An 89380-nucleotide genomic window follows, 5' to 3' on the forward strand; every position below is an offset into this window, starting at 1 on the left:
GACGAGTACGCGCTGATCAAGGACCAGCTCGAGTCCAGCGGCCTGTTCACGGTGAACCTGCAGACCACCGAGTGGGTGCAGTACTCCAAGGACCGCGTCGCCGACGTCTACCCGGCCTACCAGCTGGGTTGGTTCCCGGACTACTCCGACGCCGACAACTACCTGACGCCGTTCTTCCTGACGGAGAACTTCCTGGCCAACCACTACTCCGATCAGCAGGTCAACGACCTGATCCTGGAGCAGGCCACCACCGTCGACCCGGCCGAGCGGCAGGCCCTGATCGAGCAGATCCAGGCCGAGGTCGCCCAGGACCTGTCGACGCTGCCCTACCTGCAGGGTGCCCAGGTCGCCGTCACCGGGACCGACGTGCAGGGCGCCGAGGACACCCTCGACCCGTCCTTCAAGTTCCGTTACGGCGCCCTCAGCAAGGGCTGATCGAGCCGGATCAGAACGCCCCGGGTGACCCGCTGTCCGCGAGTCACCCGGGGCACCGGCATGTCCGCCGCCACCTCAGGCTGGGAGAGATGACCACCATCACGACCGAACGCAGCGGGAGCACGGCCGACCCCGCCGGCACCCTCGACCCCGCGCCCCGGCGCCGGCGGAAGGGCAGCGGGGGGCTGGGCAGCTACCTGCTGGTCCGGTTCCTGCTGATCTTCCCGACGATCTTCATCCTGGTCACGACCGTCTTCTTCCTGATGCGGGCCACCGGCGACCCGATCACCGCCGCGCTCGGCGGGCGGCTCCCGGCCGACCAGCTGGCCGAGCGGGTCCGGGAGGCCGGGTACGACCGGCCGCTGTTCACCCAGTACCTCGAGTACCTGGGCGCCCTGGTGCAGGGCGACTTCGGTACCACCCTCAGCGACCGGCGGCCGGTCCTGGAGGTGCTGACCACCTTCGGCATCGCCACGCTGGAGCTGACGGTCTACGCGCTCATCGTGGCGTTCATCGTCGGCATCCCGCTGGGCATGCTGGCCGCATACTCCCGGGACCGCTTCCCCGACGCCGTCCTGCGGGTCTTCGCGATCCTCTGCTACGCGACGCCGGTCTTCTTCGCCGGCCTGCTGCTCAAGCTGGTCTTCGCCTCCGGGCTGGGCTGGCTGCCGGTGGCCGGCCGGGCCTCGACCGGTACCGAGATCGAGCTGCAGTTCCTGGACAACCCGACCGGCTTCTACCTGATCGACGCGATCCAGACCGGTGACTGGGACGTCATCTCCGACGTCCTGGAGCACGCCGTCCTGCCCGCCATCGCCCTGGGCCTGCTGACCGCCGGGATCTTCCTGCGGCTGGTGCGCACCAACGTGATCGGCACGCTGGGCACCGGCTACGTGGAGGCCGCCCGCTCGCGCGGCGTCGCGGAGTCCCGGCTGCTGCGCAAGCACGCCTACCGCCCTGCGCTGATCCCGATCATCACCGTCATGGGCCTGCAGATCGCGATCCTGCTGGTCGGCGCCGTGCTCACCGAGACGACGTTCGAGTGGAAGGGCCTGGGCTTCCAGCTGGCCCAGTACCTGCAGGCCCGCGACTTCGTGGCCGTACAGGGCATCGTCGTGCTGCTGGCGGTCATCGTGGCCGTCACCAACTTCATCGTCGACATCATCGCCGCGCTCATCGACCCCCGGGTGAGGTACTGACATGGCCACGGCGACCTCCGTGCCGACCCAGACCGGCCCGGCCGGCGAGCCCGACGCGACGCCGGCCCGCCGACGTCGCTCCTGGCGCCAGCTGCCGATCGTCCACCAGCTCGGGCAGAGCGTCGGCCTGCAGCGCGGCATGCTGGTGGCCGGGCTGGTGCTGATGGGCGTCTTCCTGCTCACCGCGCTGTTCGCGCCGCTGCTGGCGCCCTACGAGTACGGGCAGCTGCGCGACGCCGAGGGCCTGTTCGGGGCCCAGCAGTCGCCGTCGGGCGACCACCTGCTCGGTACCACCGTGGGCGGGTACGACGTGCTGTCCCGGGTGATCTGGGGTTCCCGGACGGCGCTGTACGTGATCGTCGTCGCCGTTCTGCTGTCGATCGTCGCCGGTGTGCTGCTCGGGCTGGTCTCCGGCTACTTCGGCGGCTGGCTGGACCGGGTCCTCGTCGTCATCGCCGACGCGATCTACGCCTTCCCGGCGCTGCTGCTGGCGATCATCGTGGCGATCGTGATCAGCGGCGGGCAGTCCAGCCTGTGGGGCGGCATCCTGGCCGCGGCCATCTCGATCACCGTGGTGTTCATCCCGCAGTACTTCCGGGTGGTCCGGGCGGAGACGGTGCGGATCAAGGCCGAGGCGTTCGTCGAGTCCGCCCGGGTCATCGGGGCGAGCAACCGCCGGATCATGCTCCGGCACGTGCTGCGCAACGCCACCCGCACACTGCCGCTGATCCTCACGCTGAACGCGTCCGAGGCGATCCTCACCCTCGCCGGTCTGGGGTTCCTCGGGTTCGGCATCGAGGCCACCGAGGCCGCCGAGTGGGGCTATGACCTGCAGCAGTCGCTGTCCGACGTGACCAGCGGCATCTGGTGGACCTCGCTGTTCCCCGGTCTGGCGATCGTGCTGGTGGTGCTCGGCCTGACGCTGGTCGGCGAGAGCCTCAACGACCTGGCCGACCCGCGGCTGCGCACCCGCCGCCGGGTGACCGACCAGGAGCCGGCGGAGGAGGGCGAGGTCGCCGCCGTCCCCGGCGGCGCACTGACCAGGGGGCCGGCGGGCGTCGGTGGCCTGGGGGTCACCGTGGCCGGCGAGCGGCCCGGGACGCCGGCCTCGGCCGGTGCCACCGGTGCCGAGCCCGCCGAAGGACAGGTGGCCGGGCCGGACGTGACCGGCCAGGACGGAGGAGGGACCCGCTCATGAGCGTCGTCGACATCAAGGACCTGCAGATCTCCTTCGCCACCGACGCCGGCACCGTCACCGCGGTGCACGACGTCACCCTCGCCGTCCAGGCCGGTGAGGTGCTGGCCATCGTGGGGGAGAGCGGCAGCGGCAAGACCGTCACCGCGCGCAGCATCCTGGGGCTGCTGCCCGAGACCGCGCGGGTGCGCGGTGCGGTGGTGCTGAGCAGCAAGGACGGCACCGACGAGCACGACGTCGTCCCGCTGTCCGGCGCGAAGCTGCGCGAGGTCCGCGGGCAGGACGCCGCGATGGTGTTCCAGGAGCCCTCGACGTCGCTGAACCCGGTCTACCCGATCGGCTGGCAGATCGCCGAGGGCCTGCGGGCGCACGGCAACTACAGCAAGAAGGAGGCCCGGGCCAAGGCGATCGACGTGCTGCGCCGGGTGGGCATTCCCGACCCCGAGCACCGGGTCGACCACTACCCGCACCAGTTCTCCGGCGGGCAGAAGCAGCGCATCGTCATCGCCCAGGCGCTGGTGCTCGACCCCGGCGTGATCATCGCCGACGAGCCGACGACGGCGCTGGACGTGACGGTGCAGGCCGAGATCCTGGAGCTGCTGCGCCGCTGCCGGGACGACTTCGGCGCCGCCATCGTGCTGATCACGCACAACATGGGCGTCGTCGCCGACCTGGCCGACCGGGTCGCCGTCATGTACCAGGGCCGGATCGTCGAGCAGGCCGACGTCCGCACGCTGTTCAGTGCACCCAAGGACCCGTACACCCAGCAGCTGCTGGCCGCCGTCCCGCGGCTCGGTCAGGGTGTCGAGCGCACCCGGGAGCGGGCGGTCCGGCGCGCGGCCGGCTGGGAGCGGGCCGCGCCCGTCGTCGAGGCGACCGACCTGCGGATCGTCTACCCCGGCCGGATGCGCCGCCCGGACTTCGTCGCCGTGGACGGTGTGAGCTTCAGCATCCGGCCGGGCGAGGTCCTCGGTCTGGTCGGGGAGTCCGGCAGCGGGAAGACCACCATCGGGCGGGCGATCGCCGGCCTGACCAAGGTCAGCGACGGCTCGCTGACGGTGCTGGGCACCGAGATGAACGGGATGAAGGAGCGCGCGTTCCGGCCGGTGCGCGAACGGATCGGGTTCGTGTTCCAGGACCCGGCGTCCAGCTTCAACCCGCTGCTCACCATCGCCGACGCGGTCGCCGAGCCGCTCGTGGTGCACAAGCGGGCCAAGGACCCCCGCGCGGCCCGGCCGCGGGTCGACGAGCTGCTGGAGGCCGTGCAGCTGCCGAAGGCGTTCGGCGACCGGTACCCGCACGAGCTCTCCGGTGGGCAGCGGCAGCGGGCCAGCCTGGCCCGGGCACTGGCCCTGCAGCCGGAGCTGCTCGTCGCCGACGAGCCGACCTCCGCGCTGGACGTGTCGGTGCAGGCCCGGGTGCTGGAGCTCTTCGCCGAGCTGCAGCGGGAGCTGGGGTTCGCCGCGCTGTTCATCAGCCACGACCTGGCCGTGGTCGACCTGCTCGCCGACCGGATCGCGGTGCTCTACCGCGGTGAGCTGGTCGAGGAGGGCACGGGGGCGGAGGTGCTGGGCGCGCCGAAGCACCCGTACACCCAGCGGTTGCTCGCGTCCCTGCCGGTGCCCGACCCCGACGAGCAGGCCCGCCGCCGCACCCACTGGGACGCCCTCCGCGCCGCTGAGTGATGCCCCCACCCCTCGCAAGCTCGGGGCGGGCCCCTGCAAGGGGCCCGGGAGGGGCCGAAGTCGCGACTTCGGCCCCTCCCGGGCTCGGGCCCTGTCCGGCACGGACGTCGCGCCGAGGCGACGGGCAGGTGGCCACCGGGGGAACGGTCTGCCGGCGACGGCTGATCCCCGGGCCGGCTGGGCACCGGGCCGGGTGTGACCGTGCTCGAGCTGCTGGCTGGACTCGTCCTGCTCACCGCCGGCGGCGAGCTGCTGGTGCGCGGGGGCTCGGCCCTGGGCCGCGCGGTCGGCATCTCCCCGCTGGTCATCGGGCTCACCGTGGTCGCGTTCGCCACCGCAGCACCCGAGCTGGCTGTCTCGCTGGGCGCCGCGCTGACCGGTGCAGCAGGGATCGCGGTCGGCAACGTGGTGGGCAGCAACATCGCCAACGTGCTGCTGGTGGGCGGTCTGACCGCGGTCGCCGCGCCGCTGGCCGTCGACCGGAAGCTGCTGCGTGGAGACCTGCCGGCGCTCCTGGGCCTGTCCGTCCTGCTGCTCCTGCTCGCCATCGACGGCACCGTCGCGCTGTGGGAGGGGCTCCTCCTGGTGGTCCTGGCTGTCGCCTACCTCAGCTGGAAGGTGCTGGCCGGTCGGCGTGAGGCCCCGGACGGGACCGAGGACGAACGGCCGCCGCTGCGGCCGCGCACGGTGCTCGCTCCCCTCGGGATGCTGCTGATCGGGGTCGCCCTCCTGGTGGTCGGCGCGCGGATGCTGGTCGCCGCCGCGACCACGATCGCCGCCGCGTTGGGGCTGTCCGACCTGGTCATCGGACTGACCGTGGTCGCTGTCGGCACCTCGTTGCCCGAGTTGGCCACGACGGTGGTGGCTGCGGTGCGCGGTCAGCGGGAGATGGCGCTGGGCAACATCGTGGGCAGCAACGTGCTGAACATCGGGGTGGTGCTCGGGCTCACCGCCGTCGTCGCACCGGGGGGCCTCCCGGTCGACGCCTCCGCACTGCGCCTGGACCTGCCGGTGATGATCGCCGTCACGCTCGCGTTCGTGCCGCTGCTGCTCACCGGTGCCACGCTGGTCCGCTGGGAGGGCGGGTTGCTGCTCGCCTGGTACGCGATCTACCTCGCCGTCCTCGTCCTCCCTGCCATGGGATCGGCGGCCGCCCCGGAGTTCACCGCGGTGGCGCAGTGGGGGCTGCTGCCGCTCACCGCCGTCGGGCTGACGGTGCTCACCGTCCGGGAGGTCCGGACACGGCGACGGGCCTCCGCCACCGGCTGACCCGTCCCCGCACCCACGGGGACGCCCTCTGCGCCATCGGCCAGGCCGCGGAGGGGCCGAAGTCGCGACTTTGGCCCCTCGCGGGCGTCAGCGGGTGCGGCCGCGGGGCTTGAGGGGGACCGGGGGCAGGGCGGGGGCACCGAGCCGCTGGCCGTCGAAGCCGGGGACGTCGGCGAACCGGTCGCCCTCGGCCCACTGCTCGGCGAACTCGGCGATCTCCTCACCCGAGCGGCCGACGAAGTTCCACCACATGACGATCCGCTCCTCGAACGGCTCGCCGCCCAGCAGCAGCAGCTGTGCGGCGTCGTCCGCGCGCAGCCGCACCGTGCGCCGGCCCGAGCCCAGGTAGAGCATCGCGCCGGGGGTCAGCGGCACGCCCTCGACGTCGGCGGTGCCCGACGCGGTGAGCACCGCGTACTCGAAGTCCGGTTCGAGCGGCAGCTCCACGTCGGCACCGGCGGACAGCGCGAGGTCCACGCCGACCAGCGGGGTGTGCGCCGTCCCCGGTGAGGTGGCGCCGGCCATCGTGCCCATCAGCACGGTCGCCCGCACCCGGTCGGAGTCGAAGCCGGGCAGCGCGGTGTGGTGCTCGAACGCCGGGGCGACGTCCCGGGCGCCGTCGGGCAGCGCCACCCACAGCTGTGCGCCGTGCAGGTAGCGCGGGTGGACGGCCGGCGACTGTTCGGCGTGCGCGATCGCGTGCCCGGCGGTCATCAGCGCCAGCTCCCGCGGCCGGATCACGACGTCGCTGCCGAGCGAGTCGCGGTGGTGCACCTCGCCGTCCAGCAGCCAGGAGACGGTCTGCAGCCCGGTGTGCGGATGCGGCAGCACCTGCATCCCTGCGGAGCCGAAGACGTCGTCGGGGCCGTAGTGGTCGACGAAGGCCCAGGCGCCGACCAGCCGCCGGCCGAGCGTGGGCAGCAGTCGGCGGACGTGGGTCGCCTCGCCGAGCAGCACCTCCTTGCCCGGCAGCAGGTCCAGCACCGGCCCGGCCGACGCCTGGGCGCGCCCGCCCAGCTCGTGCGGCGCCGGCCGTGGCTCGAGGTTGCTCATGGCCGCCTTCCTACTCGCTCAGACCCTGGACGTCACCGTGTGCGACCCGGGCGGCCGGGATGGTGCCGAGCCGGCCGGCGGAGGCGTCGGTCATCGCGTCCAGCACCTCCTGCCGGGTGTTCATCACGAACGGCCCGTACATCGCGATCGGCTCCCGGATCGGCAGCCCGCCGAGGACGACGACGTCCAGGTCCGGCGTGCGGGCCTCGGCGTGCCGGTCGCCGGGTCGGGTGCCGTGCACGGTCACCGTGTCGCCGGGGCCGAGGACGGCGAGCTGTCCGGTGTGCACCGGCGCGCCGTCGACACCCACCGAGCCGGACCCGGAGAGCACGTAGACCAGCGCGTTGAAGTCCGGCCGCCAGGGCAGGTCCAGCGAGGCGCCGGGGGAGACGGTCGCGTGCACCATCGCCATCGGCGTGTAGGTGCTGCCCGGGCCGCGGTGCCCGCCGACGTCACCGGCGATCACCCGCAGCAGCGCGCCGCCGTCCGGGCTGGTCAGCAGCACCGACTGGCGGGCCCGCAGGTCCTGGTAGCGCGGCTCCACCCACTTCTGCGCCGCGGGCAGGTTCACCCACAGCTGCAGGCCGTGGAACAGCCCGCCGCTGAGCACCAGCGCCTCCGGTGGGCGCTCGATGTGCAGGACGCCGCCGCCGGCGGTCATCCACTGGGTGTCGCCGTCGCTGATCGTGCCTCCGCCGCCGTGGCTGTCGGCGTGCTCGAAGGTTCCGTCGAGGAGGTAGGTGACGGTCTCGAAGCCGCGGTGCGGGTGCCACGAGGTGCCCTTGGGCTCGCCGGGGGCGTACTCGACCTCGCCCATCTGGTCCATGTGCAGGAACGGGTCCAGGGCGCGCAGGTCGACGCCGGCGAAGGCGCGCCGGACCGGGAAGCCCTCGCCCTCGAAGCCGGACGGCGCAGTGGTCACCGAGCGCACCCGGCGGCGCACCGTCCGGGGTGCGGGCAGGGGGACCCGGGCGAGGGTGGTGGTGTCCTCGACGGTCACGGCGGGCATGGCGTCCTCATTTCTGTTGAGGGCTCAACTACGTGGTCACTGTAAGCCGCCTCCCCCGGACTGTCTTCCCCATCAGGGTGACCGGCCGGCGCGCCAGCGTCGGCAGGCCGCGTCGGCCAGCAGCAGGAACGCCTGCGCCTCGGGGGAGTGGCCGGACCGGTCGAAGTGGGGGGCAGCGCTCGCGCCGGTGACCCGGCCGAGGTCGTCGACCCGGTCGCGGACGGCGGCGAGCAGCGACTCCCCGAGGTCCCCGTACCGGCCGGGCAGCCAGCCCTCGGCCGCGCCGGTCAGCGCGGCGAGGGCGACCATCGAGGCGATGTTGGTCTCCGCCGGGGTGGCCGGGTCGTCGAGCACGTCGCCGAACAGGCCGTCGGGACGGCGCAGCGGCAGGACGGCGTCCAGCAGGGTGCGCACCTCTGCGGCGACCGCGGTGCCGGCGGCCCCCGGCAGCCAGCGCACCGCCCGGGCCGCGCCGGCGGCGACCCAGCCGTTGCCGGTGCCCCAGGCGCGTGGGTCGGCGAACGCCCCGGCGTCCTCGTCCCAGCGGGCCGCCCACAGGCCGGTGACCGGATCGCGCAGCCGGGCGCGGTGGCCGGCCAGCTGCGCGACGGCGGCCGCCCCGTCGCCGCGGCAGGCCAGGAACGGCACCACCATGTGGACGGTGTCGGCCCACACCTGGCGGCTGCCGACCAGGTGGAACAGCGTCCCGTCCGCCGCCCGCGGCGCGCCGGACCGCAGCCAGCCGTGCTGGCGGGTGGCGGCCGCGGCCAGCGCCGGGTCGCCGAGCCGGTGGGCCAGGGAGTCCACGAACTCACCGAGCGCTGCGCCGTTCACCGCGCAGGCCGGGTCCAGCTCGGCCAGCCGCCCGTCGGGCAGTTGGCGCGCCACCGCGTCATCGACCAGCGCACGCAGCAGGCCGGATGCGCCGGCGTCGTCGAGCACGGCGGCCGTGAGCCCCTGCTCCCAGGAGTGGCGCTGACCGACCAGCAGGCAGTCGAGCACGCGTCGGCGGGTGTCCCGATCGAGCACTGCGGTCCTTCCTGACGACTCGAGCCCCGGCCGCAGTGGCGGCCAGGGCTCGAGCAGCGGTGGGCGGGTCAGAAGGAGATCTGGGCGCCGTCCTTGAAGATCCGGCCGGTCACCGTCGGTGGCTCGCGCAGCAGCGCCAGGGCGCCCGCCGCGCTCTCCTCCGGGGTGCCCGGCGCCTCCGCACCGCCCAGGTCGGTGCGCACCCAGCCGGGGTCGAGGGCGTTGACCGCGACCTCCCCGGCCAGCTGTGCGGCCTGCATGAGCACCAGCCCGTTCAACGCCCACTTGCTCACCCGGTAGCTGCCGATCCCGGCGTCGCGGATGAGCTCGCTGGTGCCCGCCCCGGAGCTGACGTGCACCACCCGGGGATCGGTGCCCTTGCGCAGGGCGGGCAGCAGCGCGAGCACCAGCCGGTGCGGGACGACGCAGTTGACCAGCAGGCTCTCCTCGAGCGTGCCGGCCGGTTCGTCCTCGAAGCGCGCCTCGCGGGCGAGCATCACCCCGGCGTTGTTCAGCAGGACGTCCAGCGTGCCCCACCGTTGCCCGACCACCTCGGCCAGCCGGTGCGGCGTGGCCTCGTCGGTCAGGTCGGCGACGACCGCGGTGAAGGAGCCGGGCCCGTCGGCCAGCTCCCGGCTGAGCTCGTCCAGCCGTCGCCCGTCCCGGGCGGTGCCGAGGACGTCGGCGCCCGCCGCGACCAGCTGCCGGGCGACGGCCGCGCCGACCCCGCGGGACGCACCGGTGAGCAGCACCCGGCGTCCCGCGAGGTCGGCGTCGGGAGCTCCGACCGTCACACGCCGTCCTTGGCGCTGCGGATGACCTCGGCGTAGGTGAGCGCGCTGTCCTTCGGCGTCCGCACCTGAGTGTCGTAGTCGACGTGCACCAGCCCGAAGCGCTGCGCGTACCCGCGGGCCCACTCGTAGTTGTCCAGCAGGGACCAGGCGAAGTAGCCGCGGACGTCGGCGCCGGCGTCGATCGCCTCGGTCATCGCCGCGAGGTGCCGCAGCAGGTAGTCCACCCGCTCGGGGTCGTGCACCTGGCCGTCCGCCGAGACCTCGTCCGGCCACGCCGACCCGTTCTCGGTGATGAACAGCGGCGTGCCCGGTGCGATCTCGGAGATCCGGGTGAGCAGCGCGGTGAACGCCTCCGGGGAGATGCCCCAGCCCATCGTGGTCGTCGGGCCCTCGGGCGCCAGGTCCTCGACCCGCTCGGCGCCGATGAAGGTCGGGTGCTTGCCGCTGGGCTCGCTGAGCCCGCGGACCGTCGACTCGAAGTAGTAGTTCACGCCGAGCCAGTCCACCGGCGTGGAGATGACCTCCAGGTCGCCGTCCTCGATCGGCAGCGGTGCGCCGGCGGCCGCCAGGTCGGCGACGACGTCGTCCGGGTACTCGCCGGTGGCGATCGGCACCAGGAACATCCGGTTCTGCTGCCCGTCGAGCCGGCGGGCGGCGTCGACGTCGGCGGGGGAGTCGGTGGCCGGGGACATCGGCGTGAAGTTCAGCGTGATGCCCAGGTGGTCGGCGCCCTTGTCGCGCATGACCTGCGTCGCCAGGCCGTGCCCGAGCAGCAGGTGGTGCACCGCGCGGGAGGCCTCGACCGGGTCCTGGTGGCCCGGGGCGTGCTGGCCGGCCATGTGGCCCAGCAGTGAGCTGCACATCGGCTCGTTCAGCGTCGACCAGTGCGGCACCCGGTCGCCCAGGGCGTCGTACACGATCCCGGCGTAGTCGGCGAAGCGCAGCGCGGTGTCCCGGTTCGTCCAGCCGCCCTGGTCCTGCAGCCCCTGCGGCAGGTCCCAGTGGTACAGCGTCAGCCACGGGGCGATGCCGGTCTCGAGGAGCTCGTCGACCAGTCGGCGGTAGAAGTCCAGGCCGCGCTGCTCGATCGCGCCGGCGCCGGTCGGGAGGACCCGGGACCAGGAGACGGAGAACCGGTAGGCGTCCAGCCCCAGGTCCTTCATCAGCGCGACGTCGGCCGGGTAGCGGACGTAGTGCTCGACCGCGACGTCGCCGGTGTGCCCCTGGAACGTCGTGCCGGGGGTGTGGCTGAAGGTGTCCCAGATGGACGGCCCGCGGCCGTCGACGTCCACCGCGCCCTCGATCTGGTAGGCGGCGGTGGCGGCGCCGAACACGAAGCCCGGCGGGAAGGTCAGCCCGGCAGCGGTCTGCGGGCGCACGTCGGTGGAGGTCATGACAGGAGTGCTCCTTGCGAGGGCGTGGGGGGACCGCGCGGCGAGGTCACGCCGTGCGGAGGAGGAGGGGACGGCCCCCCTGCGCCGGCCCGCCGCGAGCTCGCGGGCGGTGGGGGCAGGGGGGTCCTTCGTCAGTCGACCCGTTGCTGGGTCTGGGCGTCGAACACGTGCAGGGCACGCAGGTCCGTGCTCAGCCAGAGCTGCTGCCCGGTGGTGACGCCCGACCGCGGCTCGGTGCGCACCACGAGGTCGGCAGAGTGCAGGACGTCGTCCGGGGCGTCGGCCAGCGAGGTGTAGAGGAAGGCGTCCGAGCCCAGCTGCTCCACCACGTCGACCCGCACCGGCAGGCCCTCGCCGGGGCCGGCCAGGCGCACGGCCTCGGGGCGGAACCCGACGGTCACCTTCCCGTTGCTCGCGGCGGCCCGGGTCAGCTGGTCGCGGGGCACCGGCAGCACCGCGCCGCCGACCTGGACGCCGCCGTCCACCGCGTCCCCGGTGACCAGGTTCATCGCCGGTGAGCCGATGAAGCCGGCGACGAACACGTTGGCCGGCCGGTCGTACAGCTCGCCGGGGGTGTCGCACTGCTGCAGGACGCCGTCCTTGAGCACCGCGACCCGGTCGCCCATGGTCATCGCCTCGACCTGGTCGTGGGTGACGTAGACGGTGGTGGTGCCCAGCCGGCGCTGCAGGGCCGCGATCTGGGTGCGGGTCTGCACCCGCAGCTTGGCGTCGAGGTTGGACAGCGGCTCGTCCATCAGGAACACCTGCGGGTTGCGCACGATCGCCCGGCCCATCGCCACCCGCTGGCGCTGGCCGCCGGAGAGGGCCTTGGGCCGGCGGGACAGGTAGGCCTCCAGGTCCAGGATCTTCGCCGCCTCGCGCACCCGCGTGGCGCGCTCGTCCTTGGAGATGCCGGCCAGCTTCAACGCGAAGCCCATGTTCTCCTCCACCGTCATGTGCGGGTAGAGGGCGTAGTTCTGGAACACCATCGCGATGTCCCGCTCCTTGGGCGGGGAGTCGGTGACGTCCCGGTCGCCGATCACGATCGAGCCGGTGTCGACCTCCTCCAGCCCGGCGAGCATCCGCAGCGAGGTGGACTTGCCGCACCCGGAGGGCCCGACCAGGACCAGGAACTCGCCGTCGGCGATCTCCAGGTCCAGGGCGTCGACCGCCGGCCGTTCGGCCTTGGGGTAGATCCGGCTGGCCTGCTGGAAGGACACGGTGGCCATGGTCAGGCACCTCTCGAGAGGGGGGAGGAAGGGGAGGACGGAGCTGCGCAGCGGGTCATCCCTTCACCGCGCCCTGCATGATGCCGCCGACGATCTGCTTGCCCAGGATCGTGAAGACGATCAGGACGGGCAGGGTGCCCAGCAGCGTCCCGGCCATGATCACCGAGCGCTGCGGCACGTAACCCGAGCCGAGTCCGGCCAGGGCCACCTGCACCGTCGGATTGGCGGTGGTCAGCGCGATCAGCGGCCAGAAGAACTCGTTCCAGGCGGTGAGGAACGTGAGCATCGCCAGCACCGCCATCGCCGGCCGGGCGACCGGGACGACGATCGACCAGAAGATCCGGAAGGTCGAGGCGCCGTCGACCCGGCCGGCCTCCAGCAGTTCGTTGGGCAGCGCGGAGATCAGGTACTGCCGCATGAAGAAGACGCCGAAGGCGCTGACCAGCGTGGGCAGGATGACCGCCTGCAGCTGGTTCACCCACTGGAGCTCGGCGATCATCATGAACAGCGGGATCACCGCCAGCTGGGTCGGCACCATCATCGTGCCGATCACCAGACCCAGCAGGACGCCCTTGCCGCGGAACTGGAGCTTGGCGAAGGCGAACCCGGCCAGCGTGCAGAAGAGCACGGTGCCGACGGTGATGCTGCCGGCGACCAGGACCGAGTTGAGGATCGCCTTGCCGATCGGAGCCTGCTCGAGGGCTGCCTGGAAGTTGTCGAACAGGCTGGCGTTGGGCAGGAACGGCGGCGGGGTCGCGGCGATCTCGGCGTTGGTGTGCGAACCCGCCACCAGGGTCCAGTAGAGCGGGAAGATCGACACCAGCGCCACCAGGGTCAGCAGCGTGTAGGTGACCGGGCCGGGCTTGCCGGCCTTGCTGCCGCCACGGCGGCCGCGGCGGCGGGCCGCGGGGGCCGCCGGCGGTGCGTGCCGGCCGGTCTCGGTGACGGGGGGAGCGAGGGTCGCCATGCCGGTCTCCTACCGGTCTGCCCGGTTGCGGAGGCGGCCGATGACGGCGTTGACCCCCACGATCACCAGGATGATCATGAACATGGCCCAGGCCGTGGTGGCTGCCTGACCGATGTGGAAGTTGCTCCAGCCCTGCTGGTACATCAGCAGGCCGAGCGTCTGGTACTGCCCCGAGGCGCCGCCGGAGGTGGTGCCGTTGCCGGCGAACAGCAGCGGCTCACCGAACAGCTGGACGGCGCCGATGGTCGAGACCACGATCGTGAACAGGATCGTCGGGCGCAGCGACGGGATCGTGACGTGCAGGAACTGCTTCCACTTGCTCGCGCCGTCGATCTCCGCGGCCTCGTAGAGCTCACCGGGGATCGACTGCATCGCGGCCAGGTAAATCAGTGCGTTGTAGCCGGTCCAGCGCCAGGTGACGATCACCGCGATGGCGACCTGGCTGCTGACCGTCCCGGCCTCCCAGTCGATCGCCTCGAGGCCGACGGCCTCCAGCATGGTGTTGATCAGGCCGTAGTCGCGGCCGAAGAGCTGGGAGAAGACGAGCGTCGCTGCGGCGATGGACGTCGCGTAGGGCATCAGCATCACGGTGCGGAAGAAGGTGCGGCCGCGGAGCTTGTAGTTCAGCAGGTGCGCCAGCCCCAGGGCCATGCACAGCTGCGGCACCGTGGCCAGGATCCCGATGGTGAAGGTGTTGCGGGTGGCGTTCCAGAAGAACTCGCTCTGCAGCAGGTCGCGGTAGTTCTCCAGCCCCACCCAGGTGCCGCCGTTGATGTTCGACAGGCTCGTCTCGTGCAGCGAGACCCAGGCGGTGTACATGAACGGGTAGAGGCTGAACGCCGCGAAGACCAGGAAGAACGGTGCGACGTAGGCGTAGCCCCAGCGGTTGCGGGTCAGCTGCCGGCGCTTGCGCGGGCGGGCGGGGGAGGTGGCGGCGGGGGCCGGAGGGGGTGCGGCGATCGCCGCTTCCCGGACGGTGCCACTCGCGATGGTCATGCAGTGTCCTCGACGGTGTCGGTGGGCGCGGATCGGGCCGGGCGGGTCCCGGGGGCACGAGCGGGCCGGGACGGCGGGGGCCGGTGCAGGTGCCCGGGAGCGGGTGACGCTCCCGGGCACCGCGTCCGGTCGGCGTTGCGCTGTGCTGAGCCGCAGGCTCAGCCGCCGGTTGCCTGCTGCGCGGCCTTCAGTGCGTTGTCCCAGCCCTCGTCGGGGTCCGCACCGCCGGAGGCGATGTCGGTCAGCGCCGTGGTGAACGCCTCCTGGATCTGGGTGTCGTACGGGCCGATCGGGGTGCGCTGGATGTTCGCCGCCGACTCACCGAAGATCTCGCCGGTCGGGGCGCCGTTGAAGTACTCGTTGGTCGCGCCGACGACCTCGGGGTCCTCCGCCGCCTGCGGGCTGGAGGGGAAGTGCGCTGCGCGGGTGAACATCTTCACCTGCTGCTCCGGGGCGGTCAGCCACTCGACGAGGTCCTTGGCCGCCTCGGCGTTCGGGCCGTCCTCCGGGACGGCGAGGAAGGAGCCGCCCCAGTTGCTGGCGCTCTCGTCGGCGCCGGGCAGCGGGGCGATGTCCCAGAGGCCGGCCCCGGTCTCGCCCATCTGGGAGTTGATGTACCCGAGCATCCACGCCGGGCAGGCGATCGTGGCGAACGCACCGTTGGAGAAGGCGGCGTTCCACTCGTCACCGAACTGGCTGAGGTTGGCGGTCAGCCCCTCGTCGGCGGCCTGGCTGGCGTAGTCCCACGCCTGCTGCACGCCGTCGCTCTCGGCCGGGATCGGGTTGCCCTCCTCGTCGTTGTAGGCCAGGTCGCCCTGGTACACCGAGGAGGAGAAGATGCTCGCCGGGCTGTCGACGAACGCGCTGTCGGCGGGCTTGGTCGGCGAGGCCATGTACTGCTCGGCGACCTCGATGTAGGCCTCCCAGGTCGGCCATAGCTCGGCGACCTCGGCCCGGTCGGTGGGCAGGCCGGCCTGCTCGAAGAGGTCCTTGCGGTAGCACATCGCCTGCGGGCCGATGTCGGTGCCGAGGGCGATCGTCTCACCGTCGGCGGTGGAGGCCTGGCCCCACTTCCAGTCGTAGAAGTTGCCCTCCAGCTCGTCGGCGTTCTCCTCGGCGGCGAAGTCGACGAAGGCGTCGGCGTGGTTGCGCACGACGTCGGCGATGAAGCCGATCTCCAGGGCCTGGACGTCGTCGAGGCCGGAGTTGGCGGCCAGCCGGGTCTGCAGCGACTTGTAGTAGGCCGCGGACTGGGCGACGTTGTTCTGCTTGATCGTGACGTTCGGGTGGAGCTCCATGTACTCGTCGTAGAGCCCCGCGTTGTCCAGGTCCATGGTGCCGAACGTGCCGACGGTCAGGGTGACCGGGGCATCGGGGTCGTAGTCGGCGGCGTCGGCGCTCGCGTCGTCCGAGCCACCACAGCCGGCGGTCAGCAGGACCGCGGCCAGGGCGGCTCCCCACGCCGCCCTGCTCTTCGTGGAATGGAACATCTGACCTCCTGGGTCGGCCCGGGACGCGTGCTCCGCTGCATCGTCCACCGGGTGCGTGAGAACGCTCTCACGGCCGTGGCGCACAGAGTGGTCTGGGCCACAGGTGGCTGTCAAGTAACGGGTGGGTAACGGTCCAGGGCTATGCGGGAGCGCTCTCACGGTGCACCATGGTCGCGACCCTCAGAGCACTGGAGACCCATGACCGACATGAGCACGCGGCCGGCGTCGCCGACGCTGGACGAGGTCGCCGTGCTCGCCGGCGTGTCCCGGGCGACGGTCTCGCGGGTGGTCAACGACTCCCCGCGGGTGAGCCCGGAGGCCAGGGCGGCGGTGCGGTCGGCTATCGCCGAGCTCCGCTACGTGCCCAACCGGATGGCCCGCAGCCTGGTCACCCGGCGCACCGACACCATCGCGCTGGTCCTCAACGAGCCCAACACCCAGGTCTTCTCCGACCCCTTCTTCGCCAGCATCGTGCGCGGGGTCTCCGCGACACTGGCCGACACCGACCTCAACCTGGTGCTGCTCACCGCCCAGGACGAGCGGGAGCAGCAGAAGATCGGCCGGTTCGCCCGCCGCGGGCACGTCGACGGCGTGATCCTCATGTCGGTGCACAGCAACGACCCGCTGCCCGACAACCTGGCCGAGGCCGGCGTGCCCCTGGTGATGTGCGGGCGGCCCTTCGACGACCGCGCGGTCGCCTACGTCGACGCCGACAACCGGGGCGGCGCCGAGGCGGCCACGGCGCACCTGATCGCCTCCGGCCGCAGCCGGATCGCCACGATCACCGGGCCGATGGACATGATCGCCGGGGTCGACCGGCTCGCCGGCCACCGCGCCGCGATCGTCGCCGCCGGGCGGCAGCTGCACCCGGAGCTGGAGGAGGAGGGCGACTTCACCGAGGTCGGTGGCGCCCGGGCGATGGAGGCGTTGCTGGCCCGCGAACCCGAGCTCGACGCGGTCTTCGTGGCCTCCGACCCCATGGCGGTGGGCGCACTGCGTGCGCTGCGCGCCGCCGACCGGCGGGTGCCCGAGGACGTCGCCGTGGTCGGCTTCGACGACGCCGCCGTCGCCGCCCGGTGCGACCCGCCGCTGACCACGATCGCGCAGCCGCTGACCGACATGACCCCGCTGCTCATCGAGCTGCTGCTGCGCCAGATCGAGGGCGTGGGCGAGGCGGCGGAGTCCCGGGTGTGCCAGACCTCGCTCGTCCGGCGCGCCTCGGCCTGAGGAAGTCGAAGGACCCCCTCGCCCCCCACCACTCGCAGGCTCGCGGCGGGTCCCTGCGAGGGGGCCGTTCCAGCACGTCGCCTCCGGGCGTCGAAACGCGTGGGACACACGCCCTGTCTAGGTTCGTCCCATGGCGGACCTCTTCGACGGCTACCCGCTCGGGGAGCAGTGGGACGAGATGTTCTCGGCTCCCGGACAGCCCCGCGCCCCCTACACCGGCCTGTTCAGCTCGCTGCAGCCGATGTCGGGGGAGGAGCTGGCCGCACGGGCCGACGTCCTCTCGCAGACCTACCGCGACGCCGGGGTGACCTTCGCGCACGCCGGGGAGGAGCAGCCCTTTCCGTTGGACATCGTGCCGCGGGTGATCGGCCACCAGGAGTGGTCGGTGATCGAGCGCGGGGTCACCCAGCGCGTGCGTGCCCTCGAGGCGTTCCTGGCCGACGTCTACGGCGCCGGCGAGGTCTTCACCGACCGCATCGTGCCGCGCAGCGTGGTCACCACCAGCGCTCACTTCCACCGGGCCGCGCACGGGCTGGTCCCACCCAACGGCGTCCGGGTGCACGTCAGCGGCATCGACCTGGTGCGCGACGAGGCCGGTGACTTCCTGGTCCTGGAGGACAACCTCCGGTCGCCCTCGGGGGTCAGCTACGTGATCACCAACCGGGCGGCCATGACCTCGGTGCTGCCGGAGCTGTTCGGCGACCACCGGGTGCAGCCGGTCGCGGAGTACCCGGGCCGGCTGCTCACCGCGCTCAAGGCGTCGGCGCCGACCGGGGTCACCGACCCCACGGTGGTGCTGCTGACCCCCGGCGTCTACAACTCCGCCTACTTCGAGCACGCGCTGCTCGCCCGGCAGATGGGCGTCGAGCTGGTCGAGGGCCGGGACCTGGTCTGCTCCGGCGGCCAGGTCAGCATGCGGACGACGGACGGCCAGCAGCGGGTCGACGTCATCTACCGCCGGATCGACGACGAGTTCCTGGACCCGGTGCACTTCCGCTCCGACTCGGTGATCGGCTGCGCCGGGGTGCTCAACGCCGCCCGCGCCGGCCGGGTGACGATCGCCAACGCGGTGGGCAACGGGGTCGCCGACGACAAGCTGCTCTACACCTGGGTGCCCGACCTCATCCGGTACTACCTCGGTGAGGAGCCGGTGCTCGCCAACGCCGAGACCCACCGGCTCGACGACCCGGACACCGTCGAGTGGGTGCTCGCCTCCCTCGACCAGCTGGTGCTCAAGCCGGTCGACGGCTCCGGTGGCAAGGGGATCGTGATCGGGTCTCGGGCCGACGAGCAGACGCTGCAGGAGCTCGCGGTCAAGGTCCGCAGCAGCCCGCGGGACTGGATCGCGCAGAAGCCGATCGGCCTCTCGACGTCCCCGACGTTGATCAACGGCCGGATCGCCCCGCGGCACGTCGACCTCCGGCCGTTCGCGGTCAACGACGGCACCGACGTCTGGGTGCTGCCCGGCGGGCTGACCCGGGTGGCGCTGCCCGAGGGCGAGCTGGTGGTCAACTCCAGCCAGGGCGGGGGCTCGAAGGACACCTGGGTGATCACCCCGCCGCGGCCGGCGGTGGATCCTGCTCCCGAGCACGACGTGACCCGGATCGAGTTCACCACCGAGGACCTGCCCGTCGAGCCACCCGCCCAGGACCCGGGGCCCCCCAACGAGGACGCCCTCGCCCAGTCCCAGCAACAGCAGCAATTGAAGGACCCCGCCCCCCTCACCCCTCGCAAGCTCGGGGCGAGCCTCTGGGCGGGGCCGAAGGACGGTGCGTGGTGCTGAGTCGGATCGCGGAGTCGCTGTTCTGGATCGGCCGCTACGTCGAGCGCGCCGACGACACCGCCCGGATCCTCGACGTGCACACCCAGCGGCTGGTCGAGGACCCGTGGATCGACGAGCAGAAGGCCTGCGCCAACCTGCTGGCGCTGATGGGGGTGCCCTGCCCGCCCGAGGAGGCCGACACCGAGCGGGTGCTGGCCACCCTGGCCTTCGACCGGGCGAGCCCGAGCTCGATCACCGGGGCGCTGTCGGCCGCCCGGGAGAACGCCCGCGGCGCTCGTGAGGTGCTCTCGGCGGAGATCTGGGAGTCGCTCAACGTCACCCACAACGCCCTGCCCCAGCAGCGGACCATGGCCCGCCGGTACGGCCCGCACTCGATGTTCCGGTTCGTCCGGGAGCGCTCGGCGATGGTCTTCGGCCTGGCCGACGCCACGATGAGCCGCGACGAGGGCTGGCTGTTCCTCGTCCTGGGCCGGTCGCTGGAGCGGGTCGACATGACCGCCCGGATGCTGTCCACCCGGGTGCTCGCCGGCGACGCCGCGCCGTCCTGGACCCTCGTGCTGCGCTCGACCGGCGCGTACGAGCCCTACCTGCGCACCTACCGGGGAGCGGTGAACTCCAGCCGTGCGGCGGAGTTCCTGCTGCTGGACCGCCTCTTCCCGCGCTCGGTGTTCGCCTCGCTGGAGCGCGCGGAGGGGTGCCTGGCCGAGCTGGAGCGGGTGAACGTGCGCGAGGGCCACCGGATCGGCGTCGCCGGCGAGGCCCACCGGATCGTCGGCCGCGCCCGGACCATGCTGGAGTTCATGCAGACCGACGAGATCCTGGCGCGGCTGCCGGCCCGGCTCGACGAGCTCCAGCGCACCTGCTCGGCGGCCAGCGAGGCGGTCACCAACCGGTTCTTCACCGAGCAGGCGCCGCAGGTCTGGGTGCCGGAAGGCGTGGGGTGAGCGCGGTGCCGCAGCGCCAGAGCCAGTCGCAGTCGCAGGTCGAGTCCGGCCCGGCGCGGGTCCCGGGGGACCGCTGGCGGTTGCAGGTCGTGCACCGCAGCGCGTTCCGCTACGGCGGGCCGGTCCGCTCCTCCTACAACGAGGCGCGGATGACCCCGGAGAACAGCAGCCGGCAGACCACGCTCCGCTCCCGCGTGGAGATCGAGCCGCTGGCCACGGTGCACGCCTACCGCGACTACTGGGGGGCGACGGTCACCGCCTTCGACACCCACGGCCCGCACACCGAGCTCGTCGTGCAGGCCACCTCGGAGGTCGAGGCCGGGCCGGAGCCGCACGTCCCGGAAGCGGTGGGCTGGGCCGACCTCGCCACCGCAGACCTGCGCGACCGGTACGGGGAGATGTTGCGCGCCACCGCGCTGACCGCGATGGACGACCCGGTGGTCGCCGAGGTGCGGGCCGTCGTCGGGGACGCCGGGCCCCGCGAGGCCGCACACCTCGTCTGCGACTTCGTGCACCAGCACATGGAGTACCTGACCGGCTCGACCAACGTGAAGACCAACGCGATGCAGGCGTGGACCCACCGCAAGGGCGTCTGCCAGGACATCTCGCACGTCTCCGTGGGCCTGCTCCGCGCCCTGGGCCTGCCGGCCCGGTACGTCTCCGGCTACCTGCACCCCCAGCCCGCGGCGGTGATCGGGCAGTCGGTCACCGGGGAGAGCCACGCCTGGGTGGAGTGGTGGGACGGCGGGTGGTCCGGCTACGACCCGACGAACTCGGTGGCGATCGGACCCCGGCACGTCACCCTGGCCCGGGGGCGCGACTACTCCGACGTCCCGCCGCTCAAGGGCATCTTCTCCGGCCCCCGGAGCGAGGGCTCCAGCGTGACCGTGGAGGTCACCCGGCTCGCCTGAGCGGACGGCGATGACTTCTCCGGTCCGCGGGGGTCTGGGCTGACAGCGACCACGTCAGAGGAGGCTCCCGTGCAGCAGCTGCTCAGGGTCCACAACGTCATGCTCTCCAGCGACGGGTTCGGTGCGGGGGAGCACCAGAGCCTGGAGCGGCCGTTCGGCCACGCCGACCCGGCGGTGCTGGGCGCCTGGGCCTTCGCCACCGCCAGCTGGCCCAACCGCACCGAGCCCGGCGGCACGCGTGGCCTGGACGACCACTTCATGCGTGAGTTCGGGCGCAACATCGGTGCCGAGATCATGGGCCGGAACAAGTTCGGGCCCCAGCGCGGACCGTGGCAGGACCACGACTGGCAGGGCTGGTGGGGGGACGAGCCACCGTTCCACACGCCGGTGTTCGTGCTGACCCACCACGAGCGGCCCTCGTTCTCGCTGTCGGACACGACGTTCCACTTCGTCAGCGGCGAACCGGCCGCGGTCCTCGAGCAGGCGAAGCAGGCGGCCGACGGTCGCGACGTCCGGCTCGGCGGGGGAGCCACCACCATCCGGCAGTTCCTGGACGCCGACCTGGTCGACACCGTGCACGTGGCCGTGGCACCGGTCGAGCTCGGCGCCGGGTCGCGGCTGTGGACGTCGCCCGACGAGCTGGTCGACCGGTTCCACCACGAGGTCGTCCCCAGCCCGAGCGGGGTGACCCACCACCTGTTCTGGCGGCGCTGACGACCCGGCCGCCGCGGGCTGGCGGGAGCCGGCCCGGCGGACCTGGGATGCTGGGTGGTGATGAGCGCACCCCTGAACCTGGTCAACCTCGAACGGGTGCACAAGGCACACGGCACGACGGTCATCCTCGACGACGTCTCCCTCGGGGTCGCCGCCGGTGAGCGGATCGGCGTGGTCGGCCGCAACGGCGGGGGCAAGTCGACCCTGCTGGGCGTCCTCACCGGCACCCAGGAGCCCGACTCCGGCCGGGTCACCCGCCGCAGCGACCTGGCGATGGGCGTCCTCGACCAGACCGGCACGCTGCCGCCCGGGACGACGGTGCGCGACGTCGTGCTGCCCCCGTCCCGGTTCGCCGCCGAGCACGAGTGGGCCGGTGACGCGGCCGTCCGCTCGGTGCTCACCGGCCTGGAGCTGGACCGGATCGGGCTGGACTCCCCGGTCGCCCCGATGTCCGGCGGGGAGCGCCGCCGGGTCGCGCTGGCCGCCCAGCTGATCCGCCCGCTGGACCTGCTGGTGCTCGACGAGCCGACCAACCACCTCGACGTCGAGGGCGTGGCCTGGCTGGCCGAGTACGTGAAGGCCCGTACCGGCGGCCTGATCGTCGTCACCCACGACCGCTGGTTCCTCGACGAGGTCTCGACCACCACGTGGGAGGTCGCCGACGGGGACGTGCACGCCTACGAGGGCGGTTACTCGGCCTACACGCTGGCCCGCGCCGAGCGGTCCCGGATCGCCAACGTGACCGAGGAGCGGCGGCTCAACCTGGTGCGCAAGGAGCTCGCCTGGCTGCGCCGGGGCCCGCCGGCCCGCACCAGCAAGCCGAAGTTCCGGATCGAGGCGGCCCAGGCGCTGATCGCCGACGAGCCGCCCGCCCGCGACACCATGGCGCTGGCCGGCTTCGCCGCCCGGCGGCTGGGCAAGACGGTCTACGACGTCGAGGACGTCACCTACACGGTGCGCGGCCGCGGTGATGACGCCGAGGACCCGGCGGGTCCGGCCGACCCGGGCGGGCCGCGGGAGCGCACGCTCTTCCGCGACCTGACCTGGCACGTCGGTCCGGGCGACCGGATCGGCGTCGTCGGCGTCAACGGCGCGGGCAAGACCTCGCTGCTCAAGCTGCTCGTCGGCGAGGCTCACCCCGACGCCGGGCGCGTCGTCGTCGGCCAGACGGTGTCGGCGGCGTACCTGTCCCAGCACGTCACCGAGCTCGACCCTCGGCAGCGGGTGCTGGAGGCGGTGCAGGACGTCGCCCGGATCGCCAAGATCGGCAACCAGGAGATCTCCGCGTCCACGTTGGCCGAGCGGTTCGGGTTCGCCGCCAACCGGCAGTGGACGCCGGTGGGCGACCTCTCCGGCGGCGAGCGGCGCCGGCTGCAGCTGCTGCGGCTGCTGATGGCCGAGCCCAACGTGCTGCTGCTCGACGAGCCGACCAACGACCTGGACATCGACACGCTCACCGCGCTGGAGGACCTGCTCGACAGCTTCCCCGGCACCGTGCTGGTGGTCAGCCACGACCGGTACTTCGTCGACCGGGTCTGCGACTCGGTGGTCGCGCTGATGGGCGACGGCTCGCTGGCTGCGCTGCCCGGCGGGGTGGAGGAGTACCTCCGGCGCCGTGCCGCGGGAGAGGCCGCGCTGCCCGGGTCCGGCGCCGCGGCCCCGGTGGGCAGCTCCTCGGCGCCGGCGCACAGCGCGGCGGACTCCCGGGCTGCCCGCAAGGAGGCCTCCCGGCTGGAGCGCCGGATGCTCAAGCTGGACGCCGACGAGAAGAAGCTGCACCAGCAGCTCGCCGCAGCGGCCACCGACTACGGCCGGGCGGCCGAGCTCGACGCCCAGCTCAAGGCGCTGCAGGCGGAGAAGGAACAGGTCGAGACCGACTGGCTGGCCGCGGCGGAGGTCGCCGACGCCTGACCGGGCACCACCTCCGGGGCCCCGCCATGAGACAGCTCACGGCGGGCCCCGGAGGTGGCCGTTCGACTCGCCGCGACCGGCGGCGCCCAGGAGGATGGGGCACAACGCTCGAACGCGCTGATCGACCGGCGTGCTCGCTGCCCGCCTGCCTGAGAACCGACCGGAAGGGACCCGTTGGGCCTGCTGCTCCTGCTCCACCTCCTCGCCGCGGTCGGAGCTCCGCTGCTCGTGCGGTGGTGGGGACGACAGGCGTTCCTGGCCCTCGCCCTGGTCCCGGCCGCCGCGTTCGGGTGGGCGCTGACCCAGCTGGGCACCGTCGTCGGTGGGGGAGACGTCCGGGAGACGTTCACCTGGATCCCGGCGCTGGACCTGCAGTTCGCCCTGCGGCTGGACGCGCTGGCGCTGACCTTCGCCGCCCTGGTCACCGGGGTCGGCGCGCTGGTGCTGGTCTACTGCGCGCGCTACTTCGAGCCCGACGAGGAGGGCGTCGGCCGGTTCGCCGGCGTGATGACCGCCTTCGCCGGTTCCATGCTCGGCCTGGTGCTGGCCGACGACGTGCTGCTGCTCTACGTCTTCTGGGAGCTCACCACCGTCTTCTCGTTCCTGCTCATCGGCGGCTCGGGAGCCAAGCTGGCCGGACGTCGAGCGGCCAGCCAGGCGCTGCTGCTCACCACCGCCGGCGGCCTGGCGATGCTCGTCGGGCTGCTGATGATCTCCTCGGCCAGCGGCAGCCGCCTGCTGTCGGAGATCGTCACCGCCCCGGGCAGCGGCGCGGTGATGGTGGCCGGCACGATGCTCGTCCTGGCCGGTGCGGTCACCAAGTCGGCGATGGTGCCCTTCCACTTCTGGCTGCCGGCCGCGATGGAGGCGCCGACCCCGGTCAGCGCCTACCTGCACGCCGCGGCGATGGTGAAGGCCGGCATCTACCTGGTCGCGCGGCTCGCCCCCGGCCTGGCCGACGTCCCCGGCTGGCGGCCGGTCGTGCTGGGGCTCGGCGTCGCCACCATGCTGATCGGTGGCTGGCGCTCACTGCGGCAGAACGACCTGAAGCTCCTGCTGGCCTTCAGCACGGTCAGCCAGCTGGGCTTCCTGATCACCCTGGTCGGCGCCGGCAGCCAGGAGTTGGCCGCGGCCGGCCTGGCGATGACCATCGCGCACGCGCTGAGCAAGTCGACGCTGTTCCTCTCCGTCGGGGTGATCGACCACGCGACCGGGGTGCGGGACCTGCGGTTGCTCTCCGGCCTCGGACGGCGGATGCCCGTCCTGGCCGGCATCGCCACGCTGGCGGCCGCGAGCCTGGTCGGGCTGCCCCCGTTCCTGGGCTTCGTGGGCAAGGAGGCGGCGTTCACCGCCCTGTGGGAGGGCGGGCTGCCCGACCGGGTCAGCGCCGTCGTCGTCCTGGTCGGGCTGGTGCTGGGGTCGGTGTTCACCGCCGCGTACTGCGCCCGGTACCTGTGGGGGGCCTTCGCGCGCAAGCCGGGCCTGCCGGAGACCGCGCCGGCAGAGCTGGAGCACCACCCCGGACCGCTGTTCCTCGCCGCGCCCGCCGTCCTGGCGCTCGCCGGCCTGGTGGCCGGCCCGGCCAGCCCGGTGCTGGACCACCTGGTGGCCGCCTACGCCGAGACCCTCACCCTGATCGCCCCGGAAGCCGAGCACCTGGCGCTCTGGCACGGCCTCCAGCCGGCGCTGGCGCTGTCCGCGGTGACCCTGCTCGGTGGCGCGGCGCTGTTCGCCCTCCGGACGCCGTTCCGGCGGCTGCAGAACCGGCTCGCCGTGGGCGCCTCGGCCGACGAGGGCTACTGGAACGTCCTGCAGGCACTGGACCGGATCGCCGTCCTGGTCACCGGGACGACGCAGCGCGGGTCGCTGCCGGCCTACCTGGGCACCATCCTCGTCGTCGTCGTGGCGCTTCCCGGGTCGGTGCTGCTCTTCCAGGCGCCCTGGCCGCAGGAGTGGCGGGCCTGGGACACGCCCCTGCAGGCGCTGGTCGGTGCGGTGGTGGTCATCGCCGCAGTCGTGGCGATCCCGCTCCAGCAGCGGCTGTCCGCGGTGCTCGTGGTCGGCGTGACCGGCTACGGCCTGGCCCTGCTCTTCGTGCTGCACGGCGCCCCGGACCTCGCGCTGACCCAGTTCCTGGTCGAGACGCTGAGCCTGGTGGTCTTCGTGCTGGTGCTCCGCAAGCTCCCCGCGGACATCAGCGAGCGGCACCGCCCCGCCGAGCGCACCGGCCGGGCGGTGCTGGCCTTCTGCATCGGTCTGCTCATGGCCGGTGTCGGCGCCGCGGCGCTCGGCGCGCGCACGGCGACCCCGGTCTCCACCGACATCCCCGAGCTCGCGCTGGAGGAGGGGCACGGGGAGAACGTCGTCAACGTCATCCTGGTCGACATCCGGGCCTGGGACACCCTCGGTGAGCTCTCCGTGCTGGTCGTGGCGGCCACCGGTGTGGCCAGCCTGGTCTTCCTCCGCAGCCGCACCGGTGGGGTGGACCGGCCGGACGAGGAGGACACCGCCGGGGACGACCCGGGCACGGCCCGGCGGGCGCCCAAGAGCCGGTGGCTCCCGGCGAGCTCGACGCTGGCGCCCCAGCGGCGTTCGGTGGTGCTCGAGGTGGCCACCCGGTTCCTGTTCCACCCGATCGTCGTGTTCTCGCTGTTCCTGCTGTTCTCCGGGCACAACCAGCCCGGCGGCGGGTTCGCCGGGGGACTGGTGGCCGGGCTGGCCCTGGTGCTCCGGTACCTGGCCGGTGGCCGCTACGAGCTGGGCGAGGCTGCCCGGGTGTCGCCGGGCGTGCTGCTCGGCAGCGGTCTGCTGCTGGCCGGCGGCACCGGGCTGGCCAGCCTGCTGCTGGGTGGTGCGGTGCTCGAGTCCGCCTACTTCTCGGCCGAGGTGGCGGTGCTCGGCAGCGTGAGCCTGCCCACCGCGCTGTTCTTCGACATCGGCGTCTACCTCATCGTCGTCGGCCTGGTCCTGGACGTGCTGCGCAGCCTGGGCGCCGAGCAGGACCGCCAGGAGGACGAGGAGGACCCGATCACGGCCGAGCCTGAGGAGGTGATCGCCCGATGACCCCGACCATCGTGCTGCCGGTCGTGATCGGCGGCCTCTACGCGGCGGGTGTCTACCTGCTGCTGGACCGCAGCCTCACCCGGGTGATCCTGGGCTTCATCCTGCTCGGCAACGCGACGAACCTGTTGCTGCTGTCCGCGAGCGGCCCGGCCGGGCTGGCCCCGCTGTTCGGGTACGCCGAGCCCGCGGAGATGAGCGATCCGCTGCCGCAGGCCCTCGTGCTCACCGCCATCGTCATCACCTTCGGCGTCACCGCGTTCCTGCTGGCGATGGTGCACCGGTCCTGGCGGCTGGTCCGGCAGGAGGTCGTCGAGATCGACGAGGAGGACCGGCGGGTCGCGGCGCGGCAGGGGATGGACGCCGATGACATGGACCCCGACCAGCTCCCCCCGGAGGACCGTCCGGCCGGGAAGGGGAACACCCTGCACTCCGACGTCGACGTGGAGGACCAGCTGGCGCGCCGGTACGGCGAGTTCGCCTCCGACGACATCGCGCTCCCACCGACCCGGCGGGGCGAGCAGTGATCGGCGACCTCGCGCCGTTGCCGGTGCTGCTGCCCCTGCTCGGGGCCGCCGCCGCACTGCTGGTCGGCCGGCACCCGCGGATCCAGCGCGCGGTCAGCACCGTGGTGCTGGCCGCGGTGGTGGGCGTGTCGGTCGCCCTGCTGCTCATCGCCGACGCTGAGGGGGCGGCTGCGGTCGCCGTGGGCGACTGGCCGGTCCCGGTGGCGATCATGCTGGTGGTCGACCGGCTCTCGGCGCTGATGCTGGTGGTGGCCAGCACGGTGGGGCTCGGCGTGCTCGTCTTCGCCGTGGGCCAGGGCACGGCCGACGGCGACGAGGAGACGCCGCTGTCGATCTTCCACCCGACGTTCCTGGTCCTGATGGCCGGTGTGAGCTACGCCTTCCTGGCCGGGGACCTGTTCAACCTCTACGTGGGCTTCGAGGTGCTGCTGACCTCCAGCTACGTCCTCCTCACCCTGGGCGGCTCCGCCCCGCGGATCCGGGCCGGCATCACCTACGTCGTGGTGAGCCTGCTCAGCTCCTTGCTGTTCCTCGCCTCGATCGCGCTGGTCTACGCCGCGACGGGCACGGTCAACCTGGCCCAGCTGGCCATCCGGCTCGGCGAGCTGCCCGCCGGCACCCAGCTGATGCTGCAATCGCTGCTGCTGATCGCCTTCGGCATCAAGGCGGCGGTCTTCCCGCTGTCGGCCTGGCTGCCCGACAGCTACCCGACCGCGCCGGCCCCGGTCACCGCCGTGTTCGCCGGGCTGCTGACCAAGGTCGGCGTCTACGCGATCATCCGCACCCAGACCCTGCTGTTCCCCGGTGGTGCGCTCGACGACGTGCTGATGTGGGCCGCTCTGGCCACCATGCTGGTCGGCATCCTCGGCGCGGTGGCGCAGAGCGACATCCGGCGGATCCTGTCCTTCACGCTGGTCAGCCACATCGGCTACATGGTCTTCGGGATCGCGCTGGCGACCACGGCCGGCCTGGCCGGTGCCATCTTCTACGTCGTCCACCACATCGCCATCCAGACGACCCTCTTCCTGGTCGCCGGGCTCATCGAGCGGCGGGGCGGGACCACGTCGACGGCCCGCCTCGGCGGGCTCGCCACGGCGTCCCCCTTGCTGGCCGTGCTCTTCTTCGTGCCGGCGATGAACCTGGCCGGCATCCCGCCGTTCTCCGGCTTCATCGGCAAGGTGGGACTGCTGGACGCCGGGGTCGCCGTCGGCGGCTGGCAGGTGTACGTGCTGATCGGCGGCGCGGTCGTGACCAGCCTCCTCACCCTGGTGGCCATGTCGCGGGTCTGGACCCGGTCGTTCTGGCGGCCGCCGGCGCAGGCTGCCTCGGCGGACACGGCCGCCGCCGCAGCTCATGACGCCGGACCGGACGACGCCGAGGACGCCCCCCCCGGCGGCGACGAGCCGGCCGACGAGCCCCTGCCCGTGCCCGAGTCGCTGGCCGGTGGGGCGACCTCCACCACCACCGCCCGCCGGACCGGACGCCGTGGCGCCTGGCAGCGGCACGTCGCGGTGGCGACGGCTGATCCGGTCGGGGGAGAGGGGCAGCCCAGTGGTCGAGCGAAGGACTCCCGGCCGTCGACGCGCCCGCTGCCGGCGGTGATGGTGGCGGCCACCACCACGATGGTGCTGCTGACCGTCGGCCTCACGGTGATCGCCGGGCCGCTGTACGGGATGACCGAGCGGGCCGCCGGTGACCTGCGGGAGCGGACGCCCTACATCGAGGCCGTCTACGGCGAGGAGGGGAACGGATGACCGTCGACTCCCCGATCCGCCGGCTGCGGCTCCGGGCGCCACTGCTCGTCTGGCTGGTGCTGATCTGGAACCTGCTCTGGGGCACCTGGTCCTGGGCGAACCTCATCACCGGGGTGCTGGTCGCCCTGACGGTGACCGTCCTCCTCCCGCTGCCTCCCGTCACCGGTGGCGCCCGGCTGCACCTGGTCCCGGCGCTGTACTTCCTCGGTCACTTCCTGGTGAACCTCAGCGTCTCCAGCGCCCAGGTCGCCTGGCAGACGCTGCGCCCCAGCGGCATCCGGCAGAGCGCGGTCCTGCTGGTGCAGCTGCGCACGGACTCCGACCTGCTGCTCAGCGTCATCTCCCAGACCCTGACGCTGGTGCCCGGCTCCATGGTGCTGGACCTGGACCGGCGGCGGATGACCCTGGGCGTCCACGTGCTGGACGTCGGCGGCGAGGACGACGTCGAACGCCAGCGCGCAGAGGTGCTGGCGACCGAGCGACGGGTGGTGCGCGCCTTCGGGTCCGCCGAGGACATCGCCCGGCTGGACCAGGACCCACCCCAGGGGCCCGCCGCCCCCGCCGTCGCGGAGACCGCCCGATGACCGTGGTGGCGGTGCTGATCTACGGGATGCTGGGGCTCGGCGCCGTCCTGGCGATGGTGCGCCTGGCGCTGGGTCCCTCGCTGCTGGACCGGGTGGTGGCCACGGACTCCATCCTGGTCATCGTGGCGGTCGGCCTCGCGGTGCACGCGGCCCTGCAGCGGGACCCCACGGTCGTCCCGGTGCTCGTGGTCGTCGCCCTGCTGGTCTTCGTGGGCGCCATCTCCGTCGTGCGCTACGTCGGCGGCATGCTGCTGCGCACGGGGGCGGACGACGACGAACTGGGCGGCTCGCCCGCGGCTGAGCAGATCGAGCGACGTGAGGGTGGGCGGAGATCGTGAACGACTTCGACTCGGTGTCCGACTGGATCGCCGCAGCCTGCCTGCTCGTGGGCGCGTTCCTCTGCCTGACCGCCGGGGTCGGCCTGCTGCGCTTCCCCGATGTGCTGTCCCGGATGCACGCCGGCACCAAGCCGCAGGTCATGGGCGTCCTGCTGATCATGGTCGGAGCTGCGATCCGGCTCACCGGCTGGTCGGTCACCTGGATGCTGCTGCTCGTCGCGGTGTTCCAGATGATCACCGCGCCGGTCAACGCCCACATGGTCAGCCGGATCGCCTACCGGCGCCGGCACGTCGCCGCAGAGCACCTCTTCGTCGACGAGCTCGGGGTGGCCCCTCGCGGCGAGGAGGTCCAGGCGGGGGAGCGCGGCCGGCGTGGCGACGAGCCGGCGGACGCGCCGGCCGACCAGGGGCCGGAGACGCAGGTCGGCGACGGCGACGGGCTGGACGACCAGGCCGTGGACGAAGCCAGCGACCGGGCGGTGGACGAGCAGGCGCCGGGACCTCGTCGCTGAGCCGTCCGGGTGCGGTGTCCCCGGCACCCGGACGGCTCGGGTCCTACCGCTGAGCCCGGTTCACCGCGGAGACGACCGCCCGCAGTGACGCGGTGACGATGTTGGCGTCGATCCCGACGCCCCACAGCACCCGCTCGCCGACGGCGCACTCGACGTAGGCGGCGGCCCGGGCGTCGCCGCCGGAGGAGAGCGCGTGCTCGGCGTAGTCGAGCACGCGGACGTCGACGCCCACGCTGGACAGCGCGTCGACGAACGCCGCGATCGGGCCGTTGCCGCGGCCGCGGACCGTGTGCGGCACGCCGGCGTCGACGAGCTGTGCGGTGAGCTCGTCGGGGCCGGCGCCGGACGCGGTGTGCTCGTGCCCGCTCAGGGCGAACCGGCCCCAGGGGGCGTCGGCGTCGGGCAGGTACTCGTTGGAGAAGGCCGTCCACATCTGCTCGGCGGTCACCTCGCCGCCCTCGTCCTCGGTGTGCCGCTGGACGACGGCGCTGAACTCGATCTGCAGCCGGCGCGGCAGGTCGAGGTGGTTCTCGGTCTTCATGATGTAGGCGACGCCGCCCTTGCCGGACTGGCTGTTCACCCGGATCACGGCCTCGTAGCTGCGACCGACGTCCTTGGGGTCGATCGGCAGGTAGGGGACCGCCCACGGGATCTCGTCGACGCTCGTGCCGGCCGCCTCGGCGTCGGCCTTCATCACCGCGAAGCCCTTGTTGATCGCGTCCTGGTGCGACCCGGAGAACGCGGTGTAGACCAGATCGCCGCCGTAGGGGTGTCGCTCGTGCACACCCAGCTGGTTGCAGAACTCGACGGTGCGCCGGATCTCGTCGATGTCGGAGAAGTCGATCTGCGGGTCGATGCCCTGGCTGAACAGGTTCAGGCCCAGGGTCACCAGGTCGACGTTGCCGGTCCGCTCGCCGTTGCCGAACAGGCAGCCCTCGATCCGGTCTGCCCCGGCGCGGTGGCCCAGCTCGGCGGCGGCCACGGCGGTGCCCCGGTCGTTGTGCGGGTGCAGGCTCAGCACGACGGAGTCTCGGCGGCCCAGGTTGCGGTGCATCCACTCGATCTGGTCGGCGTAGACCGTCGGCTCGGCCATCTCCACGGTCGCCGGCAGGTTGAGGATGGTCGGCCGGTCGGGGGTCGGCTCCCACACGTCGGTGACGGCGTTGCAGACATCGACGGCGAAGTCCAGCTCGGTGCCGGTGAACGACTCGGGGGAGTACTGGAAGCGGATCTCGGTGTCCCCGGCCTGCTCGGCCAGCTTGCGCACCAGCTGTGCGCCGTGGACGGCGATCTCGGTGATGCCGGCGCGGTCCTGGCCGAACACGACCCGGCGCTGCAGCGTGGAGGTCGAGTTGTAGAGGTGCACGATCGCCTGCTTGGCACCGCGCAGCGACTCGAAGGTCCGCTCGATCAGCTCGTCCCGTGCCTGGGTGAGCACCTGGACGGTCACGTCGTCGGGGACCAGGTCGTCCTCGACCAGCTCGCGGATGAAGTCGAAGTCGGTCTGGCTGGCCGCCGGGAAGCCGACCTCGATCTCCTTGTAGCCCATCCGCACCAGCAGCTCGAACATCCGCCGCTTGCGCTCGGGGGTCATCGGGTCGATCAGCGCCTGGTTCCCGTCGCGCAGGTCGACGGCGCACCAGCGGGGGGCGGCCGTCGTGGTCGTCTCCGGCCACGTGCGGTCGGGCAGCGGGACGGGGGCGAAGGGCGCGTACTTGCCGATCGGCATCGGCGAGGGGCGCTGGGGGTTGCGGGCGTGCGGGTGGTTCTCGTTCACGGGGGGCTCCTCTGGCGGGCTGCGGACAGCTCCGGGATGCGGTCAGCTGGCGCCCGGGGACGCGCGATCACCGCGGCGAGGGAGCCGACCTAAGAGAGGGCCTCGCCGCGGCTGATAAGAAGGAGGCTGCCGCGCACGGGGCAACGGTAGCAGCGGGTCACGCCACGTCGCAGCCGCAGGCGCAGGCCGATGCGTGCCCGAGGTCCTCGTTGGACTCCTCGACGTACTCGCACCCGGGCGGGCAGGTGCAGCCGGTGCCCCAGTCGGGGCCGCCCGGATCGCCGGACCCGAGCCACGCTCGCCACGCGGCCTCCCGCCGCTCCCGCCGGCGCAGGAGCGCCGCCCACCCCCGTGCAGCGGCCCGCTCCGCCAGGGAGTCGCCGGGGCCGTGCACCTGGTGGTCGTCCGGGGTGCCCAGTTGCCAGCGCCAGGAGTCCCGGCTGTGGCAGTCCCGGTCGAAGGTGACCTCCGGCTGGCTCCGGGTGTGCCGGTGCGGGCCGGACCACCAGTCTTCGTCGCCGTGCCGGGTGTCCAGGTGCGCGGGGAACCGCCGTCCGGCCCGGTCCCGGACGGCGGCCGCGGACATCGGTGCGACCTCCTGCCCCTGGGCGTCCAGCAGGACCAGGCGCAGCCGGGCCAGCGACACGATGCCGGCGAACTCGCCCACGCGCAGGTCACCGCGGCCGGCCTCGGCGCGGCTCAGGCGGTCCCGAGAGACGCCGCTGGCCTCGGCCAGCTCGCGCTGCGACATGTCGGCCAGCCGCCGCACCCGCCGCAGCATCCCCGCCACATCGACCCTCACACCCACCGGCGCTGTCTCGGTCTCGGTCTCGGTCTCGGTCTCGGGCTGGGTCCTGGGCTGGGGCTGGGGCTCGTTCTCGGGCTGGGCCGCTGACACCTGCCGAGCGTGTCGGCTCACCCGCCCGGTGATCGGACCCCGGACGAGAGCTGTGGACGCCGCCCACCGTGTGGGCGGGGAGAGGCAGGTCGCCAGCAGTTGTGCTCTGGCTGCACTGCTGCACCAGAGCACAACTCGCCCGGGGGGCAGCCACACTGCGGGGGCGGTTCGCGGAGGACCTGCGGCGGTGACGCGCAGGGGGGCACGGTCTTGCGGTGGACGGTCGGACTCTGCGCAGAGCTTGCGGGCGCGGGGCCGAGACCAGGGCGACGCGCCGTGCGGACGTCGGGCCGACCACGCCACGCCGGTAGCCTGGGCCCGTGGCCTTGGTGGTACAGAAGTACGGCGGTTCCTCCGTCGCGAATGCCGAGCGCGTCAAGCGTGTGGCCGAGCGCATCGTCGAGGCGAAGAAGAACGGCGACGACGTGGTCGTCGTCGTGTCCGCCATGGGCGACACGACCGACGAACTGCTGGACCAGGCGAGCCAGATCACCGCCAACCCGCCGGGTCGCGAGCTGGACATGCTGCTGACCGCCGGTGAGCGGATCTCGATGGCGCTGCTGGCCATCGCGATCTCGACCCACGGGTACGAGGCGCGGTCGTTCACCGGTTCGCAGGCCGGGGTGATCACCACCTCCAGCCACGGCAAGGCGCGGATCATCGACGTCACGCCGGGCCGGCTTCGGGATGCGCTGGACGACGGCTCGATCGTCATCGTCGCCGGCTTCCAGGGCGTCAGCCAGGACACCAAGGACGTCACCACCCTCGGGCGGGGCGGCTCGGACACCACCGCAGTCGCCGTCGCGGCCGCGCTGCGGGCCGACGTCTGCGAGATCTACACCGACGTGGACGGCGTCTTCACCGCCGACCCGCGGATCGTGCCGAACGCCAAGCGGCTGGAGACCATCACCTACGAGGAGATGCTCGAGCTGGCCGCCTCCGGGGCGAAGGTGCTCATGCTCCGCTGCGTCGAGTACGCCCGCCGGTACGGCATCCCGGTGCACGTCCGCAGCTCCTACTCACAGCTCCCCGGCACGATCGTGGCCGGCTCGATGGAGGACCTCACCGTGGAACAGGCGATCATCACCGGCGTCGCGCACGACCGGAGCGAGGGCAAGATCACCGTCTCCGGGGTGCCGGACCGCCCGGGTGAGGCAGCGCAGATCTTCCGCGTGCTCGCCGACGCCGAGGTCAACATCGACATGATCGTGCAGAACGTCTCCACAGAGGCGAAGCTGACCGACATCTCCTTCACGCTGCCGGTCAGCGACGGCCCCACCGCCATCGCCGCCCTGGAGCGGGTCAAGCACACGGTCGGCTACACCGACGTCAGCTTCGACCAGCACATCGGCAAGGTCTCCCTGGTGGGCGCCGGCATGCGCTCGCACCCGGGGGTCTCGGCGAAGTTCTTCGGCGCGCTCGCCGACGCCGGGGTCAACCTCGAACTGATCAGCACCTCGGAGATCCGCATCTCCGTCGTCTGCCGGGACACCGACGTCGACCTCGCCGTCCGCGCGGTGCACGACGCGTTCGACCTCGGCTCCGAGCAGGGCGAGGCAGTGGTCTACGGAGGTACCGGACGATGAGCCGCCCGCTGCACCTGGGCATCGTCGGCGCGACCGGTCAGGTCGGCGTGGCGATGCGCTCCATCCTGGCCGAACGGGACTTCCCGCTGGCCTCCATCCGGTTCTTCGCCTCCGCCCGCTCGGCCGGCAGCACGCTGCCCTGGGGCGACGGCGAGGTCGTCGTCGAGGACGCCGCCACCGCCGACCCGACCGGGCTGGACGTCGCGCTGTTCTCCGCCGGCGCGACGACCTCGCGCGCGCAGGCGCCCCGGTTCGCAGCGGCCGGCGTGACCGTCATCGACAACAGCTCGGCGTTCCGCCGCGACCCGGCAATCCCGCTGATCTGCAGCGAGGTCAACCCCGGGGACATCGCGCTCGCCGCCGAGGGTCGGATCATCGCCAACCCGAACTGCACCACGATGGCCGCGATGCCGGTGCTCAAGCCGCTGCACGACGAGGCGGGGCTGACCCGCATCGTGGCCAGCACCTACCAGGCGGTGTCCGGCTCCGGCGTCGCCGGCGTCCGCGAGCTGCACGGGCAGGCGCTCGCCGTCGTCGAGAAGGCCGACGAGCTGGCCTACGACGGGTCGGCCGTGGCGTACCCGGCGCCCGCCGTCTACGTCGCGCCGATCGCGTTCAACGTGCTCCCGATGGCCGGCTCCGTCGTCGACGACGGCAGCTTCGAGACCGACGAGGAGCAGAAGCTCCGCAACGAGAGCCGCAAGATCCTCGGCATCCCCGACCTGCGGGTCTCCGGCACCTGCGTGCGCGTGCCGGTGTTCACCGGGCACTCGCTGTCGCTGAACGTCGAGTTCGCCCGTGAGCTCAGCGTCGCCCGGGCGATCGAGCTGCTGTCGGCCGCACGGGGCGTGCAGCTGGTCGACGTGCCGACCCCGCTGCAGGCCGCCGGCAAGGACCCGAGCTTCGTCGGCCGGATCCGGCAGGACGGCGACCGTGGCCTGGCGCTGTTCGTGAGCAACGACAACCTGCGCAAGGGCGCGGCCCTCAACACCGTGCAGATCGCGGAGCTCATTGCATCGTCACGCTCCGCGTGACACCGCGGCCAGGAGCCGTGCCCCGGCTGCGTTGAGCCGTTGGGTCGCCGCTCGTCGGGCAGCCTCCGGCCGCCGCGACGAGCGGCGACTGCGGCACGCGGTGCTCGCCCGGCGGGAGCCTCCGGCCCCGCGCCGGGCGAGCACCAGCAGCTCCGCTGCGGTGCCGCGGTCCACCCCTGGAGGTGATCGCGTTCGCGTGCCCCCGTGGGTGGTCGCGTCCGCGTCCTGGCCCGCGGGTCCGTCCCCCTGCTGCTAAGGCTTGACGTGCCTCAGGGCGAAGCTGAGGGCGGCCTCGACCTGGCGGATGGTCTCCTCGATGACCAGGGAGCCGTGGCCGGCGTCGAAGCGGTAGACCTCGTGGGCCTTGCCCTGCTCGGTCAGTGCGGCCAGGTAGTTGTCGATCTGGCGGATGGGGCAGCGGGGGTCGTTGGCACCGGCGACCACGAGGACCGGGGCGGCGACCGCGTCGACGTAGGTGATCGGCGAGGAGCGCACGTACACGTCGCGCACCTCCTCCGGTGAGCCGCCGAACAGCGCGCGGTCGTAGGCGCGCAGCCCCTCCATCTCGTCCTCGTACGCGGCCAGGTAGTCCGCCACCGGCACCTCGGCGATCCCGGCCGACCAGCGCTCGGGCTGAGTGCCCAGGCCGAGCAGGGTGAGGAAGCCGCCCCACGAACCGCCCGAGAGGATCGTGCGAGCCGGGTCGACCACGCCCTCGGCGACCAGGGCGTCGTAGACGGCGCCGACGTCCTCCAGCTCGGTGAGCCCCGGCCGCCCGGTGAGCGCGTCACGCCACTCGCTGCCGTAGCCGGTGGAGCCCCGGTAGTTCACGTGCACGACCGCGTAGCCGGCGTCCACGTAGGCCGCCCGGCGCGCGCGGTAGGAATCGTCGTCCTGGGACTCCGGGCCGCCGTGCACCAGGAACGCGGTCGCGAACGGACCCTCCCCGGCCGGCCGGACCAGCAGCGCGTGCACGTCGCCCCCCGGGCCGGGCACCCAGCGGTCCTCGACCGGGTAGGCGGCCGGGGGGGCCTCACCGGGCGCGGCCAGCACGACCGGGCCGTCGGCCCGGCGGATGACCGGGGGCAGCTCGGCCGACGACCAGGCCAGCTCCACCGTGCCGTCGGGGCGGGCGGTCGCGCCGCGGACCACGCCGCGCGGGGTGTCCAGCTGCTCCAGGGTCCCCGAGCGCAGGTCGTAGCGGTACAGCTCGCTGCGGGCGGCGTGGTCGTGCCCCACCAGCAGTGCCGAGCCGTCCGGGTACCAGCCGGCGGTCACGTCACCGGGCAGGTCGAGGACCAGCTCGGTCTCGGTGCCGGCGGCGACGTCCCAGATCAGCAGCTCCTCGCGGCCGCGGCGCTCGTGGCCCACCAGCAGCCGCTGGTCGCCGGGCGCGGGAGAGAAGCTCAGCGCGTGCAGGCCCCGGCCCTCGCCGTCCCACCTGTCGGCGACGAGGGAGAGGTCGGCGGTGCGCAGCACCCGCAGCGCGGGGTAGCGCGGGTCGCCGTGCTCGGAGTGCGAGAAGACCAGCAGCGAGTCGTCGCGGGAGAGCGCGTCCACCCCGGCGGTGTCCGGCGAGGAGTAGAAGACCGTGGGCGTCCCGCCGGCGGGGGCGATCCACAGCTCGCTGCCGTCGTCGGTCGAGCGACCCACCGCGGTGACCGTGTGGCCCAGCTCGAGGCCGGCGGGGTAGGCCGGCCCCACCTCCGGCAGCGCCACGGCGTCCGGGCCGCCGGCGAAGGGCTGGGTCATCCAGATGCCGAACTCGTCGCCGTCGGTGTCGGCGAACCACCAGATCGTCTCGCCGTCAGGGGTCAGCGTGGCGGCCAGCGTGCCGTTGGCCCGGTCGGTGACCTGCCGGTGGGCGTCGGTGTCCCGGTCCCAGGCGTACTGCTCGACGACGCCGCTGACGTCGGAGGCGTACAGGCTGCGCTGCGGGGCGTCCTCGGCCCAGTCGGGCAGGCTGACCCGGGGGGCACGGAACCGGGCCTGCCAACGCGCGGTGACCTCCTCGGGGAGGGCGGGCGCGGGCGGGTTCTCCGTGGGCTCGGCAGTCACCGGGCCATCTTCCCCCTGTCGGTGGCGACCTCTCCGAGGGGCTTCGGCGAGGCGGTCGTGGCGCGCCCGGCCGGGCTTGACGGATCAGGTGATGAGCCTCACGCTACCGGCTGGCGGACGAACGTCCGTCTGCCGGACGCGTCACCGTCGACGACCTCAGGAGTCCTCATGTCCCACTCGACCCTCCCACCGGCCGCCGGTGCCCCGGCGGCCACCCGGACGGGCGGCCCTGCCTCGACGGTGGCGGTGGCGGTCGGCTTCGCCGCGCTCTGCCTCTCCTACATGCTCAACGCGATGGACCGGCAGGTGTTCTACCCGCTGCTGCCGCAGATCCGCGAGGAGTACGGGTTCTCCCTCGACCAGACCGGTCTGCTGGCCACGGGCTTCACGCTCGGCATCGCGCTCACCGGTGTCCCGGCGGGCTACCTGCTGGACCGGCTGTCCCGCAAGCTCATCGTGGTCGTCAGCGTGGTCGTCTACTCCCTCGGCACGCTCGCCATCCCGCTGGCCACGGGCTTCGGCGACATGGCGGTCTACCGGCTGATCTCCGGTGTCGGGGAGGGCGTCCAGGCCACGGCCATCTACGCCATCGTCGGCGCCTACTTCTTCCACCGCCGGGCGGTCGCCGCCGGGTTCATCGGCGTCGCCTTCGGCCTCGGCGTGTTCTTGGGACCCATCCTCGGCCAGCAGCTCGCCCTCGCCGTCGACAGCTGGCGGGCGCCGTTCATCGTCTTCGGTGTCGCGGGTCTGGTCATGGCCGTCGTGCTGCTGGTCACCGTGCCGAAGGCGATGAGCGAGGCGCTGGCCGGACGGGGCGGCACCGCCGACACGGCCGACTACACGCACGTGCCGGCGAGCCCGTACAACCGCGGCACCCTGGGCATGGGCCTGGCCTCGGCGATCTCCGGCCTGGTGTTCTACGGCTTCCTCGGCCTCTACCCGACCTTCCTGCGGGAGGAGCTCGGGCTGGCGCCCGCGCAGGCCGCGTGGGCGGCCTCGCTGGTCGGTTTCGGCGCCATGATGGCGCTGCCGGTCGGCTGGCTGGCCGACCGCTACGACCAGCGGATGCTGCTCGCCGTCGGCTTCGTGGGCTCCTCGCTCACCGGTCTGGCGATCTACCGCTTCGCCGAGGGCGCGTCCGCGCAGTACGTGCTGGCGTTCCTGATGGGCGCCTTCGCCAGCGGCGTGCTCTTCACCAACTGCACGACGGGCATGCAGCGCGCGGTGCGCCCGGAGCACGTGGGTCGGGGCGCGGGGCTGTTCATGTTCACGTACTACGTGGCGGCAGCCGTCTCCGGGCTGCTCTTCGCCCGGCTGGTCTCCGCCTTCGACTGGTCCGGGGCCGGCCTGGTGCAGGTGACCCTGTTGCCGATCCTCGGGCTGGCCGCGCTGGCCCTGGTCGACGTCCGCCGGATGGTGCTCCCGCCGCGCCGCTGACCGGTCCACCCGGAGGAGTCGGCGCCGGCGGGGTCATCTGCCGCCGGCGCCGACCACTGCCTCCGCGGCGGGCGCCCGGCCGAGGGGCGGGCGGCCGGCGGCGGGACGCTCGACACCGGCGTCCCGGACGTCGCCGATCAGCTGCTCGAGCACGTCCTCCAGGGCGACCAGGCCGAGGACCCGGTCGCCGTCGCGCACCAGGCCCAGGTGCGCGCCGGACCGGCGCATCTCCCGCAGCACCTCCGGCAATGGCTCGTCCAGGGTGAGCTCGACGAAGGAGATCACCGCCTGGTCGGGCACCGGCTGGTCCCGGGACGTCGGGCCGCTGCCCAGCACGTCCTTGACGTGCACGTAGCTGACCAGCGAGCCGTCGTCGTCGCGCATCGGGTAGCGGCTGTAGCCGTGCTCGGCCACGATGCCCTCCACCTGTCGCGGGGTGGCGGAGCGGGGCACGGTGACCAGGGAGTCCGGCGGCAGCAGCACCGAGCTGACGTCGTTCTGCTCGAAGGTCAGCGCGCCGGCGGCCAGGTCGCTGACCTCGCTGCCCAGCAGCCCCTCGCGCCGCGACTGGGTGATCATCGACTGGATCTCGTCGTGGTCGAAGCTGGCCGCGACCTCGTCGGTGGGGGTGACCCCGAACAGTCGCACGAACCCGTTGGCGACGGTGTTGAAGAACCAGATGAACGGCTTCAGCACCCGCACCACCAGGGCCAGCGGCGGGCCGAGGGCGATCGCCGCCCGGTCGGGACCCGCGATGGTGATGTTCTTGGGCACCATCTCGCCCAGGACCATGTGCAGCACGGTGACCACCGACAGGGCGATCACCAGTGCGATCGGGTGCAGCAGCGCCTCGGGCGCCCCGACGGCCGCCAACGGCACCTCGATCAGGTGCGCGACCGCGGGCTCGCCGATCGCACCGAGCCCCAGGGAGCACAGCGTGATCCCCAGCTGGGCCCCGGCCATCATCTGGCTGACGTTGCGCATCGCCACCAGGGTCTTCTGGGCGCGCACCGACCCCGCCTCCGCACGCGGCTCGATCTGGTCGGCCCGGGCGGAGACGAGCGCGAACTCGGCGGCGACGAAGAAGGCGTTCCCCAGGAGCAGGACGACCAGGACCAGCAGGGCCAGACCGTCGCTCATGCCCGGGCCACCTCTCGTTCGGGGCGGACGGCGGTGGCGCCGGCCGGGGAGGAGCTGTCGTCTGCGTCTGCGTCTGCGTCTGCGTCTGCGTCCGCGTCCGCGTCGTCGTCGGCCGGGACGGGGGTGGCCCGCAGTCGGGAGACTCGGCGTCCCTCGACCTCGTCGACGGTGAGCCGCCAGCCGTCGACCTCCACGGACTCACCCTGCTCCGGGAGGTGGGCCAGCTGCTCGATGACGAACCCGGCGACGGTCTCGTACCGGCCCTCGGGCACCGAGACGCCGGTGCGCTCGCGCAGCTCGTCCGGGCGCAGCAGGCCGGAGAGCACCCAGTCGTCGTCGTCCCGGCGCAGTTGGCGCAGCGGCCGGTCCGTCTCGTCGGCGATCTCGCCGACCAGCTCCTCGACGATGTCCTCCAGCGTCACGATGCCGTGGGTCGCGCCCCACTCGTCGACGACCAGAGCCAGCTGCAGGCCCTGCTCGCGCAGCAGGTCCAGCAGCGGGTCCAGGCGCAGCGACGAGGGGACGGCGAGGACCGGCTCGGCCAGTTCGCCGGCGGTGCGCTCGAGTCGCTGCTCGTCGGGGACGGAGACGGCGTGCTTGACGTGCACCACGCCGGTGACCTCGTCCAGGTCGGCGCCGTAGACCGGGAATCGGGAGTTGCCCGAGCGGATGGCGGCGTCGATGACGTCGGCGGCGGTCGCTGCCGAGCTCAGCGTCCACAGCCGGGTCCGCGGCGTCATCACGTCGGTGGCGAACTTCTCGCGGAGGCCGAGGGAGCGGGCGAGCAACCGGGCGGCGACGGGGGAGAGGTCGCCCTCCTCGGCCGAGCGCCGGGCGACGGCGGCCAGGCCCTGGGCGTCGCGGGTGTCGTCGAGCTCCTCGCGGGGCTCGAAGCCCAGCCGGCGCACGATCGCGTTGGCCAGGCGCTGCAGGGTGCGCACCACCGGGCCGGTCACCGTGGTGAACAGCCGCATGCCGGGGGCGACGAGCGCGGCGGTGGGCAGCGGCCGGGCGATCGCCAGGTTCTTGGGCCCCAGCTCGCCGATGATCATCTGCAGGAACGTGGCCAGGAAGATCGCCAGCGCGATGGCGATCGGGGTCGTCGAGCTGTCGGGGAGCCCGATCGCCTCGAGCACCGGCTCCAGCAGCCCGCCCAGAGCGGGCTCGGCGAGGAAGCCGACGACCAGCGTGGTCAGCGTGATGCCCAGCTGGGCCGCCGACAGCTGGGTGGACAGCCCCCGCAGGGCCGTGACGACGCCGGCGGCGCGCTCGTCACCTGCCTGCGCGGCCTCGTCGGCCTTGCCGCGGTCAACGGTGGTGAGGGAGAACTCTGCCGCGACGAAGAACCCGGTGAGCGCGGTCAACAGCACGGCCGCCAGCAGGAGCAGCCATTCGGTCACCGTTGGTCCGGTGCCCCCGCGACGACGGGCGGAAACCGGGCGGGGGAGTGACCTGCACCCCCGAACGCACTCAGGGACCGCCGGATCGGCGGTCCCTGAGTGGGTGGTCGGGGTGACAGGATTTGAACCTGCGGCCTCGTCGTCCCGAACGACGCGCGCTACCAAGCTGCGCCACACCCCGAGGTGCGGTAGCCACTCTAGCTGACCGCCGGAGAGCTCCCGACAGCGGTGTCAGGCAGGTCGTCCGGTGAGGGTCAGCAGCGTCGCCTCCGGCGGGCAGGCGAACCGCAGCGGCGCGTACGGGCTGGTGCCCAGGCCGGCCGAGACGTGCAGCCAGGTGCCGTTCGGGGCCGCGTCCGAGGGCTGTGCCCACTGGTGCAGCCAGCGCACGTGCTCCCGGTCGATGCCGCAGTTGGTGACCAGGGCGCCGTGGAAGGGCACCCGCAGCTGCCCGCCGTGCGTGTGACCGCACAGCAGCAGGTCGTACCCGTCGGCGGCGAACCGGTCGAGGACCCGCGGCTCGGGGGAGTGCACCAGCCCGATCCGCACGTCGGCCGTGGGGTCGGCCGGCCCGGCGACGTCGTCGTACCGGTCCAGCTTCAGGTGCGGGTCGTCGACGCCGGCCAGCGCGATGCGCACGCCGCGCACCGTCAGCTCGCCGGTGCCGTTGGTGAGGTCCAGCCAGCCGCGAGAGGTCATGCCGTCACGCAGCTCGCGCCACGGCAGCTCCTCCCCGTGGACGCGCTTGTGGTCGGTCTTGAAGTACTTCAGCGGGTTCTTCGGCCGGGGCGCGTAGTAGTCGTTGCTCGCCAGCACGAAGGCGCCCGGGAGCTCCATCAGCGGCTCCAGCGCCCCCAGCGTCGGCGGGACGGCGTCCATCCCGGCCAGGTTGTCGCCGGTGGTGATGACGACGTCCGGGTGCAGGGCGGCGAGCCCGGCGACCCAGGCCTGCTTGCTGTGCTGCCCGGCGGTCATGTGCAGGTCCGACAGCTGGAGGACCGTGAGCGGCCGCGAGCCGGGCGGCAGCACCGGGACGTCGAAGCGGCGCAGCGTCCAGTGGGTGCGCTCGACGAGGCCGGCGTAGGCGACGGTGGCGGCACCGGTGGCCAGCAGGGCGGCAGGGACGGCGGTGGTCGCGCGCATCGCCTGAGCCTAGGGGGAGGGGGAACTGCGTCGTCCGGGTCCGGGTGGAGGTGGCAGGCTCTGCACCGTGCCTGAGCTGAAGGACCGACTGCGCGCCGACCTGACCACCGCCATGAAGAGCCGCGACGAGCTGCGCACCGCGACGCTGCGCATGGTGCTCTCCGCCGTGTCCGCCGAGGAGGTCTCCGGCAAGGAGGCCCGTGAGCTGAGCGACGACGAGGTGCAGGCGGTGCTGCGCCGGGAGGCGAAGAAGCGCCGTGAGGCGGCCGACGCCTTCGCCGGGGCCGGCCGGGCCGAGCAGGCCGAGCGGGAGAAGGCGGAGGAGGGGGTGCTGGCCACCTACCTGCCCGCCCAGCTCGACGACGCCGACCTGAGCGCCCTCGTCGCCGACGTGATCACCACGACCGGTGCAGCCGGGATGAAGGACATGGGCAAGGTCATGGGGGCCGTGCAGGGCCGGGTGGCCGGTCGCGCGGACGGCGGCCGGGTGGCCGCAGAGGTGCGCCGGCAGCTCGGCTGAGCAGGGGGCGCGCTCGGCGCCCCCGCAACGGCAGAGGGGCCGGGCCCGCAGGCCCGGCCCCTCTGCCGTTCGGTCAGCCCGGCTGCCCGTCCCCGTTCAGGTCGGGCTGCGGAGCCGCCGGGTCGGCCGGGGGAGCCGCTTCGGTGGACGGGTCCGCGGCGGTCGACGGTGCCGGCTCGCTCGACGGGGCGGGCGCGGGCGCCGGGCTGCTGTCCCGGCTCGACGTCCGGTTCCCACGCCGGGAATCACGGCCGTCGCCGTCCGAGGACGAGGACGAGGACGAGGGCCGGGCGCTCGTGGGCGGTGCGTCCACCCCGCGCCCGGCGTACTTCGGGTCGGCCGCCGGGAACTCCGCGGCGGGCTGGCCCGAGAGGATCGGCAGCATCGCGTCGTGCCAGATGGTGGCCGGCCGGCCACCGCCGTAGCCACCGACGCTGTCGGTGCCGGTCGGGCGGAACACCATGACGCTGGCGGCGTACTCCGGGGTGAACCCGACGAACGTCACCGAGTCGTTGTTGTTCACCGTGCCGGTCTTGCCGGCGATCTGGTGCCCCGGGATGTAGGCGCGCGAGCCGGTCTGCATCCGGTTGCCCGGTTCGACGTCCTTGCGCAGCATCTGGCTCAAGGTGTTCGCGAGGCCGGGCTCGATCACCTGGTCGCACTGGTCGGCGGGGACCACGGGCTGGCCGTCGTCGTCGGTGACCGGCTCGCCGTTGCGGTCGAGGATCTGCAGGACGGGCTTCGGGGCGCACTTCACCCCGCCGGCCGCGATCGTCGCGTAGGCGTTGGCCAGGTCGAGGGGGCTCACCCCGTCGGTGCCGTAGGCGAAGGACGGGCGGTTCTCCGCGATGATCTGCTCGGCCGGGGTCTGGGTCACCGAGTAGTCGAAGTCCATGCCCAGCCGCTCGGCCATCCGGACGGCCGGCTCGATGCGGCCCAGCGCGTCCTCCAGAGCCAGGAAGTAGGTGTTGGAGGACATGTAGAGCGCCTGCGTCATGGTCAGCGTGTTCGGGTAGTTGTTGCCCACGTTGCCGACCGAGTAGGGCTCGTACTCCGCGGTGTCGGTGTTGAAGCCCTGGTAGACCCGGCTGGTGTAGGGCTCGCTGGTGGTGATCGTGTGGCTGGCCGGCAGGCCCTGCTCCAGGGCGGCGGCGGCGACGAACGTCTTGAACGTCGACCCCGAGCCCTTGGTCGGGATGGTGGCGAAGTTGACCGACTCACAGCCCGCTGCCGGGTCGCCGCAGCCGAACCGCCGGTTCACGCTCATCGCCAGCACGTGCCCGGTGCCGGGCTCGATCGCGTCGTAGACCCCGACGATCGGGTCGCCCATGCCCTGGGTCTTGAGCACGGCCTGGTCGGCGGCGGCCTGCATGTCCGGGCGGAGCGTGGTCTGGATCGTCCAGCCGTTGTCCTTGATGTCGTCCATGCTCAGCCCGAGCGTGCCGGTCAGGTAGCTGGTGACGTAGTCGCAGAAGAAGCCGCCGATCGCGGCGTCGATGCAGCCGTTGGGTGCGCTGCCGCCGGGGGCCAGCGGGATCGGTGCGGCCGAGACGTCGGCGAGCTCCTGGTCGGTGATGTGCTCGAGCTGGTGCATCCGGTTCAGCACCTGGTCGCGCCGGGCGGTCGCCTCGGCCGGGTAGGCGATCGGGTCGAACTTGGGGCTCTGCACCAGCCCGGCGAGCACCGAGGCCTGGGGCAGCGTCAGGTCGGCGGCGTTCACGCTGAAGTACTTCTGCGCGGCCGACTGGATGCCGTAGGCGCCCTGCCCGAAGTAGGCGATGTTCAGGTAGCGGGTGAGGATCTCGTCCTTGGAGTACTCCTCCTCCAGCGCGAGGGCGAGGCGGGCCTCCTTGAGCTTGCGGCCGACCGACTCCTCCTCGGCCGCGGCCCGCTCCTCGGCGTTGTCCGCGGTCTGCAGCAGGGTCTGCTTCACCAGCTGCTGGGTCAGCGTCGACCCGCCCTCGAGCACCTCCCCGGCAGCGAGGTTCTTCGCCAGCGCGCGCGTCGTGCCCTCGATGTCCAGACCGTTGTGCTGGTAGAAGCGCGAGTCCTCGATGTCGACGATCGCCTGCTTCATCACGTCGGAGATCTGCTCGTGCGTCATCGGCGTGCGGTTGTTGTCGTAGAACTGGGTGATCGGCTGGCCGTCGGCGGCCACCATGACGGCGTTGCCGTTCGGCGTCTCGTCGGTGAGCTCGACCGGGAGGGCGTCGAGCAGGCTGGCGGAGTTCCGGGCGACGAGCCCGGTCCCCCCGACCCAGGGCAGCAACATGGCAGCGACCAGGGCGCCGGCCACGACGATCGTGACGGCCAGCTTGACCAGGGCACCGAGCGGAGAACGCGCAGAGTCGGACATCGCAGGCCAAGGTACCTGCCCAGCGGGCCTGCGTGGGGTGCCTCGGACGCAACGCGCGGAGCGGCCGCCGAGAACGCCGGCAGGCCGCTCCGCACGGCAGTCAGGACATCTGGTAGCGGTTCGCCCGCGTGAACGTCCCCATGTCGTTGAACCGCACCCCGTTGGCGGCCAGCACCGGGTGGATGTCGCGCTCCATCAGCTGCCGCACGTAGAACGGATCGGCCACGTAGAAGTGGTGGATCGGGTGCGTGCTGCCGAAGTTGAGACAGAAGACCTGGAAGGGCACCAGGTACCAGCGGTTGAACACCTGGGTCTGCTGCAGCACGTTCCCCTGCTCGACGTCTCCCTGGTAGTGCATGTTGCTGCTGATGAAGTGCAGGCAGAAGCCGCGCCAGACGTTGGGGCCGACCCAGACGACGGTCAGCACGGTCAGCGCCTGCAGCCACGTCGCGGGCACCTCGGCACCCAGCCAGCTCGCCAGGTGCAGGCCGAGGAACGCATACCAGATGGTGATCGCCACCGGGGTCAGTCCGATGCTGGCCTTGAGGATGGTGCGGCGCCAGAGCGCGTCCTCGGCGTCCTTCGGCCGGGTGGTGACGATCCGGATCAGGGCGGGCACGTAGGGGTCCAACAGGCTGTACAGCCGGACGGCGCCCCACGGCTTGCCGTTGGTGATCGACACCTCCTCGATGTCGTCGGGCAGACCCGAGTACGCGTGGTGCCGCAGGTGCAGCCGGATCCGGTACACGGGGTTGATCGTGTACGGCCGGATCGCCCAGACGCCGAAGAGCAGCGCGTACCGGACGGCCTTGCGCCGGCGGAAGTAGAGCGCGTGGATCAGGTCGTGCTCCACCTCGTGGCCGACCGCGGCGAAGGCCGCGGACAGCAGCAACGTCACGTACCAGGGCAGCACCCCGGTCAGGTAGAGGGCGCCGCTGCCGGTGAAGCCGAGCACCGCGACCGCGAACGCGGTGAGCCCGAGGGCGTCCTGGTGCCGCAGCACCGGGTGGTCGCGCCGCAGCTCCTGCGACCGGCGGCGGATCGCGCTGGTGATGACCTTGGTGCGGGCCTTGTCGTCGGGGGAGAGCCCGGCGGTGTCGACCGGGATCTCGACGGGGAGGTCGGCGGCGGCAGGGACGGTGCCGGTGCCGAAGAGACCGGCCGGTCCTGGCGACGTCGTCGCGGTGGTGCGGTCGAGCTCGGGTGTGGTGCTCATGCCTGGTGTGTCATCCCTCCGACGGAACGGTCGGGCGGACGCTAACGGAGCGTCACGACCGGGACCAGGCTCCGGGATGACGTGGACACGAACGGGGGACTCGCCTGTTCCTCCTGCCCCTCCCGCCCCGCCGGAGGGGCGCCGGTCAGCCGGCCTGGGGGCGCACCGGCAGCACCCGGCTGCGCGGCGTGCCCGTCCCGGTGTCGCCCTCAGCGGCGAGCAGTGCCTCGCCCATCACCCGCAGCCCGTCCAGGTCGTGGACGTCCCCGGCCGCCGCCGGCACCGTCCGCACCGGCACCTCCGGGTGGGCGCTGGTGAACCGGTCGGCCAGCCGCTGCTCCCGGGTGGCGACCGTCATCCGCTCGGCGTGCACCCGAAGCGCCCCGGCGGCGAGCTCGGAACCCGGGCCCCCGGCCTCGGCCACCGCCTCGGCGGCGCCCTCCGCGCGGGTCGCCGACAGGGCCGTGGTGGCCGGCGGGTGGGTGCGGTTGAGCACCAGCCCGGCCAGCGGCATCCCCTCGGTGGAGAGCCGGTCGACGAAGTAGGAGGCCTCGCGCAGGGCGTCCGGCTCCGGGGCGGCGACGACGACGAACGACGTCCCCGGCTGGCGGAGCAGCTCGTAGGTCGCGTTCGCCCGCTCCCGGAAACCGCCGAACATGGTGTCCAGCGCGGAGACGAACGCGGAGATGTCGTTGAGCAGCTGGCCGCCCAGGATCTTGCTGATGATCCGGCTGAACAGCAGGAAGCCGGCTCCCACGAACCGCACCCCGGCCCGGCCGCCGGCCCGCGCCGGGGCGGTGAGCAGCCGGATCATCGTGCCGTCGAGGAAGCGGCTCATCCGGTTCGGGGCGTCCAGGAAGTCCAGCGCCGACCGGGACGGCGGGGTGTCGACGATGACCAGGTCCCAGCGGTCACTGGCCCGCAGCTGCCCGAGCTTCTCCATCGCCATGTACTCCTGCGTGCCGGCGAAGGAGGAGGAGAGCGCCTGGTAGAAGGGGTTGTCGAAGATCACCTGCGCCCGCTCGGGCGTCGAGTGCGCGGACACGACGTCGTCGAACGTCCGCTTCATGTCCAGCATCATCGCGTGCAGTTCGCCCGGGGCTCCGGGCGTCTCGACCAGTCGCGGCTCGTTGTCCAGCTCGACCAGGCCCAGCGACTGGGCCAGCCGGCGGGCCGGGTCGATGGTGAGCACCACGACCTCCCGGCCGGCCTCGGCCGCCGCCAGTGCGAGCGCCGCCGAGGTCGTCGTCTTGCCCACGCCACCGGAGCCGCAGCACACGATGATCCGCGTCTCTCGGTCGCTGACCAGCGCGGCCAGGTCCAGCGACGGTGCCGGGGCGGGCCGCCGCGGTGGCTGGGCGGCGGTCACGCGGCGACCTCGTCGCGCAGGTGCCCGTCGAGCCGGTCGGCCAGCTCGAACAGGCAGCCCAGGTCGATCGGGGACGACGACAGGTGCAGCTCCACGACCGGGCGGCCCAGCGCCTCGACGTCCCCGCGCAGTGCGTCCTGGGAGATCCAGCGGCGGGCGTGCTCGACCGCCTCGGCCACCAGCCCGTCCGCCAGCCCGTCCACCCCGGCCAGCTGGGCCGCGGTGAGCGCCGGCTGCAGATCGGAGCCGGTCAGCCGGCCCTCGGCGATGCGGGCCAGGCTGGACGCCGGCAGGAGCGGCTCGGTCGCCATGTTGACGATCACCGACCCGACCGGCAGCCCGGCCGCGGTGAGCTCGGTGATCGCGTCGGCGGTCTCCTGGACCGGCATGTCCTCCAGCAGGGTCACCACGTGGACTGCCGTCTGTGGCGAACGGAACACCGCCATCACCCCGTCGCTCTGCGCCCTGATCGGGCCCGACCGGGCCAGCCCGGACACCTCGTTGGTCACGTTCAGGAACCGGGTGATCCGGCCGGTCGGTGGCGCGTCGACGACGACGGCGTCGTAGACCGGGCGCCCGTTCTCCCGCCGGGTCACCGCCTCCTTGATCTTCCCGGTGAGCAGCACGTCCCGGAGCCCGGGCGCGATGGCGGTGGCGAAGTCGATCGCGCCCATCTTGCGCAGCGCCCGGCCGGCCCGCTTCAGGTTGTAGAACATGTCCAGGTACTCCAGGAAGGCCGCCTCGACATCGATCGCCAGCGCCTTCACCTCACCGCCGCCGCGGGCCACCGCGACCCGCCGCTCCTCGTAGGGCAGCGGCGGGGTGTCGAACAGCTGCGCGATGCCCTGCCGGCCCTCGGTCTCCACCAGCAGCACGTGGCCGCCGTCGGCGGCCAGCGACAGGGCGAGGGCCGCGGCGACCGTCGTCTTCCCGGTGCCGCCCTTCCCGGTGACGACATGGCACCGCACCGGCACCGCTCCTGGACGCGACGGTTCCCGGTGCACGGGCTCTGGGCTCACCCGCACCAGCCTACGAGCGGTGGTCGATCCCGGCGCGTCCCGGCTGCGCTAGCGTCGCGGCATGAGTGATTCAGCCCGTCGGACCTGGGAGTACGCGACCATCCCGCTGCTCACCCACAACACCAAGGCGATCCTGGACTCCTGGGGCGTCGACGGCTGGGAGCTGGTGACCGTCGTCCCCGGTCCGGGCGGCGGCGACCAGCTGGTGGCCTACCTCAAGCGCCCGACCAGCTGAGGCCACGATGACCACGCCCGTCTCCTGGCACGCCCGGCTCGCCGAGCTCGGCGTCCGGCTGCCCCCGGTGGCCGCCCCGGTCGCCGCCTACGTGCCGGCCGTCCGCACCGGCCAGCTGGTCTTCACCTCCGGTCAGCTGCCGTTCGTCGACGGCGGGCTGCGCCGCACCGGCAAGGTCGGCGGCGCCGTCGACATCGAGGACGCCGCTGGCGACGCCAAGGTGTGCGCGCTCAACGCGCTGGCCGCGATCGACGACCTGGTCGGCCTGGACTCGGTGGCCCGGATCGTGCGGGTCGTCGGCTACGTCGCCAGCGCGGAGGGCTTCTCCGCCCAGCCGCGGGTCGTCAACGGTGCCAGCGAGTTCCTCGGCCGGGTCTTCGGTGAGGCCGGGCAGCACGCCCGCAGCGCCGTCGGCGTCGCCGAGCTCCCGATGAACGCCCCCGTCGAGGTCGAGCTCACCGTCGAGCTGAGGTGAACGGGCCGGCGCCGATCCGGCAGGCGGCGACGGTGTTGTTGCTCCGGGACGGTGCCGCAGGGCTCGAGGTGTACCTGCTGCGGCGGACCCGGGGGATGCCGTTCGCCGGCGGGATGACCGCCTACCCCGGTGGCGGGGTCGACGAGCGGGACGGTGACACCGAGCTGGCCTGGGTGGGGCCGCCCCCGGCCCACTGGGCGAGCGCCTTCGGCTGCGACGAGCGACTGGCCCGCGAGCTGGTGTGCGCCGTCATCCGGGAGACGTTCGAGGAGGCCGGCGTCCTGCTGGCCAGCCCGGCGGACGGCTCCGGGGTCGTGGTGCCCGACGTCTCCGGCGACGACTGGGAGGCGGAACGGCAGGCCCTCATCGCCCACGAGCTCTCGCTGGCCGAGCTGCTGGCCGGCCGCGGACTCGCGCTGCGGGCGGACCTGCTGCGGCCCTTCGCGCACTGGATCACCCCGCCCCCGGAACGACGGCGCTACGACACCAAGTTCTTCGCCGCGCTGCTGCCCGCCGGGCAGGAGGCGCGCGACGTCTCCGGTGAGGCGGACGAAGCCGTCTGGACGACGCCGGCCGCCGCGCTCGCCGAGCACGCGGCCGGGACCCGACCGATGCTGCCGCCCACGATCCACACGCTGGGCCAGTTGGCGGCCTTCACCGACGCCGCGGCGACCCTGGCCGGCTCGCCACCGGCGCCGCTCGAGCCGATCAGCCCCACCTTCGAGCAGGGACCGGACGGGAACTACGCGGTGCTGCCCGACGGCACCCGGATCCGGATGGTCGCGGCGCTGCCCACATCGCGACCCTGACGGGCCGCAGCGCGGCCAGGAGCCGGGGCCGGTTGCGTTGAGCGGTTGGCCGTGTCCCAGGGAGGGACCCTGCGGGCCCCGTCCCCGGTCCACCCTCGCTGCGCTCGGTTCCGTAACGGTGGTCGTGCGGGTGGTCTTTGCCCGGGACGCGCGAGGGCCCCTCCCGGTGAACCGGGAAGGGCCCTCGTCAGCGCGACGGTGTCAGCGTGCGCGGCGGCGGAGGCGTTCCTCGTCGAGGACGACGACCGACTTGCCCTGCAGCTGGATCCAGCCGCGGTGCACGAAGTCGGCCAGCGCCTTGTTCACCGTCTCGCGGGAGGCGCCCACCAGCTGGGCCAGCTCCTCCTGGGTCAGGTCGTGCTTGACGCGCAGGCCGTCGGTCTCCCGGCTGCCGAAGCGGTCGGCCATCTGCAGCAGCGCCTTGGCCACCCGGCCGGGGACGTCGGTGAAGATGAGGTCGGCGACCGAGTCGTTGGTGCGCCGCAGCCGTCGGGCCAGCACCCGCAGCAGCTGCTCGCCGATCTCCGGGTGTGCGGTGATCCACGGCCGCAGCATGGTGTTCGGCATCTTGGCCAGGCGCACGTCGGTGACGGCGGTGGCCGTCGCGGTGCGCGGCCCCGGGTCGAACACCGAGAGCTCACCGAACTGGTCGGAGGGGCCCATCACGGCCAGGACGTTCTCCCGGCCGTCCGGTGCCCGGCGGGAGATCTTCACCTTGCCGGACAGGACGACGTAGAGGCTGTCGCCCGACTCGCCCTCGTTGAAGACGACCCGGCCGCGGGGCAGCACCACCGTCTCCAGTGCGCTCGCCACCGGCTCGGCGGCATCTTCCGACAGCCCCTGGAAGAGACCGGACTGGGCAAGGACCTCGTCCACGTGCACCTCTCGCAACGTCCTCACGGGTGCGATGGCGACCCGCGTTACTCGGAGAGTCTAGGGCCTGTGGCCCGCCTCACCAGTGCACTCCGTCACGAGCCTGCCCACTCTGAGTGGCAGCGGGGCGCCCATGGCTCCCTCACGTGCAGGTCGGGCGCCTGGAACTCAGTCCTCGTCGACCGGGTCGACGTCGGCGTCGGCCATCGCGTGGTGCCGCTCGGTCAGCACCGGGCGGGGGGCGCTGCGGGCCCGGCCGCGGCGGCGGGCCCGCCAGCGGCTCATCGCCCGGCGGATGCCCGAGTTGGCCAGCGTGCCGACCTCGCCCGGGGTGGCCGAGCCGAGGAACTCCTCGACCTCCCGCTGGGAGGTCGGGCGCCGCAGCGGCTCCTCGACCCGCTCCATGACCAGCAGGAACGCGATCAGCAGGGGAGGGAACAGGATGACGATGAGGGCGACCACGAGCACCTCCTCGGGTGGACGACCCCGCGGCGGGGGCGTCGGGCGGGGACCAGGTCGTCGAGCGGTCGTGGGGCGTCCCCGGTCATCGACCGGGTCTGCACCACCACCGAGTATGACGGGCGGTGGCTGTCAGCGGAGACGCCTACCCTCACTCGCGTGTCCCGGCCAGCCACCTCACCCGACGCCCCGCCGGCCTACACCCGGCCGGCGCGCGCCCCCCGCCCCGGACGCGCCGCCCGGTCGGGCGTGTCCCCGTTCGACCCCGAGGAGAGCGCGTTGGCCCGCACGCGCCGGGCCCGGCGGATGGCCCGCGAGCTCGCGGTCATCCACCCCGACGCGCACTGCGAGCTGGACTTCACCACGCCGCTGGAGCTGCTGGTCGCCACCGTCCTGTCGGCGCAGACCACGGACAAGACGGTCAACAAGGTCACCCCGGTGTTGTTCGCCCGGTACCCCGATGCCGCGGCCTACGCCGGTGCGGACCGAGCAGAGCTCGAGGAGGTCCTGAAGCCCACCGGCTTCTTCCGGGCCAAGGCCAACTCGGTGATCGGCCTGGGGCAGGCGCTGGTCGAACGGTTCGACGGTGAGGTGCCCGGCCGGCTGGCCGACCTGGTGACCTTGCCCGGGGTCGGCCGCAAGACCGCCAACGTCGTCCTCGGCAACGCCTTCGGGGTGCCGGGTCTGACCGTCGACACCCACTTCGGCCGGCTGGTCCGCCGGTTCGGCTGGACGGCGGAGGAGGACCCGGTCAAGGTCGAGGCCGAGATCGCGGAGGTCATCCCCAAGAAGGAGTGGACGATGTTCTCCCACCGGGTGATCTTCCACGGCCGGCGCGTCTGTCACGCCAAGAAGCCCGCCTGCGGTGCGTGTGGTCTTGCGGCCTGGTGCCCGTCCTACGGGATCGGTCCCCTCGACCCCGAGGTCGCGGCCAGGCTGGTCAAGTCCCCGGCCGCCTCGGACACCGAGTGAGCCGGGCACCGCGGGCCCTCGGCGCCCTCGGCCTGCTGGCGGGCGTGCTGGCCGGGTGCTCGTCGGAGGACGCCGCACCCGAGCCGACCGTCGCCTCACCGGCGGGCAGCGACGTGGGCTCGGTGGAGACCGACCTCGAGCCCTGTCCGGAGCAGACCGACGTCCCGGCCGCCGACAGCGACCTGCCGGCCACCGTCTTCGACTGCTTCGGCGGCGGCACCCTGGACCTCAGCCGCGCCCCGGGGGTGCCCACGGTGCTCAACCTGTGGGCCAGCTGGTGCGGCCCCTGCCGGGAGGAGCTGCCGCTGGTGCAGGAGCTCGCCGACGCCGCCGGTGACCAGGTGCGGGTGCTGGGCGTGGTCTCCGTGGACCGGGTGCCCGCGGCGGCCTCCTTCGCCGACGACGCCGGGGTGACCTTCCCCAGCGCGTTCGACGCCGACGGTGAGGTGATGGCCGGGATGGGGGTCAACAACCTCCCGTACACCCTCTTCCTGGCCGCCGACGGGTCGGTCGCGTACGTCCAGGTCGGCCCGGTGCACTCCCTGGAGGAGTTCGAGGGGCTCGTCGCCGAGCACCTCGGGGTGCAGCTGTGACGGTCTCCGCAGCAGAGCTCGAGGAGCTCCCCGAGCACCTGCAGCGGCTGGTGGCCAACGCCGGGCAGCTGCCGCTCTGGCACCGGCACGGGAAGGCCTCCGGCAGCGCCCGTCGTTCGGCGGTGCTCATCCTCTTCGGGGAGGGCCCGGCCGGGCCCGACGTGCTGCTGATCGAGAAGTCGGCGCACCTGCGCAGTCACGCCGGGCAGCCGGCCTTCCCGGGCGGCGGCGCCGACCCGGGCGACGACTACCCGGTGGGGACGGCGCTGCGCGAGGCCCACGAGGAGGCCGGCGTCGACCCGGACGGGGTCCGGGTGCTGGCCACCCTGCCCGCGCTGTTCCTCGGCCCGTCGGACAACCTCGTCGTCCCGGTGCTCGGCTGGTGGGACGACCCCCGCGACGTGACCACCGGCGACCCCCGCGAGGTGGCGCGGGTGGCCCGGGTGCCGCTGAGCGACCTGGTCGACCCGGCCAACCGCTTCCGGGTGCGCCACCCCGCCGGGTACGTCGGCCCGGCCTTCGGTGTGGCCGACATGGTCGTCTGGGGCTTCACCGCGGCCCTGCTCGACGCGGTCCTGGAGGCCGCGGGGCTGGAACAGCCGTGGGACGACGGTGACGTGCGTCCCCTCGCCGTCCCTCCCGTGCGCCCGGGGGACGTGCGGGACGAGCCGGTCGACTCCGACGTGGCCGACCGCGCCGCGCCGACGGTGGCCGAGGACGCCGGGCGGCCCGGCTCCGCGCGTACCGTTCCGGGGCGATGACCACCCGCTCCAGGGCCATGAGCTCGGCCCTCTCCGGTGCCGGCGGCGGACGACGCCGCCGGCCTGCCCGCACGCTGCCCGGCCCGCTGCTGGCCCTCACCGTCGCCACCGCCCTGCTCGCGGGCTGCAGCTCCGAGCCGGCGCTCCCGGAGGTGGAGCGCACCGCCGGCGCAGAGGCCGGTGCGGTGCGCACCGCCTCCGACGGCGTCCAGGAGATCACCCTGGAGACCGGCGACGACTACGTCTTCACCCCGGACGCCTTCACCGTGACCCCCGGCGACGTGCGGCTCACCCTGCTCAACTCGGGGGAGCAGATGACGCACAACTTCCTGTTCACCGCAGGGGCGGGCCCGGCCGAGATCTCCGAGCAGATCCCGGTGCTGGGCCCGGGCCGGAGCGAGACCATCGAGTTCACCGTCACCGAGCCCGGCGAGTACCCCTTCGAGTGCAGCTTCCACGTGGCACTGGGACAGGTCGGCACGATGACCGTGAGCTCGCCGGGATGACGGCGCTGGAAGCACTCCGGCTCGCGATCGACCGGGGGTGCTGACCGGTGTCCCTGGTCGACCTGACCCTCATCGTGCTCGCGCTCGTCTTCGCGCTGTCGGGGTTCCGGCAGGGCCTGATCATCTCCGCCACCTCCTTCGTGGGGTTCTTCGGCGGGGCCGTCATCGGCGCGCAGCTCTCCGGCCCGATCGCCGACGACCTGGCCAACTCCTCGGTGACCCGGGTGTTCGTCGCCCTGGTGGTGGTGCTGGCCGGCGCGCTGATCGGCCAGCTGCTGGCGGGCCTGATCGGCCGGGCGGTGCGCAGGTGGATCACCTGGGAGCCCGCCAAGGTCGTCGACTCGGTGGCGGGGGCGGTGGTCTCGGCCCTCGCCGTCCTGCTCGTGGCGTGGATGGTGGCGATCCCGCTGGCCAGCTCGCCCTTCCCCGGCGTGGCCGGCCAGGTGCGCCAGTCATCGCTCGTCCAGGCCGTCGACCGCACCGTCCCCAACCAGGTGCGCACGCTCTACGACTCGCTGCGCGAGGCGATCGACCGGCAGGGCCTGCCCGACGTCCTGGACCCGCTGACGCCCACCCAGTCACGTGACGTGCCGGCGCCGGACCAGGCCCTGCTGGCCAGCCCGGTGGTCGAGCAGGTCCGGGGATCGGTCGTGCAGATCCGGGGGATCGCGGCGTCCTGCTCCCGGCAGATCGACGGCTCCGGCTTCGTTTTCGCCGACGACCGGGTGATGACCAACGCCCACGTGCTGGCCGGGGTCACCGAGCCGACGGTCATCGCCGAGGGCGAGGCCTACGACGCCGTCACGGTGTACGTCGACGAGGCCATCGACGTCGCCGTGCTGGCCGTCCCCGGGCTCCCGCAGGAGCCGCTGGCCTTCTCCGACGTCCCCGTCGACACCGGCGCCGACGCGATCGTCATGGGTTACCCCGGCGGCGGGCCCTTCTACGTCGGACCGGCCCGGGTGCGCGACCGCGGGGACATCAGCGGCCCGGACTTCCGGGCGACCCGCACCGTGCAGCGCGACGTCTACGCCCTCTACGGGCAGGTGCGCGCGGGCAACTCCGGCGGCCCGCTGCTGGCCCCCGACGGGTCGGTGCTCGGTGTGGTCTTCGCCTCGGCGATCGACGACCCCGACACCGGGTACGCGCTCACCGCCGCCGAGGTGTCCGAGGCCATGACGATCGGCGGCGCTGCGGTCAGCGAGGTCGGCACCGGCGCCTGCGAGTGAAAGGACCCCGTCCCCCTCATCCCTCGCGAGCTCGGGACGAGCCTCTGGACGGGGCCACGGCGCGGGACCCTGCAGCGGGCCGTTCCATCGGGCTACCTGGCCCAGGCGGCGATGGCGGCGGTGACCTCGTCGGGGGCCTCCTCGTGCGGGAAGTGCCCGACGCCGGGCAGCTCCCGCCACTCGTAGGCGCCGGCCACGTAGCGGCCGGACCCGCGGGCGGTCGAGGGCAGCACTGCCGTGTCCAGTGCCCCGTGCAGCTGCAGGGTGGGTGCGGTGACGGGCGCGGCCATCCGCCGGGCGAACCGCCACCCGTCCGGGCGCAGCTGTGAGCGACCGGCCCAGCGGTAGTACTCCATCGCCCCGTAGGCCGCCTGCGGGATGCGGCTGGCCGACCGGTACCGGGTCACGGCCTCGGCGAAGTCGGCGGTGTGCACCCAGGAGGGGCCGGCCCAGCGGCGCATCAGCTCGGCCACCGGGTCGTCGTCGGGTCGGGTCAGGCGCCGTTCCGGCAGCCGGGGGAGCTGGAAGGGCAGCGCGTAGGCCAGGGCCCGCCGCTGCCGGGGGTCGCCGACCGAGCTGCGCAGCCGCCGGGGGTGTGCCGCCGAGACGACGACGAGACCCCGCACGCTCCGGGGGTGCAGCGCGGCCATCGTCCAGGCGACCAGGCCACCCCAGTCGGAGCCGACGACGACCGCCTCCTCCTCACCGAGCGCGCGGACCACCGCGGCGGCGTCGGCGGCGGCGGTCGGCAGGTCGTACCCGCGCGGTGGCTTGTCGCTGGCGCCGTAGCCGCGGAGGTCGGGGGCGGCCACCCGGAAGCCAGCGGCGGCCAGTCCGGTCAGCTGGGCACGCCAGGACCACCAGAACTGCGGGAAGCCGTGCAGCAGCAGCACCAGCGGGCCGCTGCCGGCCTCGGCGGCGTGCAGCCGGACGCCGTTGGCCGAGACGTCCCGGTGCGCCCACGGGCCCGGGAGCAGGACGCTGGTGGCGTCGGGCCGTTCCTGGGGCACCGGCACGGCGGCCCCTGGCCGGGGCTCGTCGCCCCGCGCCCCGCGCCTGGTGAGCCGGCGGGCCCCGTCTCGCAGGTTCAGCGCAGGGGGGCGTGCGCGTCCTGGCGGACGACCTGGCCGTCCCGCACGGTCGGCAGGTCGTGGGTCCGCTTGCCGGGGGCCTCGCGACGCATGACATCGGGGAGGTCCTGCAGCGTCTCGATGGTGCGCTCGGGCTTCTTGATCTTCTTGACCAGTCGCCAGCCGACCAGGCCGACGATCGCCGCGACCAGGACGAGCAGGCCGAACACGATGAGGAAGGCCGCCCACCGGGGGAGCCAGACGGCGAGCAGCTCGGCGAGGAAGAAGAAGAAGAAGAACCCGGCGAAAGCCAGCATCACACCGGCTGCGGCGAAGGCTGCGGCACCGGCCCCGCCGCGCTTGACCGACGTACCGATCTCGGCCTTGGCCAGCTCGATCTCGTCACGCACGAGGGTGGACACGTCGGCCATCGCGCTCTTGGCGAGCGTGCCGACCGAGGGTTCGGCGGGCCCGGTGGGACGACCCGCGAGCGGAGTCGCCCCGGCGGGACGACCCGCCGGCGGAGTCGTCGAGACGCTGTGGGCCACGGATGGCTCCTCCCTGGTCGGTGCCGATCGGACGACGCGGCACGTGCTGTCCGGGTGATCGTGCCGCATGCCGACGTTCATCGCTGTCCGGGGTCACCCGTGCGGGCCACGGGGCTGCTCAGGCGATGTCGCACCGGCACCGGCAGTCGTCCACGTGCGGGACCGCCCGTCGTCCCGCGGAGAGCTCTTCGTCACTGAAGAGGAGCCCGTCACACGCTGCCGGGCAGCGGCAGGTCAACACCAGGAGGGCACCCCAGCGCCGCTCGGTGCCGCGGGGGGCTCGTCGCTCCCGCTGTCGAGCGACGGCGGCGAGGCGTCGGGCACGGGCTCGGTCGTCCGGGCTGTCCCCGGGCCGGGGCAGCTGGTGGTCGGCCGGTGTGCCGGTGGCTTGTCGGAACCCGTCTCGCAGCGGTCGCCCCCGGTCGAAGGTGTACCAGGGTGGGGTCCGGCTGTAGCGCTCGTCGCCGTGCCACCAGCCCTCGTCCCCGTGGCGGACGTCCAGGTGGGCCGGGAAGAGGCGACCGCGTCGGTCCCGGACGGCGTCGGGAGTCATGCCGCCCACCTCCCGGCCGGACGCATCGAGGAGCCCCAGCCGGAGCCCGGCCAGCGTCGCCGCCCGGGCCAGCACGGTCGCGGGCAGGTCCCGGGCTCCGGTCTCGACCTGGGCGACCATGGAGGCGGCGATGCCGAGCGCCCCCGCAAGGTCCCGTTGGGAGAGATCGGCGGTGCGGCGGATACGGCGCCGCAGCGATCCGAGTCGCAGCGGCATGCCATCGGCCGGCACGTCGATGCCCGACGCCGGCTCGGCGGGCGCGTCGTCCGTCATCCGTCCGATCGTGCCGTCCCAGCGATGGCGACGCGGGGCGGGCGGACACCCCTGTGGACGGGTGGGAGCCGGGTGGCCAGCGCTGAGCCCCTGGGGTGTGGCGCGCGAGCCGGTGACGTGCTGGCGGAGCTTGTGCTCTGCTCACTGGTGGTGAGCAGAGCACAAGCTCCGCCGATGCCCCTCGCAGCCCTGTCCTCCTGCGGCCGGGATCTCGCCCCGGCCGCTGCGTCGGGCCCCGACGGGCGTCCCCTCAGTCCTCGCTGGGGGCGGCGGGGAGCTTGGAGCTGATCAGGTCCATCACCGAGGAGTCGGTCAGGGTGCTGACGTCGCCCAGCTCCCGGTTCTCCGCGATGTCCCGCAGCAACCGGCGCATGATCTTGCCCGAGCGGGTCTTGGGCAGCTCGGCGACGACCATGATCTGGCGCGGGCTGGCGATCGGCCCGATCTCCTTGCGGACGTGCTGGCGCAGCACCTTCACCAGGTCCTCGCCGGAGTCGACGGCGTCCCCGCGCAGGATCACGAACGCGACGATGCCCTGCCCGGTGGTGGGGTCGGTGGCGCCGACGACTGCGGCCTCGGCCACCGTCGGGTGGCTGACCAGCGCGGACTCGACCTCGGTGGTGGAGATCCGGTGCCCGGAGACGTTCATGACGTCGTCGACCCGGCCGAGCAGCCAGATGTCGCCGTCCTCGTCCAGCTTGGCGCCGTCGCCGGCGAAGTAGACCCCCTGGCCGTACCGGCTCCAGTAGGTGTCCTTGTACCGCTCGTCGTCGCCCCAGATGGTGCGCAGCATGGCCGGCCAGGGCTCGGTGAGCACCAGGTAACCGGTGGCGCCGGGCTCGATCGGCTTGCCCTCCTCGTCGACCACGCTGGCCGCGATGCCCGGGAACGGGCGCTGCGCGGAGCCGGGCTTGAGGGTGGTCGTGCCCGGCAGCGGCGTGATCATGTGGCCGCCGGTCTCGGTCTGCCACCAGGTGTCCACGATCGGGCAGCGGCTGCCGCCGATGTTCTTGTGGTACCAGAGCCAGGCCTCGGGGTTGATCGGCTCACCGACCGAGCCGAGCAGCCGCAGCGAGGAGAGGTCGAAGCCGGCCGGGACGTCGTCGCCCCACTTCATGAACGTGCGGATCGTGGTCGGGGCGGTGTACAGGATCGTGACCCCGTACTGCTGCACGATCTCCCACCAGCGGCCCCGGTGCGGGGTCTCCGGGGTGCCCTCGTACATCACCGAGGTCGCCCGGTTGGCCAGCGGCCCGTAGACGATGTAGCTGTGGCCGGTGACCCAGCCGACGTCGGCCGCGGTCCAGAAGACGTCCGTGTCGGGCTTGAGGTCGAAGGTCGCCCAGTGGGTGTAGGAGACCTGGGTGAGGTAGCCGCCGGAGGTGTGCAGGATCCCCTTGGGCTTCGCCGTCGTGCCCGAGGTGTACATGATGTAGAGCGGGTGCTCGGCGTCGAAGGCCTGCGCCTCGTGCTCGGCCGACTGTCCGGCGACCAGGTCGTGCCACCAGACGTCGCGGCCCTCGGTCCACTCGACGTCGGTCTCGGTGCGCTTGACCACCAGCACGCTGCGCACGCCCTCGGTCTTGGTCAGCGCCTCGTCGACGTTCGGCTTCAGCGGGCTCGGTGCACCCCGCCGGTAGCCGCCGTCGGCGGTGATGACGACCTTCGCGTCGGCGTCGGTGATCCGGCTGGCGAGGGCATCGGGGGAGAAACCACCGAAGACCACCATGTGCACGGCGCCGATGCGGGCGCAGGCCAGCATGGAGATCACCGCCTCCGGGATCATCGGAAGGTAGATCGCCACCCGGTCGCCGGCGTTCACGCCCAGCTCGGTGAGCGCGTTCGCCGTGCGGCAGACCTCGTCCTTGAGGTCGGCGTAGGTCAGCGTGCGGGTGTCGCCGGGCTCACCGACCCAGTGGTAGGCCACCTGGTCGCCGTGGCCGGCCTCGACGTGCCGGTCGACGCAGTTGACCGCGACGTTGAGCTTCCCGCCGACGAACCACTTGGCGAACGGCGGGTTGCTCCAGTCCAGCGCCTGCTCCCAGGGCTCGGCCCAGTCCAGTCGCCGGGCGGCCTCCTCCCAGAAGGCGATCCGGTCGGCGGCCGCGCGTTGGTGGACGTCGGGTCCGGCGTTGGCGGCCGCGGCGAGCTCGGCCGGGGGCGGGAAGCCCCCCTCGGGCAGCTGGTCGGACAGGGCCTGGTTGCTCTGTGCGTGGTCGGTCGTCTCGCTCATGCGCACCTCCGTGGTCGGGCGCCGCCTCGACTTCGCGACGCTGCCTCACGCACAACCTATGGCCCCGGTCACGGTCCCGTCAGGTCCGTGTCGCGCGCCGGCCGTCCCGAGCTGGGCAGACTGGTCGGGTGACGGACGACGGGGCCCAGGCGCTGGTGGTGTCCCGGCTGCCCGGCGCCGCGGCACTGGGGCTGCTCGCCCCACCGGCGGCGACCGTCGTCCCGGGGCCGCTGCTGGCCGACCCGGGGTGGACGGCGGAGGTGCTGGCCGCCCGTGCCGTGCGGCAGCGGACCGACGACCGGCGGGTGCTGGCCACCGTCTGGTGGTACTCGGTGTCCAGCGTGCTCCTCACCCCGGTGCTGGCCGGGCTGGTGACCGGGGTGCCCCTGTCGGCACGGCTGGCGGACACCACGGTGCACGCGCTGCCCGGTGGCGTGCCGGTGGCGGCGACCACCCGCCGGAGCGGTGGTCCGGACGTGGTCGGCGACCTGCGGGCGGCGATCGGCTCGGTCGTCGCCGCGGTGGCCGAGGCGGGCGGGACCCGCGAACGGCCGCTGTGGGCGATCGCCACCGACTCGCTCGCCAACCGGCTGCTCGCCCTCGGTCGTGCGGTCGGGGACGAGAGCGCGGTGACCGCGCTGGCCGGACCGCTGGCCGCCGCGATCGGGGAGCCGGTGCCGGCGCCGCGCTACGTCGACGTCGGCCGGCCCGGCGGGGGCACGGCCCGGTTCACCCGGCGCGCCTCGTGCTGCCTGCTCTACCGGGTGCCGCACGAGGTGGTCTGCACCTCGTGCCCGCGCCGGGAGCCGGCCGAGCGTCAGGTGCTGCTCGAGGACCTCGCCGAACGGATGTGACGGCACGGGGGGCCGGTGCGGCGGCCCCCCGTGCCGGCGATCAGCAGGCGCCGACGTCGTAGGCCCGCCGCGGCACCGTGAAACGGCAGCCGTACTGCGGGTCGGCGACCGCCGCGGCGTCGAGCACGTCGTCACCGGCCGGCCGCACGCCGTCCTCGACCCAGGCGACGAGGTCGGTGAACGCCTGCTGGTACTCCTCCGCGCTGAAGTCGCAGTGCGCGACGGAGCGGATGGCGCGCTGCACGAGCAGGTCGCTGTTGCCACGGGCGGCGGCGTCCCGGGCGTACTCCTGCTCCATGCTGAACGGCACGAACAGGTCGCCCAGGCCGTGCAGCGACAGCACCGGGACGTCGAAGCGCCCGTCGATGGTGGGGACCCCGGAGAGGCCGCGGCTGCCGCGGTCGGCCCGCACCCGCAGGATCTCCTCGTTCAGCGCTTGCTCCTCGGCCGTCAGCTCCGGGTCGGCGTCCAGCTGGTAGACCGTGTCCGCGTTGCCGCCGACCGCGCCGCGCTCCTCGCCGAGGCCCGGGTAGACCGGGTAGACGGTGAACAGGAAGTCGGCGAAGGCGGCGAAGCCCGCCTCGAACAGCGGCCGGTCGCCGCCGGTCCGCTGCTCGGTGAGCGCCCGCAGGTCCGCGCCGGCCTCGGTGAGGACGAACGGGTAGGGAGTCCCGAGCTCGGCCTTCATCTGCGGCACGGTGGTGGTCAGGTAGTCGGCCGGCGCCGGGTAGACCGGCGGGGTGTCGGTGAGCGCCTGCGCGGCGGCGTTGTAGTCCAGGAACGTGTCGAACAGCCGCCGGTCGCCCATCACGCCGCACGCCGGCAGCGCGCCGTCGTAGTCGTTCGGGTACTGCTCGATGCTCACCCCGGTGACGTGTCCGCCCATCGAGACCCCGGACAGGTAGGTGAGGTCGGCCTTGCCCACCGTCTTCTCGAAGTACCGCAGCAGCCGGTGGGTGCTCTTCACCCCGGAGACGACGTCGTACCCGTTCTCGGTGTAGCTGGAGGCCGCCCAGGCGTAGCCCTCGTCGACCAGGTGCTGTCGGAGGCCGTCGGGTGGGGCGTCGACGGTCAGCTCCGGGCCGGTGCCGCGGTACCCGTGCGCCCACATGACCAGGTCGCCGTTCCAGTCCGCCGGCACCTCGATCCGGTAGCCGGCGCCCTTCAGCACGCCCCAGGTGCGGGTGGTGCTGGTGCCCGGCAGCGCTTCGAACGGCAGCGCCGCCTCGTCGACGACGTACTCGACCTCGGGCGACTGCGGGTACTGGGGGGCGGGCTGGTGCTTCGGCTGGGCCGTGGCCGGGCCGGTGAACACGGTGCTGACCAGGGCGAGCGCCATCGGCGCGAGCAGCAGTCGGGTGGGGCGGTGCATGGGGTCCTCCGGGACGTCGTCGTTGACGGTGACCGGACGCTAGCCCCGCGTGTTGTGGATCACATGGGCGGGTCGGCCGCGCGGCGGGCCCGGTAGGCGGCCACGTGCTCGCGGTTGGCGCACGTGCTGTCGCAGAACCGCCGGCTCGCGTTCTTGGTGAGGTCCACCAGGACGTCGTCACAGCCGGAGGCGGCGCACCGGCGCAACCGGTCGAGCGCGCCGGCGCGCACCACGTCGGCCACGGCCATGGCGGCCTCCACGCCCCACCGGTGGGCGACCGAGGCGTCCGGCTCGGTGGCGTGCACGTGGTAGCCCCAGTCGCCGTGCCGGACCAACTGCGGCAGGGCGTTCCCCTCGCGCAGCAACCGGTTCACGATCGCGACCACGCCGTCCTCGTCGGCGTCCCAGACCCCGGCCAGCACCGACCGCAGCTCGTGCACCGCGGCCAGCTCGGCGGCATCGCCGGCCCGGCTGCCGGTGAACTGCCACTCGTCCAGGAACGCAGTCAACGCCGGCGGGTCGGGCAGTTGCTCCTCCCCGTCCCCGGTGGTGTTCACCAGCGCGGCGGCGCTGGCGAGCCCCACCTCGGTGTCATGGGCAAAGAGCATGTGACTCCTGTACTCCTCTGCTAGCGTCCCGCTGTACAGGAGCGTACGTCGGTTGGCTCCTGACGAGGAGGTGTCTGCCGTGCTGGACCGCCGAACCGGGCTGATCGGACTGCTGCTGGCCGTGGTCTCCGCGGCCGCGTTCGGCACCTCGGGGGTGTTCGCCACCGCCCTGTTGGACGCCGGCTGGACCGCAGGCTCCGCCGTGACCGTGCGGGTCGGGGTGGCGTCGGTGGCGCTGGCCGTCCCGGCCCTGGTCCAGCTGCGGGGCAGGTGGTCGCTGCTGCGGGCCAACGCCGGCGCCGTCCTGGCCTTCGGCGCGCTGGCCGTCGCGCTGCCCCAGCTGGCCTACTTCTACGCGGTCTCCCGGCTGTCGGTGGGCGTGGCGCTGCTGCTGGAGTACTCCGGGGTGCTGCTCGTCGTGCTGTGGACCTGGGCGCGGCTCGGGCAACGGCCGAGCCGGGTCACCGGCGCCGGGGTCGTGGTGGCCGTCGGCGGCCTGGTGCTGGTCCTCGACGTTCTCAGCGGCGCCCGGATCGACCCGGTGGGCGTGATGTGGGGGCTGATCGCAGCGGTGGGGCTGGCCTCCTACTTCGTCCTCTCCGCCCACTCCGACGACGCGCTGCCGCCGCTGGTCAGTGCCTGGGCGGGGCTCGGGGTGGGTGCCCTGGTGCTCGGGGCGGCGGCTCTCGTCGGCGTCCTCCCGTGGCGCACCACCGCCGTGGACGTCGAGCTGGCCGGCCGGTCGACCAGCTGGCTGGTGCCGGTGCTCGGCGTGGCGTTGGTGTCGGCGGCGCTCGCCTACGCCACCGGGATCGCCGCCGTCCGGCGGCTCGGCTCGCGGCTCAGCTCGTTCGTCGGTCTGAGCGAGGTGCTGTTCGCTGTCGTGGCGGCCTGGCTGGCGCTGGGGCAGCAGCCGAACGCCGTGCAGCTGGTCGGCGGGGTCGTCGTCCTGGTGGGGATCGTGCTGGTCCGGCTGGGGGAGGACCGCACACCGGCCGAGACGGCCGACGTCGACCCGGTGCCGGGCCACGCGGAGCCGCAGGCGCCGACGCCCGGGCGGTGAACCCGCCGCCTCCGGCACCGGCCCGCGGAGTCAGCTGCCCCGGACCCGGCGGACCCAGCGGGCGATCTGCTCGGCGGTCTCCTCGGTGCGGGTCAGGGCCACCATGTGCCCGGCGCCGGGCAGCTGGACGAGCTCACCGTGGGCGAGCTTCGGCATCAGCTCGTCGATCTCCTCCTGCGGCACCTCCGGGTCGTACTCGCCGTGCACCACCAGGGTGGGCACGGTCAGCGCCGAGGCGTACGCGACGCCGTTGGTGCTGACGCTGGCCAGCGTGGTCCGGGCCAGCGCGACCCGCCGGCTGCCCATGAAGTCCTCCCGCACCTGGGCCACCGCGTCCTTCGGCGCACCCGGCTCGAAGGCGAACTGCCGCACCAGCCAGTCGGCGAGCGGCACGATCGGCTTGACCCGGTTGGCGACCACGGCCACCAGGCGCAGGACGTAGAGCCAGACCCGGCGGAGCATGCGGCGAGCCACCGGCGGCAGGTCGAGGGCGAGCCCGGGGAAGGTGACCCCCGAGCCGCCCGAACCGGCGAAGACGACCCCGCTGATGCGGTCCAGCCCGAGGTCGCGGGCGTGCACGACGATGATGCCGCCGCCGAGGCTGCTGCCGACCAGGACCGCCTGCTGCCCGTCGGGCACCACCTCCTCCAGCACGGCCGCCAGGTCGTGGGCGTGTGCCTCGAGGTTGTAGTCGCCGGTGGGTGCGTTCCCGCTGCGCCCGTGGCCGCGCAGGTCGTACTGCACCACCCGGTGACGGTCGGCGAGCAGCTCGGGAACGCGACCCCAGGAGCCCGTGGTCATGCCCAGGCCGTTGACCAGCACGACCAGGGGGCCGTCGGTCGGGCCCTGGATCTGCAGGGGCAGGACGGTGGCATCGAAGGAGACGACGTGGCGCACCGGGGGAACGTACGTCGAACGCGCGCCGGTCGCTGCGTGGATCAGCCGGCGCCGAGAGCCACCACGTCGCCGACGACCCACACGGCGGGCGGCCGGACGCCCTCGTCGGCGATGGTCTTCGCCAGCCCGGCGAGGGTGGTGCGCAGCGTCCGCTGCGAGGGGCTGGCGCCGTCGCTGACGACGGCGACCGGCGTCTCCGGCGCCCGGCCGTGCTCGACCAGGGCGGCGGAGATCGCCGGGGCGGTGTCCACGCCCATCAGCACCACGACGGTGCCGCGCAGCCGGCCCAGCGCCGCCCAGTCGACCAGTGACGCCGGGTGCCCCGGCGGCACGTGCCCGGAGACCACGACGAACTCGTGCGTCAGCCCCCGGTGGGTGACCGGGATCCCCGCCAGGCCGGGGACGGCGATCGCGCTGGTCACCCCGGGCACGACCTCGACCGGCACGCCGGCTGCGGCACACGCCTCGAGCTCCTCGTAGCCGCGGCCGAAGACGAACGGGTCGCCGCCCTTGAGGCGCACCACCCGGCGGCCGGCCAGGGCGTGGGACACCAGCAGCTCGTTGATCTGCTCCTGCGCCATCGAGCGCCCGCGCGGCAGCTTGGAGGCGTCGATGACCAGCACGTCGGCGGGCAGCGAGGCCAGCAGCCCCTGCGGGGCCAGGTGGTCGGCGACGACGACGTCCGCCGTGGCGACCGCCTGCCGGCCGCGCACCGTCACCAGCCCCGGGTCACCCGGCCCGCCGCCCACCAGGACGACGCTGCCGGCGGCCACCGAGGGCGTGCGGGCGGCACGGTCGGCGATGGAGCCGTCGGTCAACCCGGTCAGCACCGCGTCCCGCACGCCGATGGCCCGCTGCGGGTCACCGCCCCCGTGCACGCCGATGACCAGGTCGCCCTGCCGGCCGACCGCCGGGGTCCAGACGGTGGAGACGGAGCGGTCGTCGGCGCGGGCGCAGAACACCCGGTCGCGCTCTGCCTCGGCGGCGACGGCGGCGTTCACGTCGGGGTCGTCGGTGGCGGCCACGGCGTACCACGCCCCGGCGAGGTCGCCCTCGACCCAGCGCCGCGGGTGCCAGGTGACCGAGCCGGGTGCGACGAGGGCCTCGAGGGCCGGGGTGAGCTCGGGGCTGACCACGGTGACCTGCGCGCGGGCCTCCAGGAGCCCGGCGACCCGGCGGTGCGCGACCTGGCCGCCGCCGACGACGACGACGCGGCGCCCGGTCAGCCGCAGGCCCACCGGGTAGACGGTGCCCGGATCGGGAGAGGCGGTCACTTCTCGGTCACACCGGCGGAGTCGAAGGTGGCGACGTCGCGCAGCGCACGGGCCGCGCTGGCGACCAGGGGCAGGCTCAGCAGCGCCCCGGTGCCCTCGCCGAGGCGGAGGTCGAGCCCGAGCAGCGGGCGCAGGCCCAGTGCGCGCAGGGCCAGGCCGGCGCCCGGCTCGGCCGACGTGTGCCCGGCCAGGGCGTGCTCCAGAGCGGCGGGGCACAGCGCTGCGGCGACGAGGGCGGCCGAGCCGGCGATCACGCCGTCCAGCAGCACCGGCACCCGGGCGGCCGCGGCACCGAGCACGAAGCCGGCCAGCGCGGCGTGCTCGAGGCCACCCAGCTCGGCCAGCGCGGCGAGGGCCGCCTCCGGCGTGGCCGGGCGGGCCGGCACCCGGGCCACCGCGCGGGTGACCACCGCGATCTTGCGCTCCAGCGTGGGGTCGTCGATGCCGGTGCCGCGGCCGGTCGCCGCAGCCGGGGCGGCGCCGGTGAACGCGCAGACCAGGGCCGCGGCGGCGGTGGTGTTGCCGATCCCCATGTCGCCGGTGACCAGGCACCCGGAGCCGGCGGCGGCGAGCGTCGTCGCCACCCCGATGCCGACCTCGACGGCCTGCCGGGCCTCCGCGAGGGTCATCGCCGGACCGAGCGAGAGGTCGGCGGTACCGCGGCGGACGTTGCGCTCCAGCAGCCCCGCGGCGGGGCCGACCGGGGTGGCCACGCCGACGTCGACCACGACCACCGCGGCACCCAGCTGGGCGGCGAAGGCGTTGACCACGGCGCCGCCGGCGGCGAAGTTCGCCACCATCTGCGCGGTGACCTCCTGCGGCCACGGGGTGACGCCCTGGGCGTGCACGCCGTGGTCGCCGGCGAAGACCGCGACCGCGGCCGGCTCGGGCAGCGGGGGCGGGCACACCCCGGCGATGCCGGCCAGTTGCGCCGCGACGTCCTCGAGCACGCCGAGGGAGCCGGGGGGCTTGGTCATCCGGTCCAGCCGCTCCCGAGCGGCCCGCTCGGCGGTGCTGTCCCGCGGGGTGATGGCCGCGATGGTCGCACCCAGCAGCGTGCCGGCGAAGGGGGTCGGGTCGGTGCTCAGCGGACCTCCTCGGTCGTGTCGATCGGGTCAAGGGTCTCAGCCAGCGCCGACGCGAACGCACGGGAGGTCTCCGGGTCCCGGACGGCGACCCGCAGGTGGTCGCTGGTCAGGCCCGGGAACGTGTCGCCCCGGCGCACCGCCCAGCCCCGTGCCCGGAGCCGCTCGCGCACCCGGGCACCCGCCGGCACGCGCAGCAGCACGAACGACGACCGGGGCTCGGCGACCACCTCGACCGCAGGCGGCAGCGCGGCGAGCAGCGCGGCCCGGTGCTCGGTGAGCCGCTGGGCCACCTCCTCGGCCTCCGCCCGGGCGGACGGTGCGGTGCAGGCGGCCAGCGCGGCGAGCGCGGGGGTCGAGACCGGCCAGTGCGGTTGCTGCGCGGCCAGTGCGGCGACCAGGTCGGCCGGGCCCAGGGCGTAGCCGACCCGCAGCCCGGCCAGGCCCCAGGTCTTGGTCAGGCTGCGCACGACCAGCAGCCCGGGCAGGTCGGTGCGGGCGGCCAGCGACTCCGGCTCCCCGGGCACGGTGTCGGCGAACGCCTCGTCCACCAGCAGCACCCGCCCCGGCCGGGCCAGCGCAGCGAGGTCGGCGGCGCGGTGCAGCACCGACGTCGGGTTGGTCGGGTTGCCGACGACCACCAGGTCGGCGTCGGCCGGGACCGCCGCCGGGTCCAGCCGGTACCCCGGCCCGGTCAGCAGCAGCCGCTCCACCGGGTGGCCGGCGGCGCGCAGCGCGGCCTCCGGCTCGGTGAAGGAGGGGTGGACGACGACCGCGCGGTGGGGGCGCAGCGCCCGGGCGACCAGCGTGAACGTCTCGGCCGCACCGGCGGTGAGCAGCACCTCGGCCGGGTCGCGGTGGTGCGCGGCGGCGACCGCGGCGCGGGCCGGGCGCGGGTCGGGGTAGGCGGCGCTGGCGTCGAGGGCGTCGACCAGGACGGCGCGCAGCCAGGCCGGTGGGGCGTCCGCTCGGACGTTGACCGCGAGGTCGACCAGGCCGGGGCCGACCTCGACGTCGCCATGGTGCCGGAGGTCGATGTCTTGGTGCCGGAGGTCGATGTCTTGGTGCCGCAGGTCGACGTCGTGCACGTCGGTGGAGACGGCCACCGCGACCGTGACCCGGCCGTGCACCCGTTTGCTGACGACGAGCCGCCCGCCCCCGAGCAGCGCCGCCGCCTCGGCGACCGACGCCGTCCCGACGGCGGCGGCGACCCGCGCCGACGGGGTGGGCACCGGGACGGCGGCCAGGGCGGCGGCCGGGTGCCCGGTCAGCAGCCAGCCGCGGCGCGCCGCCGCCTCGCGCACCCCCGGCTCGGCGGCCCGGACGTCCAGCGTGGCCAGCCGGACCGGGCCCTCCGGCGCCGGCAGCACGGCGTCGACAGCGGCCAGCACCTCCTCGGCGGTCGCCCCGGTCGAGACGCCCACGCCGACGGTGGTCCCCGGAGCGGTCACGTGCGCACCCCGGGGCGGTCGGGGAGGGCGGCCAGCAGCGCGTCGGCGTCGCGGGGGAGGGCGCCGTCGGGCAGCAGCCCGAGGGCCTGCAGCCGGGCACCGACGCTGAGCGCCCAGGGGCGGTCGAGCCGGGCCCGGGCCAGCAGCGCGTCGTCGCCCAGGACGACGTCCGGCGCACCCTGCACCACCCCGCCGTCCACCACGATGGCGACCTCGTCGGCCCAGCGCAGCGCCAGGTCGACGTCATGGGTGCTCATCACGATCGTCGAGTCGGCCTCCTGCAGCCGGGCCAGTGCGGCCAGCGCCTCGCCGACCGCGGTCGGGTCGAGCCCGGCGGTCGGCTCGTCGAGCATCAGCACGCAGGGCCGCATCGCCACCGCGCCGGCGATCGCCACCCGCTTGCGCTCGCCGTAGGAGAGCTGATGCGTCGGGCGGCCGGCCAGGTGCGCCACGGCGAGCAACTCCAGGGCCTCGGCCACCCGGGCGCGGACCTCCTCCTCCGGCAGACCGAGGTTGACCGGCCCGAAGGAGACGTCCTGGGCGACCGAGGCGCTGAACAGCTGGTCGTCGGGGTCCTGCAGCACCAGCTGCACCGCCTGCCGGTGGGCGCGCAGGCCCTTCCGGGTGAAGTGCAGCTCGGCGTCGTCCAGGGTGATCCGGCCGCGGGTGGGCGGCAGCGCCCCGGACAGGCAGCGCAGCAGCGTCGTCTTGCCCGAACCGTTCGCGCCCAGCAGCGCGAGCCGGCGGCCGGGCGGCACGGTCAGTGAGGCGCCGTCGAGCACCCGGGCGCCCCGTTCGTACCCGGCGACCAGGGCCTCGGCGGCCAGCGTCAGGTGGCTCACAGCGCCTCATCGCCGGCGCTCGTCGGCGGTGATCGCCGAGGCGCTGCGCCCATGGACGAGCTCGCGAGCTCGCTCATGCCCCGACCAGGCCCACGGTGACGAGGGCGGTCAGGCCGGCGAGGGTGGTCGTGACGAACCGGGGGGAGGAGGGCAGCACCTCCGGGAGCACGCGCAACCCGGTCTCCATGCCGCGCCCGGCCAGCCCGTCGGACAGCCGCCGGGCCCGGTCCCAGGAGCGGGTGAGCACGGCGGCGGCCAGCATCCCGGAGGAGCGGTAGGAGTTCCGGATGCCCGCGTGCCCCATCCGGGCGGCCTGCGCCTCGCGGATGGTCGACAGGCTGGTGAGCAGCACGAACAGCATCCGGTAGGTCACCGAGGCCACCTCGACGACGGCGTCGGGCACCCGCAGCCGGTGCAGCGCGGGCAGCAGGTCCGACATCGGCGTCGTCGTCGCCAGCAGCAGCACCGCCGCGCTGCCGGCCACCGCGTGCGCGATCAGCCCGCCCGCCTGGGCGGCGGCGTCCGGCGCCCAGCCGAGGCCGCCGTCCCCGACCTGGACGACGGCCGTCAGCGCCCCGACCAGGATGAACGCCAGCGGCAGCCGGATCGCCCGGCCGAACGTGCGCGCCGGCACCCGGGCCGGCCCCAGCGCCAGGACGACGGCGGCCAGCCCGACGAGCACGCTGCCGGGCCAGGCCGGGAGCACCAGGGCGGCGAGCACCAGTCCGCCGCTGAGCAGCAGCTTGTCGGCGGGGGAGCGCAGCCGCCAGGCACTGGCCCAGGCGGCGTCGTCGATCGCCAGCCCGCTCACGGCGTCGTCGGCGGCGTGAGCGACTTCCCCGCCGTCTGCTCCGCTGTCCGCCGGCCCTTCAGCCGGCCGAGCACGTAGCCCAGCACCCCGCCACCCAGGGCCGCCTGCAGCGCGAACAGGCCGGACTCGATCTCCGAGGAGCCGGGGGAGAAGACCGACTCGAACCACGGCTCGTAGCCGGCGTCGGACTCCTCGATCAGCTCGGTCGCCTGGCTGTCCGTGCCGGCGTACTCGCTGGCGCCGTCGAGCAGCAGGGGCGTGGCGAACAGGGCGATGACGGCCAGCACCAGCAGGGCCGTGACCAGGTGCCGCCTCATCGGGTCGCCTCCCGCTCCGCCGCTCCGCTGTCCACGCCGGGAGCCGCCGGGGCGGGCCGGAGGACGCCGAGGCGCTCCAGCTCAGGGCGGGCGCTGACCACGAGCACCCGGAACAGCAGGACGCCGAGCAGGCCCTCACCGATCGCCAGCGGCACCTGGGTGAAGGCGAAGACGGACAGGAACTTCGCCGCCGCCCCGCCGAAGCCGCTGGCCGCGTCGGGGTGCGCCCAGGCCAGCTGCAGCGCCGTCGTCACGTAGGTGGCCAGGTCGGCGACCGCCATCGCGGCGAACACCCCGGGGAGCAGCCCGCCCCCGCTGCGCCGGACCAGCCGGTAGGCGGCGTAGCCGGCCCAGGGGCCGACGACCGCCATGGAGAAGGCGTTGGCGCCCAGGGTGGTCAGCCCGCCGTGTGCGAGCAGCAGCGCCTGGAACAGCAGCACGACCGTGCCGAGCAGCGCCATCACCGGTGGCCGGAAGAGCACGGCGCCCAGCCCGGTGCCGGTCGGGTGGCTGGAGCTGCCGGTGATCGAGGGCAGCTTGATCGCGCTGAGCACGAAGGTGAACGCCCCGGCGGCGCCGAGCAGCAGGGTCGACTCCGGGTTCTCCCGCACCTCCGTGACCACCGCCCGGGCGCCGTGGACGACGAACGGGGCGGCGGCGATCGTCCAGCCGATGGCGTGCGCGGGCGGCAGGAACCCCTCAGCGATGTGCACGGCCGACCTCCTGGGGGAGCCGCGCGGCGGCGGCGGCGGCGAAGCGGGTGGCCATCCCGGGGGACCCGGCCCAGTTCAGGTGCAGGTAGGAGGCGTGCACGTTGCCGGCCACGAACCCCTCCGGTCCGTCGGCGTTCCACTGCCAGGCGGGGGTCGCCCCGGCGGCGGGGCCGGCGGTGGTGCGGTGGAACTCGTGCCCGCGCACCCGCGTGCCGGCCGGGGCCAGCACGCTGTCGGTGAGCGCCACCGCGGCCCGGTAGCCCAGCGTGAGCCGCGGGTGCATCGCGGTCGTCGTCGGCAGCACGCCGCACATGGGTTCGCCGTCCAGCTCCTGGGAGAGGTACAGCAGCCCGGCGCACTCCGCGGCGATCGGACCCCCGCGGGCGGCCAGGTCGGCGATCGCCGTCCGGAGGCCGACGTTCGCGCTGAGCGCGCTGGCGTGCACCTCGGGGAAGCCGCCCCCGACGACCAGCGCCCGGGTCCCCTCGGGGAGCGCGTCGTCCCGCAGCGGGTCGACGGTCACCACCTCGGCGCCGGCCGCGGTGAGCAGCTCGGCGGTCTCGGCGTACCCGAAGGTGAAGGCCGGGCCGCCGGCCACGGCGATCACCGGCCGGCCCTCGACCCGGGTCACCTCGGCGGCCGGGTCCCACGGCTCGCCGGTGAGGTCCGGCGCGGTGCGGGCCAGCCGCAGGACGGCGTCCAGGTCGATGCTCGACTCGACCACCGCGCCCAGCGCGCGCACCGTGCGGACCGCCTCCGCCGACCGCTCGGCCGCCGGCACCAGGCCCAGGTGCCGGGACGGCGTCTGCAGTTCGGTGATCCGGCGGACCGCACCGAGCACCGGCACCCCAGCCGTGCCCAGCGCCTCGCGCAGGATCGACTCGTGCCGGTCGCTGCCGACCCGGTTGAGGACGACGCCGCCGATCCGCACCGTCGGGTCGAAGGTGGCGAAGCCGTGCACCAGCGCGGCCACGCTGCGGGCCTGCGAGGCGGCGTCGACCACGAGCACCACCGGCGCCTGCAGGTGCGCGGCGACCTGGGCGGTGGAGCCGTAGCCGGGTTCGACGCTGGCGTGCGCGGCGCCGTCGAACAGCCCCATCACGCCCTCGACGACCGCGACGTCGGCGCCCCGGGAGCCGTGCAGGAACAGCGGGGTGATCCGGTCGTCGCCGACCAGCCACTTGTCCAGGTTGCGGCCCGGCCGGCCGGCGGCGAGGCCGTGGTAGCCCGGGTCGATGTAGTCGGGGCCGACCTTGTGCGGGCTCACGGTCAGCCCGCGGGCGGTCAGCGCCGCGATCAGCCCGGTGGTGATCGACGTCTTCCCGGCGTTCGACGACGGCGCCGCGACCACGATCCGCGGCATCCTCATCGCCCGGCCCCCACCGCAACAGAAATGGCCATTTCTGTCCCCGGGTCGGGACGTGACGGTCGGCGAGGAGCGACAGAAATGGCCATTTCTGTCGTAAGGCGGAGGCGGGTCACCACTCGATCCCCCGTTGGCCCTTCTGGCCGGCGTCCATCGGGTGCTTGACCTTGGTCATCTCCACGACCAGGTCGGCGGCCTCTATCAGCGCCGGCGGGGCGTCGCGCCCGGTGATGACGACGTGCTGGTTGCCCGGCCGGTTCGTCAGGGTCTCCACGACGTCCTCGACGTCCACCCAGCCCCACTTCAGCGGGTAGGTGAACTCGTCGAGCACGTAGAAGCGGTGCGCCTCGGTGGCCAGGTCGCGCTTGATCTGCGCCCAGCCCTCGGCGGCGTCGGCGGCGTGGTCGATCTCGGTGCCGGCCCGGCGAGACCACGACCAGCCCGAGCCCATCTTGTGCCAGACGACCGGGCCGCCCTGCCCGGTCGCCGCATGCAGCTCCCCGAGGGCGGTCAGCGCGTTCTCCTCGCCGACCTTCCACTTGGCGCTCTTGACGAACTGGTAGACCGCGATCGACCAGCCCTGGTTCCACGCCCGCATCGCCATCCCGAAGGCGGCGGTGGACTTGCCCTTCATCTCCCCGGTGTGCACGGCGAGCAGTGGGCGGTTGCGGCGCTGCCGGGTGCTGAGCCCGTCGGCGGGGACGACGGCGACCTGTCCCTGGGGCATGTCAGGCCGCCTCTCGTACCGAGCGGACGACGCCGGACAGCGCCTCGGCGCCGAGCTCCTCGAGCCGCATCGTCCGCGCGCCCAACGCCACCCCGAGGGAGGCGGCCAGGCCGAGCCGCACCGGCCCGGACTCGCAGTCGACGACGACGCTCGCCGTCCCGGCCGCGGCCAGCAGCCCGGCGGCCCGGCGGGCGTCGGCGAGGTGGTCGCCGCCGCGCGGCCCGGTCGCCCGGCCGTCGGTGACGACGACGAGCAACGGACGGCGCTGCGGGTCACGCACCCGTTCCAGCCGCAGCGTCTCGTGCGCCCGCAGCAGCCCCGCGGCCAGCGGGGTCCGCCCGCCGGTGGGCAGGCTGGTCAGCCGGGCGGCGGCGGCCTCCACCGACCAGGTCGGCGGCAGGGTGAGCTCGGCGTCCCCGCCGCGGAAGGTGATCAGGCCGACCTTGTCCCGGCGCTGGTAGGCGTCCACCAGCAACGAGAGGACGGCGCCCTTCACCGCGGCCATCCGGGAGCGGGCGCCCATCGAGCCGCTGGCGTCGACGACGAAGAGGACCAGGTTGCCCTCGCGGCCCTCGAGCGTGGCCTGGCGCAGGTCGGCGCGCTCGACCCGCAGGCCGGTGCCGGTGCGCCCGCGGGCCCGCTGGTGCGGTGCCGCGGCGAGCACGGTGTCGACCAGGTGCAGCTTGGTCACGCTGCCCTCGGGACGGCGGGAGCCGACCACCCGGCCGCGCTCGCTGCGGGCCCGGGACCGCCGGCCGGCTGCGCCCGCGCCGATGCCGGGCACCTCCAGCCGCTGCACCCGGAACGCGGTGTCGGGGGCGACGGCCGCCTTCTCCGGTGCGGGCGCGGCGTCGGTGTGCCCGCCGCCCTCACCCCGCGGCGCCGTCGTCGGCCCCTGCTCGTCCGCCGCCCCGCCGCCCTCCGGAGCTGGTGCCGACTCACCCTCAGCACCACCAGAATGGCCATTTTGGTGGTCAGGGGGGCCGTCGCCCGGGGGAGGGGAGCCGCCCCCGTCAGGGGATGGGCCGCCGTCCTGAGGGTCGCCGTCGGTGGGGTCGGTGCCCTCGGGTGGGGTGGGGTCGTCGTCCGGCGGGGAGTCGGGGCGGGAGTCCTCCAGCGCCTGGTCCAGGGTCTCGTCGTCCAGGCCGGGGGCGTCGAAGGGGTTGCGCCGGCGGCGGTGTGGCAGGGCGAGCCGGGCGGCAACCCGGACGTCGTCCTCGGTGACGTCGGTGCGCCCGCACCAGGCCGCGTGCGCGATGGCGGCGCGGGCGGTGACCAGGTCGGCGCGCAGGCCGTCGACGTCGAAGGCGGCGCAGACGCTGGTGACCTGGCGCAGCGCCGCGTCGCTCAGCACCACCCGGGGCAGCAGCGCGCGGGCGGCGGCGATCTGGTCGGCCAGTTCCCGCTCGGACGCGGACCAGGCGGCGGCGAAGCCGGCCGGATCGGCGTCGTAGCCGAAGCGGCGGCGGACCACCTCTGCGCGCAGGTCGGCGTCCCGTGGGGCGGCCACCTCGACGGTGAGCCCGAACCGGTCCAGCAGCTGGGGGCGGAGCTCGCCCTCCTCCGGGTTCATGGTGCCGACCAGCAGGAAGCGGGCGGCGTGCCGCACCGAGACGCCCTCGCGCTCGACGTAGGCCCGGCCCAGGGCAGCGGCGTCCAGCAGCAGGTCGACCAGGTGGTCGTGCAGCAGGTTGACCTCGTCGACGTACAGCACGCCGCGGTGCGCCCCGGCCAGCAGCCCTGGCTCGAAGGACTTCACGCCCTCGGTCAGCGCGCGCTCCAGGTCCAGCGAGCCGACCAGCCGGTCCTCCGAGGCGCCGACCGGCAGCTCGACGAGCTTGGCCGGCCGGGTGACGGGGCGGTCGTCGGCCGAGTGCGGGCCGTCGGGGCACTCCGGGTCGGGGGCGGCGGGGTCGCAGGCGAAGCGGCAGCCGGCGACGACGTCGACCGGGGGCAGGACGGCGGCCAGGGCGCGCACCGTCGTGGACTTCGCCGTGCCCTTCTCGCCACGCACGAGCACCCCGCCGACGGCAGGGGAGACGGCGTTGAGCAGCAGCGCCAGCCGCATGTCGTCCATGCCGACGACGGCGCCGAAGGGATAGGTCATGAAGAGACCACAGGTCCTCTCCCCGGGTGTCCACGCCCGGAGGTGGCAGGAAGCGACGGCGGGAGTTCCTGACTCCCCGGCCGGGGCCGGGTCACAGTGGCGGGACCGCGCCGGAGTTCCACCGGGCTTCCTCCACTGCCGTCGCAGTTGGACCGCCATTCGACCACGCGCACCCCGGGTGAGGACAGGGGCGTGTCTCTTGACGAAGTGGAAAGTGATGCGCCACTCTTTCCGGCATGGAAAGCAACCGCATCGACCGGGACGACGCCGCGGCCCAGCTGGCCGCCCTGCAGGCCGACCGCGCGGCGTTGGCCGACCGGGTCGTGCCGCCGTGGTGGTACGACGTCGCGCTCGGGCTGCTGCTGTTCGGCTTCCTGTCCTCCTACGCCTTCGACTCGCTCTGGGTGACCTTCCCGGCGCTGGTCGTCTTCCTCGGCTGCCTCGGCGTGATGGTCTCCGCCTACAAACGGATCACCGGCGTGTGGGTGAACATCGACAGCCGGTCCATGGCGCTGTGGTGTGCGATCTACCTGCCCGTGCTGATCGGGGCCTTCGTGCTCGCCGAGGGGTACGACCAACGCTGGGCGATGGTCGTGGCCGGCGCCGTCCTCGGCACCGCGGTGACCCTCTTCGGCCGGCACTGGAGTCGGGCGTACGCCGCCGAGCTGCGGGGGCAGCGGTGACTGGAGAGGTTCCCGACCGCGACGCGGCGGCAGCGCAGCTCGGCGCCCTGCGCGCCGACCAGTCGGCGCTCGCCGGGCGGATCGTCCAGCCGTGGTGGTGGGACGTCGCACTGGGACTCCTCTTCGCGGGGTTCATCAGCAGCTACTCCACCCACAGCGGCTGGGTGATCGGCGCAGCGCTGCTGGTCTTCCTGGCCGGGGTGCGCGCTCTGGGGGCCACGTACCGGCGGATCACCGGGGTCTGGTGGGACGCCCGCGAGGTGGGCCCGGTCCAGGAGCGCGTCCAACGGGTCATGCGGTGGTGGGGGATCGGCTTCCTGGGGCTGTTCGCCCTCGGTGCCGCGGCCGAGTTCCTGCTCGACCTGCGTGGTGCCATGGTCGTGGTGGGCGCGTTGCTGGGGGCGTTGGCGGGGCTGCTCAGTCGCTGGGTGACCCAGATCTACGTCGCCGGCCTGCGGGCCGGGCGGTGACCGCCGTCGAGCCGCGGTTCGACGCCGTGGTCCACGCTCCGCCGCGGCTGCAGATCTGCGGGCTCCTGGCGGTGGTCGACACGATGGAGTTCGCCGCCGTGCGGGACGCGGTCTCGGTGAGCGACTCGGTGCTCTCCAAGCACGTCAAGCAGCTGGAGGAGGCGGGCTACGTGCAGGTGCGCAAGGCGACGATCGCCTCCCGCCAGCGCACCAGCCTGGCGCTCACCAAGGCGGGGCGGGCGGCGTTCGACGCCCACGTCGCCGAGCTGCGCCGCATCGCCGGCCTCTGAGGGCGGGCCCACCGCCACGAGCTCGGACGGGCCTCGCTGAAGGGTGCCGACGAGGTGGGGCAGAGTGCCCGGCGTGGCACGGGGGCGAGGGCGGCGCGTGCTCGACTGGGCCGCTGTCCTCCTCGTCGGGGTCGGCGCCACCCTGGCGCTCGACCTCCTCGCCGTGCCCTCCGCCGCGCTGTTCGGCGGCCTGGTGGCCGGGCTGGGGCGGGCGCTGCTCGGCTCGACCCCGCTGGCGCTCCCGCGCGCGGCGGGCACCGGCGCGCAGGCGGTCATCGGTGTCTCGATCGGCGCGCTGATCCAGGCCGACACGCTGCGCACGGTCGCCGACCACTGGCTGCCGGTGCTGCTGATCACGGTCGCCACCCTGGGCGTCAGCCTCCTCGCCGGGCAGCTGATGCGGCTGCAGCCCGGCATCACCCCGGTCACCGGCGCGTTCTCGATGATCGCCGGCGGTGCCTCCGGCATCACCGCGATGGCCCGGGACCTGGGCGCCGACGAACAGGTGGTCGCCGTCCTGCAGTACCTGCGGGTGCTGCTCATCGTGACCGCGATGCCGATCGTGGCCACCACCGTCTACGGCGCCTCGGGCGGTGCGGCGGTCGTGCCGGCCGACGACGGCCCCGGCTGGCCGGCCGGGCTGCTGTTCACCGTGGTCTGCGTGGTCATCGGGGTGCTGCTCGGCCGGGTGAGCCGGCTGCCGGTGGGCGCGTTGCTGGGTCCGCTGGCGGTGGCCGCCGTCCTGGACGTCACCGGGCTGTCGCAGGGGGCCACCGTGCCGCCGCTGGTGGAGGCGGCCGGCTTCCTGGCGATCGGGCTGCAGGTGGGCCTCGGCTTCACCCGGGCGAACCTGCGGCTGGTCGGCCGGGCGCTGCCCCTGGCCGTCGTGCTCATCGTCGGTGCGGTCGCGGCCTGCGCCGGGCTCGGGGTCCTGCTGTCCCGGACCGCCGGGGTGAGCGCGCTCGACGGGTACCTGGCCACCACGCCGGGCGGGCTCTACGCGGTGCTGGCCACGGCGACCGGCAGCGGTGCCGACGCGACGTTCGTGCTCGCGGTCCAGGTGCTCCGGCTGTTCGTGATGCTCTTCTCCGCCCCGCTGCTGGCCCGCTGGCTGGGCCGGGGGCAGCGGCCGGCCTGACGACCCCGGCGGTGCCGATCCCCGATCGGCATGTGTCAGGCGGCGCTGCCGTGGCATCACCTGGACATGGCAGCTGACGAACCCCGCTCCGGCCTCGGACCCCGACCCGATCTCGAGCCCCGATCAGACCTGGCCCCTCGCTCAGACCGGGCTCCTCGCTCAGACCTGGACGGCCGGGCGGCGCCCGACTGGCTGGTGCGCTGCGCCGCCGTCGGCGGGCGGCTGCTGGTGCTCGCCGTCCTCGTCTGGCTGCTCGCCGGCCTGGCCGTGAAGCTCACCCTGGTGCTCGTCGCCGTGCTGACCGCGCTGTTGCTCGCCGGGGTGGCGGCGCCGGCGGTGCGCTGGGCGAGCAGCAGAGGCGTGCCGCGGTGGGTCTCCGCGGGCGTCGCCGTGCTGCTGCTCCTCGTGGTGCTGGCCGCCGCGGGGTTCGGTCTGGCCGCCCGCATCGCCTCCCAGCTGCCCCAGCTCCGGGACGCCCTGGACCGGGTCTCCACCCAGCTCTCCGACCGGTTCGGCATCTCCATGCCGTCCCTCGGCGACCTGATGGGCGGCGGGGGGCAGGGCAGCTCCGGCGTCACCGAGCTGATCGGGCCGGCCAGGACCCTGCTCGAGATCGTCCTCGGCGTCTTCCTCGCCCTGGCGCTCGCGTTCCTCTTCCTGACCAGCGGTCCGGGCATGTGGCGCTGGCTGGTCGACAAGTTCGGCGGCGCGCTCCGGGAGGACGTCGACGCCGGCGGGCGGGCGGCGTGGGGCACGGTCGGCGCATACGTGCGGGGGCTGACGATCGTGGCCCTGTTCGACGCGGTCGGCATCGGGGTCGGTCTGCTGCTGCTCGGCGTCCCGCTGGCGCTGACCCTCGCCGCGCTGCAGTTCGTCGCCTCCTACATCCCGACCATCGGTGCCTTCGTCGCCGGCGCGGTCGCCGTGCTGGTCGCCTACGGGACCTCGGGGCTGGGCACCGCCGCGCTGGTGCTCGGGCTGGTCGTGCTCGTCCAGCAGCTCGGCAACGACGTGGTCGAGCCCTACGTGATGAAGAACCGGCTGCCGATCAACGCGGCCATGGTGCTGATCGCCGTGACGGCGGGTGGGCTGCTGTGGGGCCTGGCGGGCGCCCTGCTGTTCGTGCCCCTCCTCGCGGCGGTCTCCGCGGCCGGCCACGAGGTGTGGACGCGGCACGGATCACGCCCGATCGCCGGCGGTTGAGCGTCGCCGTCGCGGGACGAGCGGCTCCTGGGTGCCTACCCTGGTCGGGGCCGCCACCCGGCGCGGCACCGGCACCGAGCGAGGAGGACTGCGCTGTCCGAGGACGACACGACCGCCACCGGCACTGCCGAGGACCAGGCTGCCGTGCTGCTGTTCGTGGGCGGGCCGCTGGACGGCCGGGTGGAGCTCCGCGAGGCGCGCCACGGCGAGCCGCTGCCGACGATCACCCACACCCACCTGCACGGCGGGCCGAAGGTGGTGCACCGGTACGACCTGCGGTCGCTGACGGACTCGGCCGGCGTCTACCACTTGCGGCCCCGGACCTCGCGGGACGGCGACGGCGCCACCGGCTGACGCCTCCGTCGTCAGCCCCGCAGGCGCCGCACCTCGACGGCGACCTGGTCGAACCGGTCCCGGCCGAGAACAGCGCCTTCCCGCCGGACGTCGTCCGGGTCGATCCGCAGGACCCGGTCGATCCGCACCTCGCTGGGCCGGCCCTGCCGGTCCCATCCGCCGCTGCCCACGTCGACCCAGTGCCGGCCGTGCCGGGCCTCGTCGCTCGCGTCCCGGTCGTGGTCCTTGCTGGTCAGCATGAGGCCGAGGAGGGCATCGCCGTCCCGCCCGACGACCAGCACCGGCCGGTCCTTGCCCCGTCCGTCGCCCTCGTCGAACGGCACCCAGGTCCAGACGACCTCGCCCGGATCGGGGCGTCCGTCGGCCCGAGGCGCGTAGTCCAGGTCCAGGGGACCGGTGTAGTCGGTCGCCAGGTGGATCCGCCGGGGTGGCGCTGCCGGGGGCAGCGGAGCCCGCGCGGGGGGCGCCGAACCGGGGGCGGCCCACTCGGGGAGGGACGGCGACCGGTCGCCGGGACGCCTGCGCGTGCGGCTGCTGCGCCGGAGGCTCCGGCTGCCCTCCTGGACGACGACGTCCACCAGTCGCCCGAGTGTTCTCCGCCAGCTGCTGCCCGCCACCCTCGGCACGGTAGGCGATGGCCCCCGCGACGCGCCGGACGAGGACACGCCGGGCTGCGCGTCGGCGGTCCGGCGCGCGCGTCTCCACGGGAACGAGACGGGTGTGATCCTCGTGACAGCTGATGCGTGGACGTCATCGAATTGGTCACGACATCGGATCGGTCGGGCTCTCCGGGGTCACACTCGTGGCGGCGACCTGATCGCGGTCGCCACGGGGGAGAGGGTCGCGAGATGACCATGGTCGAGCCGGTCCACCCGGCGGAGGTGCTCGTGCCGCCGGCGGTGCGCGCGAGCGCACTCGCTGCCTGGCAACTGGTCGAGGACGCCCGCTACCGGACGCCGGACCGGCAGCGGCGCAACGAGCGGCGGCGCCTGCTGGCCCAGCGCGCCGTGGCCGACCGCAAGGCCGAGCGAGAACACCCCCTCGACTGATCGGCCCCGGTCCGCAGCCCTGCCCAGGCTCAGCCTGCGGCCGCCCTCACGTGAGGCAGAGCTCGTTGCCCTCGGGGTCGGCGATCGTCACCCAGCGGTGCGGGCCCTGGTGCCCCTCGTGCAGCACCGTGGCCCCGCGTGCGGTCAGCCGTGCCACCTCGGCGTCCACGGCCTCTGCGCCCACGGCCACGTCCAGGTGCACCCGGTTCTTGATCGTCTTGGGCTCGGGGACGAGCTGGAACAACACCCTCGGCGCAGCGCCGGTGGGGTGGTTGATCGCCGCGCCGGCCGTCCAGACGAGCTGGCCGTCGTACTGCATGGTGTCGGCCTCGGTCGCGAGGCCGGTGTCGACCATGCGGCGGATGAAGGCCTCGTCGGTGGGTTCTCGTTCCCAGCCCAGCGCCTCCGCCCACCAGTCGGCGAGCGGGTGGGGCGCGATCGAGTCGACGGTGACCTGGAAGGTGTGTGCCATGCCGGGCATGCTGCACCCGGCCACCGACAGGAGCTAGAGCTCTCGGGCGAGGTCCGCGCGGATCGTCGCGTCGTCGGGCAGCGGGGTCTCCAGGGCGCAGTGGTCCTTGAGCACCTGGCCGAACGGCGTCATCGTCGAGCGGTCGACCTGGGCCTCGGGGTCCCACAGCCGTGAGCGCATCAGCGCCTTGCCGCACTGGAAGTAGGCCCGCTCCACGTGGACGACCAGGACGGAGCGGGGTTCGCGGCCGAACTCGGTGAAGTCGATGCCCAGGTCGCCGGCGCCGGCGAGGGACGTCGTCCCGTAGACCTTCAGCGTCTCCTCGCAGCCGGGCACGAAGAACAGCAGCGCCGCCCGTGGGTTGGCGACCAGGTTGCGCAGGCCGTCGACCCGGTTGTTGCCCTGCCGGTCGGGCAGCGCCAGCCGGTGCTCGTCCAGCACGTGCACGAAGCCCGGCTCACCGCCGCGCGGGGAGACGTCGGGCCAGCCCTCGGCGTCCGCGGTCGCCAGCGTGGCGAACGGCGAGTGGCCGATGAAGGCCCGGCAGTGCTCGTCGACCCGGTCGATGACCTTGTCGAGCACCAGTTGGGAGGGCGCCCGGTAGGCGGCCAGCACCTCGAGGTCGGCAGCGGCGGTGTCGGCAGTCACGGCTCCGACGGTAGCGGCCGGGCTGCCGGCCCGGTCGGTAGCCTGGCCCCTCGTGCCTGCGGTGTGGAGTGCCCCGGTCCGGTTCGTCGAGTGCGACCAGCAGGGCGTGGTGTTCAACGCGCACTACCTGACCTGGGCCGACGAGGCGGTCAACGCCTGGTGGGTGGCGGTCGGCGTGCCCCACGGGGCGCTGGAGACCTGGGGCGTCGAGTACCTCGTGAAGGCCACCGCGCTGGAGTGGAGCTCCTCGGCCCGCCACGGCGACACGGTCGCGGTCGACGCCGAGCTGACGAAGCTTGGCCGCACCAGCCTGACGCTGCTGCTCACCGTGCGGGTGGACGACCGGGTCTGCTGCACCGTGCGGACCACCTACGTGGCAACCGCCGACGGCCGCCCGGTGCCGTGGCCGGACGAGGTGCGGGCCCGGATCAGCGCGCGCTGAACCCGCTGGCCAGCACCGGCAGCCCGACCGGCGGCCCGGCCTCGACCAGCCGCCACAGCGCGTCGGTGTCCGCGTGCTCGGTGATCAGGTCGCCCAGCGCGTCCAGCCGGGCCTCGCGGTGCTGGGCGAAGTCGGTGTCCGGGGCCGCGGTGAAGCGGCGGCCGGCGATCCGGGCGACCTCGGTGAGGAAGGCCCGGCGGAAGCCGTCGGACTCCAGCGCCCCGTGCCACGTCGTCCCGAAGACCGAGCCGGCGCGGGCGCCGTCCAGGAAGGGCTCGGCGCCGTCGTCCAGGTGCACCACGCCGTGGTGGATCTCGTAGCCGCGGACGGGCTGGCCGAGCGCCGAGCCGGTCGGCCGGCCCAGGGTCTTCTCCCGGGAGAAGGTGACCTCGGTGGGCAGCAGGCCGAGCCCGGGGACGACGCCGGCGCGGGACTCGACGTCGTCGCTGATCGTGCGGGCCAGCATCTGGTGCCCGCCGCAGATGCCCAGCACCGGGCGGCCCTCGGCGGCTCGCCGGGCGACGGCGTCGGCCAGCCCGGTCTCCCGCAGCCACTGCAGGTCGGCGACGGTGGACCGGGTGCCGGGCAGCACCACCAGGTCGGCGTCGGCGAGCTCCTCCGGCCGGGTGGCGTAGCGCAGCAGCACGCCCGGCTCGGTGGCGAGCGCGTCCAGGTCGGTGAAGTTGGACAGCCGGGGCAGCCGGGCGACCGACACCCGCAGCACGTCCTCCCCGTGCGGCGGGCCGGCGGGCGCGCGGACCGCGTCGACGCCCAGGGAGTCCTCGACGTCCATCTCCAGCCCGGTGCGCCAGGGGAGCACGCCCAGGGTCGGCCGGCCGGTGAGCGCAGCCAGTTGGTCCAGGCCGGGGGCCAGCAGCCGGGCGTCGCCGCGGAACTTGTTGACCAGGAACCCGGCGACCAGCGCCTGGTCGGCCGGGGGCATCAGCGCGACGGTGCCGTAGAGGGCCGCGAACACCCCGCCGCGGTCGATGTCGCCCACCACGACCACCGGCAACCCGGCGGCGGTGGCCAGGCCCATGTTGGCGATGTCGTCGGCGCGCAGGTTGATCTCGGTGGGGGAGCCCGCCCCCTCGCAGACCACCACGTCGAAGCGGGAACGCAGGTCGGCCAGGCAGGCCAGCGCCTGCTCCAGCAACGCGGCCTTCATCGGCCGGTAGGACAGCGCGGTGACGTCGGCGACGGCCCGCCCGAGGACGACGACCTGGCTGGCGTTCTCCCCGCCCGGCTTGAGCAGCACCGGGTTCATCGCGGCCTCGGGCTCCACCCGGGCGGCCGCGGCCTGCATCACCTGGGCACGGCCGATCTCGGCGCCGTCGGCGGTGACCATCGAGTTGTTGCTCATGTTCTGCGCCTTGAACGGCGCGACCGACACGCCCTGGCGGACCAGCCAGCGGCAGATGCCGGCGGTGACCACGGACTTGCCGGCGTCGGAGGTGGTGCCGGCGACGAGCAGCGCACCGCTCAGGGCTGTCCTCCCCAGCCGGCCCTCTCCTGACCGGACAGCTCCGCGATCGACTCCATCACCTGGTCGGTGACCTCACGCCGCACCCTGCCCTTGCCCGCCAGGCCCCGGTGCTCGGGGAAGGTCAGCGGCTTCCCGAAGGTCACCCGCACCCGGTGCGGACGGGGCCACCGGGCACCGACCGGCTGGACCTTGTCGGTGCCGTGCACCGCCACCGGCACCACGGGGCAGTCGGCGGTGAGCGCGAGCCACGCCACGCCGGTCTTGCCGCGGGCGAGCCGGCCGTCCCGGGAGCGTGTTCCCTCCGGGTAGACGCCGAACGCCTCACCGGCGTTCAGCACCCGCAGTGCGGTGTCCAGGGTCGCCTGGGCGGCCCGGGCCTCCTGCCGCTCGACCGGCAGAGCGCCCAGCGCGGTGAACAGCGTTCGGGTGAGCCACCCGCCGACGCCCGACCCCTGCCAGTACTCGGCCTTGGCCAGGTAGCCGACCTTGCGCGGCGCCATCAGCGGGATGGCGAAGCTGTCGATGAAGGAGAGGTGGTTGCTGGCCAGGATGACCGGGCCGGTGAGGGGCACGTTGGCCCGGCCGGTCACCTTGGGCCGGAAGGCGAGGATGAAGAGCGGTCGCAGCACGAACCGGACGAGCAGGTAGAACACGCCACCGTCCCCCTTCCTCGTCCCGGCCTGCGTGGCACGGGTCCCGGCATCTTCCCCCGTGACCGCCGGGCCGGGACGAGCGGGGGCGCTCAGACCGAGCGGCCGGGCGGGGACGCGTCGTGCAGGATCTCGCGCACGTCCTCGGGCAGCGGCTGACGGCCGCTGGCCGAGTCGATGATCGCGACCGCCACGTCGCGCACCTTGCGGTGCGTGTAGCTCGAGATGTGCGCCAGCAGGTCGAAGGCGACCTGGTCACCGCAGCTCATCAGCAGCATGAGGATGCCCTTGGCCTGCTCGATCGCCGCGCGGCTCGCCATGGCGTTGCGCAGCTGCTCGACCTCGGTCTCCAGGTGGCGCACGTGCTCGTCGTCGGACTGGGGCAGGTGCGCCTCGGTGATGTCGACGACCAGGCCGGTGAGGGCCACCACGGCGCCCGAGGCGTCGGTCTCCGGTTCGCAGACGAGCACCGCCGTCCGCTGCACACCGTCGGCGCGCACGACCCGGTGCTCGCGGGAGACCGCGGTGCCGGTGGTGCCGGCGACGGCGAGGGCCTCCCGGACGGCGGGGCGGTCCTGTTCGTGCACGTGTGCCAGCAGCAGCTGCCCGGACGGCTCCGTCGAGCCGTCCGGCACGCCGTACAGGGCGTGGAGCTCGGGGGACCACCACCACCGTTCGGTGGTCAGGTCGCCGCGGAAACGGCCGGCCGGACGGGGGGCGACGGAGTCGACGGTGTGGCGGATGCGTTCGGTTCGGCCGGCTGCCTGGCGCGCCGGCGGGGCGATGGGGCTGGGGCGGCGGTTCAGTGCGGAGGGTGTGGACATGGCGTCGGCCGATTCTCTGGTGGCGCACCGGTCTTCTTCGGTGGGGATCGCCGTGCCCGTGGTTTGACCGGGCGACCCATCGAGCCGTCGGACTCGACCGCTTCCGTGCTCGCGAAGCTACCGGGCGTGTGGACGCCGTGCACGCTCGTGGCGGGGGTGCGAACGAGACCCGGGCGGGTCTTACGGACGGTCACGGCTCGATGACTCAGACGACGGTGGGCGCCGGAGCCGCCAGGTGCCTGCTGCCCGCGCCGCCCAGCGTCTCGGCGAGGGAGGCGAGCACGTCGACCGCGGCGCGCAGCTCCTCGGCCGGTCGGGTGAAGGGCAGCCGCAGGTGGTCGTCGAAGGCGCGTCCGGTGCCGAAGGCCCGGCCCTCGGCCAGCAGCACTCCGCGGGGCGCAGCGCCGGCGACCAGGGCGGCCGAGCTCAGCCCCGGGGGCAGGGCACACCACAGCGAGAGCCCGCCCGACGGGGGGTGCACCCGCCACTGCGGCAGCCGGCCGGCCAGCGCACCCAGCAGCGCGTCCCGCTGGGTACGGAGCTGGTCGCGGCGCCAGGTCAGCACGGCGTCGAGGTCCTGCACCAGGGTGGTGGCCGCCAGCTGGTCGAGGAGGCCGACGGAGAGCTGGCGGCGCCCCAGCACCGCGCCCAGCCGTGCGGCCAGGGCGGCGTCGGTGCGCAGCCAGCCGATCCGCAACCCGCCCCAGACCGGCTTGGCGAGCCCGCCGACGGTCACCGTGGCGGCGTCCGGCAGCCCGGCGGCGTACGGGGGCAGCGGCCCCTCGTCCAGGTGGAGCTCGGCGCACGACTCGTCCACCAGCGTCAGCACCCCCTGCTGCCAGAGCGTCGCGGCCAGCCTGCGGCGCCCGGCGGCGGACAGCCGGGCGCCGGTCGGGTTGGTGAAGTCGGGGATGAGCACGGCCATCCGCGCGCCGCTCTGCCGCGCGGCGAGGTGCGCCGCCTCGACCAGGTCGTCGGGCCGGCGCTCGTCGACCGGGACCGGCACCAGCCGGGCGCCCACGCTCTCCACCAGGCGCAGCGCGCCGGGGTAGCTGGGGTGCTCGACGAGCACCCGGTCACCCGGCTCCAGCAGGGCCTCGGCGACCACCGCCGAGGCATCGCCGACGCCGGAGGTGACGACGACCTGGTCCGGGTCGGTCGGCAGGCCGCGGGCGGTGAACCGGTCGGCGATCGCAGCGCGCAGCTCGGGCAGGCCCCCCGGCGCGTACCCGTGGCCGGCGGTGTACGCCGGGAGCCGGTGCACCGCCTGTTGGTAGGCCGGCTCCAGGTGCGGTGCCGCGGAGGGTGCTGCGTGGGCGAGGTCGATCAGACCGGGGACGTCGCGGGGCAGCCAGCCGGCCGAGGACGAGTCCCCGCCGGGCACCTCGACCACCGTGCCCGACCCCTGCCGGGTCCGCGCCCACCCCTCCTCCCGCAGCACCCGGTAGGCCGAGGCGATGGTGACCCGACTGGTGACCAGGGCCGTGGCGAGGTCGCGCTCGGCAGGCAGCCGGGTGCCCGCCGGGAGCTGACCGGCCAGCACGAGCTCGCGGACCCGCCGCGCCAGCCCGGCGTACCGCGGGCCCGGCAGGGCGGTGACCGGCCCGATGAGCGCGGCGACCTCGCGCGCCGAAGTGGTCTGGGATGCGACGACTGGCATGGGGCCACTGTGCCGGATTGGCCTGCTCCGTGGGGCTGTTCTCGGTGCCAGTCTTGCCCGTATGACACCTGGAACCGGTCTCCTCGTCCTGATCGGACTGTTCCTCGTCCTGGGTGCCCTCGCCGGTCACACCCTGCAGGTGACCCTGCGCGGGGGGCTGGGGCCGGCTGATCCGCCGGCCAGTCACCCGCGGGTCGACCCGGCCGGCTTCCCGACGCCGCCCGAGCCGCGGGGTGCGCTCCGCCGCCGTCCCCGGCCGGCCGGTCAGGCGGAGCGGCCCCGGCGCCGCAGCCCGCTCAGCGCGGCGAGGGCGGCGGCCGCCGTCCACACCGCGCGGGACAGCCGGACCGCCCGGCGGATGTCCCCCCGCGCCGGGGGCTGACCGTCGCCCAGCGTCGGTCGCTCCTCCACCCGGGCGCCGTACACGTTCCGGCCGCCCAGCCGCAGCCCGAGGGCGCCGGCCAGCGCGGCCTCGCACCGGCCGGCGTTCGGGCTGGGGTGCGCGGCGCCGTCCCGCTGCCAGGCCCGCCAGGCGCCGGTGGGCGACCCGCCGGCCACCGGCGCGACCGCCACGGTCAGCGCGGCGGTGAGCCGGGCCGGCAGCCAGTTCAGCACGTCGTCGAAACGGGCCGCGGCCCAGCCGAAGCGGGCGTACCGCGGCGACCGGTACCCGACCATCGCATCGAGGGTGTTGGCCGCCCGGTAGGCCAGCAGCCCCGGCAGGCCGGCGACCGCGCCCCAGAAGAGCGGGGCGACGGCGGCGTCGGAGGTGTTCTCCGCGACCGACTCGACGGTGGCCCGCACCAGCTCCGGCTCGCCGAGACCGCTCGGGTCGCGGCCGGCCAGGGTCGGCAGGTGCGCCCGGGCGGCCGGCAGGTCCCCGGCGGCCAGGTGCCCCGCCATGGTGTCCGCCGCCCGGCCCAGCGAGGTGCCGCCCAGCACGGACCAGGTGGCCGCCGCGGTCACCACCGTCCGGGCGATCGGCCGGCCCGCGGTGCCCCGGTGCAGGACGGCGCCCAGGGCGGCCGCCGCCCCGACGCACACAGCGGTGTGGCCGGCGCCCGCCACCCGTGAGTCGCGCCAGACCGAGCGCTCCAGTGCGGCGGCCGCCCGCCCGAAGCCGGCGACCGGGTGCCCCCGGCGCGGATCGGCCAGCAGCAGGTCGGCGAGGGCGCCGAGGGCGAGCCCGGCGGCGGTCGGAGCGGGCCGGGTGCGCATCGCGGTCACTGTAGGCAGCGGGTGAGTCCCTAGGATCGACGGTCATGCGCCTGCCCGGCCGTTACGACGGCGTCGCCCGGCCGATCGTCACCTATGGCAGCAACCCGGTGCTGCACCGGCCGTGCGCCCCGGTGACCGAGTTCGACCGGGAGCTGCGGCACCTGCTGCTGGACATGTTCGCGAGCATGTCCGCCGCCGACGGTGTCGGGCTGGCGGCCAACCAGATCGGTGTCGACGCGCGGGTGTTCGTCATCGACTGCCCGGACGCCGACGGGGAGGACGTCGTCGGCTACGTGGTGAACCCGGTGCTGACGGTGCTCGACCCGGTCGGCGAGGAGCCGGCGGTCGAGCTGACCGAGGAGGGCTGCCTGTCGGTGCCGGGCCCCTATGCGGAGCTGGAGCGTGCCTTCCGCGCCCGGGTCGACGGCGTCGACGTGCACGGTCAGCCCACCGCGATCGAGGCGACCGGCATGGCCGCGCGCTGCCTGCAGCACGAGGTCGACCACCTCGAGGGCACCGTCTACGTGGACCGGCTGCCGGAGGAGACGCGTGAGCGGCTGCTGGCCGAGGCCGCCGGCCCCGAGGGCGACCTGCCCGCGTGAGGGCCGAGGGAGCATCGCAGGGAGCGCCAGCGACCGAGGAGCGGACCGAGGTCCGTCATCACGCTCTCGGGGGCACCGTGAGGGCCGAGGGAGCATCGCAGGGAGCGCCAGCGACCGAGGAGCGGACCGAGGTCCGTCATCACGCTCTCGGGG

At 73.9% G+C, this 89380-nt stretch carries 86 protein-coding genes, 1 tRNA gene and 1 riboswitch (1 of these 88 cut by a window edge); of the genes, 40 read left to right on the forward strand and 47 right to left on the reverse strand.

The window, feature by feature from the left end; translation table 11 throughout:
* From O2W18_RS01560 to O2W18_RS01580, 5 genes are all read left to right on the forward strand, one after another.
* Positions 1-435: the 3' portion of an ABC transporter substrate-binding protein gene (locus O2W18_RS01560; protein ID WP_269185824.1), read on the forward strand. Its footprint begins 1206 nt before the window's first position; the window shows 435 of its 1641 coding nt (coding positions 1207-1641); its start codon lies off the left edge, out of view; the stop codon is at positions 433-435.
* A gap of 89 nt (positions 436-524) precedes the next feature.
* Positions 525-1634, forward strand: coding sequence for an ABC transporter permease (locus tag O2W18_RS01565; RefSeq protein ID WP_269185825.1), 1110 nt, complete (start codon positions 525-527; stop codon positions 1632-1634).
* A 1-nt stretch (position 1635) separates the two neighbouring features.
* Positions 1636-2832, forward strand: a complete 1197-nt coding sequence (locus O2W18_RS01570) for an ABC transporter permease (protein ID WP_269185826.1) — start codon at positions 1636-1638, stop codon at positions 2830-2832.
* Complete coding sequence (locus O2W18_RS01575; RefSeq protein ID WP_269185827.1) at positions 2829-4514, forward strand: ABC transporter ATP-binding protein; 1686 nt, start codon at positions 2829-2831, stop codon at positions 4512-4514. The genes O2W18_RS01570 and O2W18_RS01575 overlap by 4 nt, the downstream gene beginning before the upstream one ends.
* A gap of 201 nt (positions 4515-4715) precedes the next feature.
* Positions 4716-5783, forward strand: a complete 1068-nt coding sequence (locus O2W18_RS01580; RefSeq protein WP_269185828.1) for a calcium/sodium antiporter — start codon at positions 4716-4718, stop codon at positions 5781-5783.
* Positions 5784-5870: 87 nt separating this feature from the next.
* Here O2W18_RS01580 and O2W18_RS01585 read toward each other — a convergent pair whose 3' ends face one another.
* From O2W18_RS01585 to O2W18_RS01625, 9 genes are all read right to left on the reverse strand, one after another.
* The gene (locus O2W18_RS01585; protein ID WP_269185829.1) at positions 5871-6836 is read right to left on the reverse strand and encodes a pirin family protein; all 966 of its coding nucleotides are present in this window, start codon (positions 6834-6836) and stop codon (positions 5871-5873) included.
* 10 nt (positions 6837-6846) lie between these two features.
* Positions 6847-7845 carry a pirin family protein gene (locus tag O2W18_RS01590; RefSeq protein WP_269185831.1) on the reverse strand — a complete coding sequence of 333 codons (999 nt, stop codon included), beginning with the start codon at positions 7843-7845 and terminating at the stop codon, positions 6847-6849.
* A gap of 72 nt (positions 7846-7917) precedes the next feature.
* A complete protein-coding gene (locus tag O2W18_RS01595) occupies positions 7918-8874 on the reverse strand; it encodes a glycoside hydrolase family 88 protein (protein WP_269185832.1) in 957 nt (318 codons plus the stop codon).
* Between the two features lie 68 nt (positions 8875-8942).
* Entirely contained in the window at positions 8943-9668 is a 726-nt protein-coding gene (locus O2W18_RS01600) for an SDR family NAD(P)-dependent oxidoreductase (protein WP_269185833.1), read from the reverse strand.
* Complete coding sequence (locus O2W18_RS01605) at positions 9665-11062, reverse strand: GH1 family beta-glucosidase (RefSeq protein WP_269185834.1); 1398 nt, start codon at positions 11060-11062, stop codon at positions 9665-9667. The genes O2W18_RS01600 and O2W18_RS01605 overlap by 4 nt, the downstream gene beginning before the upstream one ends.
* Positions 11063-11193: 131 nt before the next feature.
* A complete protein-coding gene (locus O2W18_RS01610; protein WP_269185835.1) occupies positions 11194-12291 on the reverse strand; it encodes an ABC transporter ATP-binding protein in 1098 nt (365 codons plus the stop codon).
* Positions 12292-12346: 55 nt separating this feature from the next.
* Entirely contained in the window at positions 12347-13258 is a 912-nt protein-coding gene (locus tag O2W18_RS01615) for a carbohydrate ABC transporter permease (RefSeq protein WP_269185836.1), read from the reverse strand.
* A gap of 9 nt (positions 13259-13267) precedes the next feature.
* Positions 13268-14254 carry a carbohydrate ABC transporter permease gene (locus tag O2W18_RS01620; protein WP_269185837.1) on the reverse strand — a complete coding sequence of 329 codons (987 nt, stop codon included), beginning with the start codon at positions 14252-14254 and terminating at the stop codon, positions 13268-13270.
* A gap of 158 nt (positions 14255-14412) precedes the next feature.
* Positions 14413-15744: an ABC transporter substrate-binding protein gene (locus tag O2W18_RS01625; protein WP_269185838.1), complete on the reverse strand. Its 1332-nt coding sequence runs from the start codon at positions 15742-15744 to the stop codon at positions 14413-14415.
* A gap of 198 nt (positions 15745-15942) precedes the next feature.
* Here O2W18_RS01625 and O2W18_RS01630 point away from each other — a divergent pair, with 198 nt between their 5' ends.
* The 12 genes from O2W18_RS01630 (at position 15943) to mnhG (ending at position 30009) form a co-directional block, all read left to right on the forward strand.
* Positions 15943-16971 (forward strand): LacI family DNA-binding transcriptional regulator, encoded by a 1029-nt coding sequence (locus tag O2W18_RS01630; RefSeq protein ID WP_269185839.1) that lies wholly within the window; start codon positions 15943-15945, stop codon positions 16969-16971.
* 130 nt (positions 16972-17101) lie between these two features.
* The gene (locus O2W18_RS01635; protein ID WP_269185840.1) at positions 17102-18754 is read left to right on the forward strand and encodes a circularly permuted type 2 ATP-grasp protein; all 1653 of its coding nucleotides are present in this window, start codon (positions 17102-17104) and stop codon (positions 18752-18754) included.
* The gene (locus O2W18_RS01640) at positions 18745-19698 is read left to right on the forward strand and encodes an alpha-E domain-containing protein (RefSeq protein ID WP_269185841.1); all 954 of its coding nucleotides are present in this window, start codon (positions 18745-18747) and stop codon (positions 19696-19698) included. Before O2W18_RS01635 ends, O2W18_RS01640 begins: the two co-directional genes overlap by 10 nt.
* Before the next feature lie 5 nt (positions 19699-19703).
* Positions 19704-20609 (forward strand): transglutaminase family protein, encoded by a 906-nt coding sequence (locus O2W18_RS01645; protein WP_269185842.1) that lies wholly within the window; start codon positions 19704-19706, stop codon positions 20607-20609.
* 69 nt (positions 20610-20678) lie between these two features.
* Positions 20679-21323, forward strand: coding sequence for a dihydrofolate reductase family protein (locus O2W18_RS01650; protein ID WP_269185843.1), 645 nt, complete (start codon positions 20679-20681; stop codon positions 21321-21323).
* A gap of 60 nt (positions 21324-21383) precedes the next feature.
* Complete coding sequence (locus tag O2W18_RS01655; RefSeq protein ID WP_269185844.1) at positions 21384-23234, forward strand: ABC-F family ATP-binding cassette domain-containing protein; 1851 nt, start codon at positions 21384-21386, stop codon at positions 23232-23234.
* 174 nt (positions 23235-23408) lie between these two features.
* Positions 23409-26297: a Na+/H+ antiporter subunit A gene (locus O2W18_RS01660; RefSeq protein WP_269185845.1), complete on the forward strand. Its 2889-nt coding sequence runs from the start codon at positions 23409-23411 to the stop codon at positions 26295-26297.
* Positions 26294-26821: a Na(+)/H(+) antiporter subunit C gene (locus O2W18_RS01665; RefSeq protein WP_269185846.1), complete on the forward strand. Its 528-nt coding sequence runs from the start codon at positions 26294-26296 to the stop codon at positions 26819-26821. The genes O2W18_RS01660 and O2W18_RS01665 overlap by 4 nt, the downstream gene beginning before the upstream one ends.
* Entirely contained in the window at positions 26818-28575 is a 1758-nt protein-coding gene (locus O2W18_RS01670; RefSeq protein WP_269185847.1) for a Na+/H+ antiporter subunit D, read from the forward strand. Before O2W18_RS01665 ends, O2W18_RS01670 begins: the two co-directional genes overlap by 4 nt.
* The gene (locus O2W18_RS01675) at positions 28572-29159 is read left to right on the forward strand and encodes a Na+/H+ antiporter subunit E (protein WP_269185848.1); all 588 of its coding nucleotides are present in this window, start codon (positions 28572-28574) and stop codon (positions 29157-29159) included. The genes O2W18_RS01670 and O2W18_RS01675 overlap by 4 nt, the downstream gene beginning before the upstream one ends.
* Positions 29156-29497 (forward strand): monovalent cation/H+ antiporter complex subunit F, encoded by a 342-nt coding sequence (locus O2W18_RS01680; protein ID WP_269185849.1) that lies wholly within the window; start codon positions 29156-29158, stop codon positions 29495-29497. Before O2W18_RS01675 ends, O2W18_RS01680 begins: the two co-directional genes overlap by 4 nt.
* Positions 29494-30009, forward strand: coding sequence for a monovalent cation/H(+) antiporter subunit G (mnhG, locus tag O2W18_RS01685; protein WP_269185850.1), 516 nt, complete (start codon positions 29494-29496; stop codon positions 30007-30009). The genes O2W18_RS01680 and mnhG overlap by 4 nt, the downstream gene beginning before the upstream one ends.
* A gap of 43 nt (positions 30010-30052) precedes the next feature.
* Here the strand turns inward: mnhG and leuA are convergent, their stop codons facing one another.
* Both leuA and O2W18_RS01695 read right to left on the reverse strand, forming a co-directional pair.
* The gene (gene leuA / locus O2W18_RS01690; protein ID WP_269185851.1) at positions 30053-31786 is read right to left on the reverse strand and encodes a 2-isopropylmalate synthase; all 1734 of its coding nucleotides are present in this window, start codon (positions 31784-31786) and stop codon (positions 30053-30055) included.
* 157 nt (positions 31787-31943) lie between these two features.
* The gene (locus O2W18_RS01695) at positions 31944-32567 is read right to left on the reverse strand and encodes a helix-turn-helix domain-containing protein (RefSeq protein ID WP_269185852.1); all 624 of its coding nucleotides are present in this window, start codon (positions 32565-32567) and stop codon (positions 31944-31946) included.
* A 437-nt stretch (positions 32568-33004) separates the two neighbouring features.
* On the opposite strand from O2W18_RS01695, the gene O2W18_RS01700 reads away from it, so the two are divergent.
* The gene (locus tag O2W18_RS01700; protein WP_269172303.1) at positions 33005-34270 is read left to right on the forward strand and encodes an aspartate kinase; all 1266 of its coding nucleotides are present in this window, start codon (positions 33005-33007) and stop codon (positions 34268-34270) included.
* Entirely contained in the window at positions 34267-35304 is a 1038-nt protein-coding gene (locus tag O2W18_RS01705) for an aspartate-semialdehyde dehydrogenase (protein WP_269185853.1), read from the forward strand. The genes O2W18_RS01700 and O2W18_RS01705 overlap by 4 nt, the downstream gene beginning before the upstream one ends.
* 252 nt (positions 35305-35556) lie before the next feature.
* On the opposite strand, the gene O2W18_RS01710 is transcribed toward O2W18_RS01705, so the two are convergent.
* Entirely contained in the window at positions 35557-37362 is a 1806-nt protein-coding gene (locus O2W18_RS01710) for a S9 family peptidase (protein WP_269185854.1), read from the reverse strand.
* A gap of 168 nt (positions 37363-37530) precedes the next feature.
* Here O2W18_RS01710 and O2W18_RS01715 point away from each other — a divergent pair, with 168 nt between their 5' ends.
* Positions 37531-38799: an MFS transporter gene (locus O2W18_RS01715; protein ID WP_269185855.1), complete on the forward strand. Its 1269-nt coding sequence runs from the start codon at positions 37531-37533 to the stop codon at positions 38797-38799.
* A 33-nt stretch (positions 38800-38832) separates the two neighbouring features.
* On the opposite strand, the gene O2W18_RS01720 is transcribed toward O2W18_RS01715, so the two are convergent.
* The 4 genes from O2W18_RS01720 to O2W18_RS01735 all read right to left on the reverse strand — a co-directional run bounded on the left by O2W18_RS01720 (position 38833) and on the right by O2W18_RS01735 (position 42482).
* Complete coding sequence (locus tag O2W18_RS01720; protein ID WP_269185856.1) at positions 38833-39939, reverse strand: hemolysin family protein; 1107 nt, start codon at positions 39937-39939, stop codon at positions 38833-38835.
* On the reverse strand, positions 39936-41339 hold the full coding sequence (locus O2W18_RS01725) for a hemolysin family protein (protein WP_269185857.1): 1404 nt from the start codon (positions 41337-41339) through the stop codon (positions 39936-39938). The genes O2W18_RS01720 and O2W18_RS01725 overlap by 4 nt, the downstream gene beginning before the upstream one ends.
* Positions 41340-41443: 104 nt before the next feature.
* Positions 41444-41520 (reverse strand) — tRNA-Pro (locus tag O2W18_RS01730).
* Between the two features lie 50 nt (positions 41521-41570).
* Positions 41571-42482, reverse strand: coding sequence for a metallophosphoesterase (locus O2W18_RS01735; protein WP_269185858.1), 912 nt, complete (start codon positions 42480-42482; stop codon positions 41571-41573).
* 67 nt (positions 42483-42549) lie between these two features.
* On the opposite strand from O2W18_RS01735, the gene O2W18_RS01740 reads away from it, so the two are divergent.
* Positions 42550-43002, forward strand: a complete 453-nt coding sequence (locus tag O2W18_RS01740) for a GatB/YqeY domain-containing protein (RefSeq protein WP_269185859.1) — start codon at positions 42550-42552, stop codon at positions 43000-43002.
* Positions 43003-43075: 73 nt separating this feature from the next.
* Here O2W18_RS01740 and O2W18_RS01745 read toward each other — a convergent pair whose 3' ends face one another.
* The 4 genes from O2W18_RS01745 to O2W18_RS01760 all read right to left on the reverse strand — a co-directional run bounded on the left by O2W18_RS01745 (position 43076) and on the right by O2W18_RS01760 (position 48911).
* Positions 43076-45358 (reverse strand): transglycosylase domain-containing protein, encoded by a 2283-nt coding sequence (locus tag O2W18_RS01745; protein ID WP_269185860.1) that lies wholly within the window; start codon positions 45356-45358, stop codon positions 43076-43078.
* A gap of 100 nt (positions 45359-45458) precedes the next feature.
* Positions 45459-46574 carry a fatty acid desaturase gene (locus tag O2W18_RS01750; protein ID WP_269185861.1) on the reverse strand — a complete coding sequence of 372 codons (1116 nt, stop codon included), beginning with the start codon at positions 46572-46574 and terminating at the stop codon, positions 45459-45461.
* A 145-nt stretch (positions 46575-46719) separates the two neighbouring features.
* Complete coding sequence (locus O2W18_RS01755) at positions 46720-47943, reverse strand: ArsA family ATPase (RefSeq protein ID WP_269185862.1); 1224 nt, start codon at positions 47941-47943, stop codon at positions 46720-46722.
* A complete protein-coding gene (locus O2W18_RS01760; protein WP_269185863.1) occupies positions 47940-48911 on the reverse strand; it encodes an ArsA-related P-loop ATPase in 972 nt (323 codons plus the stop codon). The genes O2W18_RS01755 and O2W18_RS01760 overlap by 4 nt, the downstream gene beginning before the upstream one ends.
* A 112-nt stretch (positions 48912-49023) precedes the next feature.
* Here O2W18_RS01760 and O2W18_RS01765 point away from each other — a divergent pair, with 112 nt between their 5' ends.
* The 3 genes from O2W18_RS01765 to O2W18_RS01775 are packed head-to-tail and all read left to right on the forward strand — an operon-like array spanning position 49024 to position 50481.
* Positions 49024-49197, forward strand: a complete 174-nt coding sequence (locus O2W18_RS01765) for a hypothetical protein (RefSeq protein WP_269159666.1) — start codon at positions 49024-49026, stop codon at positions 49195-49197.
* A 7-nt stretch (positions 49198-49204) separates the two neighbouring features.
* Positions 49205-49672 carry a RidA family protein gene (locus tag O2W18_RS01770; RefSeq protein WP_269185864.1) on the forward strand — a complete coding sequence of 156 codons (468 nt, stop codon included), beginning with the start codon at positions 49205-49207 and terminating at the stop codon, positions 49670-49672.
* Positions 49669-50481, forward strand: coding sequence for an NUDIX hydrolase (locus O2W18_RS01775; RefSeq protein WP_269185865.1), 813 nt, complete (start codon positions 49669-49671; stop codon positions 50479-50481). The genes O2W18_RS01770 and O2W18_RS01775 overlap by 4 nt, the downstream gene beginning before the upstream one ends.
* A 201-nt stretch (positions 50482-50682) precedes the next feature.
* Here O2W18_RS01775 and O2W18_RS01780 read toward each other — a convergent pair whose 3' ends face one another.
* Both O2W18_RS01780 and O2W18_RS01785 read right to left on the reverse strand, forming a co-directional pair.
* Positions 50683-51381 carry a Crp/Fnr family transcriptional regulator gene (locus O2W18_RS01780; protein WP_269159669.1) on the reverse strand — a complete coding sequence of 233 codons (699 nt, stop codon included), beginning with the start codon at positions 51379-51381 and terminating at the stop codon, positions 50683-50685.
* 141 nt (positions 51382-51522) lie between these two features.
* Complete coding sequence (locus tag O2W18_RS01785) at positions 51523-51816, reverse strand: hypothetical protein (RefSeq protein ID WP_269185866.1); 294 nt, start codon at positions 51814-51816, stop codon at positions 51523-51525.
* A 156-nt stretch (positions 51817-51972) separates the two neighbouring features.
* On the opposite strand from O2W18_RS01785, the gene nth reads away from it, so the two are divergent.
* The 5 genes from nth to O2W18_RS01810 are packed head-to-tail and all read left to right on the forward strand — an operon-like array spanning position 51973 to position 55874.
* Positions 51973-52785, forward strand: a complete 813-nt coding sequence (nth, locus tag O2W18_RS01790) for an endonuclease III (RefSeq protein WP_269185867.1) — start codon at positions 51973-51975, stop codon at positions 52783-52785.
* Positions 52782-53378, forward strand: coding sequence for a TlpA family protein disulfide reductase (locus O2W18_RS01795; protein WP_269185868.1), 597 nt, complete (start codon positions 52782-52784; stop codon positions 53376-53378). Before nth ends, O2W18_RS01795 begins: the two co-directional genes overlap by 4 nt.
* Entirely contained in the window at positions 53375-54139 is a 765-nt protein-coding gene (locus O2W18_RS01800) for an NUDIX hydrolase (protein WP_269185869.1), read from the forward strand. The genes O2W18_RS01795 and O2W18_RS01800 overlap by 4 nt, the downstream gene beginning before the upstream one ends.
* Entirely contained in the window at positions 54136-54645 is a 510-nt protein-coding gene (locus O2W18_RS01805; protein WP_269185870.1) for a plastocyanin/azurin family copper-binding protein, read from the forward strand. The genes O2W18_RS01800 and O2W18_RS01805 overlap by 4 nt, the downstream gene beginning before the upstream one ends.
* Before the next feature lie 47 nt (positions 54646-54692).
* Positions 54693-55874 (forward strand): MarP family serine protease, encoded by a 1182-nt coding sequence (locus O2W18_RS01810; RefSeq protein WP_269185871.1) that lies wholly within the window; start codon positions 54693-54695, stop codon positions 55872-55874.
* A gap of 92 nt (positions 55875-55966) precedes the next feature.
* Here the strand turns inward: O2W18_RS01810 and O2W18_RS01815 are convergent, their stop codons facing one another.
* The 4 genes from O2W18_RS01815 to acs all read right to left on the reverse strand — a co-directional run bounded on the left by O2W18_RS01815 (position 55967) and on the right by acs (position 60551).
* On the reverse strand, positions 55967-56890 hold the full coding sequence (locus O2W18_RS01815; protein WP_269185872.1) for an alpha/beta fold hydrolase: 924 nt from the start codon (positions 56888-56890) through the stop codon (positions 55967-55969).
* A gap of 71 nt (positions 56891-56961) precedes the next feature.
* Positions 56962-57573: a phage holin family protein gene (locus tag O2W18_RS01820; RefSeq protein WP_331254052.1), complete on the reverse strand. Its 612-nt coding sequence runs from the start codon at positions 57571-57573 to the stop codon at positions 56962-56964.
* A 37-nt stretch (positions 57574-57610) separates the two neighbouring features.
* Positions 57611-58318, reverse strand: coding sequence for a helix-turn-helix domain-containing protein (locus tag O2W18_RS01825; RefSeq protein ID WP_269185874.1), 708 nt, complete (start codon positions 58316-58318; stop codon positions 57611-57613).
* A 250-nt stretch (positions 58319-58568) separates the two neighbouring features.
* Positions 58569-60551 (reverse strand): acetate--CoA ligase, encoded by a 1983-nt coding sequence (gene acs, locus O2W18_RS01830; RefSeq protein ID WP_269185875.1) that lies wholly within the window; start codon positions 60549-60551, stop codon positions 58569-58571.
* A 128-nt stretch (positions 60552-60679) separates the two neighbouring features.
* Here acs and O2W18_RS01835 point away from each other — a divergent pair, with 128 nt between their 5' ends.
* Positions 60680-61405 (forward strand): (2Fe-2S)-binding protein, encoded by a 726-nt coding sequence (locus tag O2W18_RS01835; RefSeq protein WP_269185876.1) that lies wholly within the window; start codon positions 60680-60682, stop codon positions 61403-61405.
* 40 nt (positions 61406-61445) lie between these two features.
* Here the strand turns inward: O2W18_RS01835 and O2W18_RS01840 are convergent, their stop codons facing one another.
* Together O2W18_RS01840 and O2W18_RS01845 are read right to left on the reverse strand one after the other, a co-directional pair.
* Complete coding sequence (locus tag O2W18_RS01840; RefSeq protein ID WP_269185877.1) at positions 61446-62777, reverse strand: alpha/beta hydrolase; 1332 nt, start codon at positions 62775-62777, stop codon at positions 61446-61448.
* A 59-nt stretch (positions 62778-62836) separates the two neighbouring features.
* Positions 62837-63385, reverse strand: a complete 549-nt coding sequence (locus O2W18_RS01845) for a CGNR zinc finger domain-containing protein (RefSeq protein WP_269185878.1) — start codon at positions 63383-63385, stop codon at positions 62837-62839.
* Between the two features lie 79 nt (positions 63386-63464).
* Between O2W18_RS01845 and O2W18_RS01850 the strand changes: the two genes are divergently transcribed.
* Positions 63465-64448 carry an EamA family transporter gene (locus O2W18_RS01850; RefSeq protein ID WP_269185879.1) on the forward strand — a complete coding sequence of 328 codons (984 nt, stop codon included), beginning with the start codon at positions 63465-63467 and terminating at the stop codon, positions 64446-64448.
* A 30-nt stretch (positions 64449-64478) separates the two neighbouring features.
* Here O2W18_RS01850 and O2W18_RS01855 read toward each other — a convergent pair whose 3' ends face one another.
* The 11 genes from O2W18_RS01855 to O2W18_RS01905 form a co-directional block, all read right to left on the reverse strand.
* Complete coding sequence (locus O2W18_RS01855) at positions 64479-65345, reverse strand: alpha/beta fold hydrolase (RefSeq protein WP_269185880.1); 867 nt, start codon at positions 65343-65345, stop codon at positions 64479-64481.
* Positions 65346-65386: 41 nt separating this feature from the next.
* Complete coding sequence (gene cobA / locus O2W18_RS01860; protein WP_269185881.1) at positions 65387-66619, reverse strand: uroporphyrinogen-III C-methyltransferase; 1233 nt, start codon at positions 66617-66619, stop codon at positions 65387-65389.
* Complete coding sequence (cobT, locus tag O2W18_RS01865; protein WP_269186727.1) at positions 66616-67707, reverse strand: nicotinate-nucleotide--dimethylbenzimidazole phosphoribosyltransferase; 1092 nt, start codon at positions 67705-67707, stop codon at positions 66616-66618. Before cobT ends, cobA begins: the two co-directional genes overlap by 4 nt.
* Positions 67704-69155, reverse strand: a complete 1452-nt coding sequence (gene cobC / locus O2W18_RS01870; RefSeq protein ID WP_269185882.1) for an Rv2231c family pyridoxal phosphate-dependent protein CobC — start codon at positions 69153-69155, stop codon at positions 67704-67706. Before cobC ends, cobT begins: the two co-directional genes overlap by 4 nt.
* Entirely contained in the window at positions 69152-69997 is an 846-nt protein-coding gene (locus tag O2W18_RS01875) for an energy-coupling factor ABC transporter ATP-binding protein (protein WP_269185883.1), read from the reverse strand. The genes cobC and O2W18_RS01875 overlap by 4 nt, the downstream gene beginning before the upstream one ends.
* Before the next feature lie 73 nt (positions 69998-70070).
* The gene (cbiQ, locus tag O2W18_RS01880) at positions 70071-70808 is read right to left on the reverse strand and encodes a cobalt ECF transporter T component CbiQ (protein ID WP_269185884.1); all 738 of its coding nucleotides are present in this window, start codon (positions 70806-70808) and stop codon (positions 70071-70073) included.
* Entirely contained in the window at positions 70805-71125 is a 321-nt protein-coding gene (locus O2W18_RS01885; RefSeq protein ID WP_269185885.1) for an energy-coupling factor ABC transporter substrate-binding protein, read from the reverse strand. The genes cbiQ and O2W18_RS01885 overlap by 4 nt, the downstream gene beginning before the upstream one ends.
* Positions 71122-71838 carry an energy-coupling factor ABC transporter permease gene (locus O2W18_RS01890; RefSeq protein ID WP_269185886.1) on the reverse strand — a complete coding sequence of 239 codons (717 nt, stop codon included), beginning with the start codon at positions 71836-71838 and terminating at the stop codon, positions 71122-71124. Before O2W18_RS01890 ends, O2W18_RS01885 begins: the two co-directional genes overlap by 4 nt.
* Positions 71825-73207, reverse strand: a complete 1383-nt coding sequence (locus O2W18_RS01895) for a cobyrinate a,c-diamide synthase (protein ID WP_269185887.1) — start codon at positions 73205-73207, stop codon at positions 71825-71827. Before O2W18_RS01895 ends, O2W18_RS01890 begins: the two co-directional genes overlap by 14 nt.
* A 109-nt stretch (positions 73208-73316) precedes the next feature.
* Positions 73317-73931, reverse strand: coding sequence for a cob(I)yrinic acid a,c-diamide adenosyltransferase (gene cobO, locus O2W18_RS01900; protein WP_269185888.1), 615 nt, complete (start codon positions 73929-73931; stop codon positions 73317-73319).
* A 1-nt stretch (position 73932) separates the two neighbouring features.
* Complete coding sequence (locus O2W18_RS01905; protein ID WP_269185889.1) at positions 73933-76038, reverse strand: putative cobaltochelatase; 2106 nt, start codon at positions 76036-76038, stop codon at positions 73933-73935.
* A gap of 46 nt (positions 76039-76084) precedes the next feature.
* Positions 76085-76196: riboswitch (adenosylcobalamin (AdoCbl) riboswitch) on the reverse strand.
* Between the two features lie 78 nt (positions 76197-76274).
* Between O2W18_RS01905 and O2W18_RS01910 the strand changes: the two genes are divergently transcribed.
* The 6 genes from O2W18_RS01910 (at position 76275) to O2W18_RS01935 (ending at position 80176) form a co-directional block, all read left to right on the forward strand.
* A complete protein-coding gene (locus O2W18_RS01910; protein ID WP_269185890.1) occupies positions 76275-76721 on the forward strand; it encodes a hypothetical protein in 447 nt (148 codons plus the stop codon).
* Positions 76718-77191 (forward strand): hypothetical protein, encoded by a 474-nt coding sequence (locus O2W18_RS01915; protein WP_269185891.1) that lies wholly within the window; start codon positions 76718-76720, stop codon positions 77189-77191. The genes O2W18_RS01910 and O2W18_RS01915 overlap by 4 nt, the downstream gene beginning before the upstream one ends.
* On the forward strand, positions 77188-77481 hold the full coding sequence (locus tag O2W18_RS01920) for a transcriptional regulator (RefSeq protein ID WP_269159697.1): 294 nt from the start codon (positions 77188-77190) through the stop codon (positions 77479-77481). The genes O2W18_RS01915 and O2W18_RS01920 overlap by 4 nt, the downstream gene beginning before the upstream one ends.
* Positions 77482-77554: 73 nt before the next feature.
* Entirely contained in the window at positions 77555-78619 is a 1065-nt protein-coding gene (locus tag O2W18_RS01925; protein WP_269185892.1) for an AbrB family transcriptional regulator, read from the forward strand.
* 195 nt (positions 78620-78814) lie between these two features.
* On the forward strand, positions 78815-79822 hold the full coding sequence (locus tag O2W18_RS01930; protein WP_269185893.1) for an AI-2E family transporter: 1008 nt from the start codon (positions 78815-78817) through the stop codon (positions 79820-79822).
* 144 nt (positions 79823-79966) lie between these two features.
* Entirely contained in the window at positions 79967-80176 is a 210-nt protein-coding gene (locus O2W18_RS01935) for a hypothetical protein (protein ID WP_269172259.1), read from the forward strand.
* A gap of 11 nt (positions 80177-80187) precedes the next feature.
* On the opposite strand, the gene O2W18_RS01940 is transcribed toward O2W18_RS01935, so the two are convergent.
* Positions 80188-80793 carry a type II toxin-antitoxin system PemK/MazF family toxin gene (locus O2W18_RS01940; RefSeq protein ID WP_269185894.1) on the reverse strand — a complete coding sequence of 202 codons (606 nt, stop codon included), beginning with the start codon at positions 80791-80793 and terminating at the stop codon, positions 80188-80190.
* A 231-nt stretch (positions 80794-81024) separates the two neighbouring features.
* On the opposite strand from O2W18_RS01940, the gene O2W18_RS01945 reads away from it, so the two are divergent.
* The gene (locus O2W18_RS01945; protein WP_269159702.1) at positions 81025-81225 is read left to right on the forward strand and encodes a hypothetical protein; all 201 of its coding nucleotides are present in this window, start codon (positions 81025-81027) and stop codon (positions 81223-81225) included.
* Between the two features lie 46 nt (positions 81226-81271).
* Here O2W18_RS01945 and O2W18_RS01950 read toward each other — a convergent pair whose 3' ends face one another.
* Both O2W18_RS01950 and O2W18_RS01955 read right to left on the reverse strand, forming a co-directional pair.
* Positions 81272-81697 (reverse strand): VOC family protein, encoded by a 426-nt coding sequence (locus O2W18_RS01950; RefSeq protein WP_269185895.1) that lies wholly within the window; start codon positions 81695-81697, stop codon positions 81272-81274.
* Positions 81698-81730: 33 nt separating this feature from the next.
* A complete protein-coding gene (locus O2W18_RS01955; protein ID WP_269185896.1) occupies positions 81731-82345 on the reverse strand; it encodes an MSMEG_1061 family FMN-dependent PPOX-type flavoprotein in 615 nt (204 codons plus the stop codon).
* A gap of 52 nt (positions 82346-82397) precedes the next feature.
* On the opposite strand from O2W18_RS01955, the gene O2W18_RS01960 reads away from it, so the two are divergent.
* The gene (locus O2W18_RS01960) at positions 82398-82787 is read left to right on the forward strand and encodes an acyl-CoA thioesterase (RefSeq protein WP_269185897.1); all 390 of its coding nucleotides are present in this window, start codon (positions 82398-82400) and stop codon (positions 82785-82787) included.
* On the opposite strand, the gene O2W18_RS01965 is transcribed toward O2W18_RS01960, so the two are convergent.
* From O2W18_RS01965 to O2W18_RS01985, 5 genes are all read right to left on the reverse strand, one after another.
* The gene (locus tag O2W18_RS01965; RefSeq protein ID WP_331254059.1) at positions 82774-84288 is read right to left on the reverse strand and encodes a cobyric acid synthase; all 1515 of its coding nucleotides are present in this window, start codon (positions 84286-84288) and stop codon (positions 82774-82776) included. The two genes, O2W18_RS01960 and O2W18_RS01965, sit on opposite strands and share 14 nt — an antisense overlap.
* Positions 84270-84926 carry a lysophospholipid acyltransferase family protein gene (locus O2W18_RS01970; protein ID WP_269185898.1) on the reverse strand — a complete coding sequence of 219 codons (657 nt, stop codon included), beginning with the start codon at positions 84924-84926 and terminating at the stop codon, positions 84270-84272. The genes O2W18_RS01965 and O2W18_RS01970 overlap by 19 nt, the downstream gene beginning before the upstream one ends.
* Positions 84927-85015: 89 nt before the next feature.
* Positions 85016-85747, reverse strand: coding sequence for a PAS and ANTAR domain-containing protein (locus tag O2W18_RS01975; RefSeq protein ID WP_269185899.1), 732 nt, complete (start codon positions 85745-85747; stop codon positions 85016-85018).
* Between the two features lie 205 nt (positions 85748-85952).
* On the reverse strand, positions 85953-87407 hold the full coding sequence (yczR, locus tag O2W18_RS01980) for a MocR-like transcription factor YczR (protein ID WP_269185900.1): 1455 nt from the start codon (positions 87405-87407) through the stop codon (positions 85953-85955).
* Between the two features lie 264 nt (positions 87408-87671).
* Positions 87672-88625 (reverse strand): cobalamin biosynthesis protein, encoded by a 954-nt coding sequence (locus O2W18_RS01985; RefSeq protein ID WP_269185901.1) that lies wholly within the window; start codon positions 88623-88625, stop codon positions 87672-87674.
* A gap of 44 nt (positions 88626-88669) precedes the next feature.
* On the opposite strand from O2W18_RS01985, the gene def reads away from it, so the two are divergent.
* Positions 88670-89227 (forward strand): peptide deformylase, encoded by a 558-nt coding sequence (def, locus tag O2W18_RS01990; protein WP_269185902.1) that lies wholly within the window; start codon positions 88670-88672, stop codon positions 89225-89227.
* The last annotated feature ends 153 nt before the right edge of the window (positions 89228-89380 follow it).

Origin of the sequence: Modestobacter sp. VKM Ac-2983, assembly GCF_026967885.1 — a bacterium.
Taxonomy (GTDB): Bacteria; Actinomycetota; Actinomycetes; order Mycobacteriales; family Geodermatophilaceae; genus Modestobacter.

Excerpts from the sequence above, each read along its gene's own strand:
- O2W18_RS01610 (WP_269185835.1), bottom strand. The coding sequence starts at position 12,291 with ATGGCCACCGTGTCCTTCCAGCAGGCCAGCCGGATCTACCCCAAGGCC.
- O2W18_RS01770 (WP_269185864.1), top strand. The coding sequence starts at position 49,205 with ATGACCACGCCCGTCTCCTGGCACGCCCGGCTCGCCGAGCTCGGCGTC.
- cobO (WP_269185888.1), bottom strand. The coding sequence starts at position 73,931 with ATGCCCCAGGGACAGGTCGCCGTCGTCCCCGCCGACGGGCTCAGCACC.
- O2W18_RS01745 (WP_269185860.1), bottom strand. The coding sequence starts at position 45,358 with ATGTCCGACTCTGCGCGTTCTCCGCTCGGTGCCCTGGTCAAGCTGGCC.
- O2W18_RS01840 (WP_269185877.1), bottom strand. The coding sequence starts at position 62,777 with ATGCACCGCCCCACCCGACTGCTGCTCGCGCCGATGGCGCTCGCCCTG.
- O2W18_RS01585 (WP_269185829.1), bottom strand. The coding sequence starts at position 6,836 with ATGAGCAACCTCGAGCCACGGCCGGCGCCGCACGAGCTGGGCGGGCGC.
- O2W18_RS01845 (WP_269185878.1), bottom strand. The coding sequence starts at position 63,385 with ATGCTCTTTGCCCATGACACCGAGGTGGGGCTCGCCAGCGCCGCCGCG.
- O2W18_RS01985 (WP_269185901.1), bottom strand. The coding sequence starts at position 88,625 with ATGCGCACCCGGCCCGCTCCGACCGCCGCCGGGCTCGCCCTCGGCGCC.
- O2W18_RS01820 (WP_331254052.1), bottom strand. The coding sequence starts at position 57,573 with ATGAACGTCGGCATGCGGCACGATCACCCGGACAGCACGTGCCGCGTC.
- def (WP_269185902.1), top strand. The coding sequence starts at position 88,670 with ATGCGCCTGCCCGGCCGTTACGACGGCGTCGCCCGGCCGATCGTCACC.
- O2W18_RS01665 (WP_269185846.1), top strand. The coding sequence starts at position 26,294 with ATGACCCCGACCATCGTGCTGCCGGTCGTGATCGGCGGCCTCTACGCG.
- O2W18_RS01825 (WP_269185874.1), bottom strand. The coding sequence starts at position 58,318 with ATGACGGACGACGCGCCCGCCGAGCCGGCGTCGGGCATCGACGTGCCG.
- O2W18_RS01680 (WP_269185849.1), top strand. The coding sequence starts at position 29,156 with ATGACCGTGGTGGCGGTGCTGATCTACGGGATGCTGGGGCTCGGCGCC.
- O2W18_RS01655 (WP_269185844.1), top strand. The coding sequence starts at position 21,384 with ATGAGCGCACCCCTGAACCTGGTCAACCTCGAACGGGTGCACAAGGCA.
- O2W18_RS01910 (WP_269185890.1), top strand. The coding sequence starts at position 76,275 with ATGGAAAGCAACCGCATCGACCGGGACGACGCCGCGGCCCAGCTGGCC.
- acs (WP_269185875.1), bottom strand. The coding sequence starts at position 60,551 with ATGAGCGAGACGACCGACCACGCACAGAGCAACCAGGCCCTGTCCGAC.
- O2W18_RS01885 (WP_269185885.1), bottom strand. The coding sequence starts at position 71,125 with ATGAGGCGGCACCTGGTCACGGCCCTGCTGGTGCTGGCCGTCATCGCC.
- O2W18_RS01805 (WP_269185870.1), top strand. The coding sequence starts at position 54,136 with ATGACCACCCGCTCCAGGGCCATGAGCTCGGCCCTCTCCGGTGCCGGC.
- O2W18_RS01625 (WP_269185838.1), bottom strand. The coding sequence starts at position 15,744 with ATGTTCCATTCCACGAAGAGCAGGGCGGCGTGGGGAGCCGCCCTGGCC.
- O2W18_RS01675 (WP_269185848.1), top strand. The coding sequence starts at position 28,572 with ATGACCGTCGACTCCCCGATCCGCCGGCTGCGGCTCCGGGCGCCACTG.
- O2W18_RS01735 (WP_269185858.1), bottom strand. The coding sequence starts at position 42,482 with ATGCGCGCGACCACCGCCGTCCCTGCCGCCCTGCTGGCCACCGGTGCC.
- O2W18_RS01630 (WP_269185839.1), top strand. The coding sequence starts at position 15,943 with ATGACCGACATGAGCACGCGGCCGGCGTCGCCGACGCTGGACGAGGTC.
- O2W18_RS01895 (WP_269185887.1), bottom strand. The coding sequence starts at position 73,207 with ATGAGGATGCCGCGGATCGTGGTCGCGGCGCCGTCGTCGAACGCCGGG.
- O2W18_RS01635 (WP_269185840.1), top strand. The coding sequence starts at position 17,102 with ATGGCGGACCTCTTCGACGGCTACCCGCTCGGGGAGCAGTGGGACGAG.
- O2W18_RS01575 (WP_269185827.1), top strand. The coding sequence starts at position 2,829 with ATGAGCGTCGTCGACATCAAGGACCTGCAGATCTCCTTCGCCACCGAC.
- O2W18_RS01975 (WP_269185899.1), bottom strand. The coding sequence starts at position 85,747 with ATGTCCACACCCTCCGCACTGAACCGCCGCCCCAGCCCCATCGCCCCG.
- O2W18_RS01715 (WP_269185855.1), top strand. The coding sequence starts at position 37,531 with ATGTCCCACTCGACCCTCCCACCGGCCGCCGGTGCCCCGGCGGCCACC.
- O2W18_RS01605 (WP_269185834.1), bottom strand. The coding sequence starts at position 11,062 with ATGACCTCCACCGACGTGCGCCCGCAGACCGCTGCCGGGCTGACCTTC.
- yczR (WP_269185900.1), bottom strand. The coding sequence starts at position 87,407 with ATGCCAGTCGTCGCATCCCAGACCACTTCGGCGCGCGAGGTCGCCGCG.
- O2W18_RS01590 (WP_269185831.1), bottom strand. The coding sequence starts at position 7,845 with ATGCCCGCCGTGACCGTCGAGGACACCACCACCCTCGCCCGGGTCCCC.
- O2W18_RS01905 (WP_269185889.1), bottom strand. The coding sequence starts at position 76,038 with ATGACCTATCCCTTCGGCGCCGTCGTCGGCATGGACGACATGCGGCTG.
- O2W18_RS01765 (WP_269159666.1), top strand. The coding sequence starts at position 49,024 with ATGAGTGATTCAGCCCGTCGGACCTGGGAGTACGCGACCATCCCGCTG.
- O2W18_RS01565 (WP_269185825.1), top strand. The coding sequence starts at position 525 with ATGACCACCATCACGACCGAACGCAGCGGGAGCACGGCCGACCCCGCC.
- O2W18_RS01720 (WP_269185856.1), bottom strand. The coding sequence starts at position 39,939 with ATGAGCGACGGTCTGGCCCTGCTGGTCCTGGTCGTCCTGCTCCTGGGG.
- O2W18_RS01945 (WP_269159702.1), top strand. The coding sequence starts at position 81,025 with ATGACCATGGTCGAGCCGGTCCACCCGGCGGAGGTGCTCGTGCCGCCG.
- O2W18_RS01615 (WP_269185836.1), bottom strand. The coding sequence starts at position 13,258 with ATGGCGACCCTCGCTCCCCCCGTCACCGAGACCGGCCGGCACGCACCG.
- O2W18_RS01570 (WP_269185826.1), top strand. The coding sequence starts at position 1,636 with ATGGCCACGGCGACCTCCGTGCCGACCCAGACCGGCCCGGCCGGCGAG.
- O2W18_RS01950 (WP_269185895.1), bottom strand. The coding sequence starts at position 81,697 with ATGGCACACACCTTCCAGGTCACCGTCGACTCGATCGCGCCCCACCCG.
- O2W18_RS01705 (WP_269185853.1), top strand. The coding sequence starts at position 34,267 with ATGAGCCGCCCGCTGCACCTGGGCATCGTCGGCGCGACCGGTCAGGTC.
- O2W18_RS01620 (WP_269185837.1), bottom strand. The coding sequence starts at position 14,254 with ATGACCATCGCGAGTGGCACCGTCCGGGAAGCGGCGATCGCCGCACCC.
- O2W18_RS01695 (WP_269185852.1), bottom strand. The coding sequence starts at position 32,567 with ATGCTGCGGCGGGTGCGGCGGCTGGCCGACATGTCGCAGCGCGAGCTG.
- O2W18_RS01750 (WP_269185861.1), bottom strand. The coding sequence starts at position 46,574 with ATGAGCACCACACCCGAGCTCGACCGCACCACCGCGACGACGTCGCCA.